Origin of the sequence: Rhizobium sp. L1K21 (genome assembly GCF_024055895.1) — a bacterium.
In the GTDB taxonomy this organism is placed as follows: domain Bacteria; phylum Pseudomonadota; class Alphaproteobacteria; order Rhizobiales; family Rhizobiaceae; genus Ensifer_A.
The window spans coordinates 1-115,343 of sequence record NZ_JAMXLE010000009.1 but is presented as its reverse complement, the minus strand read 5'-3'; the positions used below and the strand labels follow the sequence as shown (position 1 = coordinate 115,343).

The window sequence follows — 115,343 nt, the reverse complement described above, 5'->3', positions numbered from 1 at the left end:
TCCGGATCCGACAGTCGGTAAGTAACAAAATCGGGCGGCGGCTGATCGACCGCCCATTCTGAAAATTGAGATTTGCCGGAAGCCTGAAATGAAACTGAAAGACCCTTCCCTTTTTCGCGAAGCGGCCCTCATTGGAGGCCAATGGGTAGAAGCCGAACTGGCGACCGCGATCAAGGTAACCAACCCTGCCACCGGCGATCTCATCGGTATCGTGCCCAATCTCGGTGCTGAAGAAGCCCGTACGGCAATCGAAGCCGCCGAGGTCGCACAAAAGGCATGGGCCAAGCGCACAGCCAAAGAGCGGTCGCAGATCCTGCGCAAATGGTTTGAGCTGATGATGGTGAACCAGGATGATCTGGGCGCTATTTTGACCCTCGAACAGGGCAAGCCATTGGCCGAGGCCAAGGGCGAAATTGCCTATGGCGCAAGCTTCATTGAATGGTTTGCCGAAGAAGCCCGCCGCGTTTACGGCGACATCATTCCGGGCCACCAGGTGGACAAGCGCATCCTCGTAATGAAACAGCCTATTGGTGTCGTTGCGGCCATCACGCCTTGGAATTTTCCCAATGCGATGATCACCCGCAAGGCCGGGCCGGCACTTGCAGCCGGTTGCGCCATGGTCCTGAAACCAGCCTCACAGACGCCCTTCTCGGCAATTGCCCTTGCCATTCTAGGTGAGCGCGCGGGCCTTCCTTCCGGCCTCTTTTCGGTGATCACTGGCTCGGCGCGTGAAATCGGCGGCGAAATGACATCAAACCCGATCGTGCGCAAGCTGACTTTCACAGGCTCGACCGAAATCGGCTCGGAACTCTACAAGCAATGTGCGCCGACGGTGAAAAAGCTCGGTCTTGAGCTTGGCGGCAATGCACCCTTCATAGTGTTTGACGATGCCGATCTCGACGCAGCTGTCGAGGGCGCACTGATCGCCAAATTCCGCAATAACGGTCAGACCTGCGTTTGTGCCAACCGCCTTTATGTTCAGGACGGCGTCTATGGGGCTTTCGCGGCAAAGTTGGCTGCTGCCGTTGGCAATCTGAAGACCGGCAATGGTTTTGACGAGGGCGTGATCCTTGGACCATTGATCGATGTTGCCGCTCTGGAAAAGGTCGAGGAACATATTTCCGACGCGGTGTCCAAAGGCGGCAAGATCGTTCGCGGCGGTAATCGTCATGCGCTGGGGGGCACATTTTTCGAGGCAACGGTGATTGCCGACGTCACCCCTGATATGGCTGTGGCGAGGGAAGAGACCTTTGGTCCTCTGGCCCCGCTTTTCCGTTTCACCGACGAGGCCGATGTAATTACGCAGGCCAACGACACCGAATTCGGTCTGGCCTCTTATTTTTACGCCAATGACCTTTCTCGTGTATTTCGTGTCGCCGAGGCACTGGAATACGGCATGGTTGGTGTGAATACCGGTTTGATCTCCACCGCCGAAGCGCCCTTTGGCGGCGTCAAGCTTTCCGGCCTTGGCCGCGAAGGTTCGAAATATGGCATCGAGGAATTCATGGAAATCAAATATGTCTGCCTTGGCGGCATTGCCTGAGAATAGAGGAAACGATCATGGTTCATCCCAAATTTATCAGCTTTTCCAATGGCAGCCGCCACGGCTACGGCCTGCTCATGGAGGATGGCGTGATTGATATTTCGGCGCGTTACCCGAACTGGCCGACACTTCTCGAAGTGGTCGTAGACGGTGCGCTGGAGAAGCTTGCCAAAGAATTCGAAGGGCAAAAGGCGGATTTTCCGGTCTCGGAAATCAAGTTCGAAATTCCGCTGCCACATCCGGAAAAGATCATCTGCGTCGGTGTAAACTTTCCCGACCGCAACGAGGAATACAAGGACGGACAGGCGGCCCCCCCGAACCCATCGCTGTTCATCCGTTTCCCGCGTTCTTTCACCGGTCATAATCAGCCGCTGATCCGTCCGCCGGAAAGCCCGCAGCTGGATTATGAAGGCGAAATCGCTATAGTCATCGGGAAGGGTGGCCGCCGCATTCCTGAATCCGAAGCGCTGGATCACATTGCTGCCCTCTCGCTCTGCAACGAAGGCACGATCCGTGACTGGGTTCGTCATGCCAAGTTCAATGTGACGCAGGGCAAGAATTTCGACCGCACAGGCTCCATCGGTCCCTGGATCATACCCTATAAGGACGAAAACCAGCTCGCCGACATCAAGCTGGAAACCCGCGTTAACGGTGAGGTCCGCCAGTCGGATCGCACCAGTCGCATGATCTTCTCCTTCCGCAAGATCATCAATTACGTTTCAACCTTCGCAACGCTTGTGCCGGGCGATATCATCGTGTGCGGCACACCGACCGGCGCCGGTGCGCGCTTTGATCCGCCAATCTGGCTGAAGCCGGGTGATGTTGTCGAAGTCGAGGCCGATGGTATCGGCATTCTGAGTAACACGATCGCCGACGAGGTGCTTTGATGCCGGACAAAAAGGATATTCAGGCAGCCGCGCTCATGCTCGATGAAGCCGAACGGACGCGGGTGCAGACAGGTCTCTTATCTCTGAAATATCCCGGCATCGACATGGACGATGCCTATGCCATCCAGGGCGCATGGGTGAACAAGAAGATTGCTGATGGCCGCAAAGTCATCGGCTGGAAGATCGGCCTGACCTCCAAGGCGATGCAATATGCGCTGAATATCAACATCCCCGATTCCGGCGTGTTGTTTGACGATATGGTGTTTGAGGACGGGGCCACGGTACCGAAGGACCGTTTCATTCAGCCTCGCATCGAGGCCGAGATCGCTTTCGTGATGAAAACGCCGCTCAGAGGCCCCAATGTCACGGTGTTCGACGTGCTGAACGCCACCGATTACGTGACACCGGCGCTGGAAATTCTCGACACGCGCATCCTGCGCATCGACCCGGAGACGAAGAAGACCCGCACGGTCTTCGATACCATCTCCGACAATGCCGCCAATGCGGGCATCGTCACCGGCGGGCGTGCTGTGCGTCCAGACGATATCGATATGCGCTGGATGGGCGCCATTGTTTCGCGCAATGCCGAGGTTGAGGAAACTGGTCTCGGAGCGGGTGTGCTCAATCAGCCGGCGCGTGGTATTGCCTGGCTTGCCAACCGGCTGGCGCAATATGGAGATGAGGGGATCGAGGCCGGTCAAATCGTGCTCGCCGGGTCATTCATCCGTCCGATCGAGGCCCGCCACGGAGATACAATCGTCGGTGACTTCGGGCCTTATGGCTCGGTCAGCCTCTATTTCGAATAAGGAAACGCCCATGCCCGCGCCGAAAAATACCTTCAAGAAAGCGCTGAAAGAGGGCCGTGCGCAGATTGGTTTCTGGCAGGCGCTCACCAGCCCGGCAACCGTGGAAATTTCGGCCAATGTCGGTTACGACTGGCTGCTGCTCGACGCAGAACACGCCCCCAATGATCTGCCGCTCCTGATCTCGCAGCTCAGGGCCATGAATGGGTCTCACTCTCATCCCATCATCCGGCCGCCGATCGGCGAGACCTGGATCGTCAAACAGCTTCTTGACATCGGTGCCCAGACGCTGCTGATCCCCATGGTGGAGAGCGCTGAAATGGCGCAGGCCATGGTTAAGGCGATGCGTTATCCGCCTGAAGGCGTCAGGGGCGTGGGTGCGGCCCTTGCACGCGCATCCCGCTACAATTCCATTCCCGATTATCTGCAGACCGCCAATGACGAGGTTTGCCTTCTGCTGCAAATCGAAAGCCGGGTGGGGCTTGCCGCTCTTGACGCGATCGCATCGACCGAAGGCGTCGATGGTGTCTTTATCGGTCCGGCCGATCTTGCCGCAGATATGGGCCATCTTGGAAAACCTGGTCATCCCGAGGTGCAGGCGGCTGTGGAAGATGCACTGAAGCGCATTCAGGGACATGGTAAGGCAGCTGGCATCCTGATCGGCGACCTTGGCCTTGCCAGACGCTATGTGGAACTCGGCGCGACCTTCGTCGGCATTGGCAACGACGTGACGCTCTTTGCTAATGCGACCAGGAAACTTCTGGATGACTTCAACAATACAGATGCGGCGAAGGACGGCTCAAAGGCCAAGGTTTATTGATTTCGTTCGGGCGCGGTTGAGTAGCTTTGATTGCTGTTGACAAAAGGCCGATGGGGCGGTCTCATCGTTGAGACCTTCTACCCGGCAATGAAAGCAGCAGGCACATCGAAATCTCAAGGCGGCGTAAACAATAAGACTTTGTGATAAGCCCGGTCGTTAAGAGGTATTTTAAGCCCTTCATCGGTCGCGTTAGCCTCTTGATGAAACGATGGTCCTGCTCGATAAAGTCTGAAAGTTTGCGACAGTACCTTCTCATCGTCGGTCTCCAGTTGAACGGAATCCCACACTCTTTTCCAAAGCATCGGACTATCGGCGGCGACCGTCCTGAAACAAGGTCGCCGATGAGCCATAGAGCGCTTTGGAGACGTATGGGCGTACCTCTCCCGCGCGGCGTTGACACAACTCGGCTTTGAACAGGCGCGCCTCCACAATGTTGGGGCTGTCTCCCGGTGCCAGCGCCAGCAAGTCGATCACATGGAGCGCCAGTTGTGTCTTGCCAGCCGCGGCCAGTTCTTTCGCCCGGGCGAGCACGGCTGTATGATCTGTCAGCGCCGAGAGAATGGCTTCGGCGGCGTCGTCGGGATGAGCCGGATGCAATGAGGTGGGGTTGCGGTCCCACCATCCGTTTTCTTCCCGCCATAGATCGCGCACGATATAGTCCACAGCGCCATAACGCTCGCTCATCCATGGTTTGTCAAAGAGCTCGGGTGGAGGCACGATATCATGCAGAATTTCCGCTTCGGTCATTCCTTCGTTCATTCGCTTGACCACTTCACACCTTAACCAGCGCAGTGCCTCTGCTGTGGTGACCAATCGCTCGCGCACATGATCTTTCCCCTCCACCACACGGCCGAATTCCGTGACAAGCGTTTGCGCTTCAAGGGCTGCCAAACGCTCCAGCGTTTCGGCCCAGCGTATTGAAAACCGTTGTGTTCTGAGCGGCGTTCCGACATTGGCGATAGTGGTGCCCGGAAAAGCGGCACCGGCGTAAAGAAGCCCCTCGCTGGGAATCCAGAGTGCGAGTGCATCGTCGGTTTCGGAGGGCGCGGCAAATAGGGTGATTGCCGGATTGCCCTCAAGTTCCAGAACGCTTTCGAACGTCAGATTTGGATCGACCAGAACCTCTGATGGCCGCCACTGAGGGAACTGAGGAAACTGAATCCTGTTCAAATGCCGCTGCAGACCTTCCGTCTCGCGATAACGGGCATAGCGCCGGGGAAGATTGGCCTGGGCGATCAGCAGCGGCGCCGGATCGCCGCGCCCGACTGCATGGGTAAGCCAGTCCCGAACCCCGTCATTGTAACCGGCGTGACCATGCGAATAGCAAATTGCCCGCACCGGTGCGTCGCTCCAGGCTCTCAGCGCGGCAATCATGCGCGCTGTTACACCACCGCCAGGACCGGAATCGACGAGCACGACTCCGCTGTCGGTGCGAACCGCCAGAGCATTGCCTTGTGCCGGCAAAATCAGGGCATATGAGCCGAGTTCACGTATGCCTTCCGCGCCGCTGAGAACCCGCACGGCTGGTGCATCCTCATCTTCTGTCATTGGGGACTCCTCTCCGATATTCTTCTATTAATGCATACGGGTTAAAAAATCGCAAGGCGGCTTGAGAGTTTGTCTTTCTCAAAAAAATGGCGTGGCCTTCCAAATTGACAGAAATAAGCGAAAATATGCCTATTTTTGCCAAAAACAGATGATTTTCGACAAAGAAAAAGCAATCCTTCCTCGAGGGCGAGCCAGTAAATCCTATCTGCCTGTCTGAAAATATGATTGACATCCATTAATTTCTATGGCGGATTTAACGTGGGAGAAGAGGGCATCACGTGCCGCTTCGGGAGGAAACATGGTTGAGATATGGGCGAACCGCACCGCAATTGCGCTTGGACTTGCGCTGGCGGTTCAGGCGATTTGGACGTCTTATGTGGGAATGTATGATCCGGGTCTGCATCGCACGCTGGTATTCGGCCTGTGTGCGCTCGCTGTCGTGCTTGCCAATCCGCTTGCCTCACGCATGAAGCTCAGTGGCTTTCCGGCGGCGGCGGCCTGGATGGCGGATGCCGTCCTGATTGGTGCCATTGCCATGGGTATCGAACGGTTTGTTACCGGACAGGCAAATTTTGCCAATATGCTGATGGATCTCCCGGTGTTTGATCAATGGGTGGCGCTTTTTGCGATGCTGGCGACTCTTGAACTGACACGGCGCGAATTTGGTCTGGGTCTCGCTGCCGTTGCCGGGCTGATGCTTGCCTATTGCTTGTGGGGACAGTCTCTGCCGGGTGTGCTTCAGCATGCGGGCTTCACCCTGGCACAGCTGACCGAAGGCATGTGGTATGGTTTTCAGGGCGTGTTCGGGTTGCCCGCCTCGGTGGTGATCGAGCTTCTCTATATTTACATTATTTTCGGCGTTGTTCTCGAGGCAACCGGGGCCGGTCCCGCTCTCATCAAGATTGCCGTTCGTCTGACCGGTCGCGTGCCGGGCGGGTCCGCTCATGCGGCCACGGTTGCCTCAGCGCTGTTCGGTTCGATGTCCGGCTCTGTGACGGCCAATGTGGCCGGTACCGGCACATTCACCATTCCGATGATGAAAAAGAAGGGCTTCAGTCCTGAGTTTGCAGGTGCGGTGGAAGCAGCCGCCTCCACTGCAGGCCAGTTTATTCCGCCGGTGATGGGGGCGGTTGCCTTCATGCTGGCACAGCTCACCAGCACAAACTATCTGCTGGTATGTGCCGCAGCAATCGTGCCGGCCGCCATCTATATCCTGTCGCTTTTTGTGTCCGTCTATCTTGAAGCGCAGAGACTGGGCATGCGCCCTGAAAATCCCAAGACGCTTCCGCGCCTCACCCGCGAAGACGCGATCCATTCCTTGATGTTTGCCATCCCGGTTGCCGTGGTGATCGGAGTGATGATGATGGGACGTTCCCCGGCAATGGCCGGTTTCTGGGCCACGATATCGGCCATCGCGCTCGGTCTTGCCCTGAACCCGCAGTTGCGCAAACGGCCGCAAATTCTGCTGGCAGCACTCGCGCATGGCGGGCTTTCAGGTGCGAAGATCATGGTTGCCGTCGGCGCAATCGGCATTGTTGTGGCCGGGTTCAACCTGACGGGCGTGGGCCTCAGTTTTGCACAGACTGTCAGCGCACTTGGGTCTGACAATCTCTTGTTGAGCCTGATTTTGACAGGGCTGGCCTGCCTGGTGCTGGGCATGGGCATGCCCACATTACCTGCCTATCTAATCATCGTGCTTGTCATGGGGCCGGCTTTGCAGTCGCTCGGCGTGCCAAGGCTCGCAGCCCACATGTTCGTGCTTTATTTTGCCGTTCTTTCGGCAATCACGCCGCCAGTAGCGCTCGCCGCTTTTGCCGCCGCCCCAATCGCCGGGGCAAATCCCATGAAGATCGCGCTGGTTTCGATGCGGCTCACGCTTGTGGGTTTCATCGTGCCTTTCGTCTTTGTCTACAATCCGTCCCTGTTGCTGGTGGTCGGGTTCGAACCGACAGATTTCGCCATTGGCCTTTTGAGACTCATCGCGCTTGTCTGGACGCTTGGTGTTGGTTTTGCCGGCTATGGCTTTGGTGGGCCGGTTGGGCCGGTCTGGCGCGGACTGCATCTGTTTGCAGCACTTCTGCTGCTTTTTAGAAACACCGGTCTTGACCTTGCCGGTCTTGCCCTTGTCGTCTTGCTGACCGTCCTCATCTTGCGGCGGCGGTCGGCCACCCTGAGTGGAGAAATGCTTTGAACCGTCCCCTTTTTCAATCTGACATCCAGGACTTCAACACGCTTGCACAGGATGCGTATATTTATGCTTTGCCGCTGGTGATCCTTGAAACCTTTCGGCGCCGGAGAATGTCATTCGGCGGCATGCACAAGGTGCGTCACACTCGGAAGTTATTGAGCCATAAAAGCCGCCAGATCACGACACCTAACAACGATACGCTTTATTCCGACTTTTGGCTCGATCTGCGCCGCGGCCCGGCGCGGATCCGAATTCCCGGACCCGGCGAGCGCTATTTTTCGTTAATGATGCTTGACTACTACACCAACAATTTCTGCGTGCCTGGCACCCGTACGACGGGAACCGAACCCGTGGAATTTACCCTTGTCGGGCCTGAATCTTCGACAGAGGGGTTAACGGGCGAAGTGGTGCGCGCGCCGACAAATATGGTCTTTGCACTTGCGCGCATATTGGTCGATGGCCCTGAGGACCTTGAGGCTGCCCATGCCGTGCAGGATGCAATCGAGCTGGAAGCGCCTGAGCATGACAATGTGGAAGGCGACTGGATTTTGCGCGACGCGCCGTGGGACGCATTTTTTGCCGAGGCGAACCGGCTGATCCGCATCAATCGCCCGCCGCTGACCGACCTCAATCTGTTGCGCCGGATCGCGCCGCTTGGGATCGGACCTGATCAGACCTTCGATCCGACAGCTTTCACGGCTGAGGAGGCCGAGGCCATTGCATCGGGCGTCCGGCTTGCAGCCGAGCGGCTGGCGCGTATTCAGACCTCCATGGCCAAGGGTGGGCGCGGCTGGGTCTGGCCGAGGCGCAATCTAGGTGTTTACGGGCAAGATTATTTTATGCGTGCCGTGGTGGCCGTCGGCGGGCTGGGTGCTCTGCCGCTCGAAGAGGCCAGCTATCTGCGCACAGGTGGCGAGAGAGATCAGCCGCTTGACGGACGGCGTTTGTGGCGCATGCGTTTTCCGCCCGGTGGCGAATTGCCCTGCGACGCGTTCTGGTCGCTTTCAATGTACGAGCCGACGCCTGACGGTGAGTTTTTCTTCGTGCGCAACGAACTTGATCGGTTTTCGATCGGCGACCGTACACCAGGGCTGAAGCGCAATGCAGACGGGTCCCTGGATATCTGGATAAGCGCAGATAATCCCGGCCCCGAACGCGAGGCGAACTGGCTCCCCGCACCGCCCGGTCCCTTCCATCTTTTTCTCAGAGCCTATCTGCCGAGGACGGAACTGCTGGAAAAGCATGTCGCCGTGCCACACCCCGAACCCTATCAGCAATAAATCAAAAAGATCACACCTCACTGGGAGACAAACACCATGATGCTCACGCGACGCGACGCTATCACCCTTGCACTTGCAACCTCGGCCGCGGCCGTTTTGCCGGCTTCAGCGCAGGAAACCACAAATCTGAGAGTTCACACGGCCAGTCCGGGTTCTTCGGCCTTTGCCTTCACAACGACGCTGCAGACGGTTGTCCAGCGTGAATTGCCGGTGCGGATGAATGTCACCGCGGGCATGGCCTCTACCCGCTCAGCGTTGGACGTGGTGCGTGGTAATGTTGACCTTTACATTTCATCGCCAGCGGTCAGCTATTTCATGCGGACAGGCAGCTCCATGTTCAAGGATATTGCCAACGCAAAGGAGCTGGCGAGTGATCTGCGGGGCATGGTGAACTTTCCACTGGGGCCGTATCATATTATAACATTTGCCGAATCCGGCATTGCCACGCTGGAGGATATCAAGGGCAAGCGTGTTTTTGCAGGCCCACCCGGTGGTGCTGCAACCACAGTTGGCCTGGCGATCATAGAGAGTGTTACCGGCTACAAGCCCGACGTGGACTATGAATTGGCCAAGCTCGACTGGAGTTCGGGCAATCAGGCATTTCAGGATCGGCAGATCGATCTTGCCATCATGCCGACTGAACTGCCTTCTGCCGCCATTCGGCAATTTGCTCTTCTGGACAAAATTCGCCTGATTTCAATTCCTGAAGAGGCCTTCAAGGTTGATCCGCTGAAGTCCATGATTTCGTTGCCTGGCCGAACGATCAGCAGGATTCCTCCGGACATATACGGCGACAATCAAGTCAATGAGGAAGATGTGTTGGCGGTGGGCAGCTACATCGGCATTGGCGTTCGTAAGGACCTCGAGGCGGATATCGTCTATGAGATGACGAAGGCCATGTTTGAGAATATCAACGACTTTTACAACGCCGCAGACTGGATGAAAGCCATCACTCTGCAAACCGCATTTGAAAATATGAACGATCCGCTGCATGCGGGCGCATTGCGCTACTATCGCGAAGCCGGGGTGGACATACCTGAAGCGCTCGTGCCGCCGGAGGCAAAATGATGGATTGCAGAACGGCAATGGCAGGACGTGAGGCGCTTAACCGGATGTTCCGGCCAAGGACGGTCGCGGTGGTTGGCGCTTCGGCTTCGCCCACCAAGATTGGCGGCTTGCCGGTAGACTATCTCAAGACCAAGGGATTTGCCGGCCAGGTTTTGCCGATCAATCCCAATGCGTCGGAAGTCCAGGGGCTGAAAGCCTATCCGTCGCTCGTAGCCGCTCCTGGACCCATTGACCTGGCCATTGTCGCCGTTCCCGCAGCCATGGTCGAAGCCGCGCTCGAAGATGCCATTGCTGCTGGTGTTCCAGCTTTGGTGATCTTTTCGTCAGACTTTGCCGAGACCGGAGAAAAAGGGGCCGTAATGCAGGCGCGTTTGGCGGCACGCGCTGCAGAAGCGGGTGTGCGGTTGCTCGGGCCGAACTGCCTCGGTTTCATGACCATCGCTGAAGATGTTTATGCAACGTTCAGCCCGGTCGTGCACCTGGGCAAGCCCAAAAAGGGCGGGGTCGGAATCGTATCGCAATCGGGCGCTTTTGGTGCTTATGCTCTCACCCTTGCAAGGCTGCGCGGCATCGGGATCAGCCATTGGATCACCACCGGCAATGAAGCCGATCTTGGCTTTGCGGAATGTGTCGAATGGTTGGCAAGCGACCCCGAAACCGAAGTGATCGTCGGTTATATGGAGGGCGCCCGCGATGGTGCGCGGTTGCTGGCAGCCTTTGAAGCCTGCCGACTGGCTGGTAAACCGCTGGTGATGGCAAAAGTGGGCCGATCTGCTGTTGGGGCACAGGCAGCGGCATCGCACACGGCGGCTCTCGCAGGCGAAGACGCCATTTTTGATGGCGTGTTCCGCCAATATGGCGTCATACGTGGCGACAGTATCGAACATGTTTTCGATATTGCTTATGCGGCGGCAATTGCAGGTGTGCCGCGCGGCAATCGGGCTGGGCTTTATACCGTTTCGGGTGGTGCCGGTGTGATGATGGCAGACGAAGCCGCCGCCAATGGGCTTGAAGTACCCGAACTCACGCGCAGCACACAGGATGCGGTCTTGCAACTTGTTCCCTTTGCAGGAACCCGCAATCCGCTCGACATTACTGGCCAGGTGGTCAACATCGAAGGTGCCTTCCGCACGGCGCTGGGACTGATGGCGAAGGATGGCACGGTCGACACGATTATCAGCTTTGTCGCATTGTCGGGTTTATCGCCGACGATGGGGCCTGAAGTGGTTGCCGATCTGTCCGCCGTGCGCGAAGAGGTTCCGGAAATTGCACAATATGCCGTTACGGTCGCTCGACCTGAGATCCGCGCACAGCTCGAGGCTGCTGGAATACCGGTCTTTGAAGATCCGAACCGGGCGGTTCGCGCGGTTGCGGCTTTGGCTGCATTCGCTGCATCCCTTGATCGTGAAACAGGCGCAGATGTGGATGGTATTGCTCTTGCAATACCGCAAAGCACAACGGAGCCTGAGGCGTTGAAACTGCTGGGCGATGCTGGCCTGCCGGTGACGCCATATACTGTTGCGGCTACGTCAGAAGAAGCAGTTCTTGCGGCGGAGGCACTTGGTGGCCCCGTTGCCGTCAAGGTGGTTTCCCCGGATATCTTGCACAAGACCGAAGCAGGCGGTGTTCGGCTCAACCTTGCCGGGGCTGAGAATGTTCGCAAGGCTGCCGAAGCTATATTGGGGTCTGTAAAAGCCTATGCCCCAAATGCACAGATCGACGGCCTCCTGGTCGCGCCGATGACGTGCGGGGTGGCGGAAGTTGTCATCGGCGTGCAGCACGATTCAGCTTTCGGCCCCGTCGTCATGTTCGGGATGGGTGGTGTTCATGTCGAAGCGCTGCGTGATGTGACGTTCCGCGCAGCACCCGTAAGCGAAGATGAAGCGTTGCGCATGATTGGCGAAATTCGGGCGCTGCGACTATTGACTGAGCCGCGCGGGGCGCAACCTGCCGATTTGCCTGCTCTTGCCCGGCTGATTGCACAGGTTTCCCGCTTTGCTGCCGCCAATGCGGATGGGATTGAGACCCTTGACCTAAACCCAGTGATTGTTGGAGCGCAGGGGGAAGGGGCAATCATCGTCGATGCGTTGCTGGTTGGGCTGTGAACGCTTCAAAGCTCACCGCATTGCCGCAGGGCGCGCACGGTTTCGGGTGAAAGGGAGGCGTCGAACACAGCCGCGATTGAATCGATCAAATCTGCAATCTGTGCCTCTGTCTTGTACCAGTCGTAGGTTTCGCTGCGGTCAAAGGCGAGCCGCTCCATGCGCGCCAGAATGGAGCTTCCCATTTGCATGGCCATCGCAAATCGCTGACGCATGACGACTGCGGGAATATGCGGCTTGGCCTCAATCAAAGCCTCACGCATCATTCGCAAGCCGGCGTCCTGCGTGCGGCCTTCAAATTTGCGCCATATGGGTCGGTCGATCCACAGCATGCTGAGAAAGCGAAGGTAGTGACTCTTTCCAGCAGAGCTGCGCAAGTAGTTGGCGAGCGGAATGACGAGCAATCGTGCGATGTCGCGTGAACCAAGCGGAGCCCCGCCCGCAGCGGCCCGCATTTCCTCAACAAGGGCAATACGCGCCGCATTGATGGGCGTTGTGCGCAGATCGAGGATAGCCTGCACAACACCTTCCCGGGACCCGAAGTGATAATGGATCGCGCTTTCATTGCGTTGACCTGCCGCTTGCGTGATCCGCCTCAAAGAGGTGTTGGATATGCCCTCTTCAGAGAAAATGCGCTCAGCTGCCAAGATCAATGAGAGGCGTGTGTCCGCACGTTTTCCATTTTTCGTCACAGCGGCGTTGTTTTCAATCGCGGTCGGCTGAGTCAACCGTTTGCTCCTAAATTCCGAATTCTCCCAGTTAAGATAACTCCATTAAATGGGTCTGCCAACCTGTCCGCCAGCAAATGAATTGAGACAGTTTGCAGTTTGAATGTCGGGAGGCATTGCTCATCTGATTTGTCGCTTGGCACTCAAGCGTGAGAATGAGCTGATTTATCGAATTTTTGGCACCTAATTTTGAGAATCTGTGAGGCTATTTTCTCAAATTAATTGTATCGGACTTCTATGTCTTTCCTTCTCTGCGTTTAAGAGGAATGGGAGCGTCTTGTGGTCGAAATGCGTTTGGTTGGTGGCAAATGTTGATTGCCGCAACATGAATAACATCTCGGCTCCCGCAATGTGTACGATGGCGACGCCGGCCAAAAGAGCAGGGTGCAGGTGTAAAGGTAATACCGGGTTTTGCGGCGTTGGGAAATCAACACATATCTCAGCTAATGTGTCCTCGTTTCCAGGGATGATCCTACCGAGCACTTCTTCGTCCAGCAAGCATTCGCCTCGGATTGCAGCGTTGATGTAGTGCTGGAAAACCGAGGGCTTCTGATCCTGGGTGGATGTAGCAACAGTGATCCGCACTTCGGGCATGTAATCCGCCAACTCAGCAATTGGCTTCGGAAGATTGGTTGGGGATCATCGGTGTTGTTTTGGCAAGTCGAGAAGTGTCTGAAATCGTTAGAGCCCGATCCTCAAAATTACGTGCCTTGTCACAGGAATAGCCCTTCACACAGAGCTTCAAGTCCGTCACCCCGTTGGGCACGGGGAAGCTTGACCGACCGGTCAGTAGGGGGCAAATTGTTTGCAATTGAGATGCGTGGGAATCGACTGATGAGTGGAAAGATGAGCGCCGAAAGGCTGGTGGATGACGTGCCTAGCCCGCGGGTGCGCGAAATTCTTGAAACCGGTGCCAGGCTTTTTGCAGAAAAAGGTTATGAAGCTACATCCATGCGCGACATTTCTGATGCCGCAGGCGTCTCTAAGGCCCTGCTGTATCACCATTTCAAAAGCAAAGAAGACATTTACGGGCGTATCGCCTTTGCAGCAACGCAACACCTGAACACGTTCGTCAAATCGCGTATCCCGACGGAAGGCACCGCAGCTGAGAAGCTGCGTGCCTTCATGGTATCCACGGCCACGTTTTTTTCAGAGCATCGATCAGCCTGGATTGCTGCCAGCAATGCTTTCTGGTCTGACCCCGATCAACGAGCGACGGACTTGAGAATTGCTTACCGTCGCCAATTTGAAAACATGCTAAGGGAAATCATCCGCGATGGTGTTGCATCGGGCGAGTTCAATGAGGTTGATCCTGCAGGGGCGGGCCGCCTGGTCCTTTCTGGAATTAACTGGATGCACCGCTGGTATGATCCTGAAAAAGCAATGAGTGCCGAGGAAATTGTCGATCAATATGCCGACATTCTTCTCTGTGGCATTGCCCGGAAATAAAGCTAACGCCAGACTACCTGGGCCAAGATAAAGTCAAATTCAGCAACATCATTGGCTGACCACGCAGCTCGTATTGTCATTGATGCGCCGTTCGACGGATACATCCAAAAAATCCATTGCAGAGATGCATGCGCGGCGTTATCCTCGAGCTGACTGACCGGTCAGTCGGCAGGCGTGAGCGCAGGGGAGGCGATCAAGATGAACACGGAAAACAAGCGCAGACGCGCTTTGGTGACAGGTGGCGCTAAAGGCATCGGTCAGGCAATCTGCCAGCGTCTTGCGAACGAAGGATTCCGTGTCGCCGTTGCCGACATCGATATTGAGGAAGCCCGGCATGTTGCTGAGCGGTTGGGCGGCGGACATGTCGCCATTCAGGTTGACCTGACCGATCCGCAAGCTGCCGATGCCTTGCCTGCAAAAGCTGAGGCTGCTCTTGGCGGTCTGGACCTTGTTGTCAACAATGCGGGCGTGACGGACAGTTCCGGGCGCACCTTGCTTGATCTCCCGCAGGCGGCATTTGACCGTCTCGTCGCGGTCAACCTGACGGCGCTTCAATGTGTTTCGGAAGCGGCTGCGAAAATCCTGTCGCCCGGTGCGTCTATCGTCAACCTTGCCTCTGGTGCTGCCTATCGGCCACTGGCACTGCGCGGCCCCTATAGCGCCACCAAGGCCGGGGTGGTTGAATATACCGCAGCACTTGCCGCGCAGTTGAAAGAGCGCCAGATCAGCGTTGTTGCAATCGCTCCGGGCTATACGCTGACGCCTCTTGTGGAGGAGCTGGAGAGAGAGGGACGGGTCGATCTCAAAAAGGTCTCCGCAACCATTCCATTGGGACGCCTCGCGGCACCTCAGGATATTGCTGCTGCGGTTGCATTTTCTGCTTCTGCTCATGGTCGTACCATCAATGGGCAGAGCCTGCTTGTTGATGGAGGCGGATCCATGGGGCCGCCGCCTGAAATGGAAGGCCCTCCAAAAGGCACGAGTTCAAAGGGAAATATTGTACTTCTTGGCCAGAATGACCGGTCGGATTTGAGCACGCTTGGATTGCCGCGTTTCGATGCGCTGACCGATGCCGAACCGCTCGCAGCTGTCGTGGATGCGGGCGCTCTTGGCCGTGCATTGACACCGGCGCAAATGCTGGAATGGGCGCTTTCATCTGCAAAAGCCTGCGCGGCAATTGCCAATCGAACACCGGATTTCAATCTGGTCTTTGTCGTCGACAGGGGGGAGAGCCCTTCGGCGCGTGCTGCTGCCGCTGCTTTGTCAATGCTCTCTCGCACCCTGGCGTTGGAGTGGGCCGGATCGGGTATGCGCGTGAATACGGTTTTGTGGCAGGGGCCAACGCTTGAAGGCCTGGGTGAACTGTGCCGCTTTATGATCGGCGATGATGCGTCATACATAACTGGGCAAGTGCTGGAAGCCAGCGGCTTGTCTTGATGGCTGCAGTTGCAGCACCCGCCGGAACGAAAATAGCTGCAGCACTTTTGATCTGTGAAAGCCCATGGTCCCGCCAGGAGATTGGCAGGTTGAGCTGTTGGATCACTCCAATTTGAAAAAAGGGGATGCTCAATGAATGACAATGAAACGCAGGTGCTTTCTGAAGTCGTCGATAGCAACATCAAGCTTCTCACGCTCAAGGGTGAGAGGACGCGCAATTCCATTGGCCTGGCGCAATACAAGGCCGTGCGGGCCGAGATTGTCGATGCGGGCAATGACCCGCAAATCCGTGCAATCATACTGCAGGGAGCCGGTGGCTTCTTCTCGTCAGGCGGCAATGTGTCGGCGTTGAAAGAAGGGCGCAACCAGCCGCTGTCTGAGGTTAGCCGCAATACCGATGCTCTTGCAGCCATGATCCTTGCGATCCGACATTGTCCCAAACCGGTGATTGCTGCCGTTGAAGGCGGCGCTGCAGGGCTTGGCCTGTCGCTGGCACTTTCCTGCGATATGATTGCTGCGTCCGGTTCGGCCAAGTTTACCGCCGCCTATGTCAAGATCGGCCTGACACCCGACGGCGGTGCGACGCATTTTCTGTCGGAGTGTTTGCCGCGTCAGCTGGTTTCGGAGCTTTGTATGCTGGGCCGTCCGGCGTCTGCAGACAGATTATATGCAGCCGGTGCCATCAACATGCTGACTGACGACGGTGAAGCCCTGAATGCCGCGCTTGATCTCGCACGCGCCTGCGCTGTCGGCGCAAGTGGTGCCATTTCGGTCATCAAAGGGGAAATCGCACAGGCGCAGGTTAATGGCCTTGCCGAACAGATCGAACTTGAGAGCCGCTACATCAACAAAGCGCGATACGGAAGCGAGGCAGGAGAAGGCTTGCAGGCCTTTCTTGAAAAGCGCAAGCCGGTCTTTTCTCCGTCATAATCCAGAACCTGACCTCCCCATGCTGCACTCGTCATTTTACACATCTGTGAAGTTTGTATTCACATAAGAGTTTTTGTTGACAGTGTGGGTCCGCTATGACGAGATGCACCAAGGATCGGAGTGGAGGCTGATCCGGTAAACGGGAGGTCACAAGATGCTTGGATTGATGCAGGAGCGCCCGCTTCTGATATCGGGTTTGCTCGAGCACGCAGCGCGTTATCACGCCAATACGGAAATCGTTTCGAAGACGTGCGAAGGCGATCTGCGCAGGGATAGCTATCGTACCTTGGCGGAGCGCTCGCGCAAGCTTGCCAATGCTTTGATCCGGATGGGCGTTGGGCATGGAGACCGCGTGGCGACACTTGCCTGGAATACGCATCGTCACCTGGAGCTTTACTTTGCCGTTGCTGGAATTGGTGCTGTGCTTCACACGGTCAATCCGCGGCTGTTCCCCGAGCAACTCAATTATATCATCAACCATGCCGGGGCGAAGGTTTTGATGTATGACATCACCTTCAGCACGCTGGTATCTGAGTTGCGCCCGGGGCTGGAGCATGTCGAAAACTATGTCGCCATGACAGATGGCGGGCATATGGATGGGATGCCCGACGGGTCGCTTTGTTACGAGGACATGATTGCCCCCGAACAGAGCGCGTTTGAATGGCCCGTCTTTGATGAAAATACAGCCTCCGGTCTCTGCTACACATCGGGCACCACGGGCAATCCCAAGGGTGTGCTCTATTCACATCGCTCAACGCTGCTGCACGCCATGATGTTGTGCCAGGTCGACGGCCTGGCGCTCTCAAACCATGACAGTACGCTTCTTTGCGTGCCGCTGTTCCACGTCAATGCCTGGGGTGTGCCGCATGGTTCGCCACTGTGCGGTGCCAAGCTCGTCTTGCCCGGCCCGCATCTCGACGGGAAGAGCCTCTACGACCTTGCCAAGGCCGAGGGCTGCACCTTCTCCCTCGGCGTTCCAACGGTCTGGATGGGTTTCATGGATTACATTGAAGGTTCCGGTCTGGATGCGCGCTCGGAGTTGAAGATGGAGCGAGTGATTGTTGGCGGTTCGGCGGCGCCGAAGTCGCTAATGCGGCGATTGGAATCGATCGGTGCGGTTCCACGTCAGGCCTGGGGGATGAGTGAAACCGGGCCGGTGGCAACCGTTGCCAATCCGTTGTTCAAGCATAACGAGTTAAGCGACGATGGACGTTTCGATCTTCGCTGTATGGCTGGCCGGCCGGTTTTTGGTGTCGAATTGCGATTGATGGATGATGAAGGCCGCGAATTGGCGGCGGATGGCGTGACGCCCGGCGAGTTGCAGGTGCGCGGGCCATGGGTCACATCAGGCTATTTCGGCGGCGAAGGCAAGGGGCCGGACGCCGATGGCTGGTTCTCAACCGGTGATATCGCGACGATGAGCGAGGATGGCTTTGTGCGGATCACAGACCGGGCGAAAGACGTTATCAAATCGGGCGGTGAATGGATTTCCTCCATCGACCTCGAAGATGCAGCGATGCGTCATCCCAAAGTGGCCGAGGCCGCCGTTGTGGGCGTGCCGCACCCCAAGTGGCAGGAGCGCCCGCTGTTAGTCGTGGTGCCAAAGGGTGAGGCACCAGACAGGGCTGAACTGCGTCAATTTCTGATGGGTTTTGTTGCCAAATGGTGGTTGCCTGATGACGTCGTCTTTGTGGAAAGCCTGCCGCACACAGCAACGGGAAAACTGCAGAAGATGGAGCTGCGCAAACAATACGCACAGTATGTACTGCCTGAATTGGCCGAAACAAGCGGGAGAGCGGCGGAATGAACGGACTGATCCTTGATGACCCTGACGGTACGCTGGAGATGCTGCGCGACAGTGTCGTGGGGTTTTCTGCACGGCATGCCGGGCCAGACGTTTTCCGGGCGCGGCGTGACAACGGTGGTGACCTCGATCGGGAGGTCTGGTCTGCGATGGCGGAGGCTGGATGGTTGGGTCTTCTTTTGCCTGAGGATAAGGGCGGTGCCGGTCTTGGCATTGCCGAACAGGCAGTATTGAGCGAGGCACTTGGTCGAGCCCTACTGACAGAGCCGTTGGCGCAGCTGAGCATTTTTTCAAGCGTGCTGCTGTCCCACTGCAGCGGTGGTGAGTGCGCCAGACTGGCGGAGGGACTGATTGCCGGAACGGCGCTGGTGTCTCCGGCATGGCAGGGCCGCGATGGTGCAGCTGCGCCGGTCTCAGCGCGCAAGGTTGGAGAGGAATTCAGCCTGTCTGGCGAGATGCGACACGTCAGCGCCCCCACGTCTGCAACAGACTTTATCGTGCTGGCGGAAGCGGATGGTAAACAGATGTTGGTCTCGCTTCCTGTGAGTGCGGAAGGCTTGAGAATCGAGACTGCTCCGACATTGGACGGAACGCGGTTGGGAAGGCTCAGTTTAGCGGATGTAAAGGTCAAAGAGGACGCGCTTCTGGCCATTGGCAGTGAAGTGGATGTGGCCATGGATGCAGCCGTTACAACGACGCGGCTTGCTCTTGCAGCCGAGATGGCTGGCATTGCCACGGCAGCAATCGAACGGACGGTTGCCTATGCGAAAGAGCGTGTGCAGTTCGGCAAGGCTATTGGCTCGTTTCAGGTCGTGCAGCACCGTTTGGTGGATATGTGGGGCGAAGCCGAATTTGCTTCTGCTGCTGTCGTGAACGCCGTGGAGACGCTGTCAGAGGGGCAGAATAACGCCTCTCGTCTGGCAATCCTTGCGGCCAAGGCAAGGGCGGGTGAAGCCGCGGTCAACATCACAAGGCGGGCAATCCATCTGCACGGCGCGATGGGTTTCACCGATGCCTGCGACATTGGACTCTTTATGAAACGGGCGGTGGCCCTGAATGCAACGCTGGGGCAGCCCGAAGAGCTGCGTCTGCAGTTCGTGGCGCTGGAAGGCGTTGCGGCTTGAAAGGACCGGACATGAAAAACAATCTGATCAAGACTGTGATCGAAGACCATATTGCCGTCGTCACCCTGGACGCCCCTCCGGTGAACGCGCAATCAAAGGACTTCATGGAAGAGCTGATTGGGGTCTTCGATGAACTGAACCACAAAAAGGGCGTGCGCTGCGTTGTCTTGACTGCCAATGGCAAGGTCTTTTCTGCCGGTGCGGATATCAAGAACCGGGCCAAGCAGAGCGAATGGGAACCGGGCGAAGTCAACCGCCACTTGCGCCGCGCACGCGAAGTGGGTTTCGTGATCATGGAAATGAACATTCCCGTTATCGCCGCCGTGAACGGTCCTGCACTGGGTGCGGGCATGGGTTTGGCGATTTGTTCTGATATCATTGTGGCATCCAGGAACGCCGTCTTCGGCCTGCCGGAAATCGACATCGGTCTGATGGGTGGTGTGCGCCACACGATGCGTGTTTTCCCGATTGGCCTCACGCGAAGAATGGTGCTGACAGGCTACCGTGTTCCCGCAGAAGAGCTTTACCGTCGCGGCCTTATCGAGGCCTGTGTCGAGCCCGAAGAGCTTATGGATACTGCGATGGACATGGCACGCAATATCGCTTCGAAATCGCCGACGGCAATCAAGCTGGCCAAACGCGCGCTGAATACGGTCGAAACCATGGGTCTGAAGGACGGCTATCGGTTTGAGCAGAACCTGACAGTTGAGATGACAGGCACGGCAGACAGCAAGGAGGCGATGGCGGCCTTCCTTGAAAAGCGCCCTGCGGTTTTTTCGGACGATTGATCATGGCACAGCAGCAAGATTGGAACGCGCTGAGCGACGAAGAATTCCGCGCGATATTTGCCGAATGGGTAGACGCAAACTGCCCGGCCGAACTGCGTTTCATGCGCAAACAGCGCCCGCTCTTTGACGAAGTATCGGTATGGTATCATCGCCTTGCCGAAAAAGGCTGGTTGTCGCCGGTATGGCCACAGGAATACGGCGGCATGGGCTTGGATGCGGGCAAACATATCGTCTATGTCGAGGAATGGGCCCGGCTTGGCTGCCCGCGCATTCCCGACCACGGAATCGGTCTGACCGGCCCGCTCTTGATCCAATACGGGACACAGGCGCAGAAAGACTTTTTCCTGCCCAAGATACTGAGCGGTGAGCATGTCTGGTGCCAGGGTTATTCGGAGCCGAATGCAGGCTCGGATCTGGCCTCGCTGAGGACGTCAGCTGTTGCAGATGGCGATGGCTTCATTGTCAACGGACAGAAGATATGGACGACGCTGGCCCATTGCGCGAACTGGATATTATTGCTGGTGCGAACCAGCAATGACGGCAAGAAACGGCAGAACGGCATCACCGTGATGCTGGTCGACATGACCACGCCCGGTGTTACGGTGCGTCCGATCCCGAACCTGCGTCTGGAGGCGGATTTCTGCGAGGTCTTCTTTGACAATGTGTATGTTCCCTCCGAGAATGTTGTGGGCGAGGTGGATCAGGGCTGGGCGCTGGCCAAGGCGGTGCTGGGTCACGAACGTATTTTTCTGGGTGCGCCGTCGCGTCCTGCTTACGCGCTGCGCCGGTTGGAACGCCTTGCCCGGGATCGTGGTGCCTTCAGTGATGCAGGCTTTGTTTCGCGATATGCCAGGCTCAGGCTTGATCTGTTTGATCTCGGTTCCGCATTCGAACGATTTGCGCGGGTGTTGCGGGCAGGCGGCACGCTGGGGCCGGATGTTTCCGTGCTGAAGATATTCAGTTCCGAACTCTACCAGCGTATCACGGAAGAAACATTGAGTGTCGCGGGAGAGGAAGCGCGATACTGGGATGACTTGCCCACGGGAGAGGGCGATGTGGATGCGATGAACCTCTATCTCGATAGTCGGGCCCCCGCAATCTTTGGCGGCTCGAACGAGATTCAAAGAGAGGTTCTGGCGAAAGGTGTGCTCGGTCTACCCAGGTAGGTTGCGCAATCGGGAGGAGCGCTGTGGCAGATACGGAATATGCACTGGAAGCCCGAGGAATCGGCAAAAGATTTGGCGAGTTTTGGGCAGTCAACAACGTCGATCTGAAGGTTCGGCGCGGGGCAATCCATGCGTTGATTGGCCCGAATGGCGCGGGCAAGACGACGTGTTTCAATCTTCTGACCAAGACGCTTCAGCCCTCCACCGGGAAAATCATTCTGGACGGCGAAGACATCTCCAGACTGCGCACGAGCGACGTGGCGAAAAAGGGGATGGTCCGGTCCTTTCAGATATCGGCCACTTTCACGGACCTGACCGCGCTGCAAAACGTTCGGGTTGCGCTCCAGTCAAGCCACGGCAGCGCATGGCGGTTCTGGAGCCCAATCAGCTCAATCTACAAGCTGAATGAACGGGCCGAAGACCTGCTTGAACAGGTTGGCCTCGCCGATGCGCGTGATATGAAGGCTGCGGAACTGTCCTATGGCAAGAAACGGGCGCTCGAAATTGCAACAACGCTTGCGCTGGAGCCGAAGGTGATGCTGCTGGACGAGCCGACCGCCGGTATGGGGCATGAAGATATCGAGCCGATCACCGAGCTGATCCGCAAGGTGTCGCGGGATCGCACGATCGTGATTGTTGAACACAATCTGTCCGTCGTTTCGACCCTCTCTGATCGCATTACGGTGCTGCAGGCAGGGCAGGTGCTGATGGAAGGCAATTATGCTGAGGTGTCTTCCGATGAGAGAGTAATCGCCGCTTACCTTGGGGGAGTTGATGATGCCGCATGATGCAGACGGGACGCTGCTCGCCGTCGATAACCTCAAGGCGTGGTATGCTGAAAGCCAGGCGCTGCACGGCGTCAACTTCAAGGTCAAAAAGGGAGAACTTGTTACCCTGATTGGCCGTAATGGCGCGGGCAAGAGCACCACACTCCGGTCGATTATGGGCATTGTGCGCAATCGCCAGGGTTCTATCAAGTTTGAGGGCCAGGAGCTTATTGGCCTGCGTACATTCCAGATCGCGCGCAAGGGTATTGCCTGGTGTCCGGAGGAGCGGGGCATATTCTCCGATCTTTCCGTGAGGGAAAACCTGACATTGCCACCACACCTGATTGAAGGCGGCATGACAGATGACGAGCTCATGGAGGCCTTCCCCAATCTGAAGGCGCGCGCATCCTCTGGTGGCACACAGCTGTCCGGGGGTGAACAGCAGATGCTGGCAATTGCCAGGATCCTGCGCAATGGCTGCAAGTTTCTGTTGCTTGATGAACCAAGTGAAGGACTTGCGCCCGTCATCGTCAAGGAAATCGGCAACCAGATCCGCCAGCTGAAGGCGAGGGGCTATACCATCCTTCTGGTCGAGCAGAACCTGAACTTCGCGCGGGCCGTTGCAGACCGGCATGTGGTGATTGAGCATGGGCAGGTCGTCGATCAGCTTACCAATGAAGAACTCGCGGCCAATGTCGACCGCGTCAAGACCTATCTGGGAGTGTGACTATGTTCGACGGGATCACACCGCAATTGCTGTTCGGACAGCTTCTGATCGGGTTCATCAACGGTTCCTTCTACGCAATGCTTGCCATGGGGCTGGCGATTATTTTCGGCCTCATGCGTGTGGTGAACTTTGCCCACGGTGCGCAATATATGCTCGGCGCTTTCGTTGCCTGGCTGCTTTTGAATATATTCGGCGTGCCATATTGGGGGGCCTTGTTTATCGCACCTGTCGTGGTGGCGGCATTCGGCCTGGTGATGGAACGGCTGATATTGAAGCCAATCGCCAATCTCGATCACCTCTATTCGTTGCTCATTACCTATGCGGCAACACTGGTCATCGAGGGGCTGATCCGTCAGCGCTATGGTTCAACCGGTTTGCCTTACAGCTCACCGCTGCCCGGTGGCGTTAATCTCGGTTTCATGTTCATGCCATGGTACAGGCTTTGGGTCGTGCTCTTTTCGGCTGTAACCTGCCTGGGGACCTGGTTGTTGATCGAACACACCAAGCTGGGCGCTTATCTGCGCGCCGCTAACCAGGCACCAGAGATCGTCGAGAGCTTCGGGATCAATGTGCCGCGCATGGTCACGCTAACCTATGCTTTCGGTGTTGGTCTTGCAGGCTTGTCGGGTGTGCTGGCAGCGCCAATCTATCAGGTGTCGCCTTCTATGGGCTCGACGCTCATGATCACCATTTTCGCAGTTGTCGTTATCGGCGGAATGGGCTCTATCGTGGGCGCAATCGTGACCGGTTATGTCCTTGGTATTCTCGAAGGACTGACCAAGGTCTTCTATCCCGAGGGTGCAAACCTCGTTATCTTCTTCATCATGCTTGTCGTTCTGATATTCCGGCCGGGTGTGCAGCTCAACGGGAAGGGAAACTGATGCGTATCGCTCTGGTCCTCACGGGCATTGCCCTTTCGCTGGCAGCCCCATTTTTTGTCTACCCCGTGTTGCTGATGACAATTCTCTGCTTTGTGATCTTTGCAGCCTCGTTTAATCTTCTTTTGGGCTATGCCGGTCTGCTTTGTTTCGGGCAGGCAATGTTTCTGGGGCTATCGGCCTATATGACCGGATTGATGCTGAAGACCACCGGCATGTCGATCGAACTGGCGATTCTGGCTTCGGCTTTGATTTCCGCTGCACTGGGTGCGTTTGTCGGCTTTGTTGCAGTCCGGCGATCGGGAATTCAATTTGCCATGATCACCTTTGCGTTTGCGCAATTCGTCTACTTCCTGTTGCTGCAGTCGGAGTTCACGGGGGGCGAGGATGGCATGCAGGGAATTCCGCGGTCGAACCTGTTTGGCATTTTTGACATCTCCGACAGCATGACCTTCTACTATTTTGTGCTGGCGGCGACGCTTCTGGTGATCCTTCTGGTCTACCGCATTGTGCATTCGCCATTCGGTGAAATTCTCCAGGCGATTCGCGATAACGAGGTTCGCGTGGAATCGCTCGGGTTTCGCCCCGAACGCTTCAAGATCCTGGCAATGACGATTTCGGCGGGGCTGGCGGGATTGGCCGGCGGTCTGAAGGCGACAGTCTTCGGTTTCGCCACATTGACTGATGTTTCCTGGACAGTTTCCGGCGAGGTCATATTGATGACGCTCCTCGGCGGACTCGGGACCTTGAGTGGTCCAATGGTCGGCGCGGGGATTATCATTGTCATGAATGATGAACTGGCACAGTTCGGCGAGTGGGCTTTGATTGCTCAGGGCATTATCTTGATCCTGGTCATCCTGTTTATGCGGCGCGGCGTCGTCGGCGAGGCCGGGGCGCTTATCAGGCGAATCCGCAGCAGAAAGGCGAACTGAACCGTGCCTTTGCGGGCGTCAGAGTTCGATTTGCACCGGATTGTCGAAATCCGGATCAGTCCGGATCGATTTGACAGCTTTGCGCAGGGCCTCAAGGTATAAATCATGGTTGCGCCGGAACCGCTCCGTAACGCCGCCAAGCGCAAGCGTTACCGGCTGGCCTTGCACCAGCTCGGGGACCAGCATGGCGAAGGTGGCGCCACCCTCAAACGGCAAGTCTTCGATATAGCCGTAGCCGTTTGCCCGGATGGTATCAATCTGTGCTTGTATCGCGCTCAATTTGACCTTTTCAGCCGGGTTGGGCGTGGCGATATTGGCGCGACGAACTGTATTCTCAAGCTTTTCAGCGGGCATGGTGGAAAGCAATACAAGACCGGCTATCGACTTGGTGATCGGACGGATGGTGCCCTCGTCAATATGGAAACGCAGGGCGTGGATTGAGGGCTTGGTGGCGATATATTGCAGGTAAACATCGTTTTTGACGCCGAGAAAGACACCCTCCCCGGTTTCAGCATGGAGGTCTTGAATGGCGTCGAGGACCTGCCCGGAACCAAACAGGACTTTGGGGATCCATTCGCCGAGCGCGGAAACCTTCGTGGTGGGGAAATAGACCCGGGCGCGCCGGTCGTAATTCAGATACCCAAGTTTTACCAAGGTCTTGAGAAGGACCGTTGTACTGGAAAGTGGATAATCGAGGCTGATGGCAATCTCGGACATGGAGCGCGGTTGGCGACCAATCCGGAAATGTTCAAGTATTTCGAAGGCGCGCGCAGCGGACTTGACTTTGGCGTCGATCATGGTGCCTCTTGCTTTGAATTTCATAAATGTGAAATTTCACTGCATATATACAAAATCGTGGTCATTTTCAACGTGCTGTGACACACTCTGTAACAGAGGATTGGAGGAGGTCCGGACTTGGTAAAACTAGGCTGTTGCCGAGCTGCAGCCTGACAGTCCGCACTTTACCGCGAACAAGAGCGAATTGAATTTTAAGGATCGCAGAGGCGCAGGCTTTTGCGGCAGGGAGGCTATATGTCCAAGAGGCTGAGCGGCAAGGTTGCGCTGGTGACAGGCGGCGGCATGGGAATTGGCCGTGCCATTTGTGAAGCCTATGCCCGCGAAGGTGCTGCCGTCGGCGTTTTGGATCTGAAGGAGGAACCTGCAGAGGAGGTTGCGCAGGCAATTCGCAATGCAGGCGGCAGGGCGCTGGCCGTTGCTGGAAACGCCGCAAAGCGCGCGGATGTTTTCAGCGCCGCCGAAACTCTCAAAGCTGAGTTCGGACCGGTCACGTTGCTGGTGAACAATGCGATGTTCAACCGTTATGGACCGCTCGAAGAACAGGACGAGAAAACAATCGGGCTGATGATTGATGTTGGTTTCAAGGGCGTGATCTGGGGTTACCAGGCCGTATTGCCGCAAATGCGTGAGGCGGGCGGCGGTGCGATCGTCAATATTGCATCTCCTTCGGCCGTCCTCGCCATGAAGGATGGCATTATGTACAGCGCCGTCAAGGCTGCTGTTGCGGCGGCGACCCGTTCGGGCGCTGCTGAGTTCGGGCCGGACAATATACGCGTGAACGCGATTGCTCCTGGACCGACGCAGACCGATGGAGCGCTGCGCGTTGTCACCGAGGAGGGCTGGGAGCGAAGACGTGAACGGGTTCCGATCCGCCGTCTGGGCAAACCATCGGATATGGCAGATGCGGCAGTTTTTCTGGCCTCGGAGGAGGCGTCGTTCATTACCGGCGATATGCTGTTTGTGGATGGAGGAATAACCTACGCCTTCTCTTAGGCGAGGTGAAACGGGCGATTTTTGAGAGGATTCGCCCACAATAACGGGAGGTGAAACATGAATTATTTCCGGAAAGGCAGCCTCGCTGCCGCATTCCTGGCGGCTACGTCCTTGTCGTCAGTTCCAGCCCATGCCGAGATTTCGGACGGGGTCATTCGGATCGGGGTCATGAACGACCAGTCTGGCCCATATGCCGACAACTGCGGGCAAGGCTCGGTGGTTTCGGTCAAGATGGCGGTTGAAAACCATGGCGGGGCAATCAATGGGGTTCCCATTGAGGTGGTTGTCGCAGACGACCAGAACAAGCCGGATATTGGTGCGGCCCAAGCGCTGAAGTGGGTGGAGAATGAAGGCGTTGACGCCATTGTCGGCTGCTCTGCTTCATCCATCGCGCTTGCTGTGTCGGATATTATGGCAACGCATAAGAAGCCGTATTTGATCGCCGGTACGGCAACGACAGAGACGACGAATTCCAAGTGTACAGCCTATAACACCAACTGGGCATACAACACCTACACGCTTGCCAAGGGGTCCGTGATGTCGCAGCTCGCCCAAGGGCTGGACGAGTGGTACTTTATTACCGTTGACTACACGTTCGGGAAGGCGTGGCAGGAGGATGCCACCAAATTCATCGAGGCCAATGGCGGTAAGGTATTGGGATCGGTTCTTCACCCGCTCGGTGCCAACGATTTCTCTTCGCAGCTTTTGCAGGCACAGGCTTCTGGCGCAAAGGTGATCGGGATTGCAAATGCGGGATCCGACCTGGCGAACGTTCTCAAACAGGCAAAGGAATTCGGTATTGCTGAAGCCGGCCAGAAGCTTGCGCCTTTGGGCATGCAGGTAAACAACGTTGACGGTATCGGCCTGGAAACCATGCAGGGCCTGATTGCTGCTGCACCGGCTTACTGGGACCAGAGCCCGGAAACGCGCGCCTTCTCTGAAAAGTGGAGCGAGGCAATGAACGGCCGCAAACCAAACGAGTCCCAGACCGTAACCTACTCTGCGGTAGATCATTATCTGAAGGCCATTGAAGCAGCTGGCTCTGATGCAGGCGACGACGTCATGTCGAACATGCGCGAAATGCCGGTCGATGATCTGTTCACAAAGGCATCGATCCGGGAAGACGGTGTTGTCTTCCGCGACATGCTGCAGGTGCAGGTGAAAACGCCTGCCGAGTCCACCGGTGATTGGGACTACTACAAGATCATCGGCAAGCTGGACGCCAAGGATGTTTGGCCGCCGCTTGAAGAAAGCGCTTGCCCGCTGGTGAAGAAATAAATCCGGCTGCATGGCCCGGGAAACCGGGCCATGCATCAAGAATTCCCGGAGTTTTCATGACACTTACAATCATAGCAACCCGCATTGCCGACAGGCCGGACCTGCTGGGCGAAAGCCCGGTATGGGACGAGCGCATCGGGCGGCTTTATTGGGTCGATGGTGCAAGACGCCTGATCCGTTATCTCGACTATGCCGAAGACCGGCTCTCCGAAGTGGAAATGCCTTCAATGGTCGGGTGTGTAGGGCTCACAGAAGATGTGGGGCGGTTGATCACCGGATTGCGCGATGGGATCTATCTGGTCGATCTGGCAACCGGCGCACTGGAACCACTTTATCGTCCTGAGCCCAAGGATGATCGCGTTCGGTTCAACGACGGCAAGGTTGACAGACAAGGTCGTTTTGTCTGTGGCACCATGGGTGTTCATGCCGATCCTGTCGCTGAACTTGTTCGCATTACCGGCAAACAAAAGGTTGAGCGGCTCGCATCGGGAATCCGGATTTCGAATTCGATTTGCTTCAGCCCAGATGGAGAGACATTCTATTTCTCTGACAGTCTGGATCGCCAGATCAGAGCCTACCACTATTCGCCCGAGAGTGACCCCTTAACTGAGCCACGCGCGCACATCGACACCAGCAAGCATGGCTCCGGCCCCGATGGCGCGACCGTTGATGCCGAAGGCTTCATCTGGGTTGCATTGGTACATGTGGGCAAGATCGGACGCTTTTCACCGGATGGCAAGCTGGATCGGCTGGTTGAGGCTCCGGTGGATATGCCGAGCTGCATTACCTTCGGCGGCCCGGACATGGATACGCTTTACATGACGTCGATCAAGGATTCGGGCTCGGGGCGTGCCATTTCCCGCCACCCCTATGGTGGCCACATTTTTGCACTTGAGGGCCTTGGCATAAAGGGTCTTCCGGAACCGAGGTTCAAGTTCGGTGGCTGAGATACATTCAAAGACAAACGCCTTTACGTCGCTCATCGCTCCACGCAGTGTTGCATTGGTTGGGGCATCCGACGACGTACGGCGTATCGGCGGCCGCCCGCTGCGTTTCATGCGTGAGGCGGGTTATGCGGGGGCGATTTATCCGGTCAACCCGAAGCGGACAGAGGTGCAGGGGCTGAAGGCCTATCCCTCTATCGCCGATCTTCCCGAGGTTCCCGATACGGTCATTCTTGCCCTGCCAGCGGCAGGTACGTTTTCGGCGGTCGAAGACTGTGTTGCACGCGGCGTTTCATCCGGCGTGGTCTTCTCAGCCGGTTTCGCAGAGGCCGACGCCGAAGGCGCAGCTCTGCAGGAACAGATCGCGGAGACTGCGCGAAAAGGCGGAATGCGGCTTCTTGGGCCAAACTGCCTTGGCGTGATGAACCCCGCGACCGGCTATTATGGCACTTTCACGGTCATTCTGGATGGCGAGTTGTTGAAGCCGGGGCCTGTGGCCGTTGTTTCGCAAAGCGGTGCTTACGGTTCGCATCTGGCGCATTTGGCGCGCGCTCGGGGCTTGGGTCTCAGCCAGTGGATCACCACGGGCAACGAGATGGATATCAGCATGGCTGAGGCTCTGGAATATGTCATTGACCAGCCGGAAACACAGGTTGTGATGGCCTATGCCGAAGGGATTGGCGACGGCGACAGATTCCGGGCAGCGCTGGAGCGTGCGCGACGCGCGGGCAAAGCCGTGGTCTTCATGAAAACGGGCAGGACGGAGGCGGGCGCCAAGGCGGCGCAGTCACACACGGCATCCCTGGCCGGTTCCGACGCTGTTTTCGATGCCGTGCTCAGGCAGCATGGCGTCTACCGTGCACGCACCACAGCTGAGCAGATCGATATTGCCTATGCGGCCGCCCGCGGTCGGTTTCCGTCTGCCAACAAGGTCGGCATCTTCACCATGTCGGGCGGGTTCGGTATCCAGCTTGCGGACGATTGCACCGATGCCGGGCTGGACGTCGCAGCCATGCCAGATTCCGCGCAGGCCGAACTCAAGGCTCTTTTGCCCTTTGCCTCACCGGCAAACCCGGTGGATGCCACCGCGCAGGCTGTGAGCGACTGGGAGATACTGACCGCCTTCGTCAGGACGATGATGGAAAAAGGCGGCTACGATTTCTTCTCCGCAATCCTGGGGACAGGGCCGTCCAGCCGAAGCTTTGCCAAACCTCTTCGGGAATCTCTGATGGCTGGACTGGCATCGCGCAGCGAAGCGATCCGTGGTTTGACGATGTCCGCACCGCGGGACGTTGTTGCGCAGTATGAAGAGGACGGCTTCCTGGTCTACGAAGATGGAGCGCAGCTGGCACGCGCCTTTGGCGCATTGGTCGATTTTGCTGAGGCTTTTGCCAGGAAGGATGGGCAAGTCAATCCAATGGCCCCCATGGACTTGCCTCACGGGCCGCTCAGTGAAGCTTCGGCAAAGGCGGTGCTTAGAAAGGCCGGTTTACAGTTTGCTGATGAACGGCTCGCCACGACAGCAGACGATGCCGCGGCGGCAGCGCAGTCACTCGGCTTCCCCGTCGCTTTGAAAATCTGCTCACCCGACATTGCGCACAAAACTGAAATTGGGGGAGTCGCACTTGGCTTGACTTCGCCAGAGGATGTGCGTTCAGCCACGCACGATATTCTCTCCCGCGTCAGTAAGGCGATGCCGGAGGCGCGTATTGAGGGTGTGCTGGTTGCCCCGATGGTCAAGGGCGGCGTCGAAACCATCGTCGGCGTTCACGACGATCCCGTTTTCGGTCCGATCCTGATGTTCGGCCTTGGCGGCATTTTCGTGGAAGTGCTGAAGGATGTGACATTCCGCGTGGTGCCTTTCGGGCTTCAGGAGGCGCACCGCATGATCCGGGAAATCCGCGGCTATCCGATGCTTGAGGGCGTGCGCGGCGAACCGCCAGCTGATGTTGATGCGCTGGCGGGGCTCTTGAGTGATCTATCGCGTTTCGCCGCGGCCCATCGCGACCGTATATCGGGGATCGATCTTAATCCCGTCAGGGTGCTGCCGGAAGGACAAGGCGTCGTGGCGCTGGATGCACTCATGCAAATGAAGACGCTGGAGGAACAATGAGCGATCCGAAACTTGACGCGCTTTTGGACAAGGAAGCGATCCGCGACTGCATTCACCGGTATTGCCGAGGCATTGACCGGGCCGACGAGGCAGCACTCGTTTCTTCCTACTGGCCTGATGCGCATGATTGCCACGGCGCCTACGACGGGCCTGTCGAAGGGTTTTTCGAAATGGCGAGGGCTGTCTGGAAGACAGGGCCCCGCAACATTCACAATGTGGGAAATATCCTGATCGAGTTTCTCGATAATGGACAGGCAGCCGTCGAGACCTATTTCATTGCCTTCCAGCGCGGAACAGGTGCCGACGGGATCGAGCGTCAGGTGCTGCTGTGTGGGCGCTACTGCGACCTTTTCGAAAAGCGTGGCGACGAATGGCGCGTTCTGAAGCGAACGGTCGTTTACGACTGGGTCGAACACCAAGAGCCACCAAAGGACAGTGAGGCAGAAAGGTTCGGGCCACGTGCGCCAATCGGCTCAAACATGCCGCACGATCCTGTCTACGCACTTTTTCCCAAGCACGAATAGGCGGCGCTCAGTGGAATTGGTTTCGCCAAAAGACGTTCAAGACCTGCCGGACGCAGTGTCGGAAGCAGAATACAAACATGCAATGCGGCGTGTCGTGTCGCCGGTTGCCGTGATCACGGCGCGCTCACCACGTGGCCGCAACGGCCTGACAGCAACAGCGATATGTTCGGTGACGACCAATCCGCCGACCATTGTTGTCTGTGTGAACCGGCGGGCGAAAATGCTGAGCCTTGTGGGGGAAAATGGAGCTTTCGCGGTCAATTTCCTGAGTGAGCAGCAATCGGATCTGGCGCGCGCATTTTCCAATCATGAGCTGAAAGGTGAGGCGCGGCTTGCTTTGGGCCGTTGGACTGGCCTCAAGACTGGAGCCCCGATCCTTGAAGAGTCGGTCAGTTCCTTTGACTGCGTGCTGGAGCAGTCGCTCATCCATGGCACGCATGAAGTGCTCTTTGGCCGCGTCGTCGCCGTCACAAGCACCGAATTCAACGCACTGCTCTATCGCGACGGGTTCTTCCGTCGTGTCGCACCCGAGTGAGGTCGAGCAGCACATCTTATTCTATTCCGGAGGAGCGGTTTTATGAGCAGGACTATTCAGAGCGCCGAACGCGTCGATATTATAGTGGTAGGAGCAGGTTTCGGCGGCATGTATGCCGTCTACAAGTTCCGTGAGGAAGGGTACAACGTCGTCGGCATCGAGGCTGGAGGCGACGTCGGTGGTGTCTGGTATTGGAACCGCTATCCGGGTGCGCGGTGCGACCTGATGTCGGTCGATTACTCTTACGGCTTCTCAGATGAAATTCAGCAGGAATGGAACTGGTCGGAGCAGTTCGCCGCACAGCCGGAAATCCTGGCCTATGCCAATTTCGTAGCCGACAGGCTGGAGTTGCGTAAGAACTTCCGGTTCAACACCCGCGTCACCAGCGCCAGATGGGATGAAGAAGAGAAACTGTGGCGCTGCACAACCGATGACGGTGCCGTTCTGGAAGCCCCATTCTGCATCATGTCGACCGGCCCGCTGTCCATCCCGAAAGATCCCGACATCGCAGGCATCGAACGGTTCAAGGGACCGATTTATCGCGCGCAGAAATGGCCGCACGAGGAAATCGATTTTACCGGCAAGCGTGTTGGTCTCATTGGTACCGGATCGACCGGCATCCAGATCACCCAGGAGGTTGGACGCAAAGCCGGGGAGTTTTTCGTGTTCCAGCGGACACCGAGCTGGACCTTGCCGATGCGTAATCACGATCTTGATGAAGCGTATCTGGCTGAAATGAAGGCCAATTATCCTGCAATGCGCGCGGCAATGAAGATGAACCCGACAGGTGGCACGCGCCCTGTGTCGACGCGGCCCTTTTTCTCCCTGCCGCCGTCTCAGCGCAGAGATGTGATGGAACATGCCTGGCTGGACGGTGGGCACACCTTTCTGGCCTGCTTTTCCGACCTGTTGTCCAATCAGGCTGCCAATGATCAGGTTGCCGACTTTGTGCGCGATAAAATCGGAGAAATCGTCGAGGATCCCGAGGTCGCCGAGGCGCTCAAGCCGCGCGGTTATCCGATCTTCGCGCGCAGGCCCTGCCTGGATACGGAATATTACGAGACGTACAATCTGCCCAATGTCCATCTCAAGGATTGCCTGAAAGACCCGATCGTTGAAATCGCCGAAAACGGTATCCGCACAGAGTCAGGTGAAGTTGAACTGGACATCATCATCTTCGCCACCGGATATGATGCATTGACTGGCGCGCTGTTGGCCTTTGAAGTGGTGGGACGCGGTGGTGTGCTTTTGAAAGACAAGTGGAAGGAGGGACCGCGCTCCTATCTTGGTATTCTGGTCGAGGGCTTTCCAAACATGATTGCGACCAGTGGTCCAAACGGTCCTGCCGCACTCGCAAACCTCATCACCATTGCCGAGAACGATGTGGAATGGGCCGCCGATTTGATCGGTCATATGAAGAAGCAAGGCCTGGACGCCTTCGAGGTGACCAAGGAGGCTGAGGACCGATGGATGGACGAGGTTTTCCGCCTTGCCGAGCCCTCGCTCATTCGCAAGGCCCAAACCTGGTGGGTCGGTTCGAACGTCAAGGGCAAGCCCACCGGTTTGTCCATGTATGTCGGCGGTTTTGCCAATTACCGCGCACATTGCATGGCGGCCAAAAACAACGGTTATTCCGATCTGGTCTTCGATAAAAGGGCGGTGTGACATCCTCTTCTCCACTCATGCCGACTGGCGTGGAACCGGCAGCCATCGTCCGCCGGTTCTGCCCGCCTTGGACATGAAGAATTTATTCTGGTGCGCTGTCTCCACTTGAGATGAAAGGAGACCGTTCAATCCATTGGGGTCATGTTGCTTTCAGTCGTGGTAGGATCGGCTCATACGTGGTAGGATCGGCTCATACAAAGCCGCCGCAGGTCCAGGTCCAGGCTCGGCGCAGGTTGATATCTCGTCCGTTTTGAAAGATCACCGTTGAGCAGGGCGGCACGAACCTTCAGCAAATGGCGCGCTCCGGTCCTTACCCATCGCTTCTGCAGGTGACGCGGCGATGCGTTGGCCTGCACGATAGTGGGCATCATATTTTATCACAAATGGTCGATTTCGCGCGACGTAGCTTTGTAGCGCCTCTATGGCAAACACGACGATACTGAACCCAAAGGTCGCGTTCACGCAGGTCAAGCCGCCTCTTCATTTTCTTATGAGAGGCTAGCCTTGAAACTTCCCGCGCAGTCATAGAAATCAGACGATGCCACCGCCAGCCCCGGAAACGGCAGGACGCTCACCGGCCACCCTGGCTCGATACCCAGATAAACGATAGGCGGTGACCGGATCGATCGCGGCACCCTTTTCGAGGCGTGCCATGGCGAGGATTGGTTCGACATCGGTGCGGAATGCCTTCTTCAACGTCGATGTCGCCATAAGGGCATCGTTGTCTTCCTGATAGCCTTCCAGAGCTTCACGGTCGACCAAAAGAGCAGCGGCGTAGGCGCGCTGTACCTCCATGGCCGAAACCATGAGGCTTTCGATCGGGTCCGTCACATTATGCGACTGATCCAGCATGTGGGCAGGATTGAAACCGGGGGCGTTGCGGGCTTCCGCATCGACCAATTCGTTGAAGACGAGGAACAGGCGATAGGGATCAATGGAACCGGTATCGAGATCGTCGTCGCCGTATTTTGAATCGTTGAAATGGAACCCGCCAAGTTTGTTGAACTGGATCAGGCGGGCGACAATCATTTCGATGTTCACATTCGGCGCGTGGTGGCCGAGATCGACGAGGCAAAAGGCCTTCTCACCTAGTTCCTGGGCGATCATGTAATTGGTGCCCCAGTCCTGTACGACCGTTGAATAGAAAGCCGGCTCATACATTTTGTGTTCAGTGAAGATGCGCCAGTCTTCAGGCAGGGCCTTGTAGACGGAATGCATGGCATCAAGGTAACGCTCGAACTGTCGGGTGAAGTTCGTCTGGCCGGGGAAGTTCGATCCATCGCCGATCCACACAGTCAGCGCATTCGAACCGATTGTCTTGCCGATCTCGATACACTCAATGTTGTGATCCACCGCCTGCTGGCGGGTTGCCGCGTCGCTGTGGCTCAGCGATCCGAATTTATAGGAATGCGCCTGGTTGGCCTGATCCTGAAACGTGTTGGAGTTCACAGCATCGAAGGCAAGACCCGTTTCCTGTGCTTTTGCCTTGAGAGAAGCAGGGTCGGCCTTGTCCCAAGGTATGTGCAGCGAGACTGAAGGCGTTGCACCGGTCAGCTGATGAATGACGCCGCAATCGTCCATCTTGTCGAAAATGTCCCGCGGTTCACCACTACCAGGAAAACGGGCAAAGCGCGTTCCGCCGGTTCCTACACCCCAAGAGGGGACGGCAACGCCGTAGGCCGCGACCTTGTCCTTGATCGCGTTGATATCGATGCCACGGCGGGCGAGGTGTTCGCCGAGTGCCGCATAATCTGCATTCAATGCGCTGTGTGCCTTTTCGTTGGCGCTTTCAATCACGTCTTTTTGGATCATCGCTACCCCTCCCAACTTTTTTTCTTAGCGCGTAAAGGCCTGAACGTTTCCGGCATCAACATTGATGATGTTGCCGGTCGATTTGGCCGAAGCCTCGGATGCAAAGAAGTAAGTGGCCTCTGCAATATCTTCCGGAAGGACTGAACGCTTCAACATGGAGCGCTGGCGATACATTTCCTCGAGACCCTCCTTGTCTGTCTTGTAGGTCGAGGCGCGCTGGTCCAGCCACTCGCCGGACCAGATTTTGGAACCCCGCAGGACGGCGTCGGGGTTGACGACATTCACACGGATGCCGGCTTCGGCTCCTTCAAGAGCGAGGCAGCGCGCCAGGTGAATTTCGGAGGCCTTTGCCGTGCAATAGGCAGAAGCATTGGGCGAGGCGGCCAAACCGTTTTTCGAGGCGATAAAGATCATTGAGCCGCCGATATCCTGCTGACGCAATATCTTGAAGGCTTCACGGGCGACCAGGAAATAACCGGTTGAAAGGATCGCCATGTTCTTGTTCCACAAGTCGAGGGAGGTTTCCTCGACGGGAGCCGACGACGCGATGCCGGCATTCGAGACAACGATGTCAACACCGCCAAATTCGACCGCCATCCTGGCGTAAGAGTCCGCTACTGCGGCTTCGTCCGTCACGTTCATGACAACGGAGCGGACAACGTCGCCGGAAAAGGTCGAGGAAAGCTGTTCTGCCGTTCTGGTGAGCGCTCCTTCGTCAATGTCTGCCAGCACAACACAGGCACCTTCTGACAGGAGGCGCGCGGCTGTTGCCGAGCCAATGCCGCCTGCACCGCCGGTGACGATGGCCACGCGGCCTGCAAGGCTCTTCGGTTTGGGCATACGTTGAAGTTTGGCCTCTTCAAGCAGCCAATACTCGATGTCAAAGGCTTCTTGTTCCGGAAGACCGCAATATTCCGACACCGAAGACGAGCCGCGCATCACGTTGATGGCATTGGTGTAAAACTCGCCGGAAATGCGCGCGGTGGCCTTGTCCTTGGCAAATGTGATCATACCAACGCCCGGCACAAGGTAAACGATGGCATTTGGATCGCGCATTGCGGGGCTGTTGTCATGCTTGCAGCGCTCGTAATAGGCGGCATAGTCTTCACGATACTGCGCCACGCTCGGCGCAAGGCTTTCAAGCGTGGCAGCAACATCCGGGCTGGCGGGATTGAAGGCGACCACCAATGGACGGATCTTGGTGCGCAGGAAGTGGTCCGGGCAGCTTGTGCCAAGCGCGGCCAGCTTTTCCATATCATTGGCGCACACGAATTCGAGAACTGCGGGCGAGTCATCGAAGTGACCCACCATATGGACATCTTTTGACACCATGCCTCGAATGGCGGGCATCAGGGCAGCGGCGACTTTGCGTCGTTCGTCGGCTGCCAGCGTCTCATGCTTCTTGCCTCCGAATGCAGGTTTGCCGACAGTTTCTTGCTCGAACCACCCGATTGCCTTGTTGATGATGTCGATCGTCAGGCTGTAGCAGTCTTCTGCGGTATCTGCCCAGGTGAAGAGGCCATGGCTCTCCAGAACCACGCCCTTTGCCTGCGGGTTTTCCAGGCAGAATTTTTCAAGCCACAAACCCAGTTCGTAGCCCGGGCGCTTCCAAGGAAGCCAGCCGATGTCATCGCCGAAAATCCTGGCTGTGAGTTCTTTCGAATTCGCAGAGGCCGCTATGGCGATAATGGCATCAGGATGCATATGATCGACATGTTTCTTCGGCACATAGGCGTGAAGGGGCGTATCGATGGAGGCCGCGCGTGGATTGAGATTGAAGGTGCAATGCGGCAGATATCCGACCATTTCATCTTCGAACTCAACACCTCGGTAGAGGCCCTTCAAGGCGTTAAGCTTTTCCATGTAGAGGGTCGCGAAGCCGTTCATCTCTATGGTGCCAACATCGCCGCCGGAGCCCTTGACCCAAAGAACTTCAACCATTTCACCGGTAAGAGGGTCCTTTTCCATAACCTTGGCTGAGGTGTTGCCGCCGCCATAATTGGTCACGCGCTTGTCGGAACCAAGCAGGTTTGAACGATAGAGAAGTAGCTGAGATTCACTCATGCCATCGGCTCGGGACTTATCCCACAGGTTCTTGAGCCGCGAGCCGGCTTGTTCAGTTGACATATTGCTCCTCCCTACGCGCATTAGATGGGTAATTTTGAAACTACCGTTGCTCCAATTATCAGCTCAAGTCAATCGCAAACGATCAAAAACAATCATATTTCCTGATAAATGATGTATTTTGATTGAAGCTGATTGACAATGCGGGAAAAGAGTGCAAGTTTGAAACGTGGGAGGCAATTCATGCACGAGAAAGAACGCCATAGAATCATTCTGTCTGCGGTCCAGGAAAAACCTGTAGCGACCGTTCAGGAAATGGTTGAACTGACTGATTCTTCGGAGGCGACGATCCGCAGGGACATCGCGACCCTTCACGTGCAGAAGAAGTTGCGCCGGGTGCGCGGCGGCGCCGAGGCCATCAACCCGCCTCAGTTTCCCGGTCTCGCGGGTCGTCCTTTCAGTGTCAACGAAACGATCAATATCGCTCAAAAGCGTGCAATTGCTCTAAAGGCGGTTGAGCTGTGTGAAGAGGGTGATCCCATCATCGTCAACGGTGGAACCACGACATTTCAGATGGTGCACCCGCTGGCGACGCGCCGGATGCAGATCTTCACCAACTCCTTTCCCATTGCAGAGCACCTGCTCAAGCACTCGAAAAATACGATCATGCTTTCCGGGGGAGTGATCTATCGCGAACAGAACATCATTCTCAGCCCTTTCGACAACGACGTAACACGCAATTTCTATGCGAAGCGCATGTTCATGGGGGCTCAGGGTTTAAGCCATCTTGGATTGATGGAGGCGGATCCGCTTCTCATCCAGGCGGAGCAAAAGCTTATCGATCAGGCGGATGAGCTCGTCGTTCTGGTTGATTCTTCGAAATTCAGGAAGCGGTCCAGTCTTATTCTGTGCCCGCTCGAACGCATTACAACCGTCATTACGGACAACGGAATTCGCGACGAAGATCGTCAAATGCTCGTAGATGCGGGCATTTCGCTCGTCGTCGCGGATAAATCTGCAAAGGAGCAGCCCTCGACAGCGGCATGAGTTCCGCGGGGGTGATCAGCAACGGGAGGAATGGAAATGAAATTTTTGAAAACACTGGCGGTCACCACCGCACTCGCTACAACCATGATGGCAAATCCGGGTTTCGCTGCAGAGCGTATCGCGCTTGTCGTCAAGTCGCTTGGGAACGGCTTCTTTGATGCCGCAGCCAAGGGTGCCGAGGAAGCAGCCAAGGAATTGGGTGATGTGGAAGTCATCTACACGGGTCCGACATCAGCAACTGCTGAAGGTCAGATCGAGATCATCAATTCGCTGATTGCGCAGCAGGTGGACGCCATCGCGATCTCCGCCAACGATCCGGATGCGCTGGTTCCAGCCCTCGAGAAGGCAATGGAACGCGGTATCAAGGTCATTTCGTGGGATTCCGGCGTCGCGCCTGAGGGGCGCATGATCCACCTCAATCCGTCCGACACCGGACTGATTGGCGAAACAATCATCAAGCTTGCTGCCGACTACCTGCCCAACGGTGGCGATGTGGCAATTCTCTCCGCTTCATCCACGGCGACCAACCAGAATGCCTGGATCGATGCCGCAAAGGAAATTCTGCCGACCAAGTTCCCGAACATCAATCTGGTGTCGGTGGTCTACGGCGACGACGATTCCGTCAAGTCGACCAATGAAGCCAAGGGTCTGATTGCGACCTATCCGGATCTGGACGCTATCATCGCACCGACCACGGTGGGTGTTGTTGCGGCTGCTCAGGTGGTTACAGATGAGGGCCTGATCGGCAAGATCAATGTCACCGGTCTGGCACTGCCGTCCGAGTTCAAGCAGTTCATCGACAATGGTGCTTCGCAGGCCGTTGCGCTGTGGAACCCGATCGATCTTGGATATTCTGCCGTTTACCTGTCTCATCAGTTGATCGGCGGCATGGAAGCCAAGCCGGGTGCGACTTTCTCCATCGGCAAGGTCGGCGAAATCACGCTTGATGACACGAACTCTGCTGCCATGGCGGCACCTTTCCAGTTCGACAAGTCGAACATCGACGAGTTCTCGAAGATCTACTGATCTCCCAGGACAATCCGGCGGGGCACAATGGCTCCGCCGGAGACCGCGGGCGCCTTCCGCGCCAGAGCGCTATTTTGCACTTCTCCAGAATTATCGAACAGCAAGCGATGAACAGCCACGTCAGCCAAGAACCCAAAATTGCCTTGTCGGGGATCTCCAAATCCTTTCCCGGCGTTCGCGCACTTCATCAGGTGAGCCTCGAGCTCTATCCGGGTCAGGTGACTGCGCTGATCGGAGAAAACGGCGCGGGAAAGTCAACACTCGTCAAGACGATGACTGGTATTTACCAGCCCGACGAAGGGGAAATACGGGTCGGCGGAAATACGGTCACTTTGCCGTCGCCTCACGATGCCTTTCAGGCTGGAATCACCGCCATTCACCAGGAAACGGTACTGTTCGACGAGTTGTCTGTCGCTGAGAATATTTTCATCGGTCACGCCCCGAAGTCGCGCTTTGGAATGATTGACTGGCGCAGGATGCAGGAGCGTGCAACGACACTTTTGGAAGATATCGGTGCTGCCCACATTTCACCGGAGACACGGCTGAAGGATCTTGGCATTGCCAACAAGCATTTGGTCGCAGTCGCCCGGGCGCTTTCCATCAATGCCGAAATTGTCATCATGGACGAGCCGACTGCGGCCCTCTCTCACAAGGAAATCGACGACCTTTTTGAACTCGTTGAACTGCTGAAAAGTCAGGGTAAGGCGATCCTGTTCATCTCGCACAAGTTTGATGAAATCTATCGTATCGCTGACCGGTATACGGTCTTCCGGGATGGTGAGATGGTGGGCAAGGGCCTGCTTTCTGAAATCAGCCAGGATGAGATCGTCAAAATGATGGTTGGCCGGTCGGTGGATCAGGTGTTTCCGAAAACTGAAGTCACGGCTGGCGAGGAAGTTCTCAAGGTTTCGGGCTACAGCCATCCAACTGAATTTGCCGATATCGGCTTTTCTCTGCGCAAGGGTGAAATCCTGGGTTTTTACGGGCTTGTTGGCGCCGGCCGCAGTGAGATCATGCAAGCACTATTTGGAATTACGAAGCCATCCAAGGGCGCGGTGCGCGTTGACGGCGAAGTTGCCGTAATCCGTTCGCCGGCCGAGGCCATTGAAAAAGGTATCGTCTATGTTCCCGAAGATCGCGGCAAGCAGGGCGCCGTCATCGGCTTGCCGATTTTCCAGAACGTCACGCTTCCATCCCTTAAGGCGACATCCAAAAACGGGTTCCTTCGTCTTGCCGAAGAGTACAGGCTGGCGCGAGAATATTCCGAACGTCTGGACCTGCGTGCAGCTTCGCTCGATCAGGATGTGGGAAACCTTTCCGGTGGCAACCAGCAGAAAGTCGTGATTGCCAAATGGTTGGCGACGAAACCCAAGGTCATTATCCTCGATGAACCGACCAAGGGTATCGACATCGGCTCCAAGGCGGCGGTGCATGAATTCATGAGCGAACTGGCCGGTCAAGGCTTGGCGGTCATTATGGTATCGTCCGAGCTTCCCGAAATCATGGGCATGAGCGATCGCATCATTGTCATGCGTGAGGGACGTATCGTTTCTGAGGTGGAAAATAACGAGGATCTGAAGGCGGAAGTTCTTGTGCGTGCCGCAGCCGGGATCGGAGAAGAGGCATGAAAAAGATACTGAGGACAAGGGAATTCTGGCTGGCCGTTGTTGTGGCGGTGATGGTGTTTGCCACCAATATTCGTGCCCCCGGATTTGCCACACCGGCCAGGCTTGCCGATATATTCGACGATTCCTCGATTCTCATCATTCTGGCGCTCGGCCAGATGGTGGTGATCCTCTCGCGATCGATTGATCTTTCCATGGCATCTAACCTGGCCTTGTCGGGAATGATCGTTGCGCTGGTCAACCAAGCGTTTCCGGCTGTTCCCGTCCCTGCGCTCATGTTGCTTGCAGCCCTTTGCGGTTTGGCGCTTGGTGGATTCAACGGCTTTTTTGTCTGGCGGCTGGGCATACCGGCAATCGTCGTAACGCTTGGAACGCTGACCATCTATCGCGGTGTAATCTTCCTGATTGCGGGCGGACAGTGGGTAAATGCAGACGCGTTTTCACCCGGCTTCGTTGCCTTCACCCGAATTGATTTCCTGGGCCTTCCTCTTCTGTCCTGGTATGCGATCGTCATTGTCGCGGCGTTTTATCTGATCATGACGCGCACGTTTCTGGGTCGGTCATTCTACGCGATCGGTGTCAATCCCACTGCGGCCGTTTATGCGGGCATTAATGTCGGCAAGACGACATTCTGGGCGTTTTGTATATCCGGCATGCTATCCGGGTTTGCAGGTTACCTCTGGGTGTCACGTTATGTGATCGGATCCGTGGAAGTAGCCAAAGGCTATGAGCTCACGATTGTTGCGGCCTGCGTGATTGGCGGCATTTCCATCTCAGGTGGTGTCGGCACAGTCGCCGGCGCGGTTCTTGGGGCGCTTTTCCTTGGCGTCATCAATGGAGCGCTGCCGGTCATCAATATTTCGCCGTTCTGGCAGATGGCAATTTCGGGCGCCGCCATCATACTTGCCGTCGTGCTCAATGGCCGCAGCGGAAAGCAGAGCGCCCGCCTGATCCTGAAAGAAGCGGAGCACACGCGATGACTGATCTTAATTCCGAAAGCCGCTTCATTCCAGACACTCTCGTAAAACCCTGGCGTACTGCCGTCTTTTCATGGCCGACGCTACTCTTTGTCGTGGCGGTGGTTCTCTTCATCGTCAATTCCTTTGCATCGCCATATTTTCTTTCGCCATGGTCCCTTTCGGATGCGACTTTCAACTTTACGGAAAAGGCATTGATTGCTCTGGCTATGGCGCTTTTGATCATTTCCGGTGAAATTGACCTTTCCGTGGCGTCGATCATTGCACTTGCCTCCACCATGATGGGACTGGCTTTGCAGTTTGGCGTGGGGACGCCGGGGCTTGTGCTTATTGGTATTGTCACCGGCATTATCTGCGGCATATTCAATGGTTTTCTGGTGACGAAGCTTGGCCTTCCTTCCATCGTTGTCACCATCGGTACGATGAGCTTTTTCCGCGGCATTTCCTTCATTGTCCTGGGCGATCAGGCTTTCAAAGGTTATCCGCCGTCGTTCTCGTTCTTTGGGCAGGGTTACATCTGGTGGGTCGTTTCCTTTGAATTTGTACTCTTCCTGCTCTGCGCATTTGCCTATTACCTGCTGCTTCACAGAACCAATTTCGGACGGCATGTTTTTGCCATTGGCAACAATCCCGTCGCTGCGCGCTTTTCCGGCATCCGTGTGGAGCGCGTCAAATTCATTCTCTTTTGCCTGACGGGTCTGATGTCGGGTGTTGCAGCCGTGCTTTTGACCTCGCGTCTTGCTTCCACCAGGCCCTCCATTGCGCTCGGTTGGGAGCTTGACGCGGTCACCATGGTGGTGCTTGGCGGGGTATCGATCCTGGGGGGGGCCGGCACAATTCAGGGTGTTGTAATTGCAGCCTTCATCATGGGGCTGGTCACCTTCGGGCTTGGTCTTCTTAATATCCCTGGCATCGTGATGTCGATCTTCATCGGCGCACTGCTCATTTTCGTCATTGCTCTGCCCATCGTCTTCCGGAAAGTGAAGGAACGTCGGGCATGAACCACAAAGGACTGGAAAAGTACGGCTTCAAGATGAAGCTCACAGAAGGGATGGCGGAGGAATACAAACGCCGCCATGACGACATCTGGCCCGAGCTTGTTGACCTTCTGCGCGACGCCGGCGTAAGCGACTACTCCATCTTCCTCGACGAAGACACCAATATTCTTTTTGGTGTTCTTTGGCGGCGCAAGGATCACACCATGGCGGACCTTCCGCATACCGCTATCATGCAGAAGTGGTGGGCTTACATGGGTGATATCATGGCGACCAACACGAAGAACGAGCCGCTTGTGACCGATCTGAAGCCTGTTTTCCACATGGAATAGCTTCATGAAACACGCCGCCGTCATTGATATCGGCAAAACGAATGCCAAGGTCGTGCTCGTGGATATGGCGACGCTGTCGGAAGTTGCCGTCACGAAACGTCCCAATCAGGTGCTGTTGGGCCCGTCTTATCCGCATTATGATGTCGAAGGCCTATGGAATTTCATTCTGGTGAGCCTGCGCGATTTTCAGGCGAGGCATGGTGTGGATGGCATAACGGTCACGACCCATGGCGCTTCCGCCGCTCTGTTGGATGAGAACGGGCAACTTGCGGGACCTGTGCTTGATTACGAGCATGATGGACCCGACAGGCTGACGGCGGAATATGATGCGGTTCGTCCAGACTTTGCTGAAACCGGTTCACCCCGCCTGCCGATGGGCCTCAATCTCGGTGCTCAGCTATTTTGGCAGTTTAGAACTTTTCCGGAAATTCGGTTGCGGACAAAGCGTATCTTGACTTATCCGCAATATTGGGCGTGGCGGCTTTGCGGCGTAGCAGCCAATGAGGTGACGTCTCTCGGATGTCACACGGACTTGTGGGTGCCCAGAGAGGGCTACTACTCTTCGCTTGTCGAAAACCAGGGTTGGACCGATCTGATGGCGCCTGTCGCCAAGGCTGCCAATATTCTTGGATCGGTGTTGCCGGAGATCGTAGTGCAAACCGGGCTTGATCCCGCGACTCCTGTTGTCTGCGGCATACATGATTCCAACGCTTCGCTTTACGCACATCTGGCTTCGCGGAAGCCGCCCTTTGCTGTCGTGTCTACCGGAACGTGGGTCATTTCGATGGCTGTCGGTGGAAAGGATGTCAAGCTTGACCCAGCACGCGATACGCTGATCAATGTAAACGCACTTGGCGATCCTGTGCCATCCGCGCGCTTTATGGGCGGGCGTGAGTTCGAAATGTTGATGGGTGAGGGGAAGCATACCGCCAGCGAGGACGATGTAGCCGGAGTGCTTAAACGGCAGGTCATGCTGCTGCCCGCCGTGGAGACACAGTCTGGCCCGTTCCAGGGCAGGAAAGCCAGGTGGACGGTTGAAGAGTCTTCAATGTCGGCAGGCGAACGCTATGCTGCCATTTCGCTCTATCTCGCGATGATGACTGCAACGGGGCTTGATATTTCCGGCGCAGAGGGGCCGGTTCTTGTTGAAGGCCCGTTTTCGAATAATTCGATCTATCTGACTATGTTGTCGGCAGTCACTCAACGCCCGGTCGAAGCCGTTGCAGGAACGGGAACCAGCATCGGTGCGGCGCGTCTGCTGCAGCCCGGAAATCCATTAACGTCTTCCAATGCTGATGCGAAAATATGCAGGGATACCAATTGGCGCTCCTATGCAGCTTCCTGGCGAAGGTTGACTGTCTGATCTGCGCGACTTGTCGTCGTTGGTGACACGCATCCAGGCATAAGGGGCCTGTCGCAAGGTGACGCTTGGTCGGCCATCAAAAAATTCGCCGCTTGATCCCTCGAGGCTTTTAGGTAAGCCAATCTGGCATCAAGGTTTGCCGAGATTTCTCGAAGTTCCTCGTTGTATGATGCGGGCAGACTTCTGTCGCGGGAAACATGATGAAGCTGGCCGATGGGCGACACTTCTGGCATCGTCACAAGTTCAGATCGAAACGATCGAGTCTCATGCCATCCACCCCTGGTATCGATAGCGTTAATGAACGCCATGAATCCAATCTGTTTTGATAGGATAACGGTCTCCACTAAGAATTGACAGGTGCCAAATTGGGTGCAGGAGGGGCGCTGGCGACCACATCGATCGGGAGGCCATCGGACGGTCGCGGCGCGGAATGGAGACAGGCAACAACATGTTTGGCGTGGCGCGCAGGCGCCGGAGCGACGCTCCGGGCCGATTGAGCCGACGCAGCATGCACGGATTTGCTCAAGCATAAACGCTACCGGCAACCGCAAATGGAGGAGTTATTGAATGCACACTCAGCTTCCGACCACAGGTCAGGACATTATCGAACTACCGAAACCCGTTACGCAAGGCGGAATGCCGGTTTTGGAGGCGATCAGCAAGCGACGATCCACCCGTGATTTCAAGACCGATCCGATTACTATGCAGCAGCTATCCAATGTGCTTTGGGTGGCCGCTGGCCTCAATCGACCGCAATCCGGTGTGGGCATCTACGTGGAAGGCAGTGGTTCGGCGCCCGGTGCCCACAACTGGCAGGAAATCGACGTCTATGTGCTGACCGAACAAGGCGTGCACGTCTACGATCCTGCCGCGCACCATCTGCGCAAAGTACACGATCGGGATATCCGGATCTTTACGGGCAATCTCATACAGCCTTTCGTCCTGGATGCACCCGTTAGTCTGCTCTACGTCACCGACTTCAATCGCATGCCCCACTGCGACGATTGGGACCGCACGGTTTTTCCGTGGGCGAATGCTGGCGTGCGTGTCGAAAATGTCTACCTCTATTGCGCCTCGGAAGGGCTTGGCACCGTTTGCCGCGCGATGTTTGACCGTCCGGCCCTGACGAAGGAACTGGAAATCGAGAAACATCAGATGGTGAGCCTGCACCAGGTGATCGGCTACGCGAAATAGGCGGCAATTGCGAAGGCCAGACAACGGTCATGGAGGCCCTATGTCTCATTCAAACCACAGTGGAACGGTACGCGAGATCAAGATGCTCGTCGCCAATATCGGTGCAGTCCCGAAAGACAGCGCCGGTGGCCGATACGTTCGCGATGCCTTGGTACCGGTAACGCAGCAGAATGCTGCGCTCGCCGCCCAGGCGGACACGCAATGCACGTTCAGATTTGCAAGCGAGGGCATATCGCATCCCGCGTTTGAAAAGTTCAAATATCTGCCTCTGCTAAACCCAAAAGGAATGGTCGAGGCCGTCGCCTGGGCCCAGGAAGAAGGCTATGACGCTGCCATTCTGGGGTGTTTCGGCGATCCCTTTCTGGATGAAATTCGCGACAAGTCGCAGATCCCCGTCATCGGCTTCGGCGAGGCCGCCATCCTTGCCGCCGCCCGCATCGGACCGTTCGGCATCGTCGCCAACTCACCCCTGCTGGTTGAACCGATCCGCGGCCAGGTCGATCGGTTGGGCCTGACCGACAGGCTCGTCGGAATCGTTGCAACATGCGAGCCGATGGAAGAGCAGGAACACGCATTGATCGACGCACGCGGCCTGTTCCCACGCTTCCGGTCCGATGTCGCAACACTTATTGAAAGCGGTGCGAGAGCACTCATCCCGGCCTGCGGGATCATGTCGGCTGCGTTGCGCGTTGCACCGGGCTACAACGGTAACGACGCGCCGCTCACCGCGGTCGATGGAATTCCGGTGATCGATGTTGTCGGCGAAGCTGTTCTCGCTGCAGAGCGCGCCGTGCTGACGGGCGTAATCCCCGCGCCCTTGGTTCATGGTCAGTCCGGCTCTGTAGAGCACCCGGACGCTTCGATGCCATCTGGCGCGTTCTGGAACTGTCACTAACCCCCCAATGCAGACCTCCCAAGGTGATCCTTGAGCGGCGGTCCGATCTGATCGGGCCGCTGCTTGGGACGTTGTATTTGGAAGCATGCCCAAAGCCACACGGCCAGCAATGGCATGTCATCCGAGACGATGCGAGCTGTTTGCGGCCTGCCGACACCCCTCGCTGTACAGGACGATGGGCTCCGAATAAGTATCGATGCGATTAATAGATACCATGAATTCAATCTGTTTTGTTGTAATCAAACTCTTCGCTAAAAATTGACACGTGCCAAGAATGGCAAAGGAGGATGGAGGCAGCTTCGGGCTGGTCGCTTGGCGATCAGATGAGGACCGCGCTGTCAATTCTAAAACTGGGAGAGAGAATATGAGCAATTCCAATAGTTTTGGCGGGAAGGTCGTGCTGAGCATCGGCCATGTCGCTGGCATGATCGACATGGTGGCCCTGCCGCTGTGGATCGGCAACCTGATGGCGCATTACGGGTTCAGCCCCGTTCAGGCTGGCTTGACCGTGACCCTTTTTCTTTTCAGCGTCGTCGTGGCCAGCACGATCATCGCACCGATTTTTGACCGCATTCCCCACCGCGCCTTCGTCGCTGGCGGCTTTGCGGTGGCTGCTGCAGCGTTTTTCGCTGTTTCGCGGCTTCCCGTCGATGTTTCAAGCCTCAACCTTCTTGTCGGGCTTCACATTGTCGCCGGTCTGGGCACGGGAATAGCCTTGTCCGTGACCCATGGCAATATTGGCCGCACCGAAAATCCGCACCGTCTGTTCGGCACGGTGAACGTGGCGCTCGGGGTGCTTGGCGTTTTCTTCTTCGCCGCCTTGCCCCAACTCGTCGAGCACATGGGTGCTGATATGATGTTTGTGGTTTTCGCGGCCACCATGGGATTTGCCGCTGTCTGCACGGCGCTTTTCTTCCCCGCTGCCGCAACACCGAAGACAATCCAGCAGGCCGCAGCGCCGAAGGCCACCCCGCCCCGCGCAGTCTGGTTCCTGATTGGTGTGGTCATCTGCCTCACCTTCAACCAGGCCATGGTCTTCTCGTTCCTGGAGCGCATCGGTGCTGAAAGGGGCTTTGCGACCGAACAGGTCAACATCGTTCTTGTGGCGCTCGGCTTCGTCAATCTCCTGCCCGGCGCTCTTGCTGCCATTCTGCAGAAGCGACTGTCGCCGCTGTTCGTAGGTTTCTGCGGGCCAATCCTGCAGGCCATCCTGGCGGTCACCTTGTCCAACTCGCCGGTCTTCCTGCCCTATGCGCTTGCAGGCACGGTCTATGTATCGATTGTGATCTTCACACACACATTCCTTTTCGGCTTGCTCGCCCGGCTCGAAACCAGCGGCCGTGCCGTATCGGCAACCCCGGCCATGATGATGATTGGCTCCTGCACCGGCCCCGCCGTCGGCGGAGCGATTGTGTCGGGCTTCGGATATGGCGCGCTGGGCGTCGCCGCCACCATTGTGTCGGTCATGGCCCTCAGCCTGCTCGTCGCCGTCAGGGCTCAGCTCCCAGCCGCCGAAGCAAAGCTCCAGGCCGCCTGAACGTTTCCAGCATTCAATCTCAATCAAGGAGGAAGTCATGAATAAATACGTCGAAATCCCGCCCGGCATGCAATTTCCGGATGACATCGTCTTCAATGGCTACGCGGCGCCCGTGCGCATTGAAGGCCATGTGCATGACCTCGAGGTCATTGGTCGCATCCCGCCCGAACTCGAAGGCATGTATATCCGCAACAGCGCCGACCACACCTATCCGCCGCTGCACGGCAAGGACATTTTCCTGAACGGCGACGGCATGGTTCACATGGTCCGTATCCAGGGCGGTCACGCCGATCTAACGATGCGTTATGTCCGCACCCGCAAGTTCCAGCTTGAGCGCGAAGCACGCAGGGCTCTTTTCGGCGCCTATCGCAATCGCTTCACCGACCTGCCCGAGGTGAAGGACGAGGATAACAATACCGCCAACACATCGATCATGTGGCATCATGGGAAGCTCTACGCGCTGAAAGAATCCGGGCGGCCCTACGAGCTCGATCCGAACGATCTGTCGACGCGTGGCGAAACCGATTTCGGCGGCCAGTTGAAGAGCAAGACTTTCACCGCTCATCCGAAATATGATCCCATCACCGGGGAATGCATCGCATTCGCCTATAATTGCGAAGGTGTGGCAAGCGACGAGATCGAAGTCTACAATATCGACAAGGAAGGCCAGTTCACCCGCACCGAGCGCTTCAAGGCGCCCTACTGCTCCATGGTGCACGACTTTCTCGTATCGCGAAACTTCATCGCATTCGCCTTCGGCCCCATGATCTGTGACTGGGAGCGGGTGAAGAAGGGCGAGCCCTACTGGCATTGGGACAGCAAGCGCACGAGCCATCTCTGCGTGATCCCTCGTGACAAGGGTGTAGCCGGCATCCGCTGGTTCAAGGTACCGAAGCTGGCGATGCAGACGCATACGTTCAATGCATGGGAAGACGGCGGACGCCTCATCCTCGACCAGTTCGTAACCGAATCCGGCTGGCTCAGCCAGTTTCCCGATATCCACGACCCACATGCGCATGAATTGCCGCCCTATGGCGAACGTTGGATCGTCGATATGTCCAGCCAGAGTGAAACGGTCGAAATCCGCCGCTTCATCAACCATATCGGCGAAATGCCGGTTATCGATCCGCGTTTCGCCATGCGCAAGACCCGGCATTTCTGGTTCGGCACGACCAATCCGGCGCTCGGTCCGATGCTGCCCTTCGGCCCCAAAGGGCCGCCCTTCACCTGCCTTGGCCATTTCGACGAGGAGACAGGCAAGATCGACTTCTTCTACGCGGGACCGGATTCCGCGCCAGAAGAACCCTATTTCGTGCCGCGCAGTCCCGATGCCGAGGAGGGCGACGGTTGGCTGCTGTCCATGGTCGGTCGGCGCGCCGAAAACCGCACAGATCTGGTCATTCTGGACGCCCGCAACCTGTCGGCCGGCCCGGTCGCAATTCTGAAGTTCCCCTGCCGCGTGCATGAGGGCTTCCACGGCATCTGGGTTCCGGCCGAGGCGCTGGGCTCCGACAAGATCTGATTGGGACATCGTCGCTGGCCGCGACTGGCGCGGCCAGCCTTCAATGGGAGGAACTCATGATTACCCTTTACGGCGATGCGAGCCGCACACGCGCCAACCGATGCACCTGGATGTTGAACGAACTCGGCATCGAATACGAAAACAAGCCATTGGCGTTCCGGCCAGGACAGGAAAAGCCTGCCGACTTTCTGGCATTGAACCCGAACGGAAAGTGTCCGACACTCGTGGATGGCGACCTCGTTCTTTTCGAGTCGCTTGCGATCAACCTCTATCTTGCGCGCAAATATGGAGGAAGCGGGCTCGGACCGCGCACGCCGGAAGAAGATGCCCTCATGGCGCAATGGTCGTTCTGGGTGGCAACCGAAGTGGAAAAGCCCTTGCTGCTGACTGCAGCCGTTCGTCATCTCTTCGATCCGAGATTGCCGGGAACCGAAGAGACAGACATCACTCTTGGCAAGCTGCAACGCCCCTGGTCGGTGCTTGATGCCCATTTGCAGGACAGGACCTTTATGCTTGGTGATCGCTTTACCGTTGCCGATCTCAATCTTGCCGCTGTCATGCATTTCATTCCGATCGCCGACGTCGATATCTCGAGATGGCCATCGATGCAGCGTTGGCTGGAGGCTTGCCTAAGCCGGCCGGGTGCTGTTGACGTGCGCAGTGTCGCCTTTCGTGTGCCGCGTCCGCAATCCTCTCGCGACATCTTTGCGATGTTTGTCTGATCGGGCGACACCCAAGGCAGCCCGCAAACCGCTTTAAGCTGAAAAGGAATATGCAATGCTCTCACTTACCGCCGCCACCTGCATTATCGATGCGGCTCTTGCGGAAGCCCGTTCGCGAAACCTAGCACCCATGGCCGTTGCCGTGCTCGACGCAGGCGGCCATCTGGTCGCCTATAAACGCGAAGACGGTGCAGGCATCGTGCGTTTCGAGATCGCTTTCGGCAAGGCCTGGGGCTCGCTTGGCATGGGCTTCGGTTCGCGCGAATTGGCAGAGCGGGTCAACAAGCTGCCTACCTTTTTTACGATGGTATCGGCGGCATCGGGCGGGCGTCTCATCGCCTCACCGGGCGGCGTGCTCATTAAAAACGATGAAGGCCATGTCATCGGGGCGGTCGGTATCTCCGGCGACATTGGCGACGAAGACGAGGCCTGCGCCATAGCGGGCATCAAGGCTTCCGGTCTGCAAAGCCCATCTACTGTACAAAAATAGAAGGTTTTCAGATGATCAAGATGATAGCTGCTGCTTGCCGCAAACCGGGCATGACACACAAGGAATACATTGCCTATATCCAGAATGTGCACGGCAAGCTGACGACCGATAATCCCGTTACGCTGCGCCGCTACGTACAGAACCACGTTTTTGACAGCGCCTTTGGAAGCGCGGCCGAGACGACCCATGTCATGCCGGTCTCCCGCGATTCCGTGGTTGAGTTGGTCTGGGACAGCCCGGAGGACATGAAAACCACGTTTTCGCACGATTATGTGAAAACCAAGGTCGGACCAGACGGGAAAAATTTCGCCGATCAGAAGGCCACCCTCAGCATGGTTGCCGAAGAGGTGGAGTTGCCTGTGGCCAGTCCCGCATCCGGTTGCGATGCAAAAGTCATTCACTTCCTCAAGGCGGCTGATGGGATCGACCTGCAAACCTATTTCAGCCGTTGGGTCAAGGCGCATGAGATTGCCATTTCAACCCTCCCGGACACAGCCGGTCCGCGGCGCTATGTCCAAAATCGAAACCTTCCCGCCTTCAACCCGATTCTTGCCTATTTCGGCGGCGAAGACATGGTGATCTACGAGGGGGCGGCGGCTCTTTGGTATGATAGCGCAGAAGCCGCCGAGGCATTCCGAGATTACGAGACGGTATTGATGAGAGTGAATGCTGATCCTGCAACAGCGTTTTACGACCCAAGCCGGTCATTTTTCGTTTATGCCAGGGAAGTGCCGATATACGAACGTCATCCGGCATGAACCGTCCCCAGAGATGAAGACGGGTCAAACGACAAAACTGTAAGAGGAGACTACCCCATGAACATCAGCCTGCTTGTTGATGGCGAAGCAAGGTCCGCCGCCAAGGGCCGCACCTATGAACGGGTCGACCCCGTGACCGGCGCCGTGGCCTCGACGGCTGCAGCGGCCGGCGTGGACGATGCCATAGCCGCGGTTGTATCGTCGTCCGAAGCTTTCAAGATATGGTCCAAGACAGGTCCTGGTGAACGCCGCGCACTTTTGCTGAAGGCGGCAGACATCATGGATGGCAAGGCCGCCCAGTTTACCGAGGCGATGATTGCCGAAACCGGTGCGACCGGCGCATGGGCCGGCTTTAACGTCAAGCTTGCCGCCGGCGTTATCCGGGAAGCCGCTTCCATGACAACCCAGATCGGCGGCGAGGTTATCCCTTCCGACAAGCCGAACACGCTTGCCATGGGCGTATATAAGCCGAAAGGTGTCTGCCTCGGCATCGCGCCCTGGAATGCGCCGATTATTCTCGGCACCCGCGCAGTGGCGATGCCGGTTGCCTGTGGCAATACGGTTGTGCTGAAAGCCTCGGAGCTTTGCCCGGCAACGCATCGCTTGATCGGCGAATGCTTTCATGAAGCAGGTCTGCCCAAAGGCGTCGTCAACGTGGTGACCAACGCACCCGAAGATGCACATTCGGTTGTCGAGGCGCTGATCAAACATCCCGCGGTCAAGCATGTCAACTTCACCGGCTCTTCCCGTGTGGGACGCATTATCGGCCGGCTGGCTGGCGAAAACCTCAAGCCCGCGCTTCTCGAGCTTGGTGGTAAGGCTCCGCTCATCGTGCTCGACGATGCCGATATCGACGGTGCAGTGAATGCCGCAATCTTCGGTGCCTTCATGAACCAGGGGCAGATCTGCATGTCGACGGAACGCATCATCGTGGATGACAGCATTGCCGACGATTTCGTCGCGAAGCTGACGGCGCGTGCGGCGGCTCTGCCAGCCGGCAACCCGCGAGAGCATGTGGTGCTTGGTTCGCTGATCACACAGCAGGCGGCGGAAAAGATGGACAAGATTATTGCCGACGCCACGAGCAAAGGTGCCAAGGTGGTCGCAGGCGGCAATCGAAACGGCTCCATCGTGGAGGCGACACTGGTAGACCATGTTAAGCCCGGCATGACGATTTATGAGGAAGAGTCCTTCGGACCGGTCAAGCCGGTCATCCGGGTCAAGGGCGAAGCGGAGGCTATCCGGGTCGCCAACGACACGGAATACGGTCTTTCCGCAGCCGTCTTCAGCCGCGATATTCAAAGGGCTATGCGGGTGGCCGAACAGATCGAATCGGGTATCTGCCACATCAATGGGCCAACGCTGAACGACGAGCCGCAGATGCCCTTCGGCGGTGTCAAAGCCTCCGGCTATGGCCGGTTTGGCGGGAAGGCAGCGATTGCCGAATTTACCGATCTGCGCTGGATCACAATTGAGGACTCCCAGCAGCATTATCCATTCTGATGCAGCAGGTTTTGGAACCTGGCGCAGCATGCTCGCTTCGGCGTCGGACAATGCGGCAAAAACGAACCTAGAAAAGAAACGGGCGGAACACCTGCGTTCCGCCCGTTCGATTTTGGAATAACGTCGTTTTCGGACTTTTCTCTTAAAGCATAATTCGACCGGAATGAAACGAGGATCGATAAAATTATGCTTTACAAACAAAACGTTAGAGTGCCGATCCAATTCAATCAGGTCGGCACGCTAGTCCACAGCGCGGCTATAGCGTTTCTGCACTTGTCAGCGCGTAGACGTGACGTGCTTGCTGACCGAGGGTTGGCTCCTCCTGCGCCATTCTTAGCGCCTATCAATTTCTATCGGAGATGATTATCGTACCAAGATGGATTGCTTTCGTGATAATCATTAACGCTATCGATGCAAAAAGGATGGAGCTATGAGACTCGATCGCTTCGATCTGAACTTGCTTGTGGTTCTGGATGCGTTGCTGGAAGAGCGGAACGTGACGCGTGCCAGCGAACGGCTACATATAGGCCAGTCGGCAACCAGCGCCGCTCTGCGTCGCCTGCGTGATTTCTTTGGCGATGAACTGTTGGTGCCCGCTGGCCGTCGGTTCGAACTGACTCCTTTGGCAGAAGGGCTTGTTGGACCTGTCCGGGACGCGCTGTTGCGATCAAGGGCAGCGATTTCGCTGCGCCCGACTTTTGATCCGGCTACAGAGACGCGGCGTTTCAGCATCTGCGTTTCGGACTATGCCATTTCGGTGTTTGTCGGTGCGGCCGTTGAGAAAATTGCATCCAAGGCACCGGGCATCAGGCTTGATTTTCGCCGGCCGCCCGGCCATCTGCACGAGGCCTTTGAACGGGGCAATTTCGACTTGTTGATCATTCCTGAACAATATGCAAATCAGTTCGACCATCCGCAAGCCCTGTTGCTGACGGACGATCACGCCTGTCTTGTATGTGACGATAATCCTTTGGTCGGCAAGACACTGACGATGGACGATTATCTTGATGTCGGGCACGTTGCTGTCCGCTTGGGTGATGAATCGAGCCTCGCGTTCGAGGAGTGGTTCCTGCCGCGTTTTGGACGTCAGCGGCGGATCGAGTGCAGCGTCGATCATTTCAGTGCGGTGCCGCATGTGCTTATGAAGACCAATCGCATCGCGACCCTTCACCGCCGATTTGCCGAACCCTTGACACAGCAACTACCGCTCAGCCTTTTGCCAGCGCCTTTCGAAATGAAACCGCTCGTGGAAGTTATGGTGTGGCCGCGTTACCGTGATCATGATCCGGCCCATGGCTGGCTCCGCAGCGAGATCAAAAAGGCAGCCTCCGAAGCTCGAGGAACCAATCCGAAGTAAGGTTCCTACGCCTTAATTCCTGGTGCTATAAACAGGGCATCGGGCTCATAGTCGTGCCGATTTTGGGGGTCTCACTGAGGACGTCGCCATAACTGTCTTTTTGAATTGAATATATTCTGGGATTTGTTGACCGAAACGCCTTTGGCCAACTTCACACCACCGATTTCCCGCTGAGATCATGGCGGATGCGGTCTAGGTCCGTAACCTAGTTCAATTTCCAATTTTCGCTCGGCTTACGCGACGTCGAAGATCCGTTCGCTGAACGTGAAATTGCCGTCTCATTCCAGGCCGTCTCCGAGCGAGCGACGAAGTTCGGCTTGAAGCTCGCTTTTCAGATCCGGCTCCGCTCAAGCACCACTTTACCGACAAGTGGCAGTTCGATGAGATTGTGGTGACTAACGAGGGTAGGAAAATCTGGCTGTGGCACGATCACCGCCTGAAACAGGCGACAACATCCAAACCACCCGCTCCACCGTTGAAACGACACCGCAGTCTGCAATCTGGAATCAGGCGAGGGCTAAGCTCGATCATATGAACAGAGATCGTGCGAGGGATCCGGTGCATGAAGCCTTTAAGATTACATTCCTTTTTTTGCCAGAATCTTCGCCATCACGGATTGGACCGGCTTGAAGGCGAATATCGGGCGGAAGGCGGGAAGCACTTTCTCGACGACGGGTGGCATATTGGGAATGACATATTCCTTGGTCTTCGACCGGTCATCCTTGTCGAAATAGCTCTTCACCTTGCGGGCAAAGGCGGGCGCCTTGCCGATCCGTGGGCCGGTAACATCCTGGATAGGCCCCACCAGCAGTCCGGTGGTGCCGAGCGGTCTCTTCCATTGATCGGCAAAATGCGTCAATAAGGCACGCGCTCCCGCAGCCCGAGAGGCTTCGCTTGTCGGGTCGAAGTGGATGATGTTCTCCGCCCACATGTATCGGCCCTCATGTGGCCAGATCCACTGCTCATCGGGACTGCCCTCGCACAGGTCGCCGCCAGGAGCCGTGTCCTTGGCGAGCACCTTCTCGCCCATCTCAATCGCCTGGGGTAGAAAATGAAAGCTGTCGAGCACGCCGAAACTGGTGGTGATGCCGCCCGAAGCGCGCAACACGCGTGGGACATATTGGGAGGTCGCGAGGTTGTGATAAAGAACCTCCTCCTCCTCCTGTGTCATCTCAGCGAAACGGCCGTTGTGGCTGGCGACAATCGCGCGCACCGTCTCGCTGCGCCAGCGATGTTCCGCCTCCGACCGAGACGCAATCAGGATCGTCCAGCTTGCGCCATTGTCCAGGATGGCGGGCTCGGGAAGCGTCTTGTCCTTCGTGCGCTGGACAAATTCAGCGTTCGTCCGCGTTAGCGTCCAGCCGATATGGTCGGGCGGCATACGCAGGAGGACGGTGCAGACGTCGTCCTGCAACAGATCAAAGGTTGCCGCGCGCTGCGCTTCATAGTCGGGGAAAATGGCGTGCAGCAAGGCGGTGTGGGGTGGCAGCTTGGATCGCAGCTGTGGCACTTTGCCGATGACCTCCATCTTGCCCTTCTGATTGATCGGGTAGAGCTTTATGCCGATGCGGGTAAACACGCCAAGGCCACCGCCGGCACCGAAAAAGCCGCGCAGAAGGCCACGCGTTCCAGGGCCCGGGCCATCACTGGCATACCAGCCAAGCCCACTCGCAGCCGAGCCGCCGCGAATGATATCTCCTTCCGGGGTGACCCATTCCCAGGCGAGCATGTTTCGCATGTTGGCGCTCGTGAACTGTGACGTGATGCCGACGCCGATCAGCGATGTTGCAGACGCCAATGGAGAATGGGAGGGACCCGCACCGACGACATGACAGGTCAATCCATGCTTGCGCGCCTCGGCTTGCAACTGGTTCGCGGTCGCATAAGGCCCGATCACCGCCATGCGGTCTTCGGGCAGGATTTCGAGGTGTTTCATGCGTCGAAGATCAATGCAGATCGAATCTGGTGACGTCACGCAGCCCATCGAACCGTATCCTGTGGAATGTGGCCTGAAACTTAGGCCATGACGTTTGCAGCATTTGACGATGGCTGCCACTTCTTCCACCGTCGCCGGCAGGGCGACGGCAATGGGCCAGAGCGCCGCAAACTTGTCGCTGCTCGCTATTTTTCCCACACCTGTATTCCAAGCATAGCCGGACATCAGTGCCGGATCATCCGTGATATTGCGGGCACCGAGGATGTTTTCCAGCTCGATGCGCACTTCCGGGTCAAGCGTCAATCGTCCTTTGTCCGTTTTCGCGCTCATCTCATTTTCCTCCCTTGGTGGCCGTCAGGCTCGTTGCCACAATGTCGATCAGGTCCACGACGGTGAAGGCGTCGCGGGCGTGTTTTCCAAGGTGGTGAGCGCAGTTTCCGCAGGCGCTGACCATCGTCGAGCTTTCGGTCTCGTTAAGTTCATCCAGGCGGTTGCGCGCGGCCATCTTCGCTGCAGCAGGCAACGTTTCCTTGACCCCGCCCTGCGCGCCGCAGCAGTAGCTGTACTGCCGGTTGCGCTCGAGCTCTTCCACGGTGATCCCCATAAGGCGGAGAAGGGCGCGCGGGGCTTCGTAGATACCGTTTTGCGAAAAATGGATTGCCTGCGGAGTGCGGCTGACATAAATGCCGCCCATTTCCTTTTGCAGAGCGCGATCGGTTTCCTGATAGGGCTCGGTCAAACGGCCAAGTTTACAGGTGTCGTGAAACGCCACGGTCTTGCCGTCATAGGTTGGTGCCGCTCCAAGGGCGAGGGTACTTGTTTCCACCAGTTCCAGAAGATATTCGGTAAAATGGAGGAAGCGGATTCCGGACAGGTCGAGACCCATGCGCGGATAGATGCTGCGATAGGCGGAAATCGCCGACGACGAAAAGGTGACAACGGTCTTGGCACCACTCGCCCGCACCTGCGCCATAAAGGTCTGCGCCAGGGAACGGGCCATGTGGTGGTAGCCGAGATCCCAGGCCAACATGCCGCATGAGCCTTCGTCTTCGCCCAGGTAGCCGGGACAGAGACCGGCCTTCTGAAGCGTTTCAGCAATCAGTCTCAGGCTGGCATGCTTGTTCGTGTCGTAGCTCAAAACACTGCCGACATGCAGGAGAACCTTCGGGGCGCTGTCGAAGCTGATACCGGCGGCCCATGTGGCCCGCCCGGCGCGTGGCTGACCCTGAGAGTTTCCGGTGGCGGCAATCTTGTCCATCACCTCCCGGTGGCGCTTGGGAGATTGGCCGTCTTCAACTATCCGGGCGCGAAACGCATAGAGACCTTCCAGAGGCTCGACAAGCTCGGCGAAATTGATCTTGCAGGCGGTATCGCAGGCGCCGCACATGGTGCAGGCGCTGACGGTTTCGAGAAGCGACGGGGTGTAGCTGATCTCGCCATGCGCAATGCCGGATGCCATGATCAACTGGCCGCTTGCGCTACCGGCGTGATACTCGACGTAATCCATGCTCGGGCAGGCGGACGCATGCTCGCGACTTTTGGGAACCGGGACAAACTTGCATTGAGAACAGCGGGTGCAGCGGTCCATGAAAGCAAGCCTTTGGTCGAGGGGACTGTTGGCGTTCATCACCTTGCCTCCTGCGCATCGAACCGGTTCGGGTTCATGATGTTGTTGGGATCAAGCATGGTCTTGGCGGCGGCAATCATGCGGCGGGCGCTGCCATCGTCACGGCTGAAAGCAAGCTGGCGGAAAACGCCATGAGGACGGCTGTAATAGGCGCCCGCATCCAGACTGATCTGAGCCAGAGAAGTCCACTCGGCATCGACGTCGTCACCGGCTGCGTGCGGCATGACCCTTTCCACATGCAGGAAGGTACCCTGGGCCAGCGGTTGGATATAGGTGCCAACTGGACAGTTGTGCAGGTCGCTGGAGGAAAGGTGCTTTTGCTGGGCCGCGATGATCTCTTTTGCGGTGGAAAGAGGGTGCAGGAAGAACAATTCTTTATGCGCACCGAACTCGACATCGCGATAGTTGGCTGGCACCGGGTCGCGAAGGGTTACCGCGAGATCATCGGCGGACTTTCCGCCCAGTTCATGACACAGGTCCGCACCGTGCTTTTTAGCGATGACTTCCAGGGCTGCGCGCTGCCAGGCGACCTTTTGTTCGGGGGAATGGACGTAGCCAGCATGGGTGGCAAAGAAAGTCCACGCGGGCAGCGTGTTGGCCTGATCAACATTCAAGCCAAGCAGCATTGCCAGATGTATGTTGTCGACGACAAAGGCCGTGGTGCAGATACGCTGGTGCACCGCATCACGCATCGCGGCGACCACTGTTGCCAAATTGCTGGACGCCACAAAGATACTCTCTTCGACCTGCGGCAGACGTTCGCAATAGATCGCGGCCCAGCCCATGATGCCGAGCGTACCCTGCGCGCCCTGCAGAACGCGGGTCAGATCGACGTTTCCCGGCCCATAGGTCACCAAGTGCCGATGACCACGGTCGAGCTGTTCCGTGAGGCTGCCTTCCAGCGCGGCTGATCCGTTGAGGGTAATCTCGCCACCACCTGTGACAATCAATGTTCCGCCGAAGGGATCTGCCGGGTCCCAGTGCACGTCGGCATTAACGATCGGCTCACGATCAAGATAGCTAGCGATGACGGATTTGCCGGACCGCGGCATCAAGGGTCTGAACGCACGCAAGCCATGGGGTCGCAGAAGTTCGTCAATCGACCCGAAATCAACGCCCGGTTCGATGATCGCGATCTTGTCGCGTGTATCGGCGTTGATCAAGCGGCGCATCCCGGAGAGATCGACCATAACGGCGGCCTCAACCATCGGAACCGTATCACCGCGACGGCGCTCGCCGGTTGAGGAAACCGGCACGAGGGGTGTTGCTGTTTCATTCGCCCAAGCAACGATCTTGCGGACATCCTCGAAACGGCTCGGATACAAGACGGCCTGAGGCACGATTGATCCAGCCGTGTCGCGGTCTACAGCAAAGGCGTTGCGGGTTTCGAGGGAACGATCGGCTTTAATGCCGGATGGCAGCCCGGTCATCGGCCTGCATCCTTGCGCATGTCATACGAAAACATTGCTTCCTCCCTAAAGAATGCCATCTCTATGTCGGAAGAAAGGTAGCGGTCTTCGCTGCCAAAGACTGTAGGTTAGCGTCTGTTAAAACGACTGTTCCGTCCGGCGATTCATGAGAATGAAGGCGGCGGGCTCTATGGATTTGGCATATTCGCGGGGACTCTGTCCGGTTTCTTTTCGAAAACTGGCACGAAATGCGGCCTCAGAGCGATAGCCGACGTCAAATGCAATGGACGATACAGGCGATGTGCCCTCACGAAGTGCTCGCCGTGCGAGGTGAACGCGCCAGGATCGTAGATAGCCCATGGGTGTGAGGTTGGTGATCTCCCTGAACTGTTGTGCGAAAACCGAACGTGAAAGACCCGCGCGGGCAGCGAGACTGTCCAGCGACCATTGCTTGCCCGGCTCGTTGTGAATGGCACTCAGCGCCCGCGACAAATGCGGGTCGGCCATGGCTGCCAACAGTCCGCCGTTCTCATCGGTTTCGCCCAGCGCGAAACTGCGGATTGCCTGCACCAGGAAAAGCTGCGCAAGCTGGGCGATGACAGCACTGAAACCTGGACGGAGGGCATCTGCGGTATCGAGCTCCAGACCAGGGAAAAGATTTTGCACGAAACCATCCTGGGGACTGCGCCGGATCTCGATTAGTTCAGGAATCCCTTCGATCAGCGGTCCGAATTTGCGATCCTGCCACTCGAAGGCAAAGGAAATCAGGCGGGTGTGCGCTTCAGCGTCGTCGCCCCATGTGACACGCCGTAATGAAACGTCGGGACGGTCAGAGACGATAGGCTCGAACCGGCCCATCCTGTCGAGTTCGCTGGTGGTGACCGGTCGCGATGGCTCCGCTGACGAGGAGACCGTGTAGTGGTGCCTGGATATTCCACGCGGGAGAACGAAGCTGTCGCCCGGTCCAAATTCCCGCGGCGACATGTTGGTGCTGGTGAGCCAAAGGCTACCTTTGGTGACTGTGACCGAGATGGGGCGTTCGTAGTCGATTTCAATCGACCACGCGCCATAAAGATCAAATGCAACAAAGCCGCTTTCCGAGACCTTGATGGAATTCAGTACTGCGCTTAACCCGTCTCCGGACATCGGCTACCCCAAGCTTGTGCCGCCGACGATCATGGCTTCGCCGCAGTATCCCGCCGAAGGGGGCAGGCGCGATCGTTGGCGGCATCCCTGCGGATCTGCGAGAGAACTACTCTGCTGGCACCGCCACCGTGTCGCGTGTCAGTCTCAGCCGTAGGGCTGCCAGCAAGCCGACCGCCATTGCTGAAACCAAGACCGCTGCCACGCCAAGGCCACCATATCCGAAACCGGCGACAATTGCGCCACCGACGGCAGGACCCGTTGCCGATCCGATCATTGCCATGGCCGGAGTGGCTGATGCTGCCCGCCCGCTGCCATCAAGCCTGGCGAGAAGCCCGAACAGGAAGGTGTGGGTGAAGATCACCGTCGAGACATAGATTGATGCGGCAAAGGCATAGGGCAGGAAGGCGTCCGAATTGGACAAAATAAGCGCCAGAAGTGCCTGCAGGGAGCACCCGGTCACGCCGACGACGATAGGAGACAAGCGTCTCTGAAGAACAGCGGCGATGCCGCCCGGCAGCAGGTTGATCACGCCCAGGGCGACGAGAATAATGTTGATATCGCCTGGCTCAAAGCCGCGCGCCGCGCCGATGCGCTCCATGAAGGAGAATACCATCGCCTGGTTGAAGGTGAGGCAGATCACGGTCGCAATCAAGAACCAGACAGCCTTGGGCATGGGTGCAGCCGGTCGTGCCGCGGTTTCGATGACTGCTGGTTTTTCGACCTTTGGAAAGAACAGGCCGGTTATAATTGCAGCAAGCGCCATGGCACCGGAGAAAACGAGGAACATCGATTGCGCGCCATAGACGGTAACGAGTTGTGGCAGCGTGGCGAAGAACAGAATGCCAAAGACGCCAAGCGCCACGTTCACCATGCCGAAAAGGCGATGTGGGTTATCTGCCCGGCCAATGTTGCCATGTGTCACCGACAATGCCGTGCCCACGCCAAGGCCGGCGATAAGGTGAACGACCACGAGCCTGCTGAAGCTGCCGCTGTCCATTTGCAATTGTGCGGCGGCGAAGAATGCGGCCGCCGCCACGACAAAGCCGGCCGCGACAGCCGGTCGATGGATGAGACGGTCGAAACGCGGGGCAATGACCGCACTCGCGATAACCACGCTGAACAGGAAGAGCGTTACGGTCATTCCTGCTTGGACGGGGCTCAAGCCATAATATTGCATCAAATTGCCAACCCACAGGGGCAGCGCCACCATGTCGACCATTCCGGCGACATGGGCTACGGCGAGGACGGTCTTCCCGCCCAAGCTGTTTACTCGAGTCATTTCTCTCTCCCAGTTTAATTTGCGCCCCGGTTCCGAAAGTCGTTCGGCTACGGTGCCTCCTCCCAAATTTGCGTAAACGCAAATATACGACATTCCTAACGCAAAGGCTGCTTGCCGGAAAACAAGTAGGATCAATGGATACTAGCAATTGTATCAATACCTCGCGTGATGGCGGATAACCGCGCTCTTTCTTCAGCCATTTGTTCGAAGGGCATGTGGAGCCCGATTCCTGTCCATTTTCCGGTCCAGCTTGCGCGGGCAGGCGGAATCTGAAAAAAGTCTGCCACCGTTGCCAGGGGATAAAGGACCTGGCTTCGGGCGGGGAGGCAATGGGAGCAAATGTCGTGGCCCAGGAAGATGTGAAGAAGAGAGCCATATTGGCCGCGGCACGCGAGCTGTTTTTCGCGCAGGGTTACGACACCACAAGCATGGATGAAGTCGCCAAGCAGGCCGGGGTGTCGAAGGCGACCGTCTACGCCCATTTCGACAACAAGGAGAGGCTTCTGCTCCAGCTTGTTGGAGAGTCCGTTGAATTGATGCAGATCGATCACCGCGATGTGACGTTTGAGACCCATGAAGAACTCTCGCGGGTCTTGAGACGGCTGGCGACGCAATTCAATTCGATTTTCCTTGTGCGCGAATCTGCTGAACTTCATCGGCTCCTGATTGCGCAGGCGCATAAATTTGAAGCCATCGGACAGGCTTTCTATGAGGCGGGTCCGCTGTTCTTCGAACGGGAAGTGTCCTATGTCCTGCGACAAGGTGTGGAAAAGAAGCTGCTTGAGATTGGGAATATTCGAATTGCTGCCGCGCAGTTCCTGGCTCTGGTGGTTGGCACATTGCCGCTACGGACTGCGCTCTCGCTTCCCGCCACCGAAGCAGAAGACATGGACGCGACCATCGACGCCGGCCTTAAAACCTTCTTTGCCGCCTTTTCTGCGCCCGCTCTCCGCTCCTGAACAGCCAGCAACAATATCCAGCGTTCCATTCCCCGGAGTGCGTGGGCCGGCGAAGATTCACTCGACGTCAACCAAATCGAACTAAACGGTTCAGTTTAGTCTTGACCTTTGCCAATTTGCAGATGTAATACACTAAACCGTTCAGTTTAGGCAAAGTGCATGACCCGTTTCCCGCTGTTTCCCGCCCGTTTTCCCCAGGTTCGCCGTTTGACGCCCGTTCTGGGCCTGTCCATGGCGCTGCTGTTGAGCAGTTGCATGGTCGGTCCCGATTTCACCTCTCCTGACGTGCCTTCGGGGGCAGGCTACGCGCCGGGAACGATGCGCACGGTGGCGTCTACAAGTGGGGTGGAGGGCGGCAACTCCCAGAAACTTGTCCTGGGAGCAGACGTTGCCGGTCATTGGTGGACAATGTTTGGTTCGCCGCAGTTGAACGCCTTCGTCGATGAAGCGATCCGAAACCACCCGAATGTCGAGGCCGCGCAATATGCCTTGCGTGGCGCACGGGAAACCGCTCTTTCAGCCGGCGGCAGTCTCTATCCGCAGATTGGCACAAGCGGTGCCGTCACCCGCGCCCGCGCCGGTGCCTCGGGCGCGACACCGGCTTACGTTTACAGTCTCTTCAACACATCGGTCTCGGTTTCCTACGGTCTGGATCTTTTCGGCGGCACTCGCCGGCAGGCAGAAGCCCGCGTGGCCGCAGCGGAGTTCCAACGCTTCCAACTGGAAGCGACGACTCTGTCGTTAACTGGAAATCTCGTCACGACGGCGATTACGGAAGCGTCCCTCAAGGCGCAGATAAGGGCTACGGAGAAAATCATCTCGCTGCAGCGCGACCAGTTGGCCCGCATCGAAAAGCAGTTCGAATTGGGCGCTGTTCCAAACTCCGACGTCCTGGCTCAACGTTCCAACCTCGCACAGACGGAAGCCTCTCTTCCGACGCTTCAGAAGCAGCTGGCACAGACCCGCAATGCGCTGCTTTTCTATCTTGGACGTATGCCAAGCGAAGACCGCGGTGAAAGCATCGAAATTTCAAGCCTTCGTCTGCCGCGGGACCTGCCGGTGAGCCTGCCCTCCGATCTCGTCCGTCAGCGGCCAGATATCCGCGCGGCGGAAGCCACGCTTCATCAGGCGTCGGCAAGCGTGGGTGTCTCGGTTGCCAATATGCTGCCGCAAATCACCCTGTCCGGCCAGTACGGTGGCGCCGCTGCGTCGCTTGCCAGTGTTCTTGCACCCGACCAGATCGCCTGGAGCGTGGCAGCCAGCGTCACCCAGAAGCTATTTGACGGCGGAAGCCTGTTTCATAGCAAGGAAGCCGCCGTGGCCGCGTATGAACAGAACCTGGCGCTCTATAAGAACACCGTCATTTCCGCATTCCAGAACACCTCCGACGCTTTGCACGCTATTCAGTATGATGCCAAGGCGTTGCAAGCCCAAACCGCAGCGGAACGGGCGGCCAGTGCCAGCCTCAAGATGGCGCAAAGCCAGTATGACGCCGGTGCCGTCAATTACACGGCAGTCCTCAACGCGCTCCAGACCTATCAAAACGCGGTGATCCTGCGCGTTCAGGCGCAGGCCGCGCGCTACACCGATACCGTGGCGCTCTATCAGGCGCTGGGCGGCGGCTGGTGGAACCGCAATGACGAGACAGAAAAATCGCTACCGCGAACGGGGAGGTCGTATTTCGCCGGACCCGATCAGACCGGCTCGCGGGTGGCATCCTCCAGAACATCTGTGAAAAAGGACCTTTAAAGATGGTCAAACGTATGGTGATCATGCTGATAGCCGTTGGCGCCGTTCTCGGCGCTCTCTACGGGTTTCAGGTATTCAAGGCAGGCATTATCCAGAAGGTCATGGCGGAAATCGCCAATCCGGCCGAAACAATCTCCACGACGTCTGCGGAGCTGACGGAATGGAAGGAAACCATTGCAGCGGTGGGCACGCTCAAGGCAGCCAATGGTGCTGACCTGGCCCTCCAGACCTCCGGCATCGTGGATGCGATCGACTTTCAGTCGGGCGACGCCGTTGAGGAAGGACAGGTCCTTCTCAAACTCGCTGCTGACGAGGACGTTGCCAAGCTGGAATCGCTTCGCGCGACCGCTGACAATCTTGCTGTAACGCTGCGCCGCGATCAGGAGCAGCTCAAGATCAAGGCCGTCAGCCAGGCGACCGTTGATAGCGATGCTGCCAATCTGAAGAATGCCCAGGCGCTGGTTTCCCAGCAAATGGCACTCCTGGAACAGAAGACCCTGCGCGCCCCATTTTCGGGCAAGCTCGGGATTCGATCAGTGGATCTCGGACAGTTCCTTGCTGCCGGAACGACGATCGTCACCCTTCAGGCGCTTGATCAACTGTTTGTGGATATGTATCTGCCGCAGAAGAATATCAGCCAGTTGAAGGTCGGGCAGCCACTGGAAATGACCGTGGATGCCTATCCGGGCAGGACGTTTACCGGCACGCTCACCGCGGTCAATGCCAAGGTTGACAGTGCCACGCGCAACGTTCTGGTGCGGGCTTCTGTCGAAAACCGCGACGGTTCGCTCTTACCGGGCATGTTCGGCAAGGTGAATATCGCCGTTGGAGCGAGCAGAAGCCTCATCACCCTGCCGCAGACCGCGGTCGTCTACAATCCCTATGGCAGCCTAGTTTTCGTGGTCGACAAGTCCGATGCCGCAGAAGGCGCGGAGAAAACCGTCCGCCAGAGCTTCATCAAGACAGGTCCGACACGGGGCGACAACATCGCCATCATCGATGGCGTGTCGCCGGGCGATGAAGTGGTGACCGCCGGCCAGATCAAGCTCAGCAACGGCAGCCGCGTTCTCATCGACAATAGTCATGTCCCTCCGGCCGAAGACGCGCCGGTTGTGGTCGACCAGTAGGATTTTCGCGATGAAGCGTTTTACCGATCTATTCATTCAGCGGCCTGTCCTGGCCTTGGTCGTCAGTGCCTTCATCCTGGTGCTCGGACTGCGGTCGATGACATCGTTACCGATCCTGCAGTATCCAAGCACGCAGAATGCCGTCGTGACCGTCACGACCACCTATGCCGGTGCCGACTCCGACATCATAGCAGGGTTCATCACCACGCCGCTGGAACATGCCATCGCGCAGGCCAACGGTATCGACTACATGACGTCGACGAGCCAGACCGGCGTGAGCACCATTACTGTCAATCTGCGTTTGAACTACGATTCCGGCAAGGCGCTCACCGAAATCAGCACCAAGGTGAATTCGGTGCTCAACCAGCTGCCCGACGGTGCGCAACAGCCGACCTTGAACCTCACGGTCGGCCAGACGCTGGACGCCATGTATATCGGCTTTTCCAGTACCGTGCTGGCGCCGAACCAGGTTACTGATTATCTGACCCGCGTCGTTCAGCCCAAATTGCAGGCTGTCAACGGCGTTCAGACGGCAGAACTGCTCGGCGGCAAAAAATTCGCATTGCGCGCCTGGCTCGATCCCATCAAGCTCGCTGCCTATGGCTTGAGTGCCACTGAAGTGGCGGGCGCGCTGGCCAGCAACGACTATATTTCCGGTCTTGGAAACACCAAGGGCGACCTCATCCAGATCAATCTCAGCTCTTCGACGAACCTGCATTCGCTGGAAGAGTACAAGAACCTGGTGGTCAAGCAGAGCGGAGAGGCCATCATCCGGCTGAGTGACGTGGCCAACGTCACGCTTGGCAGTGACGACTACGATTCCGCGACCAGCTTCAATGGCAAGGAGGCCGTCTACATCGGCATCCAGGTGGCACCGACGGCAAACCTCCTGAGCACGGTCAGCGCAGTTAAGGAGGCACTTCCCGAGATTGAGGCCCAGCTGCCGGAAGGACTGCAGGGACGCGTGATTTATGACTCAACCGAGTTTGTAAACAGCTCCATTGAAGAGGTGGTGAAAACGCTGTTCGAGGCCAGCGTCATCGTCACGATCGTCGTATTTCTCTTTCTCGGCTCGTGGCGTGCCGTCCTCATACCCATCGTCGCCATACCACTCTCGCTGATCGGCACCTTCGGCCTCATGTTGCTGATGGGTTTTTCCATCAATCTTCTCACCCTTCTGGCTCTGGTTCTGGCAATCGGACTTGTGGTCGACGATGCAATCATCGTGGTCGAAGGTGTCAACCGGCACATGGAAGAGGGGATGTCGCCGTTGCAGGCGGCGCTCGAAGCTGCGCGGTCCCTGGCAAGTCCGATCATCGCGATGACTGTCGTCCTGATCGCCGTCTATTTGCCGGTCGGCTTCCAGGCCGGCCTGACCGGTGCCCTGTTTACCGAATTCGCCTTTACGCTTGCCGGCGCCGTCACGGTATCTGCCGTCGTCGCGCTCACCTTGTCACCGATGAACTGCGCCTATCTTCTCCGGCCGATTCCACGCGACGGAAAGGGGCTCGAGGCTCGTTTCGTTCACCTCATCGACCGTACAATGGAGAGGCTGAGCCGCGGTTATCGCAGGCTTCTGGAGGGTAGTCTCAACTCTCTGCCGGTGGTGGCCACCTTTGGTGTCATCGTCATCAGCAGTCTCGCTTGGCTCTATACGTCGTCCACCACGGAACTCGCGCCGGAGGAAGACCAGGGGGTCGTCCTGGGTCTGACAACGGCGTCGCCCACCGCGACCCTGAAGCAGCGCCAGTTCTATTCGCAACAGGCCTACAGCTATTTTGAAGAGCGTCCGGAAACCGATCTTGTCTTCCAGATCGAAACACCCGGACAGTCGATCACCGGCTGGGTCCTCAAGCCCTGGGACGAGCGGGAAAAGAGTGCGAAGACGCTTCAGACCGAGATTCAGCAGGACTTTAACAAGATCGCCGGCGTCAAGACGGTGGCTTTCCAGCCGTCGCCGCTGCCCGGCAGCAACGGCCTGCCGATCCAGTTTGTCATTTCCACCACCAGAGAATTCAACGAGTTGAACGACGTCTCGCGGGCATTCATCACGGATGCGCTGAAAACGGGCAAATTCATCTTTCTCGACACGGACCTGAAATTCGACCAGCCGCAGGCGCGCATCGTCTTTGACAGGGACAAGGCCGCACAGCTTGGTCTCAACATGAACGATATTGGTGGAGCGCTTGCCACCATGCTGGGGGGCGGGAACACCGGTTACTTCAGCCTCGACGGACGATCCTACAAAGTGATCCCTCAAGTCCAGCAAATGTCGCGGCTTAATGTCGAGGACGTGCTGAACTATTACATCAAGACCGGTAGCGGCGAGTCCGTGCCTTTGTCGACTGTCGCCCATGTGGAAACGATCACCACACCGGAATCGCGCAATCACTTTCAGCAGGTCAATGCCGCGACGATTTCCGGCGTGGCCATGCCCGGCGTGTCTATGGGCGACGCCCTGACTGCTCTGCGCGATCTGGCCAACCAGTCACTGCCGAAAGACTATAGCATAGATTACGGTGGCCAGTCGCGTCAGTTGATGTTGGAGTCTGGCAGCTTCCTCACGACATTCGGACTTGCCATCATCATCATCTTCCTGTCGCTGGCAGCATTGTTCAACAGCTTCCGCGACCCGATCGTGATCCTGTTTTCGGTCCCCATGTCGCTGGCGGGTGCGCTGATCTTCATCAGCGTCGGCATCGGTGGTGCAAGCATCAACATCTACACGCAAGTGGGTCTCGTGACCCTCATGGGTCTGATCAGCAAACACGGCATCCTGATGCTCGAAGTTGCAAACGAGCTTCGGCATGCAGGCAAGACCAAGCGTGAGGCGATTGCTGAAGCGGCTGAAGTGCGGTTGCGCCCGATCTTGATGACAACCGCGGCAATGGTGCTCGGCGTTGTTCCCCTGATCACCGCCACCGGGGCTGGTGCCGCGTCCCGGTTCAACATGGGGCTGGTGATTGCCAGCGGCTTGACCATTGGTACCCTTTTTACCTTGTTCGTGGTCCCAGCCGTCTATGTGATGATCGCCAAGGGCGACAAACCGAAGTCGGTCGATGACGCGGTCCCGGGGAACGGCCTTGTCGGTGCCGTGGCCTTGAACGACAGGTAGTCAAGGCGTCTGCCGGCGCCGCGCCTTAGTGCGCCAGCGCCGGTAGACCACTGAATTGCGGGGCGACGCTCGCCATCATCTCTGAGCGGTTCTCGGACGATATCCTCGCTTGCCTTTGCGATGACGTATTTCCAGATACAGCGCGACAGCCTCTCTCTTCCTCGAATGAATGCGTTTTCGCCTGCCCTGCTGAACCGATGACGCTTTGCATGCAAGCGGTCGCTCCAGAGACGAACCGTTTCCCTGCTCACGATAAGGCGGCATTGACATTTGCCCGTTCGGCGATCTGCCTCACAGAAACATGACCATAGCCATATTCCGAAAACAGTTGGGTAGCGGCCTCAAGTAAGCTCAGCCGCGTTGCGAGCGAGTTGGCCTGACGCTTATTGAGCGCCCTTGCTGGTGAAGGCGTCGCTGAAGATTGTGACCCATCTGAAATTTCATTAAACAAATGTTTAAATTACGGATCGGATGCATCTGTTTTGCAGATGACATCCATCATCGCTCGACTGGACAAGAGCAATCTGCCGCTCCTGATCGCCTATGGCGAATTTGACATTCCGCCGGTTCAGGATTCCGTCCGTCAGCTTGTTGACGCGCTCTACGCGCGCGACGGCCATTTGCCGCTGGTCGAGGCCGTTCCCGGCCATACGCATATTTCGATCGTTGAACACATTGGAACGGTCGACGAGGCGTTCGGAGAGAACCTCGCCGGGTTTGTCGAATTATTGGCATTGCGGGCAAAACAGGATGCTGCCCCGCCTTGCCACCCGGGTTTGCCCTCGGGTCCCATCACTCAGCAACCCGCGTCGACAGGTGAGAATTAGGGCTTGGCAAAGCAACGAAGCCCTTTGCATTTGTCTCAGGCTCCATTCATTGCTAGGCACACTGCGACGCGATGAACGAAAGCCTCAATATGTCTCTCGATCCCAGATATCTCAGCATCCTGCTCCAGGTTTCCAGAAGTGGCTCATTCACAGCGGCCGCACGGGAACTCAACATGTCGCAGCCGGCGGTATCCATAACGATTGCGCAGTTGGAGGATCGTATCGGGACGCCGGTGGTCGTCAGAGACCGCAAGGGTGCCACGTTGACGGATGCCGGGAGGCTCCTGTTGCGGCGCGCAAGGGCGATTGAAAATATCCTGCGGCATGCCGAGCAGGAAATCGCCGGACATCGCGAGGAGACCGACGGGCCTCTGATGGTTGGCGGTACGCCAGGCGCGCTCCTGGCCCTCCTTCCACCCGTGCTGCAACGTCTGCGGCAGGAGGACAGAAATTTTGCGATGCAGGCTCTGGAGTTGAAAGACGAAGACATCGCGGCGTCACTCCGAACCCGAACAATCGAGGTGGCACTTTGCAACGCAAGTCCTCTGAACCTGCCGTCGGACATCGCGCAGACGACCCTGCAAAGCGAGCCCTTTGTTCTCATTGCGCCGCTTGATTGCGATCTACCGGAAAAGGATATTGAGATTGCCGATACTGTATCCTACCCTTGGATTTTACCGCTTGCGGAAGGCGTGACCCGCCGGCAGCTGGAGGCGGTTTTCCTCAGTGCCGGTGTTCCATTGCCGCGCACGATCATGCGGTGCGATGCTTTGGCGACCATGAAGACACTGGTTGCCGAGGCGGGTTTCATGACGATCTTGCCAGCATCTGTCGTCAGTCGGGAAGTGAACGCCGGAGAGTTGAGGGCAATTACCCTGCGTGACGGACCGCCGCCGCGCCGCCTTGCGCTCTGGCGTATGTCGGACGATGAATTGAGCCCGCTTGCAGCCCGCTTTGTCTCGGTCGCTCGTGGCTTGCGCGCAAGCTCAGGCATAAATTAGACTAATGCTATTGCCTGTTATTATTATTTGACGAAAGGTAACTCTCGAAAGAAAGTCCGTCCATAAACCGCTGCGGAGAGCGGTCGTGGAGGACTTGATGCCGTCTGAAATCTGCTTCGGCCATGCCGGAGAGCAAGCTCTTCTTGCCGATCTTTACCTGCCGGACGCCTCGGGGCCGCACCCGCTGGTGATTGCGGTGCCGGGTGGTGGCTGGATCCGTGGACATCGTCGATCACTGGCCGGTTGGGCACAGCTCCTGAACCGCAACGGTATTGCAGTTGCAACGATCGACTATCGGCGCGCAGACAAGTGTCCCGCCTTTCCGGGAAACGTGGAAGACGTCGCCGCTGCAATATCGTTCTTTTCTGAAAATTCCGATGCTCATGGAATAGACGCCGCACGAATTGCAACGCTCGGGGCATCCGCCGGCGCACATCTTTCATCGCTTGCCCTCCTTTCGGACAAGTTTTCAACGCCATCCGTTAAAGGCATGGCGCTGATTTACGGCGTCTACGATCTCCACGCCCATTGGCAGGCAGATTTGACGCTAAACGCGGCGCCGGGCACGGACAAGACCGAGCGCATGATGGGTGCAACGCCCTACGACAATCCGCAGCTTTATCACGATGCGGCGCCGCTTCGACAGATCACCTATGGCAAGGCGATGCCGGTCCTTCTTTGCTGGGGGAACTGCGACCGCGACATCAGCCCCGAGCAGTCAAGAAATTTCGATTTGGCGCTTCGTCAGGCCGGTTTTCAAGTGCGATCTGTCGAGTTCGAAGAGGCCGGACACTTCTGGTTTTCGGAGGAAGATCTTGCCGACCCAATCAGTTATTCCGCGCGCCTTGCGCCCGAACTCGTTCGCTTTTTCAAACGTATTTTAGAGGTAAGTGCATGACCGTCGATTATGACGTCGCCATTATTGGCTGTGGCCCTGTTGGAGCCTATGCGGCCAATTTGATGGGACGCGCCGGGCTGAAAACACTCGTGGTGGATCGCGATACATCTCCCTACGCGCTGCCCCGCGCAGTTCATTTTGATCATGAAATGCTGCGCCTTCTCGAGGATGTGGATCTGCTTGAGCCGATTTCCGACAGGATCTTGGCGGCAGATGGCCACCTTCACATTGGCGCGGATCACGGCGTCATTCGTTTCATGAGTGCCGCCGGCCTGCCAAGGCCATATGGCTATGCGAATGATTACTTCTTCTACCAACCAGAGCTTGAAGAAGTCCTGAGGTCCGGACTTTCCCGGCACCCGCATGTCACGCTTCAGCTTGGTCGGGAGTTTGTCGGGATAGTGCAGGGCGCCGATCTGGCGACATTAAGCTTCGCCGACGGCCAGACTGTGACTGCCCGCTGGGTTTTGGGAACGGACGGCGCACGCAGCGCCGTGCGCAAAGCTATTGGCGTGAAGCTGGACGACCTCAAGTTTGAAGAGCCTTGGCTGGTGGTGGACGCGGAGGTCGAGGGACCGATCAGCTTCCCGGATCTGACGGGCGTTCCAGATGGTGCCAACTTGCAGCGCCTGTCCGTGATGATGTGTGACCCGGCCCGGCCTGCGACGATCGTTCCTGGCCGCGGCAATCACCGACGCTGGGAGTTCATGCTGCTGCCCGGCGAGGATGACGCGGTCATGGCGATGCCGGAAAATGTGAAGGAACTGGTTCAGCCCTGGGTCAAAGGTGCAGAGCACGAAATCATCCGGGCAGCGACTTACAGGTTCCATGGCCTTGTCGCCGAAAGCTGGTGGGTCGGGCGGACCTTCCTGGCAGGAGATGCGGCCCACCAAACACCTCCATTCTTTGGGCAGGGCATGTGTCACGGCATGCGCGATGTTGCCAATCTTGCCTGGAAGCTTGCACTGGTATGCCAAGGCAAGGCCACCGAAAGTCTGTTGGAAACCTATCAGCAGGAACGCGATCGACAGGTGCGCCACGTCATCGGTCAGGCGGTTGAAGCTGGGCGTTACATCTGCGTTCTCGACCCGCAGGAAGCGCGTGAGCGTGATGAGCGCATCCGCAGCACGAAGGGAATGCGAACAGCGGCAGAACTCATTGCCCCACTTCAATCGGACATAATCGCGAGCCATGCCGGCGAGCGTTTTATCAATCCAAAAATAGCAGAAGATGGCGCGCTGCTGGATTCCAAAACTGGCGGTGGATGGGTAGTTCTTTCTGCCACGCCCGTCGATTTCGCCCCCGATAGCGCGGCTGTTCTCGCCCAACTTCATGCCACGCAAATGGTTTTAGGCGACGACGTGCAGGATTTGGACGGTCATCTGGAAAATTGGTTTGAGACGAAGAACGCTGTGATCGCGCTGGTCCGGCCTGACTTCTATGTCGCCGTCCATTCCGCCGACCAGGAAACATTCTCAAATGAAGTGGTGCGGCTAGGTGAGGCCATGGCGCTGGAAGTTCGCCCCGGCATGGCCGCCGCACAATAATGATCTTACGTGGAGATATGAAATGCGATTTGTAAGTTTCGAGTTCGAGGGACGAGCCTCTTGGGGACGGGTTGAAGGTGACGAGATCGTTGACCTCGGCGCGCTGCCGGGTTCAGCTGTGGACCTGCGTTCAGCGATAGCTGGCGGTGCGATGCATCCCGCTGGCGACGCGCCGCGCATTGCCCGCGGGGCAGTGCATCTCTTGCCGCCGATCCCCAACCCGTCGAAAATCCTTTGCGTTGGCCACAACTACGAAAGCCACCGTCAAGAGACCGGCCGCGCCAAGGTTTCAAATCCGTCCATTTTCACCCGTTTTGCCGATACGCTGCTCGGCGCGAATGATCCGATCGTCCGCCCAAAGGTATCGACCAGCCTCGATTTCGAGGCGGAATTGGCCGTGGTCATAGGCAAGGGCGGAAGAAACATTTCCGAAGCACAGGCGATGGACCATATTGCCGGCTTTGCCTGCTTCAACGATGCATCCATCCGGGATTTTCAGTGGCACACCACACAGTTCACGCCGGGAAAAAACTTTCCTGGCACAGCACCCTTTGGCCCTGAATTGGTCACCCCGGATGAGATCGAAGATCTCGAGGCCGTTGTCGTGCGCAGCGTGCTGAACGGTCAGACGATGCAGGAAGCGCCGGTCTCCTTCATGCTGTTTCCGATCCCGACCATTATCGCTTACGTCTCTCAGTTCACTGAGCTTTCCCCTGGCGACGTTATTGCGACGGGCACACCGGGTGGGGTTGGCGCCAAACGAGAACCACCTGTCTGGATGAAGGCCGGAGACACGATCACGATCGAGATCGATGGTGTCGGTACCCTGACCAGCAGAATCGTTGACGAGGCCTGAAATGGCGTCTCAATTTCCAATCTCCGGTCTGAGAAGCGTGGAACTGATCGTCCCTGATATCGCAGCGGCGGTTGCATTTTACACGAGGTCGTGGGGGCTGCATGCAGTCGAGGTCGGAGCAGGCGTGGCCTATCTCCGGGCCAGTGGAACCGATCCTTATGTCGTAAAGCTGTCCGGTGGGCCGAGCGCAGGTATTGTTTCGGTCACCTTCCGTGCCGCCGAAGATGCCGATCTTCATCAACTTCGCGAGCGTATGACCAAAGCTGGCGGCAGCCCCATTGGGGAGATCGAGGCGATCGCGGATCATGGTGGTGGCACAGGTTTCTCGGTGCGAGATGCAGCGGGCCGTTGCTACCGCGTCGTGCAGGGCGATATGCCTTCAGAGCCTGTTGATGCCGAGGGCGATCGTCCCGACCGTCTTGCCCATGTGAACATCAACACGACCGATCTTGAGCGAGACATCCGTTTTTTTGAAGACGGTTTGGGTTTCAAGCTCACCGATCGCTCGAAGATGATGGGCTTTGTGCGCACGAACTCCGACCATCACGCAATCGTTCTGGCAATCGCGCCGGTTGATACGCTCAACCACATCGCCTTCAACCACGACGATTGGGAATCGGTCATGAAAGCCGCGGGCCGGATGTGCGACGGCGGATTTCCAATCGGTTGGGGTCCCGGGCGCCATGGACCGGGGGATAATGTCTTTACCTATTTCGTCGATCCGTTCGGAATCGTTATCGAGCACACGGCCGAAGTTCTGGTGGTCGACGACGACTATCGCGTGGGAGGGCCGGAAGACTGGGTTTGGCCGCCCGGCCGCACCGATCAGTGGGGCATTGCCCCGCCGAAGACTGAGGAATGCAAGAAAGCGCAATTGGCAATTCCGTTCCTTTGAAGAAGCGGAGCCCAATGGAGGAAGTTTGAAATGTTGGAAAAGGTCACGATCAAGCAGGCGCCGGGAAAAGATGTGCCTTACATTCTCCGCGAAGGCGAGGGCAAATGCCTGCTCGTGGCCGGACAGATGGTACACCTTCTCGCTGGCGTTGAGGAAACCGCAGGAGGTTATGGTGCTGTCGTCTGTGAAGCGACTTACGACCGTCAGGCAATCCCGCTGCACTATCACGAACGTGAGCACGATACATGGCTTTGCACCCGAGGACGCTTGCAAGTCTGGTGCGGAGAACAGTCGCGCATACTGACCGAGGGCGATTTTGCCTATGTCAAACCTTACGATGTGCATTCCTACAGATCGGTCGCACCGCGTACGAGTTTCTTCGGTGTTGTGGCACCCGGTGGTTGGGAAGGCTTTTTCACGGCCGCCGGCGAGGAATGGCAGGAAGCCGGTCTGCCCCCAGAAAACCATCCGTTCGATTTTTCTCGCATGGGCCCGGCTATGGGCCAATATGGAGTTATGCGGGTTGATGGCGCGACCTACGCTGAAGCCACCAACGGCGATGAAACTGACCGCGTGTTGCCCACGGAGCCTGCATCTTACATTCTGCAGTCCGGCTATGGCCTGACCAGGCGCCTCAACGGCCATATGTCTACAGTCGTTCTGTCACGTGCGATCACTGAAGGTGCCCTGGACATGCGCACCATTGAGGCTGGCCATGGGGCGGGGATGCCCGCGATCGTTCACGCTGCAACACATGTCTCGCTCTACCTGATGTCCGGAACACTCCGCCTCACACTCGGTGGTGAGGAGAACATCCTCAATGCGGGTGACTTCGCCAACATCCCTGCTGGAACCGCCTATGCGACCCGTGTTGAGGGTGGCCATGCTCGTTGGGTTCTCTCCGGAGCCAATGGCGACGGTCTCGAGTTCTGGGACAGGGCGGGTGCCAAAACGCAGGAATTCGTGTTCGAAAACAAAAGCGACCTCCCGGCCTGTGTGACCGCAGTCAAGGGGTTGAACGGGGTGGATGTCGCGCTCGCCTGAGAGGAGTAGCGCACATTTGCTGGACATAAAATTGGGGGAGGAAAAGATGGCAGGTATGATTGATCTCGCGGCACTGCCGCTCTGGGTCAATACCCTGATCGACGGCTATGGCGACCGACCGGCAATGGGTGGCGCACTGCCCACTGCATTCCTGATCGGCGCAGTCATCGCATCGCTGACCCTGGCGCGCGCCTTCTCTGGTGCTAACGGCCGAAAGCGGCTCTCCTCAATCAAGGTCTCCGCCCTTGGTCCGATCCTCCAGGGCATTTTCGCGCTGACAATTATGTTTTCTGGGAGCTATGCAGTCGCCGCCACGCTGTCAATGCTGGTGACCGGTTCAGCTATAGCGCCATTCATTGGAGGGGCCCTGGTTGAGGGTGGTGGCTACGGGGCAATCGGTATCGTCACCGCTGTCATCGCAGTCATCAGCTCGTTCCATTTCATCCGGGCGGGTGGGAAGGCGGGTCTCGTGGATCCGCAGGCTGGTCCGTCGTCAGTGACCTCGGGATGATGTGGTGCGCAGCCGGGAGCGCACCCCGGTTGGGCGGTTGCAGACATGGAATGCTTAGGCGTTGCCGAACAATAAAGACAAGACGGCGACGTAAACAATGGAGAGATATATGGGCGAAGACGGCATAAAGAGCCGGAGATACATGTTCGGGAGAGGCTGCCAATGTTGCGGCATCGATGTGCACACGCATGTCGTCCCGCACGATTTCCCTGCATATGCCGGAGGAAATGCGCCGCCGGCATGGCCGTCCATGATTGCCGCCAGCGATTGCCACAGAACTGTTGTCGTCAACGGCAAGAATTACAGAACCGTGAGCGACGCCTGCTGGTCCGTTGATCGTCGCGTGGCCGCCATGGACGAAATGGGCATCGGTGTTCAGGCGCTTTCACCCATGCCGGAACTCTTCAATTACTGGATGGACGCCGTCCCGGCGCGAGACTTGCTTCGTTACACGAACGACGTGATTGCAGGCATGATCGATGCGGGGCAGGGACGTTTCTGCGGTCTTGGCGCCGTGCCGCTTCAGGATATCGACATGGCTATCGCTGAGTTGCGGCGCCTCGTGGCGCTCGGCTTTTCCGGCGTCGAGATCGGCAGCAATATCAATGGTGTACCGGTGGGTGATCCAAGCCTGCTGCCGTTCTTTGAAGCAGCGCAGGATTTGGACGCGGCCGTTTTCGTTCATGCCGTGCGCCCCACCGGCATGGACCGGTTGGTCGGGCCGGGCCAGCTCCAGCAGGTTCTCGCCTACCCAACGGATGTCGGCCTTGCGGCGGCCTCATGCATAACGTCGAATATGCTCTTGAAACTGCCTCGACTTCGCATCGCCTTCAGCCATGGCGGCGGTACGCTTGCGAGCCTTCTGCCACGTCTGCGCGAAGGGTGGTCGGTCTTTCCGGCCTTGAAGGATGAGATCGATGAAGATCCCTATGTTCAGGCGCGTCGTTTCTACGTGGACTCGCTGGTCTACGATACGCCGACGCTTCGGCATCTTATTTCTATATTCGGCGATGATCGCATTCTGATTGGCACCGATTATCCATTCAACTTCCACGATCGAAAGCCGCGGGCACGCATCTCCGAGCAGCAGAGTGATGCCGCGATCGCCGACAAACTGACGTTTGCGAACGCCGCTGGCTTTCTCGGAATCATCGAACAGCAGCGCGGCAACGACCTGAACATGCAAGCTCGATAGGAGGAGAGAAGACCTATGAAATTCATGACCATCGGCTCAGCTGAGCCGCTTAACATCAAACGGGAGGGAACCATGAAAAACTACATGAAGCGTGGGCTGCTTGCTGCGGCTTTCTTCGCTGCGGGCTTGTCGCCTGCAGCGGCAGAAACTGTCTTGAAGGTTTCGAACTTTCTGCCACCGAACCATACCTGGCAACATGCGCTGGAGGCATGGAGCGAGGAGCTCAAGGCGAAAACCAACGGCGAATTGTCGCTCGAAATCTTTCCGGCTGGTCAGCTTGGCCCGCCGCCGCGCCAGTACCAGATCGTTACGAACGGTCTTGCTGATATGGCGATCATACTTTACAGCGCGACCCCAGGACGCTTCCCGCTCACCGAGCTTGCCGGCTTGCCGCTGACCTCGCCATCGGAAGGCAACTCCAGCGAAATCATGTCCAGGCGCCTCACGGAGCTTGCTCCCGAATATCTGGCGCAGGAACATCCCGACACCAAGATCCTCTGGATGGCTGTTACGCCGCCGCTGAAGCTCAGCACCACCACGGTGGATGTAACCAAGCCCGAAGACATCAAGGGTCTCAGGGTCCGCTATGCAGGAAAGACCTTCCAGGAAATCCTGGAAACATTCGGTGCCTCGCCGATGAATATTGGCCCCGCCGAGACCGTCGATGCGCTCTCCAAGGGCGTCGCGGATGGCGCAATGTTCCCCTTCGAGGCGACAAAGTCGTTCAATCTCGGTCCAATCGTGCACTACACGCTCGAGCCCGGCCTTGCATCGGCGCCCTTCGGTCTCGTCATGAGCCAAGCTGTGTACGATGGCCTTAGCCCTGAGTTGCAAAAGGCAATTGACGAAACCGTGGGTCCGGAAAGGGCGGCTGCATTCGGCAAGTCCTGGGACGAAGGCGAGGCAGACGGTCGGCAGTATATGGTTGATAACGGCGTGAAGATTGAAACACTATCGGGCGATCAGCTCACTCCGTTCCGTGAGGCTGTTGCCCCGATCATCAAGGCCTCCATTGCCTCGGTCGATGACTCCGGCAAGCCCGGTTCGGCCTTCTACGAAGCTTACACAAAGTAATGTCTATTGTTGTCGCGCCGGTTCGCGCCGGTGCGGCCTCCTTAGAATGGGAAACGACAAAATGAAGTCCTCGGCCAAATTGCACCGGGTGGCGGATCGCTATTTCAGCGCTATGTTGATTGTGCCGATCCTCGCCCTTGTCGCCATGATGATGACGACAGTGACGGACGTATTCATGCGATATGTTTTTAACGCGCCGGTGACGGGTTCCTATGACATCGTCGAAATTTGCCTGATGATCAGCGTCTATTATGCGCTTCCGAAAGTGCTCTTCGAAGGGCAACCGATCCTCATTGATCTCATTGACGGCATCGTTCCACCGCCGATCGTCCGCCTTTTGAAAGTAACCGCTGCTGTGCTTTCGTTGGCAGCGCTATGCTTCATCTTCTGGTCGATGGTGAAGCCAGCACAGGAAGCCTACATGTTTGGTGACATGAAGCTGGAGCTGGATCTGCCGGTCTGGATTTTATGGGCTATTGCGCTCTTTGGCGTTGCCAACGGCGTGTTGGCTGCGGCTGGCGCAATCGCTGCCCCGCAACAACAAGGTCACGCACCCAATGAAGGTGAGGTCGCACAATGAGCGCCCCTATTCTCGGTTTGGTCGTCGTCCTCGTCCTCTTTGCACTGCTGTTCCTGCGCGTTCCCGTCTGGTTGGGCCTGCTGATCTGCGGGATCGTCGGAAACACGCTCCTCTCCAGGCTTTCGGTGGCAGCCGCCGTAACCGGCACGACCGCATTTGATACCGCTTCGAACTACAGTCTTTCTGTGGTGCCGCTCTTCGTTCTGATGGGGGAGGTGGCAACGAACAGCCGCCTGTCAGCCGAATTGTTCAAGGCCGCGCGTGTTTGCTTGTCAGGCCTGCCAGGCGGGCTCTCTGTCGCGACAATAGGCGCGTCGGGCGCATTCGGCGCTGTCTGCGGCTCTTCGATAGCCACGGCGGCCACGATGACCCGCATATCGCTGCCGGAGATGAAGGAGGCAGGATACGACGATGGTCTTGCCACGGCTTCAGTTGCCGCTGGCGGTAGCCTTGGTATCCTCATTCCTCCGTCTCTGATACTCGTCATCTATGCGGCAATTGCCGAACAGCCCTTGCCTGAGCTGTTCGCAGCCGGCCTTGTCCCTGGAATCCTCCTTATGATTTTCTACATGGCGATCGCATTGTTTATTGCGCGTCGGAGCAAGACTGTGCCGGTAGACCCGCCCGCCAGTTTCAAGGCCCGAATTCTCGCACTGAAGGAACCATGGCAATTTATCGTGCTCTTCACCGTTTCGATCGGCGGCATCTACGCTGGCGTCTTCAGTCCGAATGAGGCCGCTGCCATTGGCGCGTTTGGCGCAATCGTTTTAGGCGTTATCGGACGGAGATTGACATGGCCGGGCCTTGTGCATTCGCTCAAGGTAAGCGTACTGACAAGTTGCGTACTTTTCACCATCATCATCGGAGCCTCTATCTTCGCAAATTTTGTCGTGCAGACAAAATTGCCGGATCTGCTTCTGGGGGCAGCACAGGCGCTCGATTTGGCGCCCTGGGCAGTCATGGCGCTGATAATCCTCATTTACATCGTTATGGGATGCTTCCTTGAGGGAATTGGCATGGTGCTGATCACTGTACCTGTGTTTTTGCCGGTGGTCGCGGGATTTGGATATGATCCAGTCTGGTTTGCAATCATCGTGGTAATCGTCGTTGAGCTGGGCCTTATTCACCCGCCAGTGGGGATGAACCTGTTCATTATACAGGCTCAGGCTCCGGAAATAAGCATCCGTCAGCTCTATGTGGCGATAATCCCATTTCTGGTCGCGCCGTTTGCGCTCATAATTTTGTTATTCTTGTTTCCGCAAATCGCTCTCTGGCTACCTACCATTCTTTATTGAGCGCGGTGCGACAATCGTGCAGCTTACCAGACAATTGAGGGCTCTCGTGAGCAGATTAGCCTTTACGGTATTGCCAAGTTGTTTGTCATTGGATGCAAAGTGGCGTGGCCCCCGCTTTTTCAAGCGGTCATTTCTGCAGTTTAGTCGCTCACGATAACACCGCGTTCAGCAACAAGGTCTTCCACACCGACCGTGCTGAGAGCAAAGCGATGATAAGCCCACACCGCCCAGGCGACAACTTCACGCGGAAAACGAAACCCCTTCAGACCGGGAAAGTGCTTGGTATTTTCATGCTGCGCACCTACCCGAAACAAAAAAGCAGCCAAAAACTTGGCAATAGCTGGGCACGATGAACATTCCAAATTTTGGTGCGACTTTTGACGTTCGACAGGCTGGAAATGGATGTCCATTTCAAATCGCGACAAAGACAAAAAAGCCAACTTCGATCTAGACAGGCTTAAGATATAAATATAGCTTTATGAGCTAAATCGACATCCGTCGAGTTTGTCGAGGCTCATTTGGGAGAACTGAAATTACTACGAACGCTCAATTCGAAAGCCTTACCATCCAAAAGGCCGGCAAAGTCGCCACCGTCACACTCAACAATCCGCCTGTCAACGCCGTGACATTGGCAGTATATCAGGCGCTTGCCGATTGTTTCCAGGCCGCAAACGATTGGGGAGATACAAACTGCATCGTCCTGACGGCGGCAGGCAGTAAAGCCTTTTGTGCGGGACTAGATCTCAACGAATTTCTTTCAGCGACGATTGAGGACGATCCACGCAGAGCGCGCGTCATCCGGCGTTGCTTTGAAAATATCCGCAAGTGCACAATTCCAACCATAGCTGCTGTCAACGGACCTGCACTTGGTGCAGGTGCCGTGATCGCTTCAGTATGCGATATTCGGATTGCCGCAGAAAACGCGCGATTTGGTCTGCCTGAAATCAATGTTGGACGCTGCGGAGCAACAGCGCATTTGGGACGTCACCTGCCTCAAGGCGTCCTGCGACGCATGTTCTTTACAGGCCAGCCTATCGACGCACATGAGGCCAAACGCTGGGGCTTCGTTGATTCCATTGTGCCGATTGAGCAACTGATGGAAGAGGCGCACGCTCTCGCGGCCCTTATCGCGGCAAAGGCGCCCTTAGGACTGCGCCTAGGAAAAGAGGCGCTGAACGCTGTCGAATTCATGTCTGTTGAAGACGGCTATCAGTTGGAACAGAGTTTCAGTACACGTTTGATGGCAACGGAAGATGCCCGCGAGGCATCGCAGGCTGTGGTTCAGAAACGCGCACCTGTGTTCAAGGGCCGCTGAAGGCGAAGGACCCCCAAAATGCGGACGCAGACCATCAAAGAAGTGGCTGCCCTTGATGGCAGCTCTGCCGTGAAGCTTGACATTGAAAACGGTATACTGGTTGCCACTATCGACAATCCTCCGGTCAACGCGGGTTCCTGGGGCGTGCGACGCGGCCTTCTGGAGGCCTTGATGCAGGCACGGGCCGCCGGAGGGATTGAGGCCATCGTAATCATCGGTGCCGGCAGCACATTCATCTCCGGATCAGATATCCACGAGTTTGCCCAACCTCTTCGAGAGCCCACAGTTCCGCAGGTAATCATGGCAATCGAAGATTGCCCCAAACCAGTCGTGGCGGCAATCCATGGGGCAGGCCTTGGCGGTGGCTATGAGATTGCACTTGGTTGTGATTATCGTATCGCCGATAAGGAAGCCGTTGTTGGCCTGCCTGAGGTGCGCCTTGGCATAATACCAGGCGCAGGTGGAACACAACGGTTGCCGCGACTGACCGGCATGAGCCGCGCGGTTGAGTTGATAACGTCGGGCCGTCGGGTTGGCGCGCATGAAGCGGTTGAGCTGTCCATGGTCGATATTATAGCAGACGGTCCGCTGCGGGCAGCTGCGGTAAATGCTGCCAAATCACTGCACGGCAAAAAACGGCGGCTCCGTGACTATTCAATTCCCGCTGAACCACCTGAAAAAATTGACGCTGCACGGTCAAAAGCGCTCCGCGGCGCAAAAGGATTGGCGTCCGTCCCTTGCGCTCTCAAGGTGCTCGAGCAAACACCGCTCATGGATTTTGATAGCGCGCTCGCGCTCGAGCGCTCGACTTTCGAAACACTTCGCTATGGCGAACAGGCATGTGCATTGCGCTATCAGTTCTTTGCCGAACGAAGAGCCCGGCAGGTGGAAGGTCTTGAAGCCTCCACTTCACGCGATATCGGCAAGGTTGGCATTCTTGGTGCCGGCACAATGGGTGCGGATATAGCAATCTGCTTCCTCGAAAGCGGTTATCGAGTGACTCTGATTGACCGAACTCAAGATGCTCTTGATATCGGCGTATCTCGAATTCATGCGCATTTTCAAAGATCGTCAGCGAAGCAAGACAGGGTCAAAGCGACCGCTTCGAGACAACTGGCCAGCCTGAGGGCTACAACGGACATTGCCGCACTCGCAGAGGTAGATTTGCTACTCGAAGCGGTTTTCGAGGATATGGACGTCAAGATTGCGGTTATGCAGCAGTTGGGGAAACTAGCCAAGCCAGGAGCAGTCATTGCTTCAAACACCTCATATCTCGACCTTGATCGGCTGGCTGCGGCCACCGGCAGGGCGCATGACGTTGTTGGCCTCCATTTCTTTAGCCCCGCGCATATCATGAAACTGCTTGAGATCGTTCGCGGTCGAAAAACATCGACCCCCGTTTTAGCGACAGCGCTTGCCCTGGGCAAACAGCTCAAGAAGAGCCCGATAATCTCTGCCGTCGGTGAAGGCTTTATCGGAAACCGCATCTATTCCGCGTACCGTCGGCAATGCGAATTGATGGTTCAGGAGGGCGCTTCACCATGGGAAATCGACATTGCACTTGAAAACTTTGGTTTCTCCATGGGTCCATTCGCAGTGTCAGATATTTCAGGGCTGGACATTGCCTGGAGGACGCGTCAGCGCCTTGCCTCTAAACGCGACCCGCGCGAACGTTACGTGAAAATTGCTGATCGTCTTTGTGAAGCCGGACGCCTCGGTCGCAAGACAGGTGCTGGTTGGTATGATTACGGCAGCGCGGACAAGCGCGGAATAGCCTCCGTCGAAACGGAGCGGATTATCTCCGAATGCAGAACTGAAGACGGCTATGTAGCCCGCCTCTTCTCCAGCGAAGACATTGTCACCCGCGCACTGATTTCGATGGTAAATGAAGCGGTCAACACTCTCAGCGAAGGGATTGCGAGCCGTGCATCGGACATAGATTTGGCGATGGTTAAGGGTTACGGCTTCCCTGCTTATCGCGGCGGACCACTTTACTGGGCGGCAAGCCGCCCTCCAGGCTTTCTGGAGGATGCGCTAAACGATCTTGAAAAAGTCACCGGTTTTGGTTTCAAGAGAGGCAATCTTTGCCTCTTGCGCGCGCTCCAGTCGCATACCCAATCCGAGCAGCCTACTTAATCAGCTTCATGTCAATTCGTACCATGTCGCCACGGTAAAGCCCATTTGCAACCAAAAGCAAATCACCTTTTGTATCGACGGCCAAACGCTGGACTTTGGCGATTGGCCCGCCCAAAGCGATGTCGAGCATCGATGCCGTTTCGAGATCGGCCGAATCCACAGTCAGATATTGGCGGGCGTCGACGATTTTTACGCCTGGCAGATCGGAAACAAGACGCATCGCCGTGGTTTTGGAAAAATTCTCCTCAGGAATCACACCTCGCAAACGTTCGTCCACAAATACGTCAGCGACGAGAAACGGCACGCCGGCCCGCTTATGAAGTCGTCGGAGGTGGCGATAGGCTGGCACCACATTTCCAACTTCAAATCCTGATTGATCCAGCGTCTGATTGGGCGTATCCGACAGAATTGAAATGTCGGCATCGCTCCTCGACATCAAAAGACCATTCCAGTCTGTGTGGACCTCGCACCACAGGTTTCGCTGCGGCTTTCCCCTCACGAACGTCCCTTTGGCGCGGAAGCGTTCGATCAGTCCTTCCTTTTCCAAGATGTTGAGCGCCTGCCGAATGGTCATGCCGGCAACGCCGCATTGCTTCGCCAACTGATCGACGGTGGGAATTTGCGAACCGACGGACCACTGGCCGTTTTCCACCCATTTGCGAAACATGGATGCAAGCTGGATGTAGCGGGAAACGTTGCTTTTCTCCAATGCGTTAGCCGTTTGGGATTTCAGGCTCACCTCTGACATATTCACGTCCTCTCACTCTTCATAGTCATCATATAGACTTTTGATTTTTACATGAAAAGACTCTATAAGCGGCCACATCATTCGGTTGGTCTGCAGAATCGTTGCAAGACTTCTGGAGGGATGCCGAAGTTGACCGTTGCCGATCTAGTCATTGACGCCGCCTAGACGGGAAACGGCACAGCATCATGTAGGGCAGGCAGGTAGAATATGCCGCCTTCAACATTTGGCAATTCGCATTCCAAACCTTCAGGCAGAGGCACGCGATGCGCATTCAGTGTCATGGCCACCAGCGAGTAATAACCGACAACCGCGGTCAGTTCCACAACACCCGTCTCCCCCCAGCGCTGACGAACTGCGAGATGCGCGGCGTCAGACACGTCACCAGAGGTCAGGAGCTGACGCGTATATTCGTAGATTTCGGCCGCAGCCGGATCACCACCGAAGGCAGGCCGCTCGCCACAGCGTAGAGCTTCGATAAGCGTTTCGGCTACACCGGCGCGGCGTGCCTCACGCCGATGAATGGCAAACTCGAGAAGACAACTCCAATGACGCGCCGTTGCGAGTATGGCGATCTCGTTCAACGCGAATGGCAGGCTTGTCTCGTAACGCAAAACCTGTCCGAATTTCTGCCATCTGTCCGCAAGCACCGGGTTGTGCAGCGCCGCCTTGAGCGGCCCGACCAGCATGCCGCGAGGGCCTGAAACAATATCTTTGAAGACAGCCAGTTGCGCCTCGGACATCGCCTCGGGAGACGGAAAGCTAATCCTGCTCGTCATCGATAATCCTCTGGGCAAAGTCCAAGTTCAGCAAGAATTGAAGCGGTATCCGCGCCCAGTAACGGCGGTGCCCGTTCGAAAGCCAGCACAGAACGTGCAAAGCGCAGCGGCGAAACGACCTGTGCGACCTCGCCGTTCACCGGGTGCGGCAAGTGGCGCAGCATTCGGCGATGCTTGACCTGCTCTTCATCAAACACCATGGGAACGGTGTTAATTGGCCCGCATGGAATGTTGTGTTTGCCAAGGCGGCTGAGCCAGTCCGCCAGATCCCGTGTCGCCAAACGATCGGCGATGATCTTGTGCAGGCGGTCCAGATTTTTTACCCGATCGGCGTTCTTTCGGTAATGTGGATCGGCGGCAAGTTCCGGCATTTCGATTGCCTCGGCAAATCGGACGAATTGCTCATCGTTGCCGACCGCCAGCACTATGTGTCCGTCACGCACAGGAAACACATCTTGCGGCTGAATATTCGGATGCTTGTTGCCACGACGCTGCGGCGTCTTACCGGAGACGAGATAGTTCATCGCCTGATTGGCAAGCATTGCAGTAGCAACGTCCAGCATCGCAAGATCAATATAGTCGCCCTTGGCGCTGCTGTTGCGCTCGGCCAGTGCCGCCAGAACGGCGATGGCTGCATACATGCCGGTCATGATGTCAACGATCGGCACGCCGACTTTCTGTGGCCCGCCGCCCGGCATATCATCGGGCCCGCCCGTTACGCTCATCAGACCGCCCATGCCCTGGATCATGAAATCGTAGGCGGCAGCCGATGCCAATGGCCCGTCCTGGCCAAAACCCGTTATGGAGCAATAGACAAGCTTCGGGTTGAGCGCACGCAGCTGCTTTTCGCCAAGGCCGTAACGCTCCAGCGTGCCGACCTTGAAATTCTCCAACAGGATGTCCGACCGCGCAGCGAGCGCACGCACGACATCCTGGCCCTCCCGCGTGGTTAGATCCAACTCGATCGAACGTTTGCCGCGGTTCACGGAAAGATAATAGCCGGATTCCGCCGTCAAGTTGCCGTCGCGATCTTTCAAATAGGGTGGCCCCCAGCTACGGGTATCGTCGCCTGCCCCTTTACGCTCAACTTTAATGACATCGGCGCCAAGATCAGCCAGAATCTGAGCCGCCCAGGGGCCGGCCATGATACGGCTCAGATCGAGAACGCGAATATTGGAAAGTGGTCCAGCCATGTCATTTACCAGTTAGTTTGAAGGCCGCCGGCAGACTGTCGCCCGCAGGCAAATCATCGACGATTTCGGTGGAGGAGAATGCCGGGCGCGCTCCGATATGGGCATACCAGGCAGCAAGAGCAGGAAAGGCCTCCCGCCAACCTGTGCCCGGCCAGCGAAATTCAAGCTGCCCAAGCGCGCAAAAGATGGCGATATGGCCAAGACCAAGCGACATGCCGCGAATCTCCCCCGATTCCGCCTCAAGCCTGGCGAGTACGGCACGAACCTTCATTTCAAATCCGGCCATTATATCCGCGTCGGCCTTGTCCCCGCGCAGCCGCTCGATACGCCAGAGCAGAAGAATATCCGTCAAGCCATCTCCCAATGCTTCCCACACTGCCTGCTGGAGCCGCGCAGCCGGCGTTGTTGGTTTCAGCATTCCAGCGCGCTCTGCCAGATGAGCGCAGATGACGCGGCTGTCGAAGAGCGCCCTGCCGTCTTCGAGGATCAGGGTAGGAATTTTCCCCAGGGGATTCTCAGCCAGCACCATCGGGTCGGGCGGAGTCTGCATGGCAACGGTTGTGCGGACGCATTCCACCTCTTCGGCCTGACCCGTCTCCTTGAGAACAATCATGACTTTGCGCACGAAGGGTGACCGCGGCGACCAGTGTAACGTCATCATGTCAGACGATCCAGAAAGGAGAGCATGATTGCGTTGAAAGCTTCGGGCTTTTCAAAACAAGGCACATGCCCGGCTCCAACAACAGTCTCAAACGTCGCCGAAGGAATCGTTTCAGCCATCAAGCGCATCGTCTCTGGAAGCTGACCGTCGTTCTGGCCGGCGACCAGTAAGGTCGGGACGTCAATTTTCGGAAGAACGCTGCAGAAATCAAAATCCGCCAATGCGCCTGCGCAGGCTGCAAAGCCCCCGAAAGCAGTCGCAGACATCATGGAGAACAGTTCAGCAGAGAGCGGCTCATCCGGTTCAGCAAGCCAACGCCGCGCTGCAGTGGCAGCATAGCCGTGCATTCCAGTCGTCCGCGCTTCAGCAATGCGAGCGGACCATTGTTTTTGCCCACCCGGCGCAGTCTTTGGCTGACCATCGCAGAGCATAAGGCCCGAGAAGCGTTCAGGCGACAATGAAAATGCCGCCAAGCCGGTGGGGACGCCCATAGAAAGCCCCACAAATGCCGCGCGCTCAACTGCGTAATGATCGAGCAGGGCGATTACGTCAGTACCGAGACGATGAAAATTGGTCGCCCCGGACGCGCATCCAGACGCTCCATGACCGCGCTGATCATAGCGCAAGATATTCCAGTCGCCCGATAATATCGCTGCCTGAGAGCTCCATATTCGCCAATCGGTCATCAGGGAGTTGGAAAAAATCACCCATGGCCGATCACCGGCGGCGAACTGGCAATAGGCTTTCAGATCAACACCGTCCGACATTTTAACGTCCTGGCGGATGCTCTCCTGCGCGGGCCGCTGTATTGTCTTCGGATGCGTCATTACAATCCTCCCTCTCTCTATCGTTTAATAAACTAGTCTTATGATTTTTATAATGCAAGCCTCTTTCTGCTTAATGTGCGCTTTCGCTTCACGAGCGCGCGGGATCAGGCAAGTGGCTTTTTGATTGCGCCTATATATCATTAATGTAGCTTAATCATATATTCTAACCGAATATTCAAGGATAACCGCGTGAGGCAGGCGCTCGAATCAAAAAAGATCGTGCAAAACGCATGATTCATTTTCGGGGTCCGCAGATCCTGAGGGCCTGTCATTGAAGGGAGACATGAAGACTATGTTGAACACTGAGACCATCATTCTCAACGATAACGTCAGGCTCGTTTGCTATTCAGGTGGGCACGGTCCGCTGGTCGTTGTTCTTCCATCAATCGGACGGGGCGTCAACGAACTGTGTCCTTTTGCGGAAGCCTTAGTTGGGGGAGGTATGCGCGTGATACTGCCGGAGCCGCGCGGAATCGCCGGCAGTCTCGGTCCATCGGATTTCACGCTCTATGATTTGGCAGACGACATCGCCGCTGTGATTGATGTGGCAGGCGGCACGCCGGCCATCATTGCGGGTCACGCATTCGGCAACTGGGTCGCCAGAATGACTGCAACGCGGCATCCACAGAAGGTTTGTGGTATCGTGCTGCTGGCTGCGGCGGCGCGCAACTGGCCACGCAGCATCGCATCCGATATCGAGCTTTGTAGCAATTATCAGCACAGTCGCGAAGAACGACTTGCGGCTTTGCAGCGGGTATTTTTCGCGGGCGGCAACGATCCGCAGGCGTGGCTCGACGGCTGGCATGGGGACCTTCTTGCAAGACAGAGGGATGCGGCAGCCAAAGTTGCACAGTCTGTCTGGTGGACATCCGGCATCGCCCCCATTCTCGATTTGCAGGCCGCCGAGGATCCGCTTCGTCCCCAGGAGACTGCCGATGAACTCTTTCTGGAATTACCCGATCGGGTGACTGTGAAAAGAATTCCTGGCGCAAGCCACGCCCTACCGTTTGAACGCCCGAAAGAAGCTGCGCGAGCGGTTCTCGACTGGTTGTCCGCAGGCGACATTCCTGAATTGGGCGGAAGGAGGAGTGTCCTATAAATTAAAAACATATATTTATGATTTTTTATTGACCTTTTGTTGCGGGCGCTGTTATCTGCTGCCCATGGAGAGGCGCTGAACCTCGGCGTATGCAAACGAGGTACCGTCGGTAAGAGGATGCTTTTCCAGTCCCGGCAACGGCGAAGTTCGAAGGAGGTTTCAATGCAGCACGAACACTATGAAAGCATCTGGTCGCATCTGACAAATACCGCATTCCGGCAAGACTGGGTGGATGTGGACGGGATCAGGACCCGATATGTCCACGCCGGGTCTGGCGACAGGCCAACCGTTGTTTTCGTTCACGGGATCGGTGGTTCGTGGGAAGCCTTTTGTGCCAATATCGGACCCTTTGCCGAACATTTTCAAGTTTTTGCGCTTGACTGCCTGGGAGCCGGTTTCACCGACAAGCCGGAGCAGGACATCTATGAGATGAGCGACTATGTTCAACACCTTCATGGATTCTTTGCTGCCCTTGGCATCGAAAAGGCATCGCTTGTCGGAGTTTCCATGGGCGGCTGGCTGTCTGTCAACTTCGCCCACACATACCCTCGCATGGTGGACAGGCTCGTTCTTTGCGCAGCTTCGGGCATGCGACGCGAACCGAGCTACACCCCGCCAGCGGCAACCTCGATCGCAAATGATCGTTCAAAAGCGATTGATGATCCCTCGTGGAGCAATATTGCCAACATCTTCACGGACCTTATCTTCGATCCGGCCAAGCGCAATGCTGACTTCATCAAACTGCGCCAGACCGTTTACCGCCAGCCAGAGATGAAAGGCGCGATGAAACGTATCCTGGCTATCACACGGACGGAAAACTTCAATCGTAGCGCGTTGAGCGACGATGAGTGGCGCGCGATCGAGAAGCCGGTCTTACTGGTGGAGTCCGCCGACGACAGCGAGCATTTTCGAAAAAATACACAGCGCGCCCACGGATTGCTGAGCAACAGCCGCATAGTCTCCATCAGCAAGGTCGGCCATTGGCCACAGTGGGAGGACCCGGAAACCTTCAACCGCGAGGCAATCGTCTTTCTTCGTGATCGCTGACACGCTTCTGAAAATATGCAAACATCGAGGAGGATGGAATGCCGCAGAAACCCAAGACATTCCGCATGGTCTATATGGATTTTTCAAGCGCAAGACTGGAAGAGGATTTGCGTTTCTATTCAGAAATTATGGGGCTGCGGCAAGACGGACAGGCAACCGCCGACCGTACCTGGCTGAGTCTCGGTTTCGACCATCACAATCTCAGTTTCCGGAAAGGCGACAATTCAGGTCTGGAAGCGGTGGGTTACCAGCTTGCCGCTGACATCGATCTCGACAGCATGGCGAAACATCTCGATGCTGCAGGCTTGGCTTATACCCGCAAGAGCGATGCGCGTCCCGGCGTAGACGAATTGATAGAGGTCGAACCTATTGGCGGCCATTCGGTTCATTTGATCTCGGCGATCAGCCAGACCGAAGGCACCATGACGACAACGGGGGTTGCTCCCCTGCGGCTTGGCCACTTTGCTGTCGCCAGTGCCGAAGGGGCTGCCATCAAACGCTTCTATACCGAGGTTCTCGGATTCCACCGAACGGACGCTTTCGGTGACGTGCTGGATTTCTATACCTGCAATTACGAGCACCACGTTCTCAATGTGGTGGAAGCACCGACGGCGCATCGCCTCCACCACCTCGCATTTCAATTGCGGGAAACCGGATCGCACGTGAACGCCGCCGATCTTCTGGCGCGAGACAGCAAGCCCATCGTCTGGGGGCCCACACGCCATACGGCGGGTCACAATATCGCAAGCTATTTTCAGGATGATTCCAAGCGCCTGGTGGAGCTCTACACGGAAATGGATGTGTACCTGCCTGACCTCGACATGATGGAGCCGCGGCCTTGGCACGAGGAAATACCAATGCGGCCTCGCCGCTGGGAGCGTGGAGATGTTGCTCACTGGCGCACAAAATTTGCGGTTGAGCTCTCGCAGTTTTGAAATAGAAAACCGCCCGATTGCAGTCGGGCGGTCTTTCCAGAATTCGCAGACACCGTTCGAACGATGCCCGTCTCAGGAATGCATTACCGTTCGCCGGCTTATCGCCATGTCTGAACGTTGTTCATGCCCGTGATAGAGCCGTTTCGGATCTGACACTGTTGCGCAATATCCCGATATTGGAGATTTCGACTTCCACAACGTCGCCGGGTTTCATCCAAAGTGGCGGGTTTCGCGCCATGCCTACACCCGATGGCGTGCCGGATATAATGATATCACCGGCTTCCATGGTCATAAAGGCACTCAGGATTTCGATGAGGCTGGCAACATCGAAAACCATATCGTCGATGGGCGCTTTCTGAACGGTCGTCCCGTTGAGCCGTGTTTCCAGCATCAGTCCTTTGCAGCCGGCGGGCAAGGCATCAGCTGTGACGACGAAAGGCCCCAGTGCACCGGTGTGATCGAAATTCTTCCCAGCTGTCCATTGCGGTGACTTAAACTGGTAATCCCGAAGTGAAGCATCGTTGCAGATCGTATACCCAAATACATGGTTCAGGGCATCTTCTTTGCGTATTTTGCGACCGCCCCGTGCGAGAACAACAGCCAGTTCGCCCTCATAATCGAATTGATCCGACTCGTCCGGCTTGACGAGAGACGCTTCGTGTCCAATCAGGCTGGTGGCAAATCGAGCAAAAAGTGTCGGGTATTCGGGCTGAACAAAACCGCTTTCCGCCGTGTGATCAACGTAGTTGAGTCCGACGCAAATGATTTTGGGCGGTCGGCTTAGCGGCGGCAGAAACCGTACGTCTTCGGCGTTCAGATGCCGACCTGAAGAAAATATCTGTTCCGCCAAGTCTTTAATGCCGTCCGGATCGGCGGCAACGAGATCGTCAAGACCTCTGGCAAAGGCAGTTGCTGCGACCGGAATAGCGTAAAGGTCGTTGCCGCGTTTGAGCGCAAGGCAGGTTTCACCATCCGTTTCCACCATTGCAAAGTGCATTCTTTGTTCCTTCTTGGGTTTAACATTGTTAATTGGATACAGAATCTCGCCCGGGTGAACGCGCTCGACCAGGCATAGGCGCAGGCCGAGCTTCCCTTCCCCCGGCTTATGGGGCCACGGTTTTGCGATAGGAGTCCAGCAAGGTGCTTGGTGAACCGGTGGCAAAAACGTAGAAATCGGGGCGGATCAACACGGCTTCGGCACCGTGTGCTTCCAGCCAGGCTTCAAGCTGTTGCCGGAACGGTTCCAGCTCGGGGCGGTCGACGGCGCTGAGCCAGATGTCCTCTATCGAACCCAACGCGGCGAGTTGCGAAAAATGACGTGAAATGAGCGTCGGTCGGCCATCGCTCAGATCGTCGAACCTAAGACTTTTAGCACCATCTTCACGCGTCGGCTGTGGGAAGAGCTGACCGGCACCTGGTTGATCGGCAATGAAAAAGCCGCTTTCGAGCGGAGGATAGGACATTGGTGGAGGTGGCACGCTACCGGCTTTGCGCTCGGCCAACATCAGCGTGTCGCGGGCTGTGGCCCGCTCCACATCCGTCGTGCATACGATCTGCCCAAGCCGTATGGAAGAATTGATCATGAATTCCACTTGAGGCTTGCGCTCCTCCTCATAACTTGCCAATAGCGGCTCACTGGCCCGGCCGGCCAGGACAAGATCGATACGCCATGCGAGGGCAAAGGCATCCCGCAAACCCGAACAGAACCCCTGCCCTGCAAATGGCGGCATCTGGTGAGCGGAATCCCCCGCCAGCAGAACCCTTCCCTTTTTCCACTGTTTGGCAATCAGCCCATGGAATCGATAGAGCGCGAGTCGCTCGATCGGATCGTTACGGGTGACGCCGCAATTGGAAAGAAGGGTCCGAACGAACTGTTCATCTTTCAGCGCTGCAGGATCGTCGTCCGGCAGCACCATGAATTCCCAACGGTAGCGTCCCGGACCCATCTGCATGTAGGTGGCCGGTCGTTGTGGATCGCAAATCTGCACGTTTCTGTCGGGCAGACCTGAAAGATCGTCGGCAAGGAAATCGACAACGAGCCAAGGTTCGTCGAAACCGAAATCCTCTAGTTCGACACCGAGTTCGGCCCGAACCTGACTACGCGCACCATCGCAGCCAACTAGATATTTGCAGCGCACGTTTATCGTTTCGTCGTTGCGCTGAAATTCGGCGCTCACTCCGGATTCGTCCTGGGTCAGCGAACGGAATGTGTAACCGAGAAGCAACGTTCCTGCGGGCGATACCTCTATCTGCTCCCGCAATGCCTCTTCGATCGCTGGCTGATAAAAGGTAACATTGGGCAGCCAGCCTGATGGATGACGGCCGGTGCTTCGATCATAGCTCAAAAGGGTCTCGCCTTCGGCGCTCAAGAAATCGTAATAGGGAGAAAACCGTACATGCGGCGCGATTTTGTCGACCAGCCCCATACGCTGGAATATCCGCATGATATCCCCATCAAATCCGACGGCACGCGGTAACGGATAAAGTTGCAGGTCGCGTTCGACGGCAACGACGGAATGACCTTTTTGTGCAATCAGCGCCGCTACGGCGGCGCCGACAGGACCAACGCCGACGACAAGCACGTCGCATGTGATTTCTCTTTTGGACTTTTGCGTTGACACGTCTTTCACTCCGCACATCTTTGATACCGTCCGACAACGGCAAGGACAGCCACTCGCCATCCTTGCCGTCACGTCTCTTATTGATCGGCTTCTTCTGCCAGGCCGGCCTTGAAGCCTGAAAGGTAGGCTTCGCCATTGGGAATCGCACCGACCCAGGCTTCCTTCGTTTTCTCGAAGGCCGGCTGCCAGGCGTCAATCTCCTCGGGCGTGAGTTTGTGAACGGTCACCCCATGGTCGGTTTCGGCGTTCTTGAGCAGCACCTTCTCCGATTCTGCAAGCAGGTTGGAGGCCCATTTCGAACCCTCGTAACCGCTGTTTTCGTCGATCACTTTCTTGAGCTCGTCCGGCAAGCTGCTGTACCAGTTCTTATTCATGAACAGGCCGACCACGCCGCCGCCGAAGGAGGCACGATAGTTATATTTCAACAACTCGGTCATGGAGAAATCGAACACCGAGGTATCGGTGCTGAAGATCCCGTCTGCGACACCCTTGGCAACCGCCTGATAATATTCCGGAACGCGCAGATTGACCGGTGCCGCACCCATTGACTGCAGCGTAATGGCGCGTTCGCGCGAACCCATGGCGATCTTAAGTCCATCCAGTGTGGTTAAATCCTCCACCTTGTCCTTGGTCCACAAGGAGGTGTTGCCGAAGGTCTGTAGAAGAGCGATCCTCACCGCAGAGTCCTCGGGGATCACTCCGCTCTCATAAAGTTTCCAAAGCGCACCTGCAGCCTTGGCGGGGTCTTTGTAGAGCCCCGGAACACCGACAACGCCGAGGGGGGCAAAGCGCTGACCGTATGCGAGCGGGATGTCCCAACCAACTTCCGCAAGGCCATACTCTACGCGATTGACCGTGTCGCCCATTTTGCCAAGCTTTCCGTCGCAATAGAGTTCGTAGTCGATGCGCCCTCCTGAGGCCGCCTTGATCTTCTCTCCCCAACCGGCCAGAAATTCCTTGCAGGTGAACCCGGCAGAATTGGCACCAGATGCGATGCGCATCGTATATTCCGCCGACCAAGCCGCAGACATGAACGTCTGCAGCAGCAAAAGTGAAGCAACTTGAATTTTCAGGAACTTTTTCATTCTCATCTCCTCCCTAGAGATTTCAGGTTAAGGCAAACGTCCACTCCTTGGATTGGCCTGTAAATCGGCTTCTCCGCAGCAGTCACACGATCTACACTGCTGTATTCCACGTCCCCGATCCCTCTATTGCATTGCCGATGGCAGCCAGGTCACAAGGGAAGGAAACAGAAGAAGCAGCGCGATTTTCATGATTGTCGAAGCGAAAAACGGCCAGCATCCGCGATAGACCTGCCGCAAGCTGATGTTTGGATCGAGCGAAGAAATGACGAAGATGTTAAGGCCAAAGGGCGGCGAAATTTGCCCGGCTTCCATGCAGATCAGCGTCATTATCCCCCACCAGATCGGGTCGAAGCCCAGCGAATGGACAAGGGGCACAAAGATCGGAATTGTAATCAGCATCATGGCAAATCCGTCCATGAAGGTTCCCAGAACCAGATATGCGGCAATCAGAATGAGGACAATTCCTATCGGGCCGAGCTCGAAGTTGCCGAGAAAGTCGACAAATGCCTGGGGAACACCACTGATACCGAAAAAGAAAGTGAGCATCGTGGCACCGAAGAGCAGTGAATAGACCATTGCCAATGTTATGGTCGATTCACCGATTGTCTGCCAGAAATTGCCGACACTGAGCCGACCCCGCGCAAGCGCTATGACAAAGGCACCGACTGCACCGACAGCGCCCGCCTCCAATTCGGTAAACAGGCCAAAATAGATGCCGCCAAGAACGATGCCGATAAGCAGCAAGACCGACCACGAGCCTTTGACGGCATTGGCGATTTCGCCGAAGTTGGCGCGTTGGCCTACCGCCGCATCCTGAGGACGCAGCCACAACCATATGGCAACGGCGGACATGTAGAGCCCCGCCGCCAGAAATGCCGGGATCAAGGCACCAATGAAGAGACGCCCGATCGATTGCTCGGTCATGACCGCATAAAGAATGAGGGCGGAAGATGGCGGAAACAATTGCCCCAGAGTACCGCCGGCAGCGATTGTGCCGGATGCCAATTCTCGGGAGTAGTTACGGTCCTGCATTTCTCGCAATGCTATGCGCCCGATTGTCATCTGTGTAACGATTGATGAACCTGTGACGGTTCCAAAGCCGGCGCAGGCAAGAATGGAGGCGAATGCAAGCCCTCCGCGAATGTGACCGACCAACGCGTTTGATAGGCGATAAAGATCTGCACCTATACCCGCAACGCTGGCGAAAGCTCCCATAAGCAGGAAAAGCGGTAGAACCGAGAGAGAATCCTGCACAATGAAACTGGTCGTCTCAGAACCGATAGCACCCAAGCCCGCAGAAGAGCCGAAAAGTGCCGAGGCGCCTACGAGACCGGCAAGGCCCATGGCAACCCCCACCGGCACCATGAACATGATCAACACCCACATGGCAAATACGACCAAAAGAGCAAGCGCCACCGGGCTGTCCGGCTTCAAATAAGTGTAGAGGCTGCTGTCCACGACGCCGAAAAGGGCAAGAAGCATGTGCGCGGTGAAAATTGCTATACCCGCAACAATGACAGCAGACGACGAGCTTGCACGGACCGCCCGAAGAGCCAGACTGACGGCTCTGGACAGCATGACGATAGCACCAAGCCCGATGGCCCCGGCCATGATCCGAAAGAAGGGCGCAACCGGCAACGCCGTCATCAATGTCGTCTGGTGTCCAGCTGCCATGCGGTCTGCAGTCATCCAGACTTCGAAGCCGAGCACGCCGAAAAAAATGACACCAAGCACAGCCGCACCAAAATAAAAGAGCCTTTTGCCCTGGTCGTTTAACAGGTGCGAAACGAGATCGACTTCCAGCGAAGCGCTGACCGCCAATCCATAAGGGAGGCACGCCGCCGCCGCGAGCGCGACTAGCAGCGTGCTGATTTCGTTTAGACCGTAAAGGCTGATACTCATCGTGTTGCGCATGACTATGTTGGCTATGGTCAGGACTGCGATCAACAAAAGCGATGCTACTGCAAGCAGGGCAACCCGCCGGCCGGCTGCCAGAAAGAGAGACTCTATCAAAGGTTTTTCGCTTGGCCTTGCGTGCGAACCTTCCAAATGGTCACTAGCCATGAGCGTCCTCCCAACCCTTGACAGCTAAATGAATTATCAACAGCTAACAGGCTCTTTCAAAGCTTTCAAGTCATAAAAGCATATTTATGTGTTTTATGGTTGGCGGTAGCTCTCCTACTTTGACTAAAGTATTGCTTTATATAGACAAAATATGAATTCATTCCTATTTGCAGAGAGCATGCCACATCAAAGTGCCCTACAGTGCTTGAAAACAGCTGTTCCCCACCTCCTGACGCAGGTTTGGATCAGTCTTCTCAAGCCCGGTCTTTTGTGGCGCTGGTTAGTCCTGCTTGTATGAGAACGCAGAGTGATCAATTCAGGTCGGCATGGCTCTCTCTACTCGAGGGAGAATGTAAGGATTGTGTTTTTTGACCAGGAATTGCGCATCCGGCATTTTCTGGCGATTACTTGAGACCCGACTGTGACGGTTTCCCGAGAGAGCCTGAGACCCTCGTTAATTGTAAAGCGACATCCGCCACCTGCCGCTCCATAGTCGCCGGTTAGGCAAAGCAACGCGACGATCAGGTATGTGTAGTTCGATTAATAGTGAGGGAGCGATCCTTCGCCCGAAATGGGTAACGTAGGGCAGCTTTTTCTACTGCATGCTGTTATGCGAAACAATCGAAAACGACGCTTTCATTTGAAGGTTATCACCAGTCAGACGCCAGCAACACGCACAATGAGTTTGCCGAAGTTTTCGCCGCGAAACAGTCCGAGAAACGCGCTTGGTGCTGCATCCAGACCACTTACAACATCTTCGCGATATTTCACCTCACCGGACGCTATCCATTGAACCATGTCGCGTCGAAAGGCGTGTGTCATGTCGAGAAGGTTATCAAAGATAAATCCATTCAGCGTAAGCTGTTTGACGAGAATTGTCGCATGAAGGTCATACATCCGGTCTCGGCCTAAGGGCGAAGGTTGGTGGCGGTCAACCGAAATGGTCCCGCAGATGGGTATGCGGGCACCAGCATTAAGAAGCGGGATCGTGTCTGCGAAAATTTCGCCGCCGACGTTATCGAAATAGACGTCGATGCCATCCGGGCAAACGGCCGCCAGGTTTTCAGCAAAGTTTTCTGCCCGATGATCGACAGCTGCCACGAGACCAAGCTCTTCCGTCAGCCATGAACATTTCGCGGCACCACCAGCGATGCCGACAACACGAGCGCCTTTGATACGGGCCACCTGAGCTGCCACAGAACCAACGCCGCCCGAAGCTGCCGATACCAGCACCGTTTCGCCAGGCTTTGGCATACCGTAGCGCAGCATGCCGCCATATCCGGTTTGACCCGGCATGCCGAGCACGCCAAGGGCCGTCGAAATGGGGGCCAGGTCGGGATCGATTTTTCTCAAACCGGATCCCGGTACGGTGGCATGGGTTTGCCATCCATGGCGGCTTTCGACGATATCGCCCACCGCAAGCGACGCCTCGCGGCTTTCCAGAACCCGCGAAACCGTTCCGCCGATCATGACTTCGCCGATGCCGACACTCGCCTTGTAGTTCCCACCATCGTACATGCGAGCCCGCATGTAAGGGTCGAGCGACAGGAAAAGCGTTTCAAGAAGCACCTCTCCCTCTTTCGCAGGACTCGGAGAAAAGGCCTCAAGATGGAAATTTTCCACGCCCGGTCCGCTCGGACCGGGTCGAGATGCTAAGACAATACGTTGGCCCTGCATTAAGGCATCTCCTTTGCCTTTAACGAGATGAATCTGTGTAAGGCGTCGGTGACTTCAGTGCGCGAACGGAATTCCACCTGCCAGGAACCGTTCCGTCGGTGGCGTCCCCCACAGGTTGAGCCATCGGCCAGCCAGCCCCTCGGAGATATCCCACGCCTTCGGCTCATACGTCGCATCATTGTCGATATGGGCCAGTTCGATTGAGTTCTCGATGATGCAACCCATGGGATCTGCGAAATAGGTGTAGATGTTTTCGCCTGCGCCATGACGGCCAGGGCCCCAGACAAGCGCATCATCACGAATAGCCAGATTATCGGCAATCCGCTGCAAATCCTGCATGGAGCGCTGGTCGAATGCATAGTGGTGCAGCTTGGTTGGCCCGGTGCCCATGGCAATTGTATGGTGGAAACCATCTTGTGCACGATACCAGCGAAGTCCGTCATCTGCTGTCTTGTCCGAGAGCTTCATGCCGAGAACTTTCTCGCAAAATTCGCCATAGGCGGCGGTGTCTTCCGAAAAGGAATTAAAATGCTCAATGCGTGTCGGACGCGGCCCGCCGCCACCGATATACATGCGCGATTGATTTCGCGCGATGGGCGTGTGGACTTCGATTACCGCACCGCCCGGCGCTACGAGACGAATGGCCTTGTCATAGTGGGGTCCGATTGGCTTGTCGGAGAGGATTTCCAGTCCGTCAGACTTTGCACGCCGGTAGACTTCATCAATGGCGTCCGGGCTAACGGCTTCAAGCCCCATGGCGATCGCTTCGCCTTTGCCCTTCACATAGGTCACTTCATGGTGCCGGTTATTGCTGGATAGGTAAATTGTATCACCGTCCTCTTCGGTAATCCGCAGACCCGCACAATCCATCAGCTTTTCAGCGGCGGCCTTCGGATCGGGTGAAGAAATGACAACATGCCCCATCTGGCGAACAAGATATCCCATTGAGTGACCTCCCTTTGCTCTTGGGATCGCTGCTTTTTTTGCAACGAACATCTTCGAGCACGATCACCTGGCGAAATTGTCAGCGATCATGCGGATGAGGAGTCGATAACGAAAAAATAAATAAAAGTACAGAAAAATATTTTTTTGTTGGAATTATAATTTTACTGGTCTATGAATGTCTTGGCATAACAACGTTGGGAATTTTCGCTCATGCAGCCGGTAAGCCAGACAGAAGTCGCGTATGATTGGATCAAGGCCGAGCTCCTGGACGGGCGGCTCATGCCGGGTGCGAAGCTCAAGATTGCAGAATTGCAAGCGCGAGCTGATGTCAGCGTGGCGGCAATACGAGAGGCGCTGTCCCGTCTCACAACGGAAGGTCTGGTTCATGCTATACCTCAACGCGGCTTTGTCGTTGCGCCTATCTCAAAGGCGGACCTGAAAGATCTCACAGCAGTTCGCATCGAAATTGAAACGAAATGCCTGCGCAAATCCATCGAGGCCGGCGACATCGCCTGGCAAGGCCAACTCAAGGCGATTTGGCATCAGCTGGAAAACACACCGCATTTTGTATCCCCTGAATCAGAAACGCTGAATCCGGCATGGACCGCGCTTCACAGTGATTTCCACGACGCGCTAATTTCCGCTTGCGGCAGCGTCTGGTGGCTGAAGCTGCGCGATCAGCTTTATGCGCAGGCAGAACGATACCGGCGGTTGCTTCTGCCCTATGCCAAGACGGCCCGGAATCCGGATGCCGAACATAAGGCCATCGTGGAGGCAACGCTCGCCAGAGACGCCGACTTCGCCTGCAGCCTGCTTGAAGCGCATCTGCGGCAAACCGCAGATCTTCTCCTGGCATCGGATGCGCCGTTTGAGGACGTTGCCGGCGCCGCTACCAGGTTAAAGACGGAACGACCGCTCACACGTGCTTGAGACTGGACAATAACAAACTGGATTTGGGAGGAACCGTTTTGAAGAATGTGATTGTAACATGCGCCGTGACCGGATCGCTTCACACGCCATCCATGTCGCCCCATCTGCCAATCACGCCCAGTGAAATTGCAGCGGAATCAGTCGCGGCGGCAGAAGCTGGGGCATCGATCATTCACCTGCACGCGCGCAATCCCGAGGACGGGAGACCAACGCCATCGCCGGACGTGTTCTTTGAGTTTCTTCCGCGTATCAAGCAGCAGACCGACGCCATTTTGAACATGTCGACCGGTGGGGCACCCGGCATGTCCATGGGAGAGAGGCTGGCAGCGGCAGAGCGGGCCAGTCCTGAAATGGCATCGCTCAACATGGGCTCACTGAATGTCGGCCTCTATCCGGCGGTCAAGCGCATCAAAACCTTCGAATACGAGTGGGAAAAGCAGTATCTGGAAGGGTCGCGCGGTAATATCTTTGCCAATACGTTTGAGATGATCGGCGAGATTTTGGAGCGCCTCGGCAAGGGCCACGGCACACGGTTTGAGTTCGAGTGTTATGAGCTCGGTCATCTCTACAATCTTGCCCATGTGATGGACGAAGGTCTCTATGACGGGCCTGTCTTCATTCAGTTTGTGCTGGGTGTGCTTGGCGGAACAGCCGCCGAACTCGACAATCTGCTGTTGATGGTGCGCACCGCACAGCGCCTTTTCGGCAACGACGTTGAATTCTCGGTTCTTGCGGCAGGACGCAACCAGATGCCGATGGCAACGCATAATGCACTGCTCGGCGGCAACGTGCGCGTTGGCCTGGAAGACAACCTGTTCATCTCGCGCGGCGAACTTGCGACATCCAATGCCCAGCAAGTCGAAAAGATCGTCCGCATACTCACAGAGCTTGGATACGGAATTGCAACACCCAACGAAGCGCGCGCACGCCTTGAGCTCAAGGGCGCCTCCCAAGTGGCATTCTAAAACTGTGGGCCAACTCAAGAAATCAACGTCACAAAGACACGCAGGAAAAGGTAGGGACAGGAAATGAAACTGGCGAGATTCAAGGCAAATGACGGTGTTCATATCGGCAGGGTCGAACAGGATTCGATTGTCGATTTGACCGCTGCGGGCTTTGGCACATCGATGCGCGCCCTCCTGGAACGTGCCAATTGCGATTTCTCTTTTCTCAGAGATGCAGGCGAGGTTTCCGTGCCGCTTGCAGACGTGGAATTGGTTGCGCCGATTGATGACCCGCAAAAGTTTCTGGCGCTCGGCATGAATTACAAGAAGCATGCGGACAAGGCCAAGGCCGCTGGCGTGCACGTAGCCACAACGCAGACCTGGTTCAATAAACAGGTTTCATGCATTGCCGGACCTTATGCCGAGGTCGACCTTCCGAGAGTGTCCGAACGCCTGGATTTTGAAGCTGAACTCGGCGTCGTGATCGGGCGCAAATGCCGCCATGTAAAGGCCGAGGATGCGCTTGATGTCGTCGCGGGCTATTTTGTCGCCAATGACGTATCGGTTCGGGACTGGCAGATGCGCTCACCAACATTCACGCTTGGAAAATCATTCGACACCCACGGCCCCATCGGCCCATGGATCACGACGGCGGATGACGTACCAGACCCGCAAGCGCTCGATATCAAAGCCTGGGTCAATGGCGAAATTCGTCAAAATTCCAACACATCCGACATGATCTATCAGATCGTCGACCAGATCGCCTATATCTCCCAGGTCTTTACCCTGATGCCAGGCGATATTCTGATCACGGGTACGCCCGACGGCACGGGCATCGAAAGCGACACCTATCTCAAAGTTGGCGACAAGGTTCGCGTCGAGATCGGCAACCTTGGCCATATCGAAAACACCATCGTTGCAGAGGCAGGCGCTTGAGCCTTGGGCAGAGATATGTTGCAAAACGAGATCACAATGTCGGCTGATGCGAAAGCAGAAAGCATCTTGAGCGCAAAGGGGCTTGAAAAGTCGCTAGGCCCGAAAGGCAGCGCGATCAAGATTTTGGGTGGCATCGATTTCAGCGCCAAGGCGGGCGAATTTTTGACGATTGTCGGACCTTCAGGCTGCGGTAAAACCACACTGTTGATGGCAATCGCCGGTCTCTATTCCACTGACGCGGGCCAGGTTCTGTTTCAAGGCAAGACTGTGGATGGACCACCGGAAGGGCTCGCCGTGGTTTTCCAGGACTATTCACGCTCTCTGCTGCCTTGGAAGCGCAACCTCGCCAACGTCTTGTTCGGCATGCGGCGGTTGGGCGTATCGAAACAGGAGAAAGAGGCCATCGCCCGTGAAATGCTGGCAGCAGTCGGTCTCAAGGGCTTTGAGGACAAATACCCTTGGGAGCTTTCCGGCGGCATGCAACAGCGCGTCGCGATTGCCCGCGCTTTGGCGACCCGCTCAAAGCTGCTTTTGCTTGATGAGCCGCTTGCCGCGGTTGACGCGCAAACGCGCGCCGACATGCAGGACCTGCTGCTGAAGCTTGCTAAGCAATTCAACAAAACCTGCATCCTCGTGACGCATGACGTGGAGGAGGCGGTCTACATGGCAGACCGCATCGTCGTGCTTTCAAAACGCCCGACCCGGGTGGTTGAGGAAATTGAGGTGCCGCTCGCCAAGCCGCGCGACCAGCTTACGACGCGAGAGGACGCGGCGTTTTTGAAAATTCGGCATGAAGTGTTCGAGCGCATTCGCTCGTTCAAGGAGGACTGACGCCCGCAAATGGGCACTTAACACAAACGCAATTGCGTTTGACTGAACCGGGAGGAAGAAATGCTAAGACGAAGCTATTTGAAGGGTGCCGTTCTGGCGCTTGCGGCATTGACCATGCCGCTCAATGCCCACGCACTTGACCGGATCAAGGTGGCCTATATGAAGATTCCACCTTTGGCATCGGTCATCCATGGCCTTCAAAGCGGTATCTTCGAGAAGAACGGCCTGGCCGTCAGTTTGACCGTCGTAAATAGCGGGCCGGATCTGATGACCGCTCTCGCGTCGCGTACAGTGGATGTCGGCATGACCGCATCTGCCATCGTTCTCATCGCTAGGGCCAAAGGCTTGCCGCTCAAAGCGATCGGCACCGCTGACGTCGAAAAAGCCAACGATATTCGCAACTGGATCGTGGCGAACAGCAAAGAGGGCATCAAATCTCTAAAGGATATCGAGGGAAAGGTAGTCGGTATCGTTGATAAAAACGGGCCGGCAGACCTGATGGTGCGAGACCACCTGATGGCGGCAGGCGTCGATCCGAATTCCGTTAAATTCGTTGCCCTGCCATTTCCACAGCTGGGACCGGCTCTTGAAGTGGGCAATGTGAGTGCGGTTCATGTAACCGAACCTTTTCATACACAGCTGATGAATTCGGACAAGATCGACGCTGTCGAGCTGGCGGGCGGCCTCACTGCCACACTTGCTGAAGATGGTCCGATTTCTCTTGGCGGCTGGTTCGCCCATGATGAATGGCTTGCTGATCCAAAGAACAAGGAGATTGCCGCACGTTTCCTGAAATCAATTCTCCAATCCAATCGGGAATTGGATGCCGACCGCTCTTTGGTCAACGCGATCTTCGAGAAAGACTTCGGGATGCCACCACCCGTTGCCGAACGAGTACCGCTGCCTTTGAACACAGGATCACTCGTTGCGGAACCGTCCATGTATCAATCGCAGATTAAGGCGCTCGTTCGCACAGGCATCATCGCGGAGGAGTATCCCGCCGAAGACGCCGTCGAGCCGATCGAATACGAGTAGAAAGATGAGGGCGACACGATGCTGAAACTATTCAGGAAGCCAGTCGGACTGATCATCTTCCTTGTGATCTGGGAAGCTGTAAGTGGCCTCGGCGTCGTGTCGTCCGACTATATGCCACGCCTTGCCACCATAGGCGCGGCACTCGTCGATTTCCTTGGGTCTGACCAGTTTTGGGCCAACTTTGCAGCAACGGTTCAGCGCATGCTTCTAAGTCTCGTTGGCGCGGTCGTCATCGCGCTCGGTCTCGCTATCGTGGCTGGGCGATATCCACTCATCAAGCGCACGCTTGAGCCGATAACCGATATTCTGCGCTCACTGCCGCCCCCTGCTCTGTTTCCCCTGCTGATCTTTGTGCTCGGCATCGGGCCTGGCCTTTTCTACTGCATTATCATCTATGGTTGCCTGTGGCCCACCTATATCTCTGCCTCCAATGCTTTGGCGACTGCAGAGCCTGTGCAGGTGAACACAGCGCGCTCCTTCGGCCTGAGTGACTGGCAGATCATGTGGCAGGTTCGCCTTCCTGCAGCGTTGCCTGAGGCCTTTACCGGTATCCGATTGTCTGCAGGTATTTCCCTGCTCGCGACGGTGGCGACCGAGATGCTGGTTGGTGGAGATGGTCTGGGCGCCCTCATTTTCAACGCCGGATTTTCGCTTCTCTGGGACGACATGTATGCGCTGATGTTTATCATAGGCGCGCAAGGGGTTTTGCTCAACACCGTACTTTTCGCGGTGCGCTGGCCGCTCACCGGTTGGCAAATGCGCTATACCGCAACGGGGGCTGCGACATGAAAGCTGCAATGTTGAACAGTCGCATCAACTGGCCCGGCATCATCTTTCTCGTCATCCTGATTGTCGCATGGGAAATTGCGGCGCAGATCGCAAACAGTTTCAACTTTCCCAAAGCGTCCGCAGTGGCGGTTATCATGATTGAGGACTGGCGCAATATTCTTGCCGCGACCGGAATTACGCTGAGGCGCGCAGCCATCGGCTTTCTGATCGCGCTCACCTTCATGCTCCCACTCGGCATTGTTCTCGGCCGCGTGCGCGTACTCGGAGAGATCATCGAACCGGTGCTGGAATTTCTCCGCCCGCTACCGCCCATTGCAGTCGTGCCGTTGGCAATGATGTTGCTTGGTATTGGTGATGTCGCCAAACTCGTGGTGATTGTTTTTGGGGCGTCTTTCCCGATTGTCATCAATACAATCGATGCGGTGAAAGCGCAGGACCCAATGCAGGTCAGGCTCGGCCGCTCGTTGGGTCTGACGACGCTGGAACGCATGGTGCTCATCGATCTTCCCTCTGCACTGCCGCGCATTTTTGCAGGCATCCGACTTTCCATCACCGTCGCGGTTTTGTTGACCGTTGTCTCCGAAATCATCCTCTCAACGGATGGATTGGGCGACTATTTGCGCCTCGGACAATCCGAATTCAGCATGGCCAAAGTCATGACTGCCATCGTGGTGATCGCGATCATGTCTCTGTTGGTCAATGGCGCGACGAACTGGGCCAGCAAACGCGTTCTCGGCTGGCATTACCGCCGTTCGGCGCAGACCAAAATCTAATCTCTGGAGCATTGAGCGAATGGCAAAAGCGAAAAACATCCTGTTCATCATGTTCGACCAGCTACGCTGGGACTATCTCTCCTGCTACGGACATCCGCACCTGAAAACGCCAAATATCGACAGGATAGCTGCCCAGGGTGTCCGCTTCACAAACGCGCGCATTCAATCGCCCCTTTGTGGACCGAGCCGCATGTCGACATACACAGGGCGCTATGTGCACAGCCACGGCTCCAACTGGAATGGCTATCCGCTGAAAGTGGGCGAAATGACGATGGGCGATCACCTTCGCTCACTCGGTATGGATAGTTGGCTTGTCGGCAAAACCCATATGGAGGCCGATGCCGAAGGCATGCGTCGGCTCGGGCTGGAACCGGACAGCGTCATCGGCGCGCGCGTCGCCGAATGCGGCTTTGACGTGTTTGAGCGGGACGATGGCCTTCTATTCGAGGGGCCGCTGAGAGACGTTCTGAAGCACCATTCGAGCGAGAAGTATAACCCATACCTTCAGGAGAAAGGCTATGACAGTCCGAACCCGTGGCACGATTTCGCAAATTCCGGGATCGATGACGCCGGCAATGTTCTATCCGGCTGGTTCCTGAAGAATTCATCCGAAGCTGCCAATATTGCCGAAGAGGATAGCGAAACACCGTACATGACCCGAAGAGGCATCGAATTCATCGAGAGCCAGGGCGACAAACCATGGCTATGTCATCTAAGCCTCATCAAGCCGCACTGGCCCTATATCGTGCCAGCCCCGTATAACGACATGTATGGTCCGGATGACTTCGTTCCGGCCGTTCGTGCCGAAGCAGAGCTTGAGACAGATCACCCCGTCATCAAGGGCATGCATCAATGGCTCGTGGGCAAGACGTTCTCACGCGATGAAGTGCGGGAAACCGTGCTCGGTGCCTATATGGGTCTTATCAAACAGATCGACGACCAGATGGGCGTCCTGTTCAACTATCTCCAGGAGAGCGGCCGCCTGAAAGACACCATGATCGTGCTGACAGCCGATCATGGTGACTATCTTGGTGACCATTGGATGGGCGAGAAAATGTTCTTTCACGACCCCGCCGTGAAAGTGCCGCTGATTATCTTTGATCCGTCAGAAGAAGCCGACGCGACGCGCGGAACAACCGTCGATGCGCTGGTGGAGTCCATCGATCTGGTCCCTACTTTCTATGAGGTGGCTGGTGGCGATATTTCCAATGTAGATCATATTCTGGAAGGCGAATCCCTTATGCCACTTATTCGCGGTGAGGCAAAAGAAACCGCCCGAGTAGCCTCTATTGCCGAATATGATTTTGGCCACACGCCACAGGCCGAGGCTATGAACCTGCATCCCGATGACAGCCGCATGTTCATGGTGGCCACCAAGGATTGGAAGCTCATCCACTTTCTAGGCGGTTTCCGCCCGGTTCTATTCGACCTGAAGAACGACCCGAACGAATTGGTGGATTTGGGAGCCAGAGAAGATCATGCCGACATTATCAAGATGATGTACGGCAAGCTGCATGACTGGTCGCTACGCAATGCCCAGCGCACGACGAAGACCACTAAAAGCATCCTGGCTGGCCGCCGAAACATGGGCCAGACCGGCATTCTGCTTGGCGTTTGGGATGAACACTCACTGCCCCCACAGGCTACCGAACAATATCGAAATCGTAAAGTCGCGGACCATCGCGACCAGGCCCGAAGCCGAGAGATTGAGAGATAAAAATGGATCTAAAAAAGGCTCGTCTTAAAGCAACACTCTTTGCGATACCGCATCTCTTTCGCCTGAAGGCAAAGGGTAGCAGGACCTTTCGCGATTATCTGGCATCGCGCAACTGTGTCGTGCAGATCCGCCTCGCGGATATGAGCATTCTTCGCTACTACAAGTTCGAAAATGGCAAGATCACCTCAGAGGCGCGCCACCATGAAGCGCCCGACCTGATCATGCAGTTCAAGGACATTGATACAGCCGTCACCATGATGACGCCGCCGATCGACTATGGTGAGACGATCCATGCAGGCAAGAATTTCCGCGTCATACTGATGGGTGATGAGGACACGGCCGCATGGTTCACGCAGCTTGCGAGCAAACTCGATTCCGATGGCTGGAAATATGGCGAGGAAATGCCGGATGGCTCTATCCGCTACACGCAGATGACCAATGGCGGGCCGCTACATGTCTATGTGAAAGATGGCCGGATTCTGCGCACAAACATCATTGAGTTTGATGACAAGGATCCGGGCACGTGGACAATCGAGGCACGGGGAAAAACTTTTTCGCCACAGCGCAAGGGCTGCGTCGCGCCCCATTCTCTGGCGATGAAGGGCAATGTCTACGCCGAAAACCGTTTGCTTTATCCCATGAAACGCGTCGACTTCGACCCCGAGGGCGAGCGCAATCTGCAAAATCGCGGCAAGTCGGGCTATGAACGCATCAGTTGGGACGAGGCGCTCGAGATCGTATCGAAAGAGATCATGCGGCAGAAGCAGGCGCATGGCCCGGGGGCCATCGCACTCGCCCATCCATCGCACCATCAATGGGGAAATGTAGGCTATTATCTCTCGTCCATGATGCGCTTCGGCAACCTCATCGGCGTCACCCGCGTGGTTTTGAACCCTGATAGCTGGGAAGGCTGGTATTGGGGCGCGATGCACCACTACGGCAACTCCATGCGGCTCGGCGCAACAGCCGGATATGGAACGCTGGAAGACGCGCTGCAGGAGACTGACCAGATTGTTTACTGGTCCAGTGATCCGGAATCGCAGTTTGGTGCCTATGGCGGCACCGAGGCCAGCGAACGACGCCTCTGGGCCAAGGAACTTGGCATTGATGCAATCCACATTAACCCGCATTATTCGCCAACCGCAGCCTTCACCGGCGGCAAGTGGTTCCCGATCCGGCCCGGCACAGACACAGCCCTTGCCTTTGCGCTCATGTATGTCTGGATTACCGAGGATACCTACGACCACCATTTTGTCGAAAACCGTTCAACGGGCTTTGATGAGTGGAAGGATTACATTCTGGGTGTGACTGATGGCATTGCCAAAACGCCGGAATGGCAGGAAGGCGAAACAGGCATTGCCGCCCGTGACGCCCGCGCGCTCGCGCGCCAATGGGCCGCCAAGAAAACCTATCTGAGCTGTGGCGTGAATGGGGGCGGCTTTGGTGGGGCTTGCCGCAATGCGAGCGGCATTCAGTGGGCGCGCGCCATGGTCATGCTGATGGCCATGCAAGGCTGGGGCAGACCCGGCGTTAATTTTGGCAACCTGACCACGGGCGCGCCGGTCAATCTGGAATTCTACTTCCCTGGCTATGGCGAAGGCGGTATTTCCGGTGAATTGAATGCCACCGGATCTGCCAGCAACAACTACGTGCGCATGCCGCATATCCTGTCCGTGAACCCGGTCACACAGATGATCCCGCGCCAGCGGCTTCCTGAAGCGATCCTCGAAGGCAAAGCTGAAGGCTACCTGCTCGACCCCATGAGCCAGGAAGCACAAATGAGGCCCTTCTCCTATCCCGCACCCGGTTATTCCAAGGTCCACATGCTCTACCGCTATGGCGGATCGTCCATGGGCACCATCAACGGTTCCAGCCGCTTCACTGAGATGTATCGGTCACCCGAACTCGAATGTGTCGTCAGCCAGGGCATTTGGGATGAAGGCGAGACCCAATTTGCAGATATCATTCTGCCCGCTTGCACGCAGTTTGAGCGTTGGGATATCGGCGAATGGTCCAATACCGGCGGCTTCGGCTTTCAATGGTATTCGCAGTTGAATCACCGGATTATCGCCATTCAGCACAAATGCATCGAGCCGCTGGGTGAATCCAAATCCGACTACCAGATCTTCTGGGACATCTGCAAAAAGCTCGGCATGGGTAACCTCTTCTCCGAGGGTTGTTCCGAGCTGGATTGGGCCAAACGCGTCTTTGAATCGAGCGATATCTCCAAACACATCAAATGGAAGGAGCTTCTCAAACGCGGCTATTACGTGCTGCCACCGGAAAAGGAGGCACATAAAGCCGATGTGGACATGCGCTGGTTTTACGAAGGCCGCCCTAAGAACTTACCCGAGCCCTTCCCGCTTCCCGGTGCCTACAGTGGACGGTTCCTCAGTGGTTTGCAGACCCAGTCCGGTAAATTCGAATTTATCCCAAGCTCGCTCAAGCGGCTGGAACCCGAAAGCCCGGATCGACCAGCATTGTTGCAGTACAAAGCGGCGTTCGAGGGCGCGCGCTCAGGCGAACGCTACGAAAAATATCCAATCCAGCTTCTGACCCCGCATCAGCGCTTCAGCTTCCATACGGCGCAGGACGGCAAAGGCGGCACGCTAAACAGCGTGGCTGATCACCGCATCAAGGTTGGTGACAAATATTTCTGGATTATCCGGCTCAGTGAGGCGGATGCTGCAGCACGCGGTATCGCGCACCATGATCTCGTGAAGGTCTTCAACGACCGTGGTGCCGTTATCTGTGCTGCTGAAGTGACCAACCGAATTGCCGATGGCGTTGCCCATTCCTACGAGTCTGCGGCCCGCTATGAGCCGGTCGGCGATGGCAATGAGCAAGTCGATATTGGAGGCTGCATGAACATTCTGACGCCTGCTCGGATGCAGGCAAATGGAACCGTGGCATCCGCCGGTTCACTCTGTCTTGTCGAGATCGAGAGGGTTTTGGACATAACCGCTATCATGGAGGCCGCCGAATGAAAAAGCTCCACATGATCTTCGACGTCGATCGTTGCAACAATTGCAACAACTGCGTTCTCGCGACAAACGATGAGTATCTGGATAATGATTTTCCGGGCTACTCAGCACCCCAATCGGCAACAGGCTCTCCATGGCTCTCCATTGAGCGTGTCGAGCAGGGCTCCGCACCCCTGATAGACATTGCCCACGTGGTCAACACCTGCCAGCTTTGTGCCAATCCGCCCTGCGTAAACGCTCAGACAAAAGACGCAGTTCATCAGCGCGAAGACGGCATTGTCATCATTGATCCAGAAAAAGCCAAAGGCAGGCGCGACATTGTGGCTGCCTGTCCCTATGGCCAGATTTTCTGGAACGATGATCTCGAGCTTCCACAAAAATGGACCTTCGATGCGCATTTGCTGGATGGTGGCTGGGCCCAGCCGCGGGCATCTCAGGTTTGCCCCACCCGTGCTCTGACGACGGTTTTTGCAGACGACGATGAAATGAAAGAACGCGCCGAACGCGAGCGCCTTCGCATCAAAGAGCCTAAAAACGATTCGCGACCACGGTTCTATTACAAAAACCTCGATCGCACGGACCATATATTTATAGGCGGGAATCTCTATGCGGATATTGGCGGTCAGGAAACATGTCTCGAGGCCATACCGGTGGAGCTGTGGAGCGCAGGTGAAAGAATTGCGGAAACGACCACCGATGGCTTCGGAGATTTTCGCTTCGAACGGTTAAAGCCCCGCCCCACAAGCGGCGAGGTGCGGGTCAGGCAGGAAGCGCAAGGTGACCAGATCGTTTGCAAGTTTATTGGTTTGCAGGCAAGCCAATATGTCGGTTCAATAGAAGTTGACCTGATTGGAACGTAGGTCTCAGCGGGGTATTGCCAAGTTGGGGTGCCTCCTGAGACGACAATGTTCAATCGGTCCTTCACTACGCGGCGGATTGTGAAACTCGGAGCACTCACCACGGGAGGCAAGAGGCCCTCGAAGCTATGGCCGTCGATTGGGGGCTCACCGGATACGACCGGTTGTTCTTCGTCGACCTCGGTCTGAAGGGCGTATGCAACGTTGCGCTGCCGATGATGATCTCAGCGGCACCAGGCTATTCGCTCGACCTCCCCTCCCCCAGGCGTTCGACGAAGAGCTCAACCCCTCTGACGTCTTTCAATGCCGATCAAATGGTTTCGCCAAGGCAAATCCTGAGTTTGCGGATCAGCCGCGACTTTGAGGATGAAGGGGTCATTCGTCCCCTCCCCGTCCGGTCAGCATTCCGAATTTTGAATGGCTCAACCCCGTTTGCATTGTATCGCCCGTTGCTGTCCATGGGCGAATAAGGGCTTTTGCCGCACGCCCTGGAATCGGTCATCCCGGCCAAACTGCCTGAGTAATTCTGACCGGAGGCTCACAGGCCTTAATCCCAGTGTTTGATGCGACGCGCTCCTGCTGAGTCGCGGTGAAAATGACTGGTTACTGGGATTTGCGATTTTTTGAGTGTGTTTTTGCGCCGGAGCTTTCTGCTCAACCTCGGCAAAATTGCCGGGGAAAACGTAGATTGGTTCTCAAAAAAGAAAGAGACTTAAGTTACAGTAAAACAACGAAAAACACTGATGAACTCTCTTCTTTGCGGGGTGACCAGCGGACCCTTGTTAAGACTTTGTTAACCAAAAACCGCTTGCACCAGAACCGGAATCACCCATAGTAATAACGCTTTCCCGTGTGCTGTATCCGAAAAAGCGTTATTTCAAAGAAAGTGAGACTTCGGTGGTTTCGATCATTGAGCAAGATGAGTTGGATTTCGATGAAGAAATTATCCAACAGGGCGAGTTGATCTCTGATAGGCTCAACATGCTCCGGTTGGAACAGTACCCACCTGATGCACAGAAGGGATTGCGACTATTCTCGCTGGCGGAGGTGGCAGACTTTATTGGGGTTACACAGAACCACATAAAGAAGCTTCATCTCGACGGCAAAGGGCCTATACCAACGGTCTCGTCTTCAGGTCGCCGTTCCTACACAGCGGAGCAGATGCTTGAACTTCGCGAGTATCTTGACAAACATGGTCGCAGCGACGTCAAGAACTACGTTCCTCGGCGACGAGAAGGGGAGCATTTACAGGTCATATCGATTGTAAATTTCAAGGGTGGTTCGGGGAAAACAACTACCACTGCACACCTGGCCCAATATTTGGCTTTGACAGGACATCGCGTCCTTGCAATCGATCTGGACCCACAGGCGTCGCTGACCGCTCTGCACGGGGTACAGCCTGAACTCGACAAGAACCCCTCATTTTTTGAGGCGTTGCGGTACGACGATTCCCGACGTTCGATCAAGGAAATCATCCAGGCCACAAACTTCCCTGGCCTCGACATCGTTCCAGCGAATTTGGAGCTTCAGGAATATGAATACGAGACCCCCCTGGCGGCGGCGAACTCTCACGAAGGGCGCCTTTTCTTCACTCGCATTTCAAAAGCCTTGAAAGAGGTCGACGATCAATATGATGTTGTTGTAATCGATTGCCCACCACAGCTGGGCTATTTGACACTGACTGCTCTGACTGCATCCACTGGCGTATTAATCACCGTTCATCCTCAGATGTTAGACATCATGAGCATGAGCCAATTTCTATTGATGCTTGGCGGAATTCTCCAATCGATCAAGGGAGCGGGCGCGAAGGTCAAGCTCGATTGGTTCCGGTTCTTGGCGACCAGGTATGAAGCAACGGACGGTCCGCAGGCGCAGATGGTCGGTTTCATGCAGGCCATGTTCAACAAAAGAATGCTTAACAATCAGATGGTCAAGTCGACTGCTATTTCCGACGCCGGGATCACCAAGCAAACGGTCTACGAGGTTGATCGTTCGCAATTCGTGCGGGCAACGTACGACCGCGCGTTGGAATCTTTGAATGCAGTCAATGGTGAGATTACGGCCCTTATTCACAAGGCATGGGGACGAAAGTAATGCAAAAATTGACAGCCGTGCAGATTGGCAAAAAACAATTACAGTTCAATATGATATCCTTGAATTTAGGTGACGCGAATGGCTAGGAAGCATCTTCTAACCAACATCGGTGCCCAGCCAGCGAAACCTGCTGGTGCGAGTGGCCCTGGAGAGTCCCGCGTTGACTATGCGAAGCGGGGCGCATCAAGATCAATGATGCAGTCTCTGGACGACCTTGCTGAAAACTCAATGCGAGTTCTTGAGGGTGATGTAGTTGTTTCGTTAGACCCGAAAACGCTGACCCCCTCCCCTTACAAAGATCGAATTGGCGAAGATCGCGAAAAAGATCAGGAGCTGCTGGAAGCCATAAAAGAGGCCGGTCAACACCAACCCGTTCTCGTCCGGCCAGATCCCAATGCAAGCGACCGTTACATCATCGTATTTGGGCACCGACGTGTACGTGTCGCCGAAAAGCTTGGAATTAAAGTTCGAGCCGTTATCAAGCCGCTCGAAGAGATTGCACACGTTATTGCCCAAGGGCAGGAGAATTCCGCGAGGCACGATCTCAGTTTTATTGAGAAATCGCTTTATGCACGCCGTCTTCAAGATTCAGGAATAGACAAGTCGACAATCAAGACGGCACTGACAGTTGATGATACGTTGCTATCTCGGATGCTCTCAGTCGTCGAGACAATCCCCGATCCGGTTCTAGACGCGCTTGGAGCGGCTAAGGGTGTTGGTCGCGATCGCTGGGAAGATTTAAAGAAGATCGTTCAAATTCCGGCGAAGGCGGCTCAAGCGCTCGAAACGGTCGACAGCGACACGTTTGCGTCGCTTGAGGAGCAGGAACGTTTCCCATTTCTGATCGAGCAGTTGAAGGCAGCACGGGCAAAGAAGCCAAAAAGCAAACGGCCATCGGAAAAGGCTTGGAGCCTGTCAGACGATGCAGTGAAAGTCTCCACGAAAGACAGCGGACGAGCTTTCACCTTGGCTCTAAAGTCAAAGGATGCGTCACGTTTTGGCGCATATTTGTCGAATCAACTCGAGCGCCTTTATCAAGAATTCCAGGAAAACAGCGAGGAGGGCAACGACTGATTAAACTGCCGTATCCCAACGGCTACTGAAAAAATGGCAAAGAAAAAGGCCACCGAAATCGCTTCCGGAAGCCCCTTCTTATCTGTAGCAACTTAAGAATCGCACTTCCGAGAATCACAGTCAAGACTCTTTTGAGTCATGA

Annotated in this window: 100 protein-coding genes and 1 pseudogene (1 of these 101 running past the window's edge); 77 read left to right on the top strand and 24 right to left on the bottom strand. The window is 56.5% G+C overall.

Annotation, left to right across the window (positions count from 1 at the left end; all coding sequences use genetic code 11):
• From NHF56_RS19965 to hpaI, 5 genes are all read left to right on the top strand, one after another.
• On the top strand, positions 1–25 hold the end of the coding sequence (locus tag NHF56_RS19965; protein WP_252807894.1) for an ester cyclase. Its footprint begins 461 nt before the window's first position; 25 of the gene's 486 nt are visible here — the last part of the coding sequence; the start codon falls outside the window, past its left edge; its stop codon occupies positions 23–25.
• Positions 26–88: 63 nt separating this feature from the next.
• A complete protein-coding gene (gene gabD, locus NHF56_RS19960; protein WP_252807892.1) occupies positions 89–1,543 on the top strand; it encodes an NADP-dependent succinate-semialdehyde dehydrogenase in 1,455 nt (484 codons plus the stop codon).
• A gap of 17 nt (positions 1,544–1,560) precedes the next feature.
• Complete coding sequence (locus NHF56_RS19955; RefSeq protein WP_252807890.1) at positions 1,561–2,430, top strand: fumarylacetoacetate hydrolase family protein; 870 nt, start codon at positions 1,561–1,563, stop codon at positions 2,428–2,430.
• Positions 2,430–3,236 carry a 2-oxo-hept-4-ene-1,7-dioate hydratase gene (gene hpaH, locus NHF56_RS19950; protein ID WP_252807887.1) on the top strand — a complete coding sequence of 269 codons (807 nt, stop codon included), beginning with the start codon at positions 2,430–2,432 and terminating at the stop codon, positions 3,234–3,236. The genes NHF56_RS19955 and hpaH overlap by 1 nt, the downstream gene beginning before the upstream one ends.
• 10 nt (positions 3,237–3,246) lie before the next feature.
• Positions 3,247–4,053 carry a 4-hydroxy-2-oxoheptanedioate aldolase gene (gene hpaI / locus NHF56_RS19945; RefSeq protein WP_252807885.1) on the top strand — a complete coding sequence of 269 codons (807 nt, stop codon included), beginning with the start codon at positions 3,247–3,249 and terminating at the stop codon, positions 4,051–4,053.
• Positions 4,054–4,359: 306 nt separating this feature from the next.
• Here hpaI and NHF56_RS19940 read toward each other — a convergent pair whose 3' ends face one another.
• Positions 4,360–5,601: an alkyl sulfatase dimerization domain-containing protein gene (locus NHF56_RS19940; RefSeq protein WP_252807883.1), complete on the bottom strand. Its 1,242-nt coding sequence runs from the start codon at positions 5,599–5,601 to the stop codon at positions 4,360–4,362.
• A gap of 298 nt (positions 5,602–5,899) precedes the next feature.
• On the opposite strand from NHF56_RS19940, the gene NHF56_RS19935 reads away from it, so the two are divergent.
• The 4 genes from NHF56_RS19935 (at position 5,900) to NHF56_RS19920 (ending at position 12,242) form a co-directional block, all read left to right on the top strand.
• On the top strand, positions 5,900–7,792 hold the full coding sequence (locus NHF56_RS19935; RefSeq protein ID WP_252807882.1) for a TRAP transporter fused permease subunit: 1,893 nt from the start codon (positions 5,900–5,902) through the stop codon (positions 7,790–7,792).
• Between the two features lie 107 nt (positions 7,793–7,899).
• Positions 7,900–9,069 (top strand): DUF1254 domain-containing protein, encoded by a 1,170-nt coding sequence (locus NHF56_RS19930; RefSeq protein ID WP_306431203.1) that lies wholly within the window; start codon positions 7,900–7,902, stop codon positions 9,067–9,069.
• A gap of 36 nt (positions 9,070–9,105) precedes the next feature.
• Positions 9,106–10,137, top strand: a complete 1,032-nt coding sequence (locus tag NHF56_RS19925; protein ID WP_252807878.1) for a TAXI family TRAP transporter solute-binding subunit — start codon at positions 9,106–9,108, stop codon at positions 10,135–10,137.
• On the top strand, positions 10,134–12,242 hold the full coding sequence (locus tag NHF56_RS19920) for an acetate--CoA ligase family protein (RefSeq protein WP_252807876.1): 2,109 nt from the start codon (positions 10,134–10,136) through the stop codon (positions 12,240–12,242). Before NHF56_RS19925 ends, NHF56_RS19920 begins: the two co-directional genes overlap by 4 nt.
• Positions 12,243–12,247: 5 nt before the next feature.
• On the opposite strand, the gene NHF56_RS19915 is transcribed toward NHF56_RS19920, so the two are convergent.
• Positions 12,248–12,967: a TetR/AcrR family transcriptional regulator gene (locus tag NHF56_RS19915; protein ID WP_252807874.1), complete on the bottom strand. Its 720-nt coding sequence runs from the start codon at positions 12,965–12,967 to the stop codon at positions 12,248–12,250.
• A 213-nt stretch (positions 12,968–13,180) separates the two neighbouring features.
• Entirely contained in the window at positions 13,181–13,561 is a 381-nt protein-coding gene (locus NHF56_RS19910; protein WP_252807872.1) for a hypothetical protein, read from the bottom strand.
• Positions 13,562–13,768: 207 nt separating this feature from the next.
• On the opposite strand from NHF56_RS19910, the gene NHF56_RS19905 reads away from it, so the two are divergent.
• The 11 genes from NHF56_RS19905 (at position 13,769) to NHF56_RS19855 (ending at position 24,969) form a co-directional block, all read left to right on the top strand.
• Positions 13,769–14,416 (top strand): TetR/AcrR family transcriptional regulator, encoded by a 648-nt coding sequence (locus NHF56_RS19905; protein ID WP_252807870.1) that lies wholly within the window; start codon positions 13,769–13,771, stop codon positions 14,414–14,416.
• Positions 14,417–14,614: 198 nt separating this feature from the next.
• The gene (locus NHF56_RS19900) at positions 14,615–15,853 is read left to right on the top strand and encodes an SDR family oxidoreductase (RefSeq protein ID WP_252807868.1); all 1,239 of its coding nucleotides are present in this window, start codon (positions 14,615–14,617) and stop codon (positions 15,851–15,853) included.
• 132 nt (positions 15,854–15,985) lie between these two features.
• Positions 15,986–16,783, top strand: a complete 798-nt coding sequence (locus NHF56_RS19895; protein ID WP_252807866.1) for an oxepin-CoA hydrolase, alternative type — start codon at positions 15,986–15,988, stop codon at positions 16,781–16,783.
• Between the two features lie 154 nt (positions 16,784–16,937).
• A complete protein-coding gene (locus NHF56_RS19890) occupies positions 16,938–18,590 on the top strand; it encodes a long-chain fatty acid--CoA ligase (protein WP_252807864.1) in 1,653 nt (550 codons plus the stop codon).
• Positions 18,587–19,711, top strand: coding sequence for an acyl-CoA dehydrogenase family protein (locus NHF56_RS19885; protein WP_252807863.1), 1,125 nt, complete (start codon positions 18,587–18,589; stop codon positions 19,709–19,711). The genes NHF56_RS19890 and NHF56_RS19885 overlap by 4 nt, the downstream gene beginning before the upstream one ends.
• Positions 19,712–19,722: 11 nt before the next feature.
• Positions 19,723–20,499, top strand: coding sequence for an enoyl-CoA hydratase/isomerase family protein (locus NHF56_RS19880; RefSeq protein WP_252807860.1), 777 nt, complete (start codon positions 19,723–19,725; stop codon positions 20,497–20,499).
• 2 nt (positions 20,500–20,501) lie between these two features.
• Positions 20,502–21,665, top strand: a complete 1,164-nt coding sequence (locus NHF56_RS19875) for an acyl-CoA dehydrogenase family protein (protein WP_252807858.1) — start codon at positions 20,502–20,504, stop codon at positions 21,663–21,665.
• Between the two features lie 23 nt (positions 21,666–21,688).
• Entirely contained in the window at positions 21,689–22,453 is a 765-nt protein-coding gene (locus NHF56_RS19870; RefSeq protein WP_252807856.1) for an ATP-binding cassette domain-containing protein, read from the top strand.
• Complete coding sequence (locus NHF56_RS19865) at positions 22,440–23,159, top strand: ABC transporter ATP-binding protein (protein WP_252807854.1); 720 nt, start codon at positions 22,440–22,442, stop codon at positions 23,157–23,159. The genes NHF56_RS19870 and NHF56_RS19865 overlap by 14 nt, the downstream gene beginning before the upstream one ends.
• A complete protein-coding gene (locus NHF56_RS19860) occupies positions 23,156–24,040 on the top strand; it encodes a branched-chain amino acid ABC transporter permease (protein WP_373456348.1) in 885 nt (294 codons plus the stop codon). Before NHF56_RS19865 ends, NHF56_RS19860 begins: the two co-directional genes overlap by 4 nt.
• Entirely contained in the window at positions 24,040–24,969 is a 930-nt protein-coding gene (locus NHF56_RS19855; RefSeq protein ID WP_252807850.1) for a branched-chain amino acid ABC transporter permease, read from the top strand. The genes NHF56_RS19860 and NHF56_RS19855 overlap by 1 nt, the downstream gene beginning before the upstream one ends.
• Positions 24,970–24,987: 18 nt before the next feature.
• On the opposite strand, the gene NHF56_RS19850 is transcribed toward NHF56_RS19855, so the two are convergent.
• Positions 24,988–25,767 (bottom strand): IclR family transcriptional regulator, encoded by a 780-nt coding sequence (locus NHF56_RS19850; protein WP_252807847.1) that lies wholly within the window; start codon positions 25,765–25,767, stop codon positions 24,988–24,990.
• A gap of 234 nt (positions 25,768–26,001) precedes the next feature.
• Between NHF56_RS19850 and NHF56_RS19845 the strand changes: the two genes are divergently transcribed.
• From NHF56_RS19845 to NHF56_RS19815, 7 genes are read left to right on the top strand one after another with little or no spacing between them, the layout of a single operon-like run.
• The gene (locus tag NHF56_RS19845) at positions 26,002–26,760 is read left to right on the top strand and encodes an SDR family NAD(P)-dependent oxidoreductase (protein ID WP_252807846.1); all 759 of its coding nucleotides are present in this window, start codon (positions 26,002–26,004) and stop codon (positions 26,758–26,760) included.
• A 57-nt stretch (positions 26,761–26,817) separates the two neighbouring features.
• The gene (locus NHF56_RS19840; RefSeq protein WP_252807844.1) at positions 26,818–28,038 is read left to right on the top strand and encodes an ABC transporter substrate-binding protein; all 1,221 of its coding nucleotides are present in this window, start codon (positions 26,818–26,820) and stop codon (positions 28,036–28,038) included.
• 56 nt (positions 28,039–28,094) lie between these two features.
• A complete protein-coding gene (locus NHF56_RS19835; RefSeq protein ID WP_252807841.1) occupies positions 28,095–28,985 on the top strand; it encodes an SMP-30/gluconolactonase/LRE family protein in 891 nt (296 codons plus the stop codon).
• On the top strand, positions 28,978–31,095 hold the full coding sequence (locus NHF56_RS19830; RefSeq protein WP_252807839.1) for an acetate--CoA ligase family protein: 2,118 nt from the start codon (positions 28,978–28,980) through the stop codon (positions 31,093–31,095). The genes NHF56_RS19835 and NHF56_RS19830 overlap by 8 nt, the downstream gene beginning before the upstream one ends.
• The gene (locus NHF56_RS19825) at positions 31,092–31,619 is read left to right on the top strand and encodes a nuclear transport factor 2 family protein (RefSeq protein ID WP_252807835.1); all 528 of its coding nucleotides are present in this window, start codon (positions 31,092–31,094) and stop codon (positions 31,617–31,619) included. Before NHF56_RS19830 ends, NHF56_RS19825 begins: the two co-directional genes overlap by 4 nt.
• A 10-nt stretch (positions 31,620–31,629) precedes the next feature.
• Positions 31,630–32,154 carry a flavin reductase gene (locus NHF56_RS19820; RefSeq protein WP_252807833.1) on the top strand — a complete coding sequence of 175 codons (525 nt, stop codon included), beginning with the start codon at positions 31,630–31,632 and terminating at the stop codon, positions 32,152–32,154.
• 42 nt (positions 32,155–32,196) lie between these two features.
• On the top strand, positions 32,197–33,819 hold the full coding sequence (locus tag NHF56_RS19815; RefSeq protein WP_252807831.1) for an NAD(P)/FAD-dependent oxidoreductase: 1,623 nt from the start codon (positions 32,197–32,199) through the stop codon (positions 33,817–33,819).
• Positions 33,820–34,350: 531 nt separating this feature from the next.
• Here the strand turns inward: NHF56_RS19815 and rhaI are convergent.
• Both rhaI and NHF56_RS19805 read right to left on the bottom strand, forming a co-directional pair.
• Positions 34,351–35,631, bottom strand: a complete 1,281-nt coding sequence (rhaI, locus tag NHF56_RS19810) for an L-rhamnose catabolism isomerase (protein ID WP_252807829.1) — start codon at positions 35,629–35,631, stop codon at positions 34,351–34,353.
• Positions 35,632–35,655: 24 nt separating this feature from the next.
• Positions 35,656–37,758, bottom strand: a complete 2,103-nt coding sequence (locus tag NHF56_RS19805; protein WP_252807827.1) for a bifunctional rhamnulose-1-phosphate aldolase/short-chain dehydrogenase — start codon at positions 37,756–37,758, stop codon at positions 35,656–35,658.
• A 180-nt stretch (positions 37,759–37,938) separates the two neighbouring features.
• On the opposite strand from NHF56_RS19805, the gene NHF56_RS19800 reads away from it, so the two are divergent.
• The 16 genes from NHF56_RS19800 to NHF56_RS19725 all read left to right on the top strand — a co-directional run bounded on the left by NHF56_RS19800 (position 37,939) and on the right by NHF56_RS19725 (position 55,038).
• Positions 37,939–38,742, top strand: coding sequence for a DeoR/GlpR family DNA-binding transcription regulator (locus NHF56_RS19800; RefSeq protein ID WP_252807825.1), 804 nt, complete (start codon positions 37,939–37,941; stop codon positions 38,740–38,742).
• A 36-nt stretch (positions 38,743–38,778) separates the two neighbouring features.
• Positions 38,779–39,768 (top strand): rhamnose ABC transporter substrate-binding protein, encoded by a 990-nt coding sequence (gene rhaS, locus NHF56_RS19795; protein ID WP_252807823.1) that lies wholly within the window; start codon positions 38,779–38,781, stop codon positions 39,766–39,768.
• A gap of 107 nt (positions 39,769–39,875) precedes the next feature.
• Positions 39,876–41,396, top strand: a complete 1,521-nt coding sequence (locus NHF56_RS19790) for a sugar ABC transporter ATP-binding protein (protein WP_252807821.1) — start codon at positions 39,876–39,878, stop codon at positions 41,394–41,396.
• Complete coding sequence (locus tag NHF56_RS19785; RefSeq protein ID WP_252807819.1) at positions 41,393–42,373, top strand: ABC transporter permease; 981 nt, start codon at positions 41,393–41,395, stop codon at positions 42,371–42,373. Before NHF56_RS19790 ends, NHF56_RS19785 begins: the two co-directional genes overlap by 4 nt.
• Entirely contained in the window at positions 42,370–43,371 is a 1,002-nt protein-coding gene (locus tag NHF56_RS19780) for an ABC transporter permease (RefSeq protein ID WP_252807817.1), read from the top strand. Before NHF56_RS19785 ends, NHF56_RS19780 begins: the two co-directional genes overlap by 4 nt.
• Positions 43,368–43,697 (top strand): L-rhamnose mutarotase, encoded by a 330-nt coding sequence (rhaM, locus tag NHF56_RS19775; RefSeq protein WP_252807815.1) that lies wholly within the window; start codon positions 43,368–43,370, stop codon positions 43,695–43,697. Before NHF56_RS19780 ends, rhaM begins: the two co-directional genes overlap by 4 nt.
• 4 nt (positions 43,698–43,701) lie before the next feature.
• Positions 43,702–45,060: an FGGY-family carbohydrate kinase gene (locus tag NHF56_RS19770; protein WP_252807814.1), complete on the top strand. Its 1,359-nt coding sequence runs from the start codon at positions 43,702–43,704 to the stop codon at positions 45,058–45,060.
• A gap of 567 nt (positions 45,061–45,627) precedes the next feature.
• On the top strand, positions 45,628–46,254 hold the full coding sequence (locus NHF56_RS19765) for a nitroreductase family protein (RefSeq protein WP_252807813.1): 627 nt from the start codon (positions 45,628–45,630) through the stop codon (positions 46,252–46,254).
• A gap of 40 nt (positions 46,255–46,294) precedes the next feature.
• Positions 46,295–47,149: an aspartate/glutamate racemase family protein gene (locus tag NHF56_RS19760; RefSeq protein WP_252807812.1), complete on the top strand. Its 855-nt coding sequence runs from the start codon at positions 46,295–46,297 to the stop codon at positions 47,147–47,149.
• A gap of 364 nt (positions 47,150–47,513) precedes the next feature.
• Complete coding sequence (locus tag NHF56_RS19755; protein ID WP_252807810.1) at positions 47,514–48,686, top strand: MFS transporter; 1,173 nt, start codon at positions 47,514–47,516, stop codon at positions 48,684–48,686.
• A gap of 37 nt (positions 48,687–48,723) precedes the next feature.
• Positions 48,724–50,208 carry a carotenoid oxygenase family protein gene (locus tag NHF56_RS19750; protein ID WP_252807807.1) on the top strand — a complete coding sequence of 495 codons (1,485 nt, stop codon included), beginning with the start codon at positions 48,724–48,726 and terminating at the stop codon, positions 50,206–50,208.
• A 56-nt stretch (positions 50,209–50,264) separates the two neighbouring features.
• Entirely contained in the window at positions 50,265–50,930 is a 666-nt protein-coding gene (locus tag NHF56_RS19745) for a glutathione S-transferase family protein (protein WP_252807805.1), read from the top strand.
• A 55-nt stretch (positions 50,931–50,985) separates the two neighbouring features.
• Positions 50,986–51,420 (top strand): heme-binding protein, encoded by a 435-nt coding sequence (locus NHF56_RS19740; RefSeq protein ID WP_252807803.1) that lies wholly within the window; start codon positions 50,986–50,988, stop codon positions 51,418–51,420.
• A gap of 11 nt (positions 51,421–51,431) precedes the next feature.
• Complete coding sequence (locus NHF56_RS19735) at positions 51,432–52,178, top strand: EthD domain-containing protein (RefSeq protein ID WP_252807801.1); 747 nt, start codon at positions 51,432–51,434, stop codon at positions 52,176–52,178.
• 57 nt (positions 52,179–52,235) lie between these two features.
• Positions 52,236–53,681, top strand: a complete 1,446-nt coding sequence (locus tag NHF56_RS19730; protein ID WP_252807799.1) for an aldehyde dehydrogenase — start codon at positions 52,236–52,238, stop codon at positions 53,679–53,681.
• Positions 53,682–54,111: 430 nt separating this feature from the next.
• Entirely contained in the window at positions 54,112–55,038 is a 927-nt protein-coding gene (locus NHF56_RS19725) for a LysR family transcriptional regulator (RefSeq protein WP_252807797.1), read from the top strand.
• Positions 55,039–55,615: 577 nt separating this feature from the next.
• Here NHF56_RS19725 and NHF56_RS19715 read toward each other — a convergent pair.
• The 5 genes from NHF56_RS19715 to NHF56_RS19695 all read right to left on the bottom strand — a co-directional run bounded on the left by NHF56_RS19715 (position 55,616) and on the right by NHF56_RS19695 (position 62,435).
• Positions 55,616–57,304 carry an FAD-binding oxidoreductase gene (locus NHF56_RS19715; protein WP_252807795.1) on the bottom strand — a complete coding sequence of 563 codons (1,689 nt, stop codon included), beginning with the start codon at positions 57,302–57,304 and terminating at the stop codon, positions 55,616–55,618.
• Between the two features lies 1 nt (position 57,305).
• Entirely contained in the window at positions 57,306–58,601 is a 1,296-nt protein-coding gene (locus tag NHF56_RS19710) for a (Fe-S)-binding protein (RefSeq protein WP_252807793.1), read from the bottom strand.
• Positions 58,601–60,031 carry an FAD-binding oxidoreductase gene (locus NHF56_RS19705; protein WP_252807791.1) on the bottom strand — a complete coding sequence of 477 codons (1,431 nt, stop codon included), beginning with the start codon at positions 60,029–60,031 and terminating at the stop codon, positions 58,601–58,603. Before NHF56_RS19705 ends, NHF56_RS19710 begins: the two co-directional genes overlap by 1 nt.
• Positions 60,032–60,148: 117 nt before the next feature.
• A complete protein-coding gene (locus NHF56_RS19700) occupies positions 60,149–61,156 on the bottom strand; it encodes an AraC family transcriptional regulator (protein ID WP_252807789.1) in 1,008 nt (335 codons plus the stop codon).
• 106 nt (positions 61,157–61,262) lie between these two features.
• Positions 61,263–62,435 carry an MFS transporter gene (locus NHF56_RS19695; RefSeq protein ID WP_252807787.1) on the bottom strand — a complete coding sequence of 391 codons (1,173 nt, stop codon included), beginning with the start codon at positions 62,433–62,435 and terminating at the stop codon, positions 61,263–61,265.
• A gap of 329 nt (positions 62,436–62,764) precedes the next feature.
• Here NHF56_RS19695 and NHF56_RS19690 point away from each other — a divergent pair, with 329 nt between their 5' ends.
• The 4 genes from NHF56_RS19690 (at position 62,765) to NHF56_RS19675 (ending at position 69,385) form a co-directional block, all read left to right on the top strand.
• Positions 62,765–63,394 (top strand): TetR/AcrR family transcriptional regulator, encoded by a 630-nt coding sequence (locus tag NHF56_RS19690; RefSeq protein ID WP_252807785.1) that lies wholly within the window; start codon positions 62,765–62,767, stop codon positions 63,392–63,394.
• 159 nt (positions 63,395–63,553) lie between these two features.
• A complete protein-coding gene (locus tag NHF56_RS19685; RefSeq protein ID WP_252807783.1) occupies positions 63,554–65,143 on the top strand; it encodes an efflux transporter outer membrane subunit in 1,590 nt (529 codons plus the stop codon).
• 2 nt (positions 65,144–65,145) lie between these two features.
• Complete coding sequence (locus NHF56_RS19680) at positions 65,146–66,270, top strand: efflux RND transporter periplasmic adaptor subunit (protein WP_252807782.1); 1,125 nt, start codon at positions 65,146–65,148, stop codon at positions 66,268–66,270.
• A gap of 10 nt (positions 66,271–66,280) precedes the next feature.
• Positions 66,281–69,385 (top strand): efflux RND transporter permease subunit, encoded by a 3,105-nt coding sequence (locus NHF56_RS19675; RefSeq protein ID WP_252807780.1) that lies wholly within the window; start codon positions 66,281–66,283, stop codon positions 69,383–69,385.
• Between the two features lie 247 nt (positions 69,386–69,632).
• Here NHF56_RS19675 and NHF56_RS21065 read toward each other — a convergent pair whose 3' ends face one another.
• Positions 69,633–69,836 carry a TetR family transcriptional regulator gene (locus tag NHF56_RS21065; RefSeq protein ID WP_373456347.1) on the bottom strand — a complete coding sequence of 68 codons (204 nt, stop codon included), beginning with the start codon at positions 69,834–69,836 and terminating at the stop codon, positions 69,633–69,635.
• A gap of 31 nt (positions 69,837–69,867) precedes the next feature.
• Here NHF56_RS21065 and NHF56_RS19670 point away from each other — a divergent pair, with 31 nt between their 5' ends.
• The 12 genes from NHF56_RS19670 (at position 69,868) to NHF56_RS19615 (ending at position 81,108) form a co-directional block, all read left to right on the top strand.
• Entirely contained in the window at positions 69,868–70,212 is a 345-nt protein-coding gene (locus NHF56_RS19670; RefSeq protein ID WP_252807778.1) for a hypothetical protein, read from the top strand.
• Positions 70,213–70,283: 71 nt separating this feature from the next.
• On the top strand, positions 70,284–71,213 hold the full coding sequence (locus tag NHF56_RS19665) for a LysR family transcriptional regulator (protein WP_306431199.1): 930 nt from the start codon (positions 70,284–70,286) through the stop codon (positions 71,211–71,213).
• A gap of 97 nt (positions 71,214–71,310) precedes the next feature.
• A complete protein-coding gene (locus tag NHF56_RS19660) occupies positions 71,311–72,111 on the top strand; it encodes an alpha/beta hydrolase (RefSeq protein ID WP_252807773.1) in 801 nt (266 codons plus the stop codon).
• Positions 72,108–73,658, top strand: coding sequence for a bifunctional 3-(3-hydroxy-phenyl)propionate/3-hydroxycinnamic acid hydroxylase (locus NHF56_RS19655; RefSeq protein ID WP_252807771.1), 1,551 nt, complete (start codon positions 72,108–72,110; stop codon positions 73,656–73,658). Before NHF56_RS19660 ends, NHF56_RS19655 begins: the two co-directional genes overlap by 4 nt.
• Positions 73,659–73,680: 22 nt before the next feature.
• On the top strand, positions 73,681–74,514 hold the full coding sequence (locus tag NHF56_RS19650) for a fumarylacetoacetate hydrolase family protein (protein WP_252807769.1): 834 nt from the start codon (positions 73,681–73,683) through the stop codon (positions 74,512–74,514).
• 1 nt (position 74,515) lies between these two features.
• Positions 74,516–75,409, top strand: coding sequence for a VOC family protein (locus NHF56_RS19645; protein WP_252807768.1), 894 nt, complete (start codon positions 74,516–74,518; stop codon positions 75,407–75,409).
• Between the two features lie 30 nt (positions 75,410–75,439).
• Positions 75,440–76,453 (top strand): quercetin 2,3-dioxygenase family protein, encoded by a 1,014-nt coding sequence (locus tag NHF56_RS19640; protein WP_252807766.1) that lies wholly within the window; start codon positions 75,440–75,442, stop codon positions 76,451–76,453.
• 46 nt (positions 76,454–76,499) lie between these two features.
• Positions 76,500–76,964, top strand: a complete 465-nt coding sequence (locus NHF56_RS19635) for a hypothetical protein (RefSeq protein WP_252807764.1) — start codon at positions 76,500–76,502, stop codon at positions 76,962–76,964.
• Between the two features lie 142 nt (positions 76,965–77,106).
• Positions 77,107–78,159, top strand: coding sequence for an amidohydrolase family protein (locus NHF56_RS19630; RefSeq protein WP_252807762.1), 1,053 nt, complete (start codon positions 77,107–77,109; stop codon positions 78,157–78,159).
• Positions 78,160–78,174: 15 nt separating this feature from the next.
• Positions 78,175–79,233 (top strand): TRAP transporter substrate-binding protein, encoded by a 1,059-nt coding sequence (locus tag NHF56_RS19625; protein WP_252807760.1) that lies wholly within the window; start codon positions 78,175–78,177, stop codon positions 79,231–79,233.
• Between the two features lie 61 nt (positions 79,234–79,294).
• A complete protein-coding gene (locus tag NHF56_RS19620) occupies positions 79,295–79,813 on the top strand; it encodes a TRAP transporter small permease (protein WP_252807758.1) in 519 nt (172 codons plus the stop codon).
• On the top strand, positions 79,810–81,108 hold the full coding sequence (locus NHF56_RS19615; protein ID WP_252807756.1) for a TRAP transporter large permease: 1,299 nt from the start codon (positions 79,810–79,812) through the stop codon (positions 81,106–81,108). The genes NHF56_RS19620 and NHF56_RS19615 overlap by 4 nt, the downstream gene beginning before the upstream one ends.
• Positions 81,109–81,254: 146 nt before the next feature.
• Here NHF56_RS19615 and NHF56_RS21060 read toward each other — a convergent pair.
• Positions 81,255–81,400, bottom strand: a pseudogene (locus NHF56_RS21060) (IS6 family transposase); the annotation flags it as partial.
• 240 nt (positions 81,401–81,640) lie between these two features.
• Between NHF56_RS21060 and NHF56_RS19605 the strand changes: the two are divergent.
• Positions 81,641–82,423 (top strand): enoyl-CoA hydratase-related protein, encoded by a 783-nt coding sequence (locus NHF56_RS19605; protein ID WP_373456351.1) that lies wholly within the window; start codon positions 81,641–81,643, stop codon positions 82,421–82,423.
• 18 nt (positions 82,424–82,441) lie between these two features.
• Entirely contained in the window at positions 82,442–84,559 is a 2,118-nt protein-coding gene (locus NHF56_RS19600) for a 3-hydroxyacyl-CoA dehydrogenase NAD-binding domain-containing protein (protein ID WP_252807752.1), read from the top strand.
• On the opposite strand, the gene NHF56_RS19595 is transcribed toward NHF56_RS19600, so the two are convergent.
• The 5 genes from NHF56_RS19595 to NHF56_RS19575 form a co-directional block, all read right to left on the bottom strand.
• Positions 84,552–85,298, bottom strand: coding sequence for a GntR family transcriptional regulator (locus NHF56_RS19595; RefSeq protein WP_252807749.1), 747 nt, complete (start codon positions 85,296–85,298; stop codon positions 84,552–84,554). The genes NHF56_RS19600 and NHF56_RS19595 overlap by 8 nt on opposite strands.
• A gap of 170 nt (positions 85,299–85,468) precedes the next feature.
• Complete coding sequence (locus NHF56_RS19590; protein WP_252807747.1) at positions 85,469–86,083, bottom strand: carboxymuconolactone decarboxylase family protein; 615 nt, start codon at positions 86,081–86,083, stop codon at positions 85,469–85,471.
• On the bottom strand, positions 86,080–87,276 hold the full coding sequence (locus NHF56_RS19585) for a CaiB/BaiF CoA-transferase family protein (protein ID WP_252807745.1): 1,197 nt from the start codon (positions 87,274–87,276) through the stop codon (positions 86,080–86,082). Before NHF56_RS19585 ends, NHF56_RS19590 begins: the two co-directional genes overlap by 4 nt.
• 1 nt (position 87,277) lies before the next feature.
• Entirely contained in the window at positions 87,278–87,937 is a 660-nt protein-coding gene (locus NHF56_RS19580; RefSeq protein ID WP_252807743.1) for a glutathione S-transferase family protein, read from the bottom strand.
• Complete coding sequence (locus NHF56_RS19575) at positions 87,934–88,764, bottom strand: alpha/beta fold hydrolase (protein WP_252807741.1); 831 nt, start codon at positions 88,762–88,764, stop codon at positions 87,934–87,936. Before NHF56_RS19575 ends, NHF56_RS19580 begins: the two co-directional genes overlap by 4 nt.
• 295 nt (positions 88,765–89,059) lie before the next feature.
• Between NHF56_RS19575 and NHF56_RS19570 the strand changes: the two genes are divergently transcribed.
• The 3 genes from NHF56_RS19570 (at position 89,060) to NHF56_RS19560 (ending at position 91,845) form a co-directional block, all read left to right on the top strand.
• Positions 89,060–89,863, top strand: a complete 804-nt coding sequence (locus tag NHF56_RS19570; protein ID WP_252807739.1) for an alpha/beta fold hydrolase — start codon at positions 89,060–89,062, stop codon at positions 89,861–89,863.
• Between the two features lie 162 nt (positions 89,864–90,025).
• Positions 90,026–90,910: an alpha/beta fold hydrolase gene (locus tag NHF56_RS19565; protein ID WP_252807737.1), complete on the top strand. Its 885-nt coding sequence runs from the start codon at positions 90,026–90,028 to the stop codon at positions 90,908–90,910.
• 38 nt (positions 90,911–90,948) lie between these two features.
• A complete protein-coding gene (locus NHF56_RS19560) occupies positions 90,949–91,845 on the top strand; it encodes a VOC family protein (RefSeq protein ID WP_252807735.1) in 897 nt (298 codons plus the stop codon).
• A 121-nt stretch (positions 91,846–91,966) separates the two neighbouring features.
• Here the strand turns inward: NHF56_RS19560 and NHF56_RS19555 are convergent, their stop codons facing one another.
• The 6 genes from NHF56_RS19555 to NHF56_RS19530 form a co-directional block, all read right to left on the bottom strand.
• The gene (locus tag NHF56_RS19555) at positions 91,967–92,842 is read right to left on the bottom strand and encodes a fumarylacetoacetate hydrolase family protein (protein WP_252807733.1); all 876 of its coding nucleotides are present in this window, start codon (positions 92,840–92,842) and stop codon (positions 91,967–91,969) included.
• A gap of 106 nt (positions 92,843–92,948) precedes the next feature.
• Positions 92,949–94,466 carry a bifunctional 3-(3-hydroxy-phenyl)propionate/3-hydroxycinnamic acid hydroxylase gene (locus tag NHF56_RS19550; RefSeq protein WP_252807731.1) on the bottom strand — a complete coding sequence of 506 codons (1,518 nt, stop codon included), beginning with the start codon at positions 94,464–94,466 and terminating at the stop codon, positions 92,949–92,951.
• A gap of 77 nt (positions 94,467–94,543) precedes the next feature.
• Positions 94,544–95,551, bottom strand: coding sequence for a TRAP transporter substrate-binding protein DctP (gene dctP, locus NHF56_RS19545; RefSeq protein WP_252807728.1), 1,008 nt, complete (start codon positions 95,549–95,551; stop codon positions 94,544–94,546).
• 123 nt (positions 95,552–95,674) lie between these two features.
• A complete protein-coding gene (locus NHF56_RS19540) occupies positions 95,675–97,615 on the bottom strand; it encodes a TRAP transporter large permease subunit (RefSeq protein WP_252807726.1) in 1,941 nt (646 codons plus the stop codon).
• A 657-nt stretch (positions 97,616–98,272) separates the two neighbouring features.
• Entirely contained in the window at positions 98,273–99,292 is a 1,020-nt protein-coding gene (locus NHF56_RS19535) for an NADP-dependent oxidoreductase (protein WP_252807724.1), read from the bottom strand.
• A gap of 54 nt (positions 99,293–99,346) precedes the next feature.
• Positions 99,347–100,237 (bottom strand): VOC family protein, encoded by an 891-nt coding sequence (locus NHF56_RS19530; RefSeq protein ID WP_252807723.1) that lies wholly within the window; start codon positions 100,235–100,237, stop codon positions 99,347–99,349.
• Positions 100,238–100,447: 210 nt separating this feature from the next.
• Here NHF56_RS19530 and NHF56_RS19525 point away from each other — a divergent pair, with 210 nt between their 5' ends.
• The 13 genes from NHF56_RS19525 to repB all read left to right on the top strand — a co-directional run bounded on the left by NHF56_RS19525 (position 100,448) and on the right by repB (position 115,201).
• Positions 100,448–101,167 (top strand): GntR family transcriptional regulator, encoded by a 720-nt coding sequence (locus tag NHF56_RS19525; RefSeq protein WP_252807721.1) that lies wholly within the window; start codon positions 100,448–100,450, stop codon positions 101,165–101,167.
• Between the two features lie 38 nt (positions 101,168–101,205).
• Positions 101,206–102,132: a 3-keto-5-aminohexanoate cleavage protein gene (locus tag NHF56_RS19520; protein ID WP_256995434.1), complete on the top strand. Its 927-nt coding sequence runs from the start codon at positions 101,206–101,208 to the stop codon at positions 102,130–102,132.
• 63 nt (positions 102,133–102,195) lie between these two features.
• Positions 102,196–103,047, top strand: coding sequence for a fumarylacetoacetate hydrolase family protein (locus NHF56_RS19515; protein ID WP_252807719.1), 852 nt, complete (start codon positions 102,196–102,198; stop codon positions 103,045–103,047).
• A 36-nt stretch (positions 103,048–103,083) separates the two neighbouring features.
• Positions 103,084–103,878 carry an ABC transporter ATP-binding protein gene (locus NHF56_RS19510; RefSeq protein ID WP_252807718.1) on the top strand — a complete coding sequence of 265 codons (795 nt, stop codon included), beginning with the start codon at positions 103,084–103,086 and terminating at the stop codon, positions 103,876–103,878.
• Between the two features lie 60 nt (positions 103,879–103,938).
• Complete coding sequence (locus tag NHF56_RS19505; RefSeq protein ID WP_252807715.1) at positions 103,939–104,913, top strand: ABC transporter substrate-binding protein; 975 nt, start codon at positions 103,939–103,941, stop codon at positions 104,911–104,913.
• Between the two features lie 18 nt (positions 104,914–104,931).
• Positions 104,932–105,702, top strand: coding sequence for an ABC transporter permease (locus NHF56_RS19500; protein ID WP_252807713.1), 771 nt, complete (start codon positions 104,932–104,934; stop codon positions 105,700–105,702).
• Positions 105,699–106,475 carry an ABC transporter permease gene (locus NHF56_RS19495; protein ID WP_252807711.1) on the top strand — a complete coding sequence of 259 codons (777 nt, stop codon included), beginning with the start codon at positions 105,699–105,701 and terminating at the stop codon, positions 106,473–106,475. Before NHF56_RS19500 ends, NHF56_RS19495 begins: the two co-directional genes overlap by 4 nt.
• 19 nt (positions 106,476–106,494) lie before the next feature.
• Positions 106,495–108,192, top strand: a complete 1,698-nt coding sequence (locus tag NHF56_RS19490) for a sulfatase-like hydrolase/transferase (protein ID WP_252807709.1) — start codon at positions 106,495–106,497, stop codon at positions 108,190–108,192.
• Positions 108,193–108,194: 2 nt separating this feature from the next.
• On the top strand, positions 108,195–111,179 hold the full coding sequence (locus NHF56_RS19485) for a molybdopterin-dependent oxidoreductase (RefSeq protein ID WP_252807707.1): 2,985 nt from the start codon (positions 108,195–108,197) through the stop codon (positions 111,177–111,179).
• Positions 111,176–112,036: a 4Fe-4S dicluster domain-containing protein gene (locus tag NHF56_RS19480; protein ID WP_252807705.1), complete on the top strand. Its 861-nt coding sequence runs from the start codon at positions 111,176–111,178 to the stop codon at positions 112,034–112,036. The genes NHF56_RS19485 and NHF56_RS19480 overlap by 4 nt, the downstream gene beginning before the upstream one ends.
• 125 nt (positions 112,037–112,161) lie before the next feature.
• Positions 112,162–112,503 (top strand): hypothetical protein, encoded by a 342-nt coding sequence (locus tag NHF56_RS21055; RefSeq protein WP_373456346.1) that lies wholly within the window; start codon positions 112,162–112,164, stop codon positions 112,501–112,503.
• A 427-nt stretch (positions 112,504–112,930) separates the two neighbouring features.
• Positions 112,931–114,127, top strand: coding sequence for a plasmid partitioning protein RepA (gene repA / locus NHF56_RS19470; RefSeq protein WP_252807703.1), 1,197 nt, complete (start codon positions 112,931–112,933; stop codon positions 114,125–114,127).
• 78 nt (positions 114,128–114,205) lie between these two features.
• Positions 114,206–115,201, top strand: coding sequence for a plasmid partitioning protein RepB (repB, locus tag NHF56_RS19465; protein WP_252807702.1), 996 nt, complete (start codon positions 114,206–114,208; stop codon positions 115,199–115,201).
• The last annotated feature ends 142 nt before the right edge of the window (positions 115,202–115,343 follow it).

Bases quoted from the DNA above. Each gene is read 5' to 3' on its own strand.
- NHF56_RS19580 (WP_252807743.1), bottom strand. From the start codon at position 87,937: ATGATGACGTTACACTGGTCGCCGCGGTCACCCTTCGTGCGCAAAGTC.
- NHF56_RS19560 (WP_252807735.1), top strand. From the start codon at position 90,949: ATGCCGCAGAAACCCAAGACATTCCGCATGGTCTATATGGATTTTTCA.
- hpaH (WP_252807887.1), top strand. From the start codon at position 2,430: ATGCCGGACAAAAAGGATATTCAGGCAGCCGCGCTCATGCTCGATGAA.
- NHF56_RS19940 (WP_252807883.1), bottom strand. From the start codon at position 5,601: ATGACAGAAGATGAGGATGCACCAGCCGTGCGGGTTCTCAGCGGCGCG.
- rhaM (WP_252807815.1), top strand. From the start codon at position 43,368: ATGAACCACAAAGGACTGGAAAAGTACGGCTTCAAGATGAAGCTCACA.
- NHF56_RS19760 (WP_252807812.1), top strand. From the start codon at position 46,295: ATGTCTCATTCAAACCACAGTGGAACGGTACGCGAGATCAAGATGCTC.
- NHF56_RS19710 (WP_252807793.1), bottom strand. From the start codon at position 58,601: ATGAACGCCAACAGTCCCCTCGACCAAAGGCTTGCTTTCATGGACCGC.
- NHF56_RS19920 (WP_252807876.1), top strand. From the start codon at position 10,134: ATGATGGATTGCAGAACGGCAATGGCAGGACGTGAGGCGCTTAACCGG.
- NHF56_RS19480 (WP_252807705.1), top strand. From the start codon at position 111,176: ATGAAAAAGCTCCACATGATCTTCGACGTCGATCGTTGCAACAATTGC.
- NHF56_RS19645 (WP_252807768.1), top strand. From the start codon at position 74,516: ATGGCGTCTCAATTTCCAATCTCCGGTCTGAGAAGCGTGGAACTGATC.
- NHF56_RS19600 (WP_252807752.1), top strand. From the start codon at position 82,442: ATGCGGACGCAGACCATCAAAGAAGTGGCTGCCCTTGATGGCAGCTCT.
- NHF56_RS19635 (WP_252807764.1), top strand. From the start codon at position 76,500: ATGGCAGGTATGATTGATCTCGCGGCACTGCCGCTCTGGGTCAATACC.
- NHF56_RS19615 (WP_252807756.1), top strand. From the start codon at position 79,810: ATGAGCGCCCCTATTCTCGGTTTGGTCGTCGTCCTCGTCCTCTTTGCA.
- NHF56_RS19935 (WP_252807882.1), top strand. From the start codon at position 5,900: ATGGTTGAGATATGGGCGAACCGCACCGCAATTGCGCTTGGACTTGCG.
- dctP (WP_252807728.1), bottom strand. From the start codon at position 95,551: ATGAAAAAGTTCCTGAAAATTCAAGTTGCTTCACTTTTGCTGCTGCAG.
- NHF56_RS19815 (WP_252807831.1), top strand. From the start codon at position 32,197: ATGAGCAGGACTATTCAGAGCGCCGAACGCGTCGATATTATAGTGGTA.
- NHF56_RS19825 (WP_252807835.1), top strand. From the start codon at position 31,092: ATGAGCGATCCGAAACTTGACGCGCTTTTGGACAAGGAAGCGATCCGC.
- NHF56_RS19485 (WP_252807707.1), top strand. From the start codon at position 108,195: ATGGATCTAAAAAAGGCTCGTCTTAAAGCAACACTCTTTGCGATACCG.
- NHF56_RS21055 (WP_373456346.1), top strand. From the start codon at position 112,162: ATGGCCGTCGATTGGGGGCTCACCGGATACGACCGGTTGTTCTTCGTC.
- NHF56_RS19840 (WP_252807844.1), top strand. From the start codon at position 26,818: ATGAATTATTTCCGGAAAGGCAGCCTCGCTGCCGCATTCCTGGCGGCT.
- NHF56_RS19730 (WP_252807799.1), top strand. From the start codon at position 52,236: ATGAACATCAGCCTGCTTGTTGATGGCGAAGCAAGGTCCGCCGCCAAG.
- NHF56_RS19755 (WP_252807810.1), top strand. From the start codon at position 47,514: ATGAGCAATTCCAATAGTTTTGGCGGGAAGGTCGTGCTGAGCATCGGC.
- NHF56_RS19630 (WP_252807762.1), top strand. From the start codon at position 77,107: ATGTTCGGGAGAGGCTGCCAATGTTGCGGCATCGATGTGCACACGCAT.
- NHF56_RS19745 (WP_252807805.1), top strand. From the start codon at position 50,265: ATGATTACCCTTTACGGCGATGCGAGCCGCACACGCGCCAACCGATGC.
- NHF56_RS19660 (WP_252807773.1), top strand. From the start codon at position 71,311: ATGCCGTCTGAAATCTGCTTCGGCCATGCCGGAGAGCAAGCTCTTCTT.
- NHF56_RS19700 (WP_252807789.1), bottom strand. From the start codon at position 61,156: ATGTCCGGAGACGGGTTAAGCGCAGTACTGAATTCCATCAAGGTCTCG.
- NHF56_RS19885 (WP_252807863.1), top strand. From the start codon at position 18,587: ATGAACGGACTGATCCTTGATGACCCTGACGGTACGCTGGAGATGCTG.
- repB (WP_252807702.1), top strand. From the start codon at position 114,206: ATGGCTAGGAAGCATCTTCTAACCAACATCGGTGCCCAGCCAGCGAAA.
- NHF56_RS19525 (WP_252807721.1), top strand. From the start codon at position 100,448: ATGCAGCCGGTAAGCCAGACAGAAGTCGCGTATGATTGGATCAAGGCC.
- NHF56_RS19585 (WP_252807745.1), bottom strand. From the start codon at position 87,276: ATGGCTGGACCACTTTCCAATATTCGCGTTCTCGATCTGAGCCGTATC.
- NHF56_RS19675 (WP_252807780.1), top strand. From the start codon at position 66,281: ATGAAGCGTTTTACCGATCTATTCATTCAGCGGCCTGTCCTGGCCTTG.
- NHF56_RS19495 (WP_252807711.1), top strand. From the start codon at position 105,699: ATGAAAGCTGCAATGTTGAACAGTCGCATCAACTGGCCCGGCATCATC.
- NHF56_RS19565 (WP_252807737.1), top strand. From the start codon at position 90,026: ATGCAGCACGAACACTATGAAAGCATCTGGTCGCATCTGACAAATACC.
- NHF56_RS19765 (WP_252807813.1), top strand. From the start codon at position 45,628: ATGCACACTCAGCTTCCGACCACAGGTCAGGACATTATCGAACTACCG.
- NHF56_RS19715 (WP_252807795.1), bottom strand. From the start codon at position 57,304: ATGAGCGCGAAAACGGACAAAGGACGATTGACGCTTGACCCGGAAGTG.
- NHF56_RS19865 (WP_252807854.1), top strand. From the start codon at position 22,440: ATGATGCCGCATGATGCAGACGGGACGCTGCTCGCCGTCGATAACCTC.
- NHF56_RS19725 (WP_252807797.1), top strand. From the start codon at position 54,112: ATGAGACTCGATCGCTTCGATCTGAACTTGCTTGTGGTTCTGGATGCG.
- NHF56_RS19895 (WP_252807866.1), top strand. From the start codon at position 15,986: ATGAATGACAATGAAACGCAGGTGCTTTCTGAAGTCGTCGATAGCAAC.
- NHF56_RS19735 (WP_252807801.1), top strand. From the start codon at position 51,432: ATGATCAAGATGATAGCTGCTGCTTGCCGCAAACCGGGCATGACACAC.
- NHF56_RS19955 (WP_252807890.1), top strand. From the start codon at position 1,561: ATGGTTCATCCCAAATTTATCAGCTTTTCCAATGGCAGCCGCCACGGC.
- NHF56_RS19690 (WP_252807785.1), top strand. From the start codon at position 62,765: ATGGGAGCAAATGTCGTGGCCCAGGAAGATGTGAAGAAGAGAGCCATA.
- NHF56_RS19490 (WP_252807709.1), top strand. From the start codon at position 106,495: ATGGCAAAAGCGAAAAACATCCTGTTCATCATGTTCGACCAGCTACGC.
- rhaI (WP_252807829.1), bottom strand. From the start codon at position 35,631: ATGATCCAAAAAGACGTGATTGAAAGCGCCAACGAAAAGGCACACAGC.
- NHF56_RS19835 (WP_252807841.1), top strand. From the start codon at position 28,095: ATGACACTTACAATCATAGCAACCCGCATTGCCGACAGGCCGGACCTG.
- NHF56_RS19800 (WP_252807825.1), top strand. From the start codon at position 37,939: ATGCACGAGAAAGAACGCCATAGAATCATTCTGTCTGCGGTCCAGGAA.
- NHF56_RS19790 (WP_252807821.1), top strand. From the start codon at position 39,876: ATGAACAGCCACGTCAGCCAAGAACCCAAAATTGCCTTGTCGGGGATC.
- NHF56_RS19770 (WP_252807814.1), top strand. From the start codon at position 43,702: ATGAAACACGCCGCCGTCATTGATATCGGCAAAACGAATGCCAAGGTC.
- NHF56_RS19665 (WP_306431199.1), top strand. From the start codon at position 70,284: ATGAACGAAAGCCTCAATATGTCTCTCGATCCCAGATATCTCAGCATC.
- NHF56_RS19500 (WP_252807713.1), top strand. From the start codon at position 104,932: ATGCTGAAACTATTCAGGAAGCCAGTCGGACTGATCATCTTCCTTGTG.
- NHF56_RS19620 (WP_252807758.1), top strand. From the start codon at position 79,295: ATGAAGTCCTCGGCCAAATTGCACCGGGTGGCGGATCGCTATTTCAGC.
- NHF56_RS19750 (WP_252807807.1), top strand. From the start codon at position 48,724: ATGAATAAATACGTCGAAATCCCGCCCGGCATGCAATTTCCGGATGAC.
- NHF56_RS19510 (WP_252807718.1), top strand. From the start codon at position 103,084: ATGTCGGCTGATGCGAAAGCAGAAAGCATCTTGAGCGCAAAGGGGCTT.
- NHF56_RS19540 (WP_252807726.1), bottom strand. From the start codon at position 97,615: ATGGCTAGTGACCATTTGGAAGGTTCGCACGCAAGGCCAAGCGAAAAA.
- NHF56_RS19850 (WP_252807847.1), bottom strand. From the start codon at position 25,767: ATGATCGACGCCAAAGTCAAGTCCGCTGCGCGCGCCTTCGAAATACTT.
- NHF56_RS19625 (WP_252807760.1), top strand. From the start codon at position 78,175: ATGAAATTCATGACCATCGGCTCAGCTGAGCCGCTTAACATCAAACGG.
- NHF56_RS19555 (WP_252807733.1), bottom strand. From the start codon at position 92,842: ATGCACTTTGCAATGGTGGAAACGGATGGTGAAACCTGCCTTGCGCTC.
- NHF56_RS19805 (WP_252807827.1), bottom strand. From the start codon at position 37,758: ATGTCAACTGAACAAGCCGGCTCGCGGCTCAAGAACCTGTGGGATAAG.
- NHF56_RS19890 (WP_252807864.1), top strand. From the start codon at position 16,938: ATGCTTGGATTGATGCAGGAGCGCCCGCTTCTGATATCGGGTTTGCTC.
- NHF56_RS19705 (WP_252807791.1), bottom strand. From the start codon at position 60,031: ATGACCGGGCTGCCATCCGGCATTAAAGCCGATCGTTCCCTCGAAACC.
- gabD (WP_252807892.1), top strand. From the start codon at position 89: ATGAAACTGAAAGACCCTTCCCTTTTTCGCGAAGCGGCCCTCATTGGA.
- NHF56_RS19530 (WP_252807723.1), bottom strand. From the start codon at position 100,237: ATGGGATATCTTGTTCGCCAGATGGGGCATGTTGTCATTTCTTCACCC.
- NHF56_RS19640 (WP_252807766.1), top strand. From the start codon at position 75,440: ATGTTGGAAAAGGTCACGATCAAGCAGGCGCCGGGAAAAGATGTGCCT.
- NHF56_RS19925 (WP_252807878.1), top strand. From the start codon at position 9,106: ATGATGCTCACGCGACGCGACGCTATCACCCTTGCACTTGCAACCTCG.
- NHF56_RS19650 (WP_252807769.1), top strand. From the start codon at position 73,681: ATGCGATTTGTAAGTTTCGAGTTCGAGGGACGAGCCTCTTGGGGACGG.
- rhaS (WP_252807823.1), top strand. From the start codon at position 38,779: ATGAAATTTTTGAAAACACTGGCGGTCACCACCGCACTCGCTACAACC.
- NHF56_RS19780 (WP_252807817.1), top strand. From the start codon at position 42,370: ATGACTGATCTTAATTCCGAAAGCCGCTTCATTCCAGACACTCTCGTA.
- NHF56_RS19785 (WP_252807819.1), top strand. From the start codon at position 41,393: ATGAAAAAGATACTGAGGACAAGGGAATTCTGGCTGGCCGTTGTTGTG.
- NHF56_RS19655 (WP_252807771.1), top strand. From the start codon at position 72,108: ATGACCGTCGATTATGACGTCGCCATTATTGGCTGTGGCCCTGTTGGA.
- NHF56_RS19685 (WP_252807783.1), top strand. From the start codon at position 63,554: ATGACCCGTTTCCCGCTGTTTCCCGCCCGTTTTCCCCAGGTTCGCCGT.
- NHF56_RS19535 (WP_252807724.1), bottom strand. From the start codon at position 99,292: ATGCAGGGCCAACGTATTGTCTTAGCATCTCGACCCGGTCCGAGCGGA.
- NHF56_RS19505 (WP_252807715.1), top strand. From the start codon at position 103,939: ATGCTAAGACGAAGCTATTTGAAGGGTGCCGTTCTGGCGCTTGCGGCA.
- NHF56_RS19695 (WP_252807787.1), bottom strand. From the start codon at position 62,435: ATGACTCGAGTAAACAGCTTGGGCGGGAAGACCGTCCTCGCCGTAGCC.
- NHF56_RS19680 (WP_252807782.1), top strand. From the start codon at position 65,146: ATGGTCAAACGTATGGTGATCATGCTGATAGCCGTTGGCGCCGTTCTC.
- NHF56_RS19845 (WP_252807846.1), top strand. From the start codon at position 26,002: ATGTCCAAGAGGCTGAGCGGCAAGGTTGCGCTGGTGACAGGCGGCGGC.
- NHF56_RS19575 (WP_252807741.1), bottom strand. From the start codon at position 88,764: ATGACGCATCCGAAGACAATACAGCGGCCCGCGCAGGAGAGCATCCGC.
- NHF56_RS19740 (WP_252807803.1), top strand. From the start codon at position 50,986: ATGCTCTCACTTACCGCCGCCACCTGCATTATCGATGCGGCTCTTGCG.
- NHF56_RS19515 (WP_252807719.1), top strand. From the start codon at position 102,196: ATGAAACTGGCGAGATTCAAGGCAAATGACGGTGTTCATATCGGCAGG.
- hpaI (WP_252807885.1), top strand. From the start codon at position 3,247: ATGCCCGCGCCGAAAAATACCTTCAAGAAAGCGCTGAAAGAGGGCCGT.
- NHF56_RS19590 (WP_252807747.1), bottom strand. From the start codon at position 86,083: ATGACGAGCAGGATTAGCTTTCCGTCTCCCGAGGCGATGTCCGAGGCG.
- NHF56_RS19875 (WP_252807858.1), top strand. From the start codon at position 20,502: ATGGCACAGCAGCAAGATTGGAACGCGCTGAGCGACGAAGAATTCCGC.
- NHF56_RS19900 (WP_252807868.1), top strand. From the start codon at position 14,615: ATGAACACGGAAAACAAGCGCAGACGCGCTTTGGTGACAGGTGGCGCT.
- NHF56_RS19910 (WP_252807872.1), bottom strand. From the start codon at position 13,561: ATGCCCGAAGTGCGGATCACTGTTGCTACATCCACCCAGGATCAGAAG.
- NHF56_RS19930 (WP_306431203.1), top strand. From the start codon at position 7,900: ATGTCATTCGGCGGCATGCACAAGGTGCGTCACACTCGGAAGTTATTG.
- NHF56_RS19880 (WP_252807860.1), top strand. From the start codon at position 19,723: ATGAAAAACAATCTGATCAAGACTGTGATCGAAGACCATATTGCCGTC.
- NHF56_RS19855 (WP_252807850.1), top strand. From the start codon at position 24,040: ATGCGTATCGCTCTGGTCCTCACGGGCATTGCCCTTTCGCTGGCAGCC.